Genomic DNA, 115,343 nt, shown 5'->3' with positions numbered 1-115,343 from the left:
TTTTTAACCAAGATTGTACGTCACCACTTGCAGATCATCATGTGACGTCATCTATCACTCACTTGAATCGCCATTGAGTTTTTACATAAACGGCAAAAAAAGGCGCATTATGCAATTTCACTATGCGTTCAGAATTGGCATGATACTGCGAAATATATCAAGGTGAGTTTCACATGGCACAAGGTCTTTTGGCGGGTAAGCGTTTTTTAATTGCTGGTATTGCAAGTAAATTATCTATCGCATTTGGTATTGCAGAAGCATTGCATCGTGAAGGTGCAGAATTAGCATTTACTTATCCGAATGAAAAACTCAAAAAACGTGTTGATGACTTCGCTGCACAATTTGGCTCAAGCATTGTATTGCCTTGCGATGTAGGCGTAGATGCAGAAATTGAGCAAGCTTTTGCTGACTTGGCAAAGCACTGGGATGGTTTGGATGGTTTGGTTCACTCGATTGGTTTTGCGCCTGCGCATACTTTAGATGGTGACTTTACCGATGTTACAGATCGTGATGGTTTCAAAGTTGCGCATGACATTAGTGCTTATAGCTTTATTGCGATGGCACGTGCTGCAAAACCATTATTACAAGCACGCCAAGGTTGCTTATTGACTTTGACTTATCAAGGTTCTGAGCGTGTGATGCCAAACTACAACGTTATGGGTATGGCGAAAGCATCTTTAGAAGCAGGTGTACGCTACTTGGCTTCAAGCTTGGGTGCTGACGGTATTCGCGTAAATGCAATTTCTGCAGGTCCGATTCGTACGCTTGCCGCATCGGGCATTAAATCATTCCGTAAAATGTTAGACCTGAATGAAAAAGTTGCACCTTTAAAACGTAACGTGACCATTGAAGATGTTGGTAATGCGGCATTATTCCTTTGCTCACCATGGGCGAATGGTATTACTGGTGAAATTCTGTATGTCGATGCAGGTTTTAACACGGTTGGTATGAGCGCAGAATTAATGCTAGATGCTGAATAAGCATTGCATCAAGCAGATAAAACCGAAGTTTAGGCTTCGGTTTTTTTATCGCTGCATTTTAAGTAAGAGGTATTTTGCAGATTGCTGTAATTTTATTTTCTTCTTTGACGCATCTGCTGCTATAAATAGATGGGTTGACAATATTTCAAAATAAAACTGGGTTTTAGGTCTTAAAAATGAATGCGGAACAATTGCAAAAAACGTTACATGCCAGTCAATATGCAGAACAAGTCTTGGCAAATCACGAAAGCCTGTTACAGCAGGATTATGCAATTGACCAATTTCTAAAACCGCTGAGCGCAGACTATATTCATCAATTGGTGATTTCGACTTTACAAGACATTCAAGATGAAACCTTGTGGATGAAAACCCTGCGAATTTTACGCGCGCGTTTAATGTTCCGCTGGATTTGGCAAGATGCCAACCAACTCACCGATGTGGTGACGTTGACGCAGGAACTTTCAGACTTTGCTGATATTTGTGTGCAAGTAGCCAAAGATTTTGCGCGGATTCCGTTGGTTGCCAAGCATGGCGAACCGATGGGATATAACGGCAAAGTCCAAGACCTGATTGTGGTCGCCATGGGTAAACATGGTGCGCAGGAACTGAATTTATCCAGCGACATCGACCTGATTTTTGCCTTTGATGAACAAGGCGAAACCAATGGACGCAAGTGTATTGAAGTGCAGCAATTCTGCATTTTATGGGGACAAAAACTGATCTATCTATTAGATCATATCACCGCCGATGGTTTTGTTTTCCGCGTCGATATGCGTTTACGCCCGTGGGGCGATGGTTCTGCTTTGGCGATTAGCCATGTCGCACTGGAAAAATATTTAAGCCAGCATGGACGCGAATGGGAACGCTATGCTTGGATTAAGGCACGTATTATCACAGGTGGGCAAGAAGGTTATGAACTGCTGGAAATGACCCGACCTTTCGTATTCCGCAAATATGTCGATTACACCGCCTTTGAAGCCATGCGCGAAATGAAAGCCATGATTGAGCGCGAAGTGCAGCGTCGTAATATTGAAGACAATATTAAATTGGGCGCGGGCGGTATTCGTGAAGTTGAATTTATTGTGCAGGTTTTTCAGCTGATTTACGGTGGTTCAAAACTAGAATTACAAGACCGCCAGTGTTTGGTGAGTTTGCGCCATTTGGGCGAAGCTGAATTGCTAGAGCCACAAGCCGTACTGGATTTGGAAGATGCCTATTTATTCCTGCGTCGAGTAGAACATGCCATTCAAGCCTTGAATGATCAGCAAAGCCAAGCTTTACCGACTGAACCTGAGTTACGCGCACGCATTAGCGATACTTTGGGCTTTGCCGATTGGGACAGCTTTATGCAGACCCTAAATGAAAAGCGTGTCAAAGTCATTTATCAGTTTGAGCATTTAATTAAAGAAAATGAACCCGATTCTTTGCTGGAAAATTACAGTCAGCTAGAAAAACAGCTCGATGCGGTACTAGACGATCAAGCGAAAAATTTAGTGCATGAGTTCTGGTATGGACATGCCATTAAAAAACTCACCGCCAAAGCTTTACAGCGTTTAAAAACCTTTTGGCCACACTTGATTGAAGCAGTGTTGCAGTCAGAAAATCCACAAATGGCATTGATGCGTTTAATGCCACTGGTCGAATCTGTTCTGCGTCGTACCGTGTATTTGGTCATGCTGATTGAAAGCAAGGGGGCACTGCAACGCTTGGTAAAAATGGCCACAGTCAGCCCGTGGATTTGTGAAGAATTGACGCAATATCCTGTGTTGTTGGATGAATTTTTATCTATGGATTTTGAATTGCCAAAACGCAGCGATTTGGAAGATTCTTTGCGCCAACAATTGCTGCGCATTGAACTGGATGAAGTTGAAGACCTCATGCGGGTGCTACGTTTATTCAAAAAATCCAACGTATTAACAGTTGCGGCCAGCGATGTACTGGCAGAAAGTCACTTAATGAAAGTGTCAGATGCGTTAACCGATATTGCCGAAGTGACCGCAAATGCAGCCCTACAACTGGCCTATCAGATGATTGTCAAAAAACATGGTTATCCGCTAGACAGTGAAGGGCAGCGCTGTGGTTTGGAGCATAACGCTTTTGCCATTATTGGTTATGGCAAAGTAGGTGGCATCGAACTTGGTTACGGCTCAGATTTAGACGTGGTTTTTATTCACAACATGGATGAACAAGCCGATACTGATGGCATTAAACCGATCAGTGGCTTTGAATTTGCTATGCGGGTGGCACGTAAATTTGTATCTTTAATGACCACGCAAACTTTAGATGGTCGAGTTTATGATGTCGATACCCGTTTACGTCCTTCGGGAGATGCGGGTTTATTGGTGACCAGTTTACGGGCCTTTGAGCAATATCAACTGAAAAGTGCGTGGCTGTGGGAGCATCAGGCTTTAGTGCGTGCGCGCAGTATTGCGGGTGAGCAATGTTTACGTGACAAGTTTGAAGTGTTGCGTTGTCAGATTTTAACCCAGCCGCGAGATGAAGCTTATGTCCGCAGTGAAGTGCTGAAAATGCGTCAAAAAATGAAAGATCATTTGGGTTCATCTAAAGAGCAAAAAAAAGATGGAATTTTTCATTTAAAACAGGATGCAGGTGGTATCGTTGATATCGAATTTATGGCACAGTATGCGGTATTAGCCTGGAGTGGGTCGAATCCTGATCTCGCCCATTATTCCGACAACGTAAGAATCCTTGAAGATGCCGCAAAAACAGGTTGCTTATCCAGCGACGATGCGACAGCATTGATTCAAGCTTATCTCCGTGAACGAGCCGAAAGCCACCGCTTAGCCCTTGCAAATCAATCCATGCAAGTCAATGCTGCGGACTGGTACGATACCCGTGAGGTCGTTTGCAAGTTATGGCAAAGATTAATTGATCCGACTGCTATGTCTGCGTTGGATTAAAATGACTATTGTATAAACATTTGGAGTGTGTGCCATGAATTTGGCTGATCGTGATGGTTTTATTTGGCAAGATGGACAATTGGTTGACTGGCGTGATGCAAAAATTCACGTCTTAACGCATACCTTACACTACAGTATGGGTGTGTTTGAGGGTGTCCGCGCTTATGAAACGCCAAACGGAACTGCGATTTTCCGTCTTCAGGACCATACTAAGCGTTTGTTAAACTCTGCAAAAATCTATCAAATGAAAGTACCATTTGATCAAGCAGCTTTAGAACAGGCGCAAATTGATGTGGTACGTGAAAACAAACTTTCATCGTGCTATTTACGTCCATTAATTTGGATTGGTTCTGAAAAACTGGGTATTGCTGCAACCAATAACACCATTCATGCTGCTGTTGCGGCTTGGGGGTGGGGTGCATACTTGGGTGAAGAAGCGATGGCTAAAGGTATTCGCGTTAAAACTTCATCGTTTACGCATCATCATCCAAACGTGACCATGTGTAAAGCTAAAGCTTCTGGTAACTACACTTTGTCTATTCTTGCACACCAAGAAGTAGCGCAAGCAGGCTATGACGAAGCGATGTTGATGGATCCACAAGGTTATGTATGCCAAGGTTCTGGCGAAAACGTATTCTTAATTAAAGATGGCGTTTTACATACACCAGACATCGCAGGCGGTGCTTTAGATGGTATTACGCGTCAAACGGTGATCACAATTGCTAAAGACTTGGGTTATGAGGTAGTTGAACGCCGTATTACACGTGATGAATTCTACATTGCCGATGAAGCCTTCTTTACAGGTACAGCAGCAGAAGTTACCCCAATTCGTGAATACGATGACCGTGTAATTGGCTGTGGTTCACGTGGCCCAATTACCACTGAAATTCAAAAAACTTTCTTTGACGCAGTTCAAGGCAAGAATGACAAATATGCACATTGGTTGACTTACGTTAAATAAGTCACGCGTGTGTACCTGAGTCAACATGATTGACTCAGGTGTGATGACCCCGTTCAGGCAATAGTTTGAATGGGGTTTTATTTTGTCTGCTATTGCGTTATGAGTTAGCTAAACATCTTGCGAGGTTTATCTCTCACGTTACAGATATAGATGAATGATCAACTGTTTCTTCGTTGAGTTGGTGGTGTGCAAATTTGATCTTTTGGATAGATTCAGCCGCCCAAAACATGGCTTTTTTATAGCGAGAGGCAATCCCTGTAATTGGTGAGATTTGATGTTAAAAAACGCTCAGTCTGCTGAATGTGATAGGAGATAGTGAATTAAATACGTGAAAAGTGTAGTAAAAATTAGGCTAAAAACTGAATTTTGACCATTCTTTTAAAAATAAACCTACTTAAAATGTAACAAAAGTTAAAATAAAAATGTTATTAAAGTTAAATAAAAACAATGTGTTGGTTTAAATGTAAATAAATATATTTTTTTGGGTATCCCTAGAATTGGGATCACAAATTTTGGGGAGTGAGCTGCTCCCTAGTTTTTTGCGATGTCATTTAAAACAGTACTTTAATCTCCTAATTTTCTGAAATCCAAGGTTTATTTAATATTGCGTGAAATAGGGCGCATAGATGGTTTCTTGTGAAAAATACCTAAAATGAAGAAGCTTGCTAAGGATTGAGTTTCAATAATTCTAACGATATCTCAAGTGAGTGAATGATTAAAAAATGGTTTTTTATAAGAGTTATGGAGAAGTGACATGTCTAAATTTATTAAAACTGCTGCTGCTTTGATGGTTTTCGGAGCTTTTTCAACGGTAACAATGGCGGGTGGTAATCATCATCCTAAACCAGACCCTAAGCCAACCCCAGTATGTAACGAAGGGCCATGTACAGGAAGTATTCCAATTCAAGTGATTGTGCCTAAGCGCTGTGAGCTGAAAGTGAAAACACCAAGTATCTCATTAAAAGATGGTGCAGAAGCTTCTGGTCAATTTATGGTTGGGGCGAATGCAAACTACAACTTATTGGTCGATACCGACAACCGTGTTGGTGGAGGCAAAACAACCAAATCTGCAGCCAAATCAGGTAATCATGCAGTGGGCTTAACGGTTGAAACCAAACGTGCGGGTTCACCATCTTTGATTCAGTTAAACGATCAGCAAACCAATATTGCGCCAGGCAACAATGGCTGGAGTACTTACAATGTCTTGGTTAAAAGTGACGGTGTAGGTATTTCTAAACCAGCGGGTACCTATACCGATAAATACAACATTCGAGTGTCATTCTAATTCACTTGAACGCAATCTGAATCAGTTGGCTTTACCGACAGGGTGGAGTCAACTTTTTAGTCTAAAGACAAGCGTAATCAGACATTGTTGGGGGATGCATGAAAAAATTATTGAAATATGTGCTGGTCGCAAGTTGTTTATGTGCAGAGGCAGTTTATGCAAATTTGGTGATTTCACCGACTCAAATGTATTTGGGCGATAAAGCACGACAACGCAGTGCAACGGTGGTCATGGAAGCCACAGACCTTACTGAACCGAAAAGCTTTGAAATGTCTGCCTACAAATGGTCGCAAAATGCACAGGGTGAAGATGTGCTAGAACCAGAACAAGACATCTTAATTAATCCTAAAAACTTTGTTTTACAACCGAATGCACAACAAGTGATACGCGTAGGTTTTAGCCGACCACTTTCTAAGGAAGAAATGGCGCAAGAAAAAACTTGGCGTATTGTTTTTAAAGAAATTGCCCCTGTGGTGGAAGAAGACGCCCTGCAATTTTTATTTACGATTTCTGTTCCTTTATTTGTGGGTAAGCAAGATGCTATTCAGGTGACTGCAACCCCGCGTTATCAAAACGACCATTTATTTTTAGAGATAGAAAATCATGCTGCATCGCATGTGCAAATTTCTTCAATCAGCATTTTAAATCAACAAAAACAACCCATTGCAACCACACGTGAAATGAAATATTTGTTAAATCAACAAAAACACAGCTTTGATATGGGGCAAATCAAACTTAGTGATTTGAAAAATTACATACTCAAACTTGAAACAGATAAAAGTGAGCAAGCCATTGAGTTAAAAATGAAGGGCTAAATCATGCATAGAACTCGACTGTTTTTTGCGCTGCAATGTATCCTGTGGGGGATACCATTACCCGCCAATGCTGCCAATACTGAAATGGCATTGAATAGTGTCTGGCTAAATGGCGTAGATCGTGTCATTGAAAGTCTGGTGTTGCAGCAGGATGGGCAACGCTATATGGAATGTGAGGTCTTGCAACAACTCGGTTTACAGCAAGACCGTTTACAAAAACACAGCGCACAAACTCAGTTCTGTTCTGTAACCACCAATGAAATTCAGTCTGAGCAAGATTTTGCGCTGCAAGCGATTAAATTGACTGTACCTGCCAGCTATTTTATAGATGCACAACTGAGCCAACCCCATGCGATTCCATCTAAAGCAGAGTTGGGCGGTTTTTTAAATTATGATGTGCTGTATGCACGTTATGATAATTACAATGAATTAAATGGCTTGGCGGAGCTTGGTATTTTTAAGGATTACTGGATTTTTAAAAATGGCATGATGTATCGCAAAGAGGCAGAGCAAGATCAAGATAAGCTACTGCGTTTGAATACCAGTTTTGAAATAGAATTTCCATCACGCTATCAGCGTTTAACTTTGGGCGATAACACCAGCGTTTACAATCCTTTATTAGATACATTCAGATTTGGTGGTGTGTCTTTTGGTTCAAATTTTAGTAGTTATCCAGACTTTATTTATTGGAATGTACCCACCTTAAGAGGCAGTGCTGTACTGCCATCCACCGTCGATTTATACATTAATGGCATCAATTTATATCAGCAACAAGTGACGCCTGGGCACTATACCTTAAATACGGGTGCAAATATTCAGCAGTCGGGCGAGGCGCAAGTGGTGGTGGAAGATGTATTGGGAAATCGTACCGTGCAATCTTTTCCAGTTTATGTCACCACGCAACTACTCAAACCAGGACTGAACGAATACAACTTTTCTGCAGGAAAGCTGCGTTATGACTACGACTACGTGTCGGATGATTATCGTGAGTTTTTTGGCAACCTTTATTTCAGACGTGGAATTACAGACAGCACGACGTTAGGAACCAATTTAAGTTATAGCAAAGATGTGCAGAATGTCGGGTTGCTATGGACGCAATCTCTCAGCAAATATGCCTTGTTAGATACGCATGCTGCGTCTAGCCACAGTGATTGGGGCGATGGTTATACCTTTGGTGCTTCGTTAAGCCGTAATGGAAGTCGGCTTGCACTTGGTGCAAGTCATAAATACTACAGTCCTGAATATCGTGGTTTGGGTTATAGCGATATGACACAAACAGTGGAATACGACAACTTAGCTTATGTCAGTATTTTCAATATTCCTTTCATTAATACCTTAAATGTGAACTATCTAGAGCGCCGTTATCATCCCAATGCAAATAATAGCTTTGCAGATAGTCAAATGCTTACAGTCGGTTTTTCTCGTATGTTTGGGCGTCAAACTTCATTGTCGTTTTCTTATTATAAAGATTTGAAAATGCAGGATAGCGACGGGGCATATTTAACGCTGAACTATCAATTTGACCAACGCCGCAGTGCGCAGCTTTCGCATAATTTTGATGAGCAAACCCAGTTGCGTTATGCACAAAGCAGTCTGACGCAAAATGGTGTGGATTACACCCTTGCTGTGCGTCACCAACAAGCAGAAGGGGATATTGGGGTAAATGCTTATACCGCCCTGAAAATGCCGATGGGCAATTTATATTTAAGCCACGATGAAAGTGAGAGCTTTAGCTACAGTCAAGCCAATTATCAGGGTGCAGTAGTGTGGTTAGACCGTAAATGGGCCATGACCAAATACGTAGACAATGCTTTTGCTTTGGTGAATGTTGGTGATATTCCAAATGTGGAAGTACAACGTGCCTTAACACCTGTTGCTAAAACCAATCAACACGGTTATGTGTTTGTGCACGACATTGTGCCTTACGTCAATTACGACGTGTCTTTTGATCAAGACCAGTTAGATTTGTATGACAGCTTTGAATATTCAAGCCAAAAAGTGATTGGTATGAATCAACGCGGCTATAAAGTGAATTTCCCTGTTCAGCGTACAGGATTGATCATATTGCGTTTACTCACGCCCGATCAGCAGACCTTTGTGCAGGGCAGTGAAGTGTATTTAAGTGATGATGCAACCGAATTTGTACCTGTGGGCAGCGATGGAAAAGTACATTTATATGGTGTGAAAGCAGGCAGTTATACGCTGAAGGTTAAAACCAAAGGTGGAAAAGTTTGCCATAGTTCACTTGAAGTCCCTCAAATTAAAGCAGGCACTGTTCCACAAACCAGACAGTTAGATTTGATTTGTCAGTAAGTATATCAGCAGGATGATTGAGGATGAGAACATGAAAAGATTAGGGATGGTAAAAAAATTAAGTCTAGTGCTGTGTGGATGCTGGATTTGTTTTCCTGCACAGGCTTGCACCATTGGTTCGGTCAGTGAATCTTTATTGCAAATGAGCTCACAATACCGTAGCCAGACTGCAACCAGTTTTAATGTGCGCTGTGATCGAGGTTATAGCATTCAGTTCAGTAGTCGTAATTTACGTGACAAACATGGCAGCAGTTTTGTGAATAATGGCACACACCGTTTACGCACCAGTATGAGTATTATGGGAGCAAAAACAAATCTGTGGAACACGCCTATCGCAGGGCATGTTTCTACGACAGGACATAAATACAGTGTCGCGGTACGCTTGGATGAACAACCGAGTTTGACAACGCCAGCAGGGCGTTATACCGATGAGTTGTATATTAATTTACTTTTTTAGAGGGCTTAGATGTGCGGCAGTTCCAGACAAAATGCGCCGCGGATCAGGTATTCAGCAAACAAGATATTCAGCAGGCAGGTAGACAATATCTGCTTTTTTTATCTATTTTTTGCTGAATGACAGCAAAGGATATACATAAAACTAGGTATGAGTGGTCATCTAGTTGTTTAAAAAATGACAAATGTGTCACCAAAGCATCATATTACTGCAATGCAGCTGCTCTATGCTAGCAAGCATAAAATAAGAATTGAGCAAAAAGGCGATGAGCAATGTATTGGCAAAGCAGAGCAGTAAATTAGAGCGTTACAGCGATGCATTTAAATTTCATTTCAAACAAGATCAAAAACAAAAAAGCAGCCAGCCTACCTCTGAACTCTCAGACCTTGTCCGCCCACGTTTAAAAATTGCCCTTGTAACAGAAACTTGGCCACCTGAAATTAATGGTGTGGCACGTTCACTGTTGCAGCTTTGCAAAGGATTGCAGGAACTTGGACACAAAATTTTATTGATTCGCCCTGAACAAAAACAAGCCTGCACTCAATTCCAACCGTATCAAGAATGTCTGGTAAAAGCACAAGCCATTCCTAAATATCATAATTTACAATTTGGCTGGCCGCAGTGGTCTAAACTTTCGCAGGCTTTAGATGAGTTTCAACCTGATGTGGTGCATATCGTCACTGAAGGCCCTTTAGGGCTTGCCAGTTTACATATTGCAAAATCAAAAAATATTCCAGTATCAAGTGGTTTTCACTCCGCATTTCAAGATTTTAGCCGTTTTTTCGATTTGGCATTTTTACTCAAGCCAATTCAGCACTATCTAAAATGGTTTCATAACAATACCTCGCTGACGTGTGTGCCAAGTAGCCATACTGAAAAATCATTGCGTCAGTTTGGTGTGCAAGGGCCTTTGGTGGTGGTTGGGCGTGGTGTCAATGTTGAATATTTTTCACCAGATTTTCGTTCGACCCAACTGCGAGCAAGTTGGGGTGCCAGTGAAAACACGCGGGTGATGTTGTATGTCGGGCGTTTATCACCTGAAAAAGAAGTCAATCTTATTATTGATGCCTATCAGCGTATGCCAAAAAATACCGAACAGCCTGTGAAATTGGTGATTGTTGGAGATGGCCCAGACCGTGAGCGTTTAGAAGCCTTGAACACTCAGGGAGATATTGTTTTTACAGGTAGTTTAAGTGGGACAGCACTTGCACAAGCCTATGCCAGTGCCGATGTATTTGCTTTCGCCAGTCAGGTGGAAACCTTTGGTAATGTCGTGTTAGAAGCCATGGCCAGTGGCTTACCTGTCATTGCGTATGATTATGCTTGTGCACGTTTACATCTAAAACCGAATGAAACAGGTTGGTTGAGTCCACTCGGTCAGCCAGAAGATTTGGTCGGTCATATCCACCGACTTCCAGATCTTACAACCCTTAGACAGATGGGCGAACACGCCCGCAAAGCGACTTTAAATATTGGCTGGCAGTATCCAGTCCAACAATTTGAGCAGGCGTTATATCAGGTGGCGAAGGAGCTACACATGCCATCTTAGCTATACGCCAAAGAGGAGAGAACTGATGAAGTTTAAAAATGCAAAAATAAGAATGCTGGATCTCGACTTAAAAGGCTGTTTGTATCTTAACCATTTTTCCCACTCTCAGCGGGTGGCACAATTTTTTAAAGTTATTAGCCGTTTGGGCGATGGTGTGTTCTGGTATGTCATGCTCGCAAGTGCATGGATGATGCAGGGCATTGGTTATAGTTTACAAATTATTTATCTGTTGTTAGGCGGATCTGTCGGCACAGGTATTTATAAATATTTAAAACAAAAAACCGTCCGTCCACGTCCGTATCAGGTACACCAAGTGATCCGTTTGGGTGAACGTCCCTTAGATCATTTTAGCTTCCCATCAGGTCACACTTTGCATGCAGTCATGACCACAACGGTTTTGGGTTATATCCAGCCAGTATTGTTGATGTTGATGTTGCCCTTTACGATTTTGGTGGCCGTTTCCCGTATGATTTTAGGCTTGCACTATCCGAGTGATGTGGCAGTCGGGGCGATGATTGGCGGTTCAGTGGCGAGTGCGATTATTTTGGCTGCACCTTATGTAAATATTGTTTTATAAGCTTGGATAAAACCAAATCGAAAATTCAGTGCAGTAATGGCAGGCAGCCCATGCGAAATTTGTTAAAGTAGTCGCTGTCTTGACTAGAATAGGGAATACACATGGGTTTACGTTGGACGGACAGCATCGACATTGCCATTGAGTTATATGAGGCGCATCCCGATGTCGATCCGCAATGGATTCGTTTTACCGATTTGCACGCTTGGGTCTGTGCTTTGCCAGAGTTTCAAGATGATCCCGAAAAATCGACTGAAGGCATCTTAGAAGCCATTCAAATGGCGTGGATTGACGAAGCACGTTAATCTAGCGGTGTGAAGCAAGATTGATTTGCCGATCAAGGTCCTGCACAATGCGCTTCATATCGAAAAAAGCAATTTTTTTACACATCAAAAGCAGAAAATAGCCCATTATTCGGTATAATGCGGCAAAATTTTCGCGTCAACATTGACTTAAGGAGCCAATCATGGCTATTGAACGTACTTTATCTATCGTAAAACCAGATGCAGTTGCTAAAAACCACATCGGTGACATCTTTGCTCGTTTCGAAAAAGCTGGTCTTAAAATCGTTGCGACTAAAATGAAACACCTTTCTCAAGCTGAAGCTGAAGGCTTCTACGCTGAGCACAAAGAACGTGGTTTCTTTGGTGACCTAGTTGCGTTCATGACTTCTGGTCCAGTCGTTGTTTCAGTTCTTGAAGGTGAAAACGCAGTTCTTGCTCACCGTGAAATTTTAGGTGCAACAAACCCTAAAGAAGCTGCACCTGGTACAATCCGTGCAGATTTCGCTGTAAGCATCGATGAAAACGCTGCTCACGGTTCAGACTCAGTTGCATCTGCAGAGCGTGAAGTAAACTACTTCTTTGCTCAAACTGAAGTTTGCCCACGTACTCGTTAATACGCAGTATTCAAACCAGATAAGTGTTATTATGCTTATCTGGTTTTTTATTCTCCGATTTTTATTTTCTGAATAAACCTTTGCTCACCTCTTGAGCTTCTCCTTTCATCTTTAGACATGGTTTAGGTATACACACATGAGTACAGAAGTCCTCGCTGCATCTGCGACAGATGTTCAGCAAGCATCTGCGTCCGCTCCTGCACAGTCTGCGACTGCAGAGAAAGTGAATCTCCTTGGCATGTCACGTACACAAATGGAAAAATTCTTTGAAGATTTAGGCGAGAAGAAATTCCGTGCAGGGCAGGTGATGAAATGGATTCACCAGTTTTTTGTTACAGATTTTGCTGAAATGACCAATATTTCAGGCAAGTTACGTGAAAAACTGGAAAAGATTTGTGAAATTAAAGCGCCTGAAGTGGTGCATAAAAATTATTCTAAAGACGGTACTCGTAAGTGGGTATTCCGTGTGGGTGATGGTGAAGGCTCATTGGTCGAAACCGTTCTGATTCCTGCCGAAGACAAAACTGGCTCACGTAAAACCCTGTGTATTTCATCGCAAGTAGGTTGTGCACTTGACTGTTCATTTTGTTCTACGGGTAAACAAGGTTTTCAGCGTGACCTAATCCAAGCCGAAATTATTGGTCAGTTGTGGATGGCAAACTATTCCTATATGGAAGATGTGCCTGTGATTGAACGTGAGCGTTCTGTGACCAACGTGGTGATGATGGGTATGGGCGAACCGTTGTTGAATTACGATGCCGTCTTGAACGCCATGCGCATTATGCTAGATGACTTTGCTTATGGCATGTCTAAGCGTCGTGTGACTTTATCGACTTCGGGTATTGTACCTAAAATTGACCAATTGGCACAAGATATTGATGTGGCTTTGGCAATTTCTTTGCACGCCACCAATAACGAACTGCGTGATGAACTTGTTCCAATCAATAAAAAATATCCATTGGAACAATTAATCGCAGCTTGTCAGCGTTATATTGGCAAAGATGGCAACGAAAGTGCGCGTAAACACGTGACCATTGAATATGTCATGTTAGATGGTGTAAATGACCATCCTGAACATGCGCAGCAAATGATTAAGCTACTCAAGAACCTGCCAAGCAAGATTAATTTGATTCCATTTAACCCATTTCCACACGCGCCGTATGGACGTTCAAGCCGAAATCGAATTATTTCTTTCCAAAAAACTTTGTCTGATGCAGGTTTTGTGTGTACGATTCGTCAGACACGTGGTGATGATATTGATGCCGCGTGTGGGCAATTGGTCGGACAAGTGGCAGACCGCACCCGCCGTGCCGAACAGTGGAAAAAGAAAGTTGCAGCGCAAAATGAAATCATACGCTCGCAAGGATAATGACTTTTATAGATAAGTAACTTGCATCGAACGAAGACGCAAAGGGGATGTCCATTGAATAAGCCTGTATTTAAAATCGCACAAATTACAACTGTTTGTATTTCGGCAATTTTTGCTGCAGCTTGTCAAACCACAGCTCCAACCTTAGGGCAAAAAGACCCTGAAAAAGCGGTGCAAGTACGTACGCAGTTGGCAGCAGAATACTTAAAAAATGGCGATTTAGACTCAGCCAAACGTGCACTCGATCAAGCGCTGGAAAGTGATTCACGTGATTCCACCGCCAATATGATGATGGGTGTGTTGCTGCAACAAGAAGGTAGCAAGCTGAATTTAGAAAAAGCCGATGCATATTTTAAGCGTGCCATTGCCGCTGACCCCAAAAATGCACAAGCGCGTAACAACTATGGTACGTATTTATATCAAGTAGAACGCTATAATGATGCGATTGAGCAGCTCAGCATTGCAGGTGCAACGCTGGGTTATGATCAGCGCTTTAGAGCATTGGAAAATGTAGGTCGTATTTACTTGAAATTAGGCGATGTAGAGAATGCTGAAAAGTCATTCAAACAAGCCTTGCAAGCCAATCGCGATTCTTATGTTTCAATGTTAGAGTTGTCGGAAATTTTATATTTAAGACAACAATTTGCACCCGCACGACAGCTGTATGAACAATTTGTACGTGCTGTGGGGCAAAAAAATCAGGGTGCGCGTGCCTTATGGATTGGGATTCGTTTAGCACGTGCCAATGGCGATCAATTGGGAACTCAGGTTTTAGTGAACCAGCTGCGTGCATTATTTCCCAATAGCCAAGAATACCAACGTTATTTGCAATTACAGTACAGTACTGAGGCCGTATGGAAGTAAATCCTAATTCACCGCAACCCACACAGGGGACAACGCCTGTACCCCATGCATTAGGAAATGTTCAACGTCCAGGTGAGTACCTTCGTCAAATTCGCGTCAATCAAAAACGCGAACTGGATGATGTTTCAAAAGATTTGAAAATTCCATTAAAAACGCTGATAGCGCTAGAGCAAGACGAATATACCGCTTTGCCTGAAGCGACCTTTATTAAAGGCTATTATCGTACCTATGCCAAATATTTACAGGTCGATGCTTCAGCCATTATTCAGCGTTTTGATGAAATTTATGCCAACGATACAGGCTTGTTGCCAAATCACGCCTTGAACAATTCACCCATCAAAATTATGGGAAAACTGCCTGGCTCTAACCGTGATCGTAATAAAAAGTGGCTCACACGTATCGCCGTGATTGTGGCGGTATTACTGTTGTTGTGGGCATTGGTCGCGCTAATTCAAAACTGGATGTCGTCTGGTCAAGATGGAGCAGAACCTGAAATTGCAGTACTGCAATCCGATGTGCAAATCATTTCTGACAATGCGACAGGCAGCACACCTGCACTTGCTTCGGGCGATCAGCTGAATTTGCAATTTGCTCGTCCAACTTCAGTGCATATTGTTGACTCTGCTGGCAATGTTTTAGCGACAGGACGTCAAGCCTCTACTTTAAATTTACAAGGCGAAGCCCCATTTCAAATTCGCTTAGATGATGCGACTGCTGTGTCATTAAGTTTGAACAATGAGTCGATTTCATTATCGCCATATACTGTGAACGGAAAAGCAGAATTCCGTTTATCTCGATAATGCAGCAAGGTAGAGCGATATCATGATTGTAAATCCAATTCAACGCCGTCCGACCCGTAAAATCCGTGTGGGTTCTGTCTATGTGGGTGGTGATGCGCCCATCAGCATCCAAAGTATGACCAATACAGAAACCTGTGATGTTGCTGCAACTGTGGCGCAAATTCAGCGTTGTGTAGATGCGGGCGTAGACATCATGCGTGTTTCTGTACCAACCATGGAAGCCGCAGCTGCATTTGGTGAAATTCGTAAGCAAGTATCTGTGCCGTTGGTGGCAGACATTCACTTTGACTATAAAATTGCATTGGCAGTTGCCGATGCAGGTGCAGACTGTTTGCGGATTAACCCAGGTAATATTGGTTCGGAAGCCAAGATTCGTGAAGTGGTGGCTGCTGCCAAACATCATGATATTTCTATGCGAATTGGTGTGAATGCAGGATCGCTGGAAAAAGATATTCAGAAAAAATATGGCGAGCCGACAGGTGCAGCATTGCTGGAATCTGCCATGCGTCATATTGATATTTTAGACCGTTTAGATTTTCAGGAATTTAAAGTTTCAGTCAAAGCATCGAATGTGTTTTTAACCATGGATGCTTATCGTTTGTTATCACAACAAATTGATAATCCATTACATTTAGGCGTAACTGAAGCAGGTATTTACCGTACAGGCACCGTAAAATCTGCAATTGCCTTGGGCGGTCTGCTCATGGAAGGTATTGGCGATACTATGCGTATTTCGCTTGCGGCAGAACCTGAAGATGAAGTCAAAATCGGTTTCGATATTCTAAAATCTTTAGGTTTACGCTCTAACGGGATTAACTTTATTGCCTGCCCAAGCTGTTCACGTCAGGAATTTAACGTCATTTCTGTAATGCAGGCATTGGAGGAGCGTTTAGAAGATATTCGTACTCCAATGGATGTATCGGTCATTGGTTGTAAAGTGAATGGCCCGGGCGAAGCTAAAGAAGCTGATATTGGTGTGGTGGGCGCAAGTCCGCGTTCATTGGTTTATCGTAATGGTGAAAAGAGCCATTTAATTGATACCAATCAACTCGTTGATGAAATCGAAAGCATGGTTCGTCAGCGTGTTACAGAGCTTGAAGAAGCTAAATCTAAAGAGATTATTCGTACAAATTTTTCTGAGTAAGTCATGAGTTCAATTGTTGCAATTAAAGGTTTTAATGACATTCTTCCAACGCAAACACCTGCGTGGAGACGTCTAGAGCAACATTTAGCATCTTTAATGGATGCTTATGGTTATCAACAAATTCGTTTGCCGATGGTTGAGCAAACCAATTTGTTTAAGCGTTCAATTGGTGATGCTACCGATATCGTCGAAAAAGAAATGTACACATTCTTAGACAAGGGCAATCCGCCTGAGTCTTTGACTTTGCGTCCTGAAGGAACTGCAGGTTGTGTACGTGCCATGTTAGAGCACAATTTGCTACGTGGTGCGACACCGCGCGTGTGGTATATCGGCCCGATGTTCCGTTATGAAAAACCGCAAAAAGGTCGTTATCGTCAATTCCACCAATTTGGTGTAGAAACTTTTGGCGTTGCAACACCAGATATGGATGCCGAACTTATTTTAATGACTGCGCGTTTATGGAAACGTATGGGCGTTGCCGATAAAGTTCGCTTAGAGTTGAATACGCTGGGTGAGTCGGATGAGCGCGCAGCGTATCGTGCCGCTTTGGTTGAGTTTTTGGAAGCGCACAAAGCCGATTTAGACGAAGATTCACAGCGTCGTTTAAGTACTAACCCACTGCGTATTTTGGACTCGAAAGATGCTAAAACGCAAAGCATCCTAGAAAATGCTCCAAAATTGCATGATTTTATGGGTGAAGATACGCTGAATCACTTTGCCCAATTACAGCAGTATTTAACCGATGCAGGCATTGAGTTTGTGATTAATCAAAAACTGGTACGTGGTTTAGATTATTACAATAAAACCGTTTTTGAATGGACAACCACGCATTTAGGTTCGCAAGGCACAGTTTGTGCAGGCGGGCGCTATGATGGTTTGGTTGGGCAGTTGAAGGGTAAGGCAGATCAGTCCGTACCTGCCGTGGGCTTCGCCATGGGCATTGAGCGTTTATTGTTGTTGCTTGAACAAGTCGAAGACAATACGCCTGTACGTGATTGTGAAGTATTCTTGTTGGCAGATCCAACAACTCAAGGCAAGGCGTTGGTTTTAGCTGAGCAAATTCGTGACCAATTCGAACAAGCGGGCAGCCAGATTCGCTTAAAAGTTGGTTCACAAGGCTCAATGAAAAGCCAAATGAAAAAAGCCGATCAATCAGGTGCAATCTATGCCTTGATTTTTGGTGAGCGCGAAGCGGAAGCACAGCAATTGGCAGTGAAAACCTTGGCAACTGCTGAGCAAACGACTGTTGCAGTGACCAAAATTGTGCCTTTCATCATTGAAAAATTTTCTTCACAATAAGCCAAATAACATAAGGAAAAGGGTAATCCAATGAGCGCATTGAGTGATGACGAACAACTTGATAGTTTAAAATCGTTTGCGAAAAAATATGGTTCAGCCATGATTAGCGGGATTTTAATTGCGTTGATTGCCTTTTTCGGATGGCAATATTGGCAGAAAAAAACCTTGGCAGAGCAGCAAATGAATACTGCTAAAGTGCAACAACTGATGGATGATGCACGTACAGCAGAAGGCAATCCAGATGCCTTCAGTCAATTGTCTGCAACTGCCGATAAAATTGTGAAAGAAGCCCCTGATTCTGCGCAAGCTATTCAAACTCAATTCTTAATGGCTAAACTCGCTTACGATCAGCAAGATTTTGCTGCCGCAGAAAAAGCCTTAAAGAAAGTTGAAAACTCTAAAGTAAAAGACCAAGGCTTAGTGCAATTGGTTAAGTTGCGTTTGGCTTATGCACAGTTGGCGCAAAAGAAATACGATGAAGCTATTCAAAGTTTGGCCGCGGTGACTGATCCTGCATTTAAAGCGACTGCAGATGAAGCGCGTGGCGATGTTTATGTCGCGAAAAATGACCGTGAAAATGCCAAAAAAGCCTATCAAAGTGCATGGGATACTTTGGTGGAACGTAAACAAGAACGTCAAATTTTACAAATAAAACTCGAAAGTGTTGGTGTTTTGGTGGATGATCCTGAAATTGAACGCCCAGTATTAGAAACACAAGTGGATGAGAGCTAATGAATAGAAAGTATAAAATACCGTTTGCACTGACCGTTTTAACCCTCGCTTTAGTGGGGTGTTCTACCAATAAAATTAAAGTTGCAGAAGTTAAGCCAAATCCACTGCCAAAACTTGAGCAAGCACAAAGTCTAGTTCCTGTATTTTCACAAAGCGTTGCATCGACTACATCAGCCGATCCACTACGCCTGCAATTAGATGCCGAAAACGGGGTAATTTATACTGTTGATCCTAAAGGTGAGATGGCAGCCTATCAAGGCAAGCAACGTCTTTGGCAAAAACAAGTGTCTAAGCAAGGCTTAACTGCAGGTGTCAATGCTGCTGATGGCATTGTGGTTGCAGGAAACAGTAAAGGACAATTGTTTGCTTTAGATCAGCAAACAGGTGAGCAAAAGTGGGTTGCACAGTTAACAGGTGCAATTCTTGCGCCATCGTTAATTCAGGCGGGTCGTGTGGTGACTGTAAGTAATGACGGCACGGTATATGCACACAATGCCGAAACAGGTCAGTTGGTGTGGACTTACAACTTGCCAAACGTGCAATTTAGTTTGCGTGGTATGGCTGCACCTGTGGCGCTCGATTCACGTACTGTACTGATTGCTTCTGCAAATGCCTATGTCTATGCACTGGATATTGTTACAGGCGTACCACGTATGCAGCGCCGCGTTGCCATTAGTGAAGGCCGTTCAGACATTCAACGCTTAAATGACATTGATGGCGACCCAGTGGTTGCTGGTCAATTCTTGGTGACCACAAGCTACCAAGGTCAGGTCACCGTATTGGACTTGGCTTCACAACAAGTGATTTGGAGTGAAGATGCAAGCAGTACCAAACGTCCAGAAGTTGCGGGGAATGGTGTATTTGTCAGCACTGCAGATGGTAAAATTGCAGCTTACGAAATCACATCAGGACAAGCACTTTGGGAAAATGACAGTTTGCTCAACCGTCGTTTATCTAATCCTGTGTTGTTTGGACAATATTTAGTGGTCGGTGATTTAGATGGTGTTTTACACCTCATTGATCCAAGCTCAGGGCAACTGGTTGGACGTTCAAAAACCAATGGCGAAGTCCGTTCATTGCGTGTAATTGACAATCAACTCTATGTCGCAACGCAAAAGGGCGCATTAAGCGTTTGGCAGAACCGCTAATTTTGTTCTGACTTTTATGCTAAAATAGTTGTCCGTATTTTTACGCGGGGTAATTGAATCATCAATGCCCCGTGTTTTTATTTAATAGAGTGGTCGATGTTCTCTCTGTCGTTTGCGTGGTCGCAACGCTGAACCCAACATCCATACTCTGTTCTTTCTTCCACAGTTTCGGATGTACAGACCATTGAAACTGACTGATCTTGAATAAAGGTTAATCTATGAAACCCGTAATTGCGCTCATTGGTCGTCCGAACGTCGGAAAATCAACGCTGTTTAACCAGATTACCAAGAGCCGTGATGCACTTGTTGCTGACTTTGCAGGTCTGACACGTGACCGCAAATATGGTGATGCAACCTATCAAAATAAATCTTTCATTGTGGTCGATACTGGCGGTATTGGCGAAAGTGAAGGTGGTATCGACTCTTACATGGCTGAACAATCTAAAACAGCCATCCATGAAGCCGATATGATCATTTTTGTGGTCGATGCACGTGCAGGCTTGTTGGCATCGGATGAGCAAATTGCGCGTGAATTGCGTACTTTGGGCAAAAAAGTATTCTTGGTGGCGAACAAAGTAGATGGCGTACATGCCGAAGCCGCTTTGGTTGAGTTCTTTAAACTGGGTATGGGCGAGCCATTGCAAGTGGCTGCCAGCCATGGTCGAGGCGTTCAGCAAATGCTGGAAGACGTTTTGGCAGATGTTCCTGAAGATGAAAACCCAGATGCACATGATCAAGACACAGGTTTGCGTTTAGCCATTATTGGACGTCCAAACGTGGGTAAATCGACACTGGTTAACCGTTTATTGGGTGAAGAACGTGTAGTGGCATACGATCAGCCAGGTACGACACGTGACTCAGTCTATATTCCGTTTGAGCGCAACGAACGTAAATACACCTTGATTGATACTGCAGGTGTGCGTCGTAAAGGTAAGGTCGATGAAATGATCGAGAAATTCTCGATTGTGAAAACCTTGCAAGCCATGAAAGATGCACACGTGGTGGTGATTGTGGTTGATGCACGTGATGGTATTGTCGAGCAAGATTTGCACTTAATTGGTTACGCACTTGAAGCAGGGCGTGCCATGGTGATTGCGATTAACAAATGGGACAATATGTCCGAATATGATCGCAAACAATGTAAGTTAGATGTTGAGCGTCGTTTTGACTTTATTCCATGGGCAAAAATCCACCTGATTTCTGCCTTGCATGGTACAGGCGTGGGTGACTTATATCCATCTATCCACCGTGCGTATGAGTCATCGCACTTAAAAGTGTCACCTGCCAAATTGACGCAAATTTTGAATGACGCAACAGATGCACACCATCCACCTAAAGTGCAAGGTCGCGCTATTAAAATGCGTTATGCACACATGGGTGGACAGAACCCGCCAACCATCGTGATTCATGGTAATAAGGTCGATAAAACTCCTGCAGATTACCGTCGTTATTTAGAAAACGTGTTCCGTAAAGTCTATAAGCTAGAAGGTACACCTGTAAAAATTGAATTTAAAACCTCTGAAAACCCATTTGAAGGGCGTAAGTCACAAGTGGATGAGCGTACTGCGGCACGTCGTCGTCGTTATGTGCAGAAGTTTAAGAAAGCCGAGAAGAAGTTTAAGCGAGGCTAAGGCTTAAATTTTGACGCGTTTGATTAAAAAATCCCGAATGTGAATTCGGGATTTTTTTTGAGCAACTTAATTTAAATATAGATAGATGTAGAATTAATGACGCTTCGCCAACAAGCTATTCGACAGACGATTTAACCATTGTGGGCTAATACTCGAAAGTTGCATTAGGGTTTTGGCTTTTAAACCGACCGCACGATGCGTATTGGTCAGAATCGAATCTTTAACCGTCGCTTGTTGATACACCACCTGGGCGACATCTTCTGTCGATAAATGCACGCCCATGTTTTGAATGGTGGCTGCATCCATATCTTTCACCATTGCAGTTTGTACAAATAGCGGCATGACATCTAAGACCCGAGTGCCGTATTTTTGCCACTCTATATCTAAACCTTCCGTAATGCCACGTACTGCAAATTTGGAAGCAGAATAAGAAATTAAATCGGCTTGTCCATAAATCGCAGATGCCGAAGACAGGTTAATCACCCGTGCAAAACTTGCTTGTTTTAAATAAGGCAAAGCCGCATGACAACCGTTTAATACACCATTCACATTCACTGCCATAGTCCGATGATGCGCTTCTATGGGTGTGTCTTCAAATGCGCCTGAGTAGAGAATTCCTGCATTATTCACCAAAATATTCAATTCACCTGCCCATTGGCAAAAATCGGATAACGCAGCTTGCCAACTGGCATAGTCTGCTACATCAAGCAAACCTGCATGTGCACGCTCACCCAATTGTTCTGCTAATTGCTGTGCTTGTGCGAGATGAATATCATAAATACCGACACGGTAACCTTGTTGATAAAACAATTGTGCGATTGCGGCACCAATGCCTTGTGCAGCGCCACTAATCAAGATACTGTGCATTTGAACTTGCTCCCTGATGTTATTTTTGTTGTGCATATCGTCCTTGCCATCTGAGCATAACAAAAAAATGGTGCATTCGTGCAATAAATTGAAATAAGGAACAACCCATGCAGCAATTGCTTTCAATCATGCAACAGTTACGTCAACAATGCCCGTGGGATCAAAAACAAACCCCAGAAAGTTTGACTCAATACGCAATTGAAGAAGCTTATGAAGTTGAAGCAGCAGTGCGTTCAGGCAAGGTAGATGATGTACGTGATGAACTGGGTGATTTGTTGTTGCAAGTGGTGTTTCAGGCACAAATGTATAGCGAACAAGGCGCATTTGATTTTCAGGATGTGGTGCAAGCCATTTGCGATAAATTGATTCGTCGGCATCCACATGTTTTTCAGGCAGAACAGTTTGCGCAGCTCAGCGCAGAAGATGTCGCTGCTTTATGGAAAACCATCAAACAACAAGAAAAACAGGGTAAAGCAAAGTCACGTTTAGATGAGGTGAAACATGCACCCGCCTTGGTGCAAGCACAACAAATTCAACAACATGCGGCACAATTGGGCTTTGACTTTCATACCGTGCAAGATGCGTATGGCAAGTTAGAAGAAGAATTGCAAGAATTACAACAGGCGATTCAACAGCAACAATCCGATGAAATACAGGATGAGTTAGGGGATTGTTTGTTTTCTTTAATCAATGTTGGGCGTAAACTTGGCGTGTCCAGTGAGTTGGCATTATTGGGCACAATTCATAAATTTAGAACACGCTTTGCTTACATTGAAGATCAGGCCGAATTACAACAAAAAACAATAGAAGATATGACTTTAGAAGAAATGGATCAACTTTGGGAGCAGGCAAAACAACAATTAAAATGACAGGTTTTGCGGCAACATGAATATATCGCAGCAATTAAAAGTTTCTTTTCGCTTTTTTTCTTTCGGATGGCAGTACTGGCTTGCATTGCTGTTATGCAGTATCAGTGTATGGACTACAGCACAAAATGTGCAATCTAAGCCTGCGCAGGTGGGTGGGCACAGCTATGATCAAAACTATTTAAAATGGAAAGCGCAGCAAGCCGCGCAAGATCAGCGTTTAAGTGCGGCTCAAACCACATCATCAAGCGCAGAACATTATTTAGCACGTCCTACTCAGCAAAGTGCGCATACAAATCAAGTGCGTTTAAATAGCGCTTCACTAGAACAATTGCAGCAATTGTCTGGGGTGGGCATGAAAAAAGCACAAGCGATTGTGGAATACCGAAAACAAAATGGAAAATTCCAAAGTATTGAAGAACTTCAGCAAGTCAAAGGGATTGGGTCTGCCTTATTTGCCAAGAATAAACACAAGTTGGCATTGTAGCTGCAAGCAGAATTTTAGCACTGCACATTGCAAAATTAGCATGTGAATCAAATTGCCCTTTGATTGTGTTAGAGATATGATTAGCGACATCTTATCTGTTTTACGTTCAGACGTAGGAGACAGCGTCTTTTGCAAACTTTGCGCGCGTCAAAATGTGGTTTATCTACCGCTCAATTACCTTCTTCCATTTTAGATGTTCTAGATGCTTTAACCAAAGCAGGCTATGAAGCCTATATCGTCGGTGGTGGAGTTCGTGACTTAATGTTAGGGCTAAATCCGAAGGATTTTGATGCCGTAACCAATGCCACACCCTCACAAGTGAAAGAAGTTTTCGGACGACGTTGCCGAATTATTGGACGACGTTTTGAGCTGGCGCATGTCTATGCAGGGCGTGAACTAATTGAAGTGGCCACTTTCCGTGCGCCACCGAAAAAAGCTGTGACTTCTGCGGCGGGGATGATTCTGCGCGATAATAACTGGGGCACAATCGAGCAAGATTTTGCCCGTCGTGACTTTTCAATCAATGCGTTGTATTACCAGCCACGCAAAGGCATCGTGTTAGATTTTTGCAATGCCGTAGATGATATAAAGCACAGAAACTTGCGTTTATTGGGCGATCCAACTTTACGTTTTGAAGAAGACCCAGTGCGTATGCTGCGTACTTTGCGTTTTGCTGCCAAATTAAATTTCAATATTGATCCAAAAATTCTTAAAATTTTTACGCCTGAAATGACGCAGTTATTGCGTGATGTATCGCCACACCGTTTATATGATGAGTCGCAAAAACTCTTTACGATGGGACATTTAAATAAAGTCCTGCCGATGTTGATTGAGTTTGGTATTTGGCGTCAGTTATTTGCCGACATCAAGCCAGACATCAACTCATTTATTGAACGTGCAGCAAAAAATACCGATCAACGGATTACGATTGGTAAAACCATCAACCCTGCATTTTTCTATGCGGTGCTGTTGTGGCAACCGTTTTTAGAGCGTTGTGACTTTTATCTTTCTAAAGGTGTGGTGGCAGCCGAAGCGCGAGCCCAAGCAGGTTTAGATGTACTGAAACGTCAGGCGACACGTACCATTATTCCTCGTTTTGCTGAAACTTTTATTCGTGAAGTTTGGGAAATGCAAACCCGTTTATTGCAACCGAAACCACAGCAAATTGAAGCATTGTCTGGGCATGCGCGTTTCCGTGCAGGTTTTGACTTTTTATTACTGCGTGAAAAAGCAGGCGATAGCTCGACTTTAGGAATGGGTCAGTGGTGGGATGCCTACCAGCTTATGAGCACCGATGAAAAAGAACGTGCGATTGCCCAATATAACCGATTACGTGCCAAGAGCCGCCGTAAAACAGCGCAAGAACCTGTTGATGTGGCACCAGCAACACATGCTGCCGATATGCAGATTGAACCCTTGGTGAATGAGCCTGAGCCTCGTAGTCGACGTGCGCGTAAAGCCAAACAGTATGAAGAAAATCGGGCGCAATTGACTGCTACAGCAAACGGTTCAGGTATTGGTGCAGATCATCCGATTTTAAAACGTAAACGTGTGCAACGTGATTTAAGCCAAGTGATTTTTGGGCCAACACAATGAGCAACATCACCTATATTGGTTTAGGCAGTAATTTGGGCGATTCGCGTCAAATTTTGACTGAAGCGGTGCAAAAACTGGCAACTTTGGGGCAAGTGCAGACTTCTAAACTGTATCAAAGCCCACCAATGGGGCCACAAGATCAGCCTAATTATTTGAATGCTGTGGTACGTTTAGATACCGAACTTGAAGCCTTGGCATTGTTAGATGAATTACAGCGTTTTGAACAAGAGTCGGGTCGGGTGCGTTTACGTCATTGGGGTGAGCGTACGCTAGATTTAGACTTGTTGATTTATGCTGATGCCAACATTCAAAATGAACGTCTGACTGTACCGCATGTGGGGGTGTTAGAACGTGATTTTGTCGTCATCCCGTTGTTAGATTTGGATGCTAACTTAAGCGTTAAGGGACAATTATTAAAACACTCGCCATTGCTTGAACATCCGAGCTTAACTGTTGTAGATGCCAGCAATTGGGCAGGGCTATAAAGTTTTAAATTAAGCATGCGTGATGCTTTTTCCATAGAGGAATATTTTCATGATTAGTTTAAGTGACCTAAGAAAATTTAAAGCGGAAGGTCGAAAATTCTCCTGCCTGACTTGCTATGATGCAAGCATGGCGAAAGCAATGGAAATTGCTGAAATTGATACGATTTTAATTGGCGATTCTTTGGGGATGTCCATTCAGGGGCGTGACTCAACCTTGCCTGTCAGCGTGGCGGATATGGCTTATCATACTGCGGCGGTGCGTCGTGGTAATCAACATGCTTTTATTTTGACTGACTTGCCATTTATGAGTTATGCCACCTTAAATGATGCATTGCAAAGCTCGAAAGAGGTGATGCAAGCGGGTGCACAAATGGTCAAAATGGAAGGTGGTGCATGGCTCAGCGAAACCGTTGCAACACTGACCCGTAATGGTATTCCTGTCTGTGTACATTTAGGTTTAACGCCACAATCGGTGCATGTATTTGGCGGTTATAAATTACAGGCACGTACCCGCGAAGCTGCAGATAAACTGATTGCTGACTGTAAAGCTGTGGTAGAAGCAGGCGCGGCGATTCTGTTACTAGAATGTGTGCCAGCACAGCTAGGTCAAGAAATTTCTGCCTTGTTCCCTGAAATTCCAGTGATTGGGATTGGTGCAGGTGCAGACACTGACGGTCAGGTACTAGTGGTGCAAGACATGCTGGGGCTGACTTTTGGTCGTGTCGCAAAATTTGTACGTAACTTTATGAAAGAACAAGCGGGTGAAACTGCCATTTTGGATGCGTTTAAAGCCTATCATGCTGCAGTTCAAGATGGTTCTTTCCCAGCACGTGAACAAACTTTCCAAGTCGAGTTGTAATATGAAAACTGAAACCACAATTCAAGGCTTAGCGGCTTCATTACAGCCTGCACGCGCTGCGCGTAAAACCATTGGTTTTGTTCCGACCATGGGCAATTTGCACGAAGGGCATTTGACCTTGGTGCGCGAAGCGAAAAAAATATGTGATGTGGTGGTGGTCAGTATTTTTGTCAATCCAATTCAATTTGGCCCTAATGAAGACTTTGACAGTTATCCGCGAACTTTAGACCAAGACAGCCAATTGTTGGCAGAGGTCGGTTGCGACATTATTTTTGCGCCTTCAGTTGAGCAAATGTATGGTAACAAACCACGTTTGACCAATATTTCAGTGAGTGAGATTACGGCAGACTTGTGTGGCTTGCAGCGTCTTGGACACTTTGATGGTGTTGCGGTGGTCGTGACCAAGTTATTCAATATGGTACAGCCAAACTATGCTTTCTTTGGTGAAAAAGACTATCAACAACTGGCAGTCATTCGTCAGTTTGTACGTGACTTGAATATTCCGCTAGAAGTGATTGGTGTGCCAATTGTACGTGCAGCAGATGGTTTGGCACTTAGTTCACGCAATGGGTATTTGAGCGCTGAACAGCGTCAAATTGCACCGACAATCTATCAAAGTTTAAAGGCTGCTGCACAAGCATTACAGCAAGGTGAAACTTTGTCACAAGTGTTAGCGAATATTAAAGCAACATTGACAGCAGCAGGCTTTGTTGTGGACTATGTAGAGGCGCGTACAACAGAATTGCAGAAAATTGAAGCATTTAGTGAAGATCTGGTGTTGTTCGTTGCAGCAAAATTGGGCAATACACGTTTAATTGATAATTTGCAGGTCAAACATTCTGCATAGCTGGCAATAGAAGGGTTGCATGCCATGAAACGTATTTTGATCGTGACAGGTCAATCGGGTTCAGGAAAATCTTCGGCATTACAAGTGTTGGAAGATTTGGGTTATTACTGTATTGATAATTTACCTTTGGCATTGCTCCCCGAAATTGTGGATAAACTGGATCAGGAAAATAACTTGGAGCAGTTGGCATTGGGGGTAGATGTACGCAGCACCCGTGCCGACTTGCAAGAGTTTGATTTGGTATTTGAGCAACTGCAAAAGCATGGTTCAGTCGATATTATTTATCTGACCACGCAAGATCAGGAATTGATTGCCCGTTTTAGCGCATCACGCCGTCCGCATCCACTCTCTAGCCGTTTTAAAAGCTTGAATGAATGTATTCAAGAAGAAAAAAACTTGTTGATGCCGATTCAGTTCCGCTCTACGGTGCATATTGATACCACGGACAAAAGCGTGCATGATTTAAAACATGTGTTGTTGTCTAAACTTGGGCAAACCGACAACCTGATTGTGATTTTACAATCCTTTGGCTATAAGCACGGAATTCCCTTAGATGCCGATTATGTGTTTGATGTGCGTCATTTGCCCAATCCCCATTGGGATTTGGAGCTAAGAAAACATTCAGGCTTAGATGCACCTGTGCAGGAATTCTTGCAACAAAGTCCGCAAACCCATGAAATGTTTCAGGACATCCACCAGTTTTTAGAAAAATGGTTGCCAGCCTTTGCCGAAGGGCATCGTCACTACATCACCATTTCAATTGGCTGTACGGGTGGGCAACACCGTTCCGTTTATATCGTAGATAGACTAAAAAAAGCACTTGAGGCAAAATGGTCTATTCAAGTCTTACACCGAGAAATGAAGCACTGGTCATGATTGACACAACTGTTGACGTAATTAATAAACTAGGTTTACATGCACGGGCATCTGGGAAACTGATTGAAGTGACCACCAAATTCCGTTCGTCAATCCAAATTGGTAAAGGCGACAAATTGGTTGATGCCAAAAATATTATGTCCTTGCTCATGTTAGGTGCAGGCAAGGGAACTACTTTACGCTTGGTGATTGATGGTGCAGATGAAGAAAAAGCTTTATCTGATATTCAAGCACTGTTTGCAGCAAAATTTTACGAGGCAGATTAATCGTGGCACGTCGACCGCAACGTTTTACCGAAGATGACTTTGAATCTTTAGAAGGGCGTGCAAGTAAAACCGAACAGAAAAAAGCCGTACAACGTATGGCTGCACTGGGCGAACAATTGGCGCAGTTAAGCGCCAAACAAATTCAGAAACTTCCAGTAGAAGAGCGTTTAATTGATGCTTTACTGGAATTGCAAAGTATTACTTCACATGAAGCACGTCGTCGTCAGTGTCAGCGTATTGGTAAATTGTTGCGTAATGAAGATGAAAGCGTAATTTTGTCTTATTTGACGCCGCAGCAAGGTGCGAAAAAAACCGCACAGTTACAGCGTTGGGTAGAGCGAATTATTAAAGACGGCGACCCTGTGATTAATGATTTTAGTAAAACCTATAAAGCAGCTGAGCGTCATACGCTGCGTCAGCATGTGTTGCGTATCCACCGTGATATGAAACAGGAAGTGTCTGCGGAAGAACTTGAAGCATCTAAACTTAAGTTGTTTAACTATGTGCAGCAAGTGGCTTTGCTGTCAGAAAACTAAGCTATCAGAGAACCAAGTGATCAAACGCGAGCTTGTCTGATTGCAATAAAAAACGACTCATAACGAGTCGTTTTTTATTGTCTTTTATGTGTAAGAATTTTCAAATTTTAGCCGAACTCACCGACTGAACGCTCTTTGGCCCATTCACGCAGTACAAATTTTTGTAATTTACCTGTCGATGTTTTTGGAATTTCAGTAATCACCACATCCTTTGGTACTTTAAAACGCGCCAAATGTTGACTGCAATAGGCAATAATTTCTTCAGGGCTGACCTGCTTGCCTTCTTTCAGTTCAATAAAGGCACACGGGACTTCCTGCCAACGTGGATCTGGTTTTGCCACCACTGCAGCAGTCAAAATTGCAGGATGTTGATACAACACCTCTTCCACTTCGAGTGAAGAAATATTTTCACCACCTGAAATAATCACATCTTTAGAGCGGTCAGTAATTTTGGCGTAGCCATCGGGTTGGCAGACAGCTAAATCGCCCGTATGGAACCAGCCACCTGCAAATGCTTCTGCGGTGGCTTCTGGGTTTTTCAAATAACCTTTCATCACGATATTGCCACGGAACATAATTTCGCCCATGGTTTTGCCGTCTTTTGGTACAGGTTGCATGGTTTCTGGGTCTAAAACTTTCATGCCATCTTGCAGCGGATAAGGCACGCCTTGACGCGAATGTAATTGTGCTTGTTCTTGAATGGATAGGTCGCTCCAGCCTGCTTGAGAAGCACACAGCGCAGATGGGCCATAGGTTTCAGTTAAGCCATAAACGTGAGTTACGTTAATGCCAATATTGCGCATACCTTCAATAATTGCTGCTGGCGGTGCAGCACCCGCAACCATCACTTCAACACGGTGATCAAACTGGGTCTTTTTCTCCTCAGGGGTGTTGATGAGCATCGACAAGACAATTGGCGCACCGCAGAAATAATCGACTTTGTGCTCTGCAATTAATTTAAAAATCAGTTCAGGGTCGACTTTACGTAAGCAGATATTGGTGCCACCGTTGGCTGCCATCGTCCATGCAAAGCACCAGCCATTACAGTGGAATAGGGGCAGTGTCCATAGGTAGGTTGCACGTGGGGTCATCCCGCAGGCAATAATATTACTGGCTGCATTAATGTAGGCACCGCGATGATGATAGACCACGCCTTTCGGGTTGCCTGTCGTGCCAGACGTATAGTTCAGGCTAATTGCATCCCATTCATCTTGTGGCAAATGCCATTCAAAATTTGGGTCACCTGCAGCCAGCCAAGTTTCGTATTCAATCTGTCCGATGCTAAGGGCATTGGCAGCATGCTCATATTCTGCATCGTTGACATCAATCACGTAAATTTCATGATTGACCATCGCTAAGGCTTCTTGTGCCAAAGCCGCAAATTCAGGGTCAACCAAAAGCACTTTGGATTCTGCATGATCGAGCATAAACGCCAGTGTTTTGGCATCTAAACGAGTGTTTAGTGTGTTCAGCACTGCACCCGCCATTGGCACAGCAAAGTGTGCTTCTAGCATGGCAGGAACATTCGGAAGCAGCACCGAAACAGTGTCATTTTTGCTGATGCCTAAATTTTGAAGTTGATGTGCAAATTGGCAGCAGCGCAAATAAGTTTCGCGCCAGGTAATTTGACGTGAACCGTGAATAATCGCGTTTTGGTGCGGGTAAATATAAGCTGCCCGTTCTAAGTAACGTAACGGGGACAAGGCGACAAAGTTCGCAGGGGTACGCGGTAATTCATCGTATGCGCTGACCATTGTTATTCTCCATAATATGTGTCGTTATTTTATCCAACTTAAAAAGATAGGGATTTTATGGCAGCTTTGCAGTTATGCTTTAGTCGAAAATCTGTTGTTTTTGTTTTGAATCGCTTGTAAGTACATTTAAAAAATAGTTTAAGTAAAATTTAGCAGCTATTTTTTATTCAATAAAAATAGTAGCTTATTGGAAAATATTAACTTATTCTGTCATTTGGCTTTTATAGAGTGATGGGCTGAGACCTGTCCAACGCTTAAATGCACGTCGAAATTCGCGTAATTCACTAAAGCCAAGTTGTTGGCTAATTTCAGTCATGCTCAAAGGCTGTTGTAGCAGTTGTTTAGCTTTATTTTCCAAAACGTGTTGGCGCAGGTTTTGGAAGTTGCAGCCTTCGGCAAGTAATTGTCTGCGTAAATGTCTTTCGCTCATTTGAAAATGTTGTGCCGCTTGGTGCATATCAAAGTGCTGAGGTAAATGCTGTTCGATTAGATAACTCAACACGTGTGCATATTGCTGTTGATTAATCGCCTGCATATCCTGATACGCTTGTTGGCAGACACGCAGGACGGTGCTGTAATTGGCGGCACTAGAGGTTTTAATTTGGCGTCCTAAAATCTCTGGTCGGAACACCAAAGCATTCATGTATGATGAAAAGTGCAGAGGACATTGATAATGCACCTGATAAGCCTCTAAATAGTCGGGTTGGGCAAAACTAAAATGCACTTCGACCAAATCTTGATGATTGCCAAGCATGACGTCTAAGCAGCTAACAATACTGGAGAGGACTTCATCGCAAAAAAAGCGCAGTAAGTTCCCCGTGGGATAACGCTCTTTCATCACCAGTGTAGGAGAGGTCGAGGAAAAATCGTACTCCAAATCCATCACACTGCCTGAAATGGGATGGTACTGCAGTCCTGTCTGTAAGGCTTCTACAACATTTTGACTGGACACCATGGCAAAACCGAGCATGTCCATGGAAATCAGCCCCTTGTCACGTCCAATTTCTAAGCCTAAATGTGCACATTGAGTGTCTTGCAGGGCGCGTGTCACCACTTTGCAAATATCTTGAAATGAAACAAAACCATTGCCTTGGACGATTTGATCAAGATCTTGAGAAATTCCCTGAAACCATGGTTGATAGGGGATCTGTTGTTCTTTGGCGTAATGAATCAGACCTGACAATAAGGCAGGCGGCACGTGCTGCAGCAAGTAGTTTGAAGTTGCTGACATAAGTCCGATTATCCCCCCATGCCATTGTCGCTTTGACCCTTATTTGCCGTGATGCAATTTTGTTTAATGGCATTGATCAGCGTCATGACTGATTGTATAGATGAAAAGGAATACGATTGCAATGTATTTGGTGGGTTGGAATAAACAGGAAATTCATATTCAGCCAAAAGGGCTTGCCATGTTTGGTTATGGCAACTGGAAACATCGTGCCTATGAACAACGAACAGCTTTATTTGCCCGCAGTATTTGTATTCAAACCTTAGACAATGACTTATTAATTTTTTGCTGTCTGGATATGGGGTGTGTGACCTATGCCATGCGTCATTTAGCGATACAGCGTTTACAGCGTAAGCTGGGGGAGCGTTTTCAGCCGCAGCGTTTGGTATTGATGGCAACGCATACTCATTCTGCACCTGGCGGTTGTGCACATGAAGCGTTGTACAATATGCCCACACCTGGTTTTGTGCCTGAACATTTAAATGCAGTGGTCGATGCGATTGTGGGCAGTGTGCTCAAAGCTTTGGCGACCCAGAAAAAACCGATATTTATATGAGCAATGGTCGTTTTGCAGAAGAAACGCCAGTGGCATGGAATCGCTCTTTAACAGCGTATAACCGTAATCCTGATGTATCTCGTAGAACGCTGGAACAGGCACATTTGGCCTTAGATCGTGATATGCAATTGCTTGGTTTTTATCGCGAAGGTAATTTACAGGCAGTTTTTTCTTTATTTGGGGGGCATGCTACCTGTTTAAGCAGTCGTTTAAGCGCTCATGATGGTGATAACAAAGGTTATGCCGCACTTTGTACCGAGCGTGCACTGCAACAACGTGGGGTCAAAAATCCTGTAGCAATTTTTGCCCAAGCCGCAGCGGGTGATGTTTCTCCACATTATCATGGCCCTGAGCAGTCACAGGTACGTGCTGCAATGCGCGATGAAAAAGAATACGAATATACACAGCAAAATGGTCGCTATCAAAGTGAATTGGCACTGAAAGCTTTGGCACATAGAGGTACGCCGTTAATGGGAGCTTTAGATGCTGTGTGCCATTATGTCGATTTAAGCAATATTGAAATTCCAGTTGAATTTGCGATGGGGCAAACAGATGCAAAAACCAGTGCAGCCTGTCATGGTGCAGCATTTTTTGCAGGAACACCTGTAGATGGTGCAGGTGTGGCACAACCGATTTTTAAAGGTATGCAATGGTTAGCGCAGCGAGTGAAAAAGAAAAAGTTGAGTAATCCTCAAGCCGCAGATTATAGCTATTATCAACAGCTATATGCCTCACAAGGCCCCAAAGATATTGTGCTGGAATGTGGTTCTAAAACCATTTTTGGCAAGCCACTGAATCATTATCCTAAATTTTTAGACAAACTGATTGCAGAAATGAACAAGCAGGCCAGTGTAGGCGCAATTGATCATAGCTTGTTGGTACCGAATGTAGTGCCATTACAATTAATTAAAATTGGCGGCTTAACCTTGCTGTGCTGTCCTGGGGAAATTACTACTGTTGCAGCTAAGCGGCTCAAAGTAACCGTACAACAAGAATTGGAATCGACTCAAAAAGTATGGTTGGCTTCATATTGCAATGATTATATGGGCTATGTGACCACCTTCGAGGAATATCAACAACAAGCCTATGAAGGTGGTCACACTTTATATGGACAGTGGACTTTGGCAGCGTTGCAAACTAAATTTCAATATTTCGCAGAGCAATTGAATTTGCCTATTCCACAACGCGATACAGCATCGTTATTACCGCCCGCTGTACCTTTGGATGAATTAGAAAAAAGAACATATCGTGACAGTTTGAAAGCTAATGCGCTAAATGAATTGTAGTTTTTTTATACATTGTTCCATGTGAAACATATTCTAAATCATGTACTAGTCAGGAGGTTAATCTAAATCAATATGGATAGAGAGGTCATTTATCTCATCCATGTGTCTCTATTTTTTTAATGCGGTACTTTAAAAAGTAACGCAAAACAAACTGCAATAAAAATAAATGCCACGCAGAAAAAGGAAGGATTATGAAACAGCGTTGGAGTAACTGGTCTGGAAAGCAAACAGCCTATCCAGACTTTTTACAGCCGAAAAATGTAGATGAACTGAAAAAAATTGTGCGAAAGCACGACAAAATTAGAATGGTCGGAGCAGGGCATTCCTTTAGTCCCTTAGCCACAACCGATGATGTGATGGTGAATTTAGATCATATTCAGGGGGTGCATCAATTTAATGCACAAAAGCAGCAATGCACCTTACATGCAGGGACTCGGCTGTACAAACTGGGTGAATGTCTAGCTCCGATTCATCAGGCGCTGCAAAATCAGGGCGATATTGATCATCAGAGTTTGGCAGGTGTGGTTGCAACAGGAACACATGGCACAGGTGTGGATTTACCTTGTCTATCGGCTTTGGTGACTGATTTTGAACTGCTCACAGCAGAGGGTGAGGTGTTGCAATGTTCACCTGAACACAATGCTGAAATTTTTCAGGCAGGTCGGGTCGCGCTGGGCAGTTTTGGGGTGATGACCAAAATCACTTTACAAAACCGTTCGCGCTATAAACTCAAAGAGCAGCTACGTTTATGTGCCTTGAGTGATATTTATCAATATATAGACCGTTGGAAGCATCAACATCGCCATATTGAGTTTTGGGCATTTTTACACAGTGATCAGGTGATTTTAAAAACCTTAGATGAGAGCCGAGGATTGACGGATCCTCGTCCGCAACATTGGTTATCAGAAGACCGTTTATTAAATTTTTGTTCGGAAATAACCCGTGTTTTTCCACAGTTAAATCCGTATTTACAATCTTTGTTGGGCGTGTTTATCAAACCGAGTACTCATGTCGATTGGTCGAGTCAAATTTTCCCAACGCCACGCAATACCAAATTTAACGAAATGGAATACCAATTGCCTGCCGAGCAAGGTTTGGCGTGTTTAGAAGAATTATTGGCGGTTTTGAAACAACAGCGTGTCGCCATGTTTTTCCCAATCGAGTTTCGCTATGTCAAAGGCGATGATATTTGGCTGAGTCCTTTTTATGGACGGGATTCGGTGTCTATTTCAATCCACCAATTTTATAAACAAGATTGCCAACATATTTTTAAATGGGTCGAACCGATTTTACAAAAATATCAGGGACGTCCACATTGGGGCAAATTGCACAGTATGCAAGCGGATCAATTACGTGAGTTATATCCAAAATGGGATGATTTTATGCAACTTCGTGAGCAGCTTGATCCACAGCAAAAATGGATTAATCCATATTTAAGACAAATTTTCACGATTCCAAGTTTGAGTGCAGCGTGATGTTCAATAAACAACTCAAGCAATCGCAAAATAAGAGCATTCAATTAGGGAGCGTGACATGAAAAGTGATTATTTTCAGCAACTCACCCACAGTTTGCAGCAACAGGGTACAGGAACACCGCAACTGATTGTGGATATGGCACGTTTTCAGCATAACTTGGATTATGTTGCAGCCCATTTGCCTGCACGGTTGCAACCACGACTGGTGGTGAAATCGCTAGCGTGTTTGGAGATATTGCAACACGCAAGCCAAAGTCTGAATACGCAGCGTTTTATGTTGTTTCATCTGCCACATTTGTATGAAGTGATGCAGCACTTTCCACAAGCAGATGTACTGTTTGGCAAGCCAATGCCAATACGTGCGGTAGATGCTTTTTATCAGCAGGTGATGGCGTCTGCTGAGAATATCCAATTGCATTTACAATGGTTGGTTGATCAACCTGCACGTTTACAACAGTATTTACATTTGGCACAACAACGCCAGCTTTTTTTGAATATTAATCTTGAAATTGATATCGGTTTGCATCGTGGTGGGGCGCAAGATCATGCTGGATTTATGCAAATGCTGGAATTGATTCAGCAGCATCCACAACATTTAAAACTGTCAGGTTTGATGGGGTACGATGCGCATGTGGTGAAATTACCAAATGTATTTCATGCACAAGCCAAAGCCTATCAACACTCACAGCAGCAATATAGAAATTATAAACAACTGATTCAGCATCATTTTCCAAAGTTGTGGCAGGATGACTTGTGTTTTAACGGTGGTGGTAGCCTGACATTTATGCAGCATTGTCAGCACAGTGAATGTAATGATCTGGCTTTTGGTTCGATGTTGCTTAAACCCAGTGATTTTGATTTAAAAATCTTGTCAGATTTGCAATCGGCTTTGTGGATTGCAACACCTGTTTTAAAGGTATTGGCTGCGGTACAAGTGCCAGGCTTAGATCGTTTGCAGTCCTATTTGCCACAATCCAATCAAGCCGTTTTTGTTTATGGTGGCTATTGGATGGCAGATTATGTTTATCCTGAGAGCAGTCATCCACATGCTTTATACGGACGCAGTAGCAATCAAGAGTTGATTCAAGTACCCAAACAGCATCGCATCCAAATAGATGATTATGTATTTTTACGCCCGCAACAGAGTGAGGCGGTGTTGCCACAGTTTGAAGCGGTGTATGCCTATCAACATGGACAATTCACGCCGTGGGCAACCTTTAGGGAATAAAACAGCTGAAATGCCGATTCTTTGGCTTTTTTAGTACACAAAGGTTTAAACCTGTACGCAAGCCGTGTAAAATTTAAGGCGCTTTTTATTTATACACCGTTTTTATCTTTTGAGGGTCTCCCTTAATCATAATCTCGCGGTGATATGCTCCATGGTACGGGGCATCACTCCTTAAGGATTTTTATCTATGCCTATTATCACTTTGCCAAATGGCGATCAAAAACAGTTTGATCAAGCCGTATCTGTGATGGAAGTTGCTCAAAGCATCGGTCCGGGTCTTGCCAAAAATACAGTTGCTGGACGTGTGAATGATCGTTTGGTCGATGCCTGCGATTTAATTACCGAAGATGCAACCCTACAAATTATTACGCCTAAAGATGAAGAAGGCGTAGAGATTATCCGTCACTCATGTGCGCACTTAGTGGGGCATGCGGTAAAACAGCTTTTCCCTGAAGCGAAAATGGTGATTGGCCCTGTCATTGAAGAAGGTTTCTACTATGACATCTGGATGCCTCGTCCATTTACGTTAGATGATTTGGCAGCAATCGAAGAGCGTATGAAAAAGCTCATCGACCAAGATTATGATGTTGTGAAAAAAATGACCCCGCGTGATGAAGTAATTGCAGAATTCACAGCGCGTGGCGAAGAATATAAATTACGTTTGATTGCAGACATGCCAAACGAAACCCAAATGGGCTTGTACTATCATCAAGACTATTTGGATATGTGTCGTGGTCCACACGTTCCAAACACTAAATTCTTAAAGTCGTTCAAACTCACCAAAATTTCAGGCGCTTATTGGCGCGGTGATGCGAAAAACGAACAGTTACAACGTATTTATGGTACGGCTTGGGCGGACAAAAAACAGCTCGCGGCGTATATCAAACGTATTGAAGAAGCAGAAAAGCGTGACCACCGTAAAATTGGTAAAGCTTTGGACTTGTTCCATATGCAAGAAGAAGCACCAGGCATGGTGTTCTGGCATCCAAATGGCTGGACGATTTACCAAGTACTTGAGCAGTACATGCGTAAAGTACAACAAGACAACGGTTACCTAGAAATTCGTACCCCGCAAGTGGTCGATTTCACGCTATGGGAAAAATCAGGACATGCTGCCAACTACGCAGACAATATGTTCACTACCCATTCTGAAAACCGTAACTATGCAGTAAAACCAATGAACTGCCCATGTCACGTACAAGTCTTTAACCAAGGGTTAAAGTCATATCGTGATTTGCCAATTCGTCTGGCAGAATTTGGTTCATGTCACCGTAACGAGCCATCAGGTTCACTGCACGGCATTATGCGCGTACGTGGCTTTACTCAAGACGATGCCCACATTTTCTGTACCAAAGAACAAATTGGGCCAGAAGTTGCAGACTTCATCAAACTGACTTTAGATGTTTATAAAGATTTCGGTTTTGAAGAGGTGCAAATGAAACTGTCTACACGTCCTGAAAAACGTGTGGGAGATGATGCACTTTGGGATATGGCAGAAAAATCTTTGGCTGATGCCTTGGATGCTGCAGGTCTGGAATGGGAGTTACAACCGGGTGAAGGTGCGTTCTACGGCCCGAAAATTGAATTCTCACTGAAAGACTGCTTAGGTCGTGTGTGGCAATGTGGTACAATTCAGTGTGACTTTAACTTGCCTGAGCGTTTAGAGGCATCTTATGTCACTGAAGACAATGATCGTGATCAGCCTGTAATGTTGCACCGCGCAATTCTTGGCAGCTTTGAACGATTTATTGGTATACTTATTGAGCACTATGCAGGCTTTATGCCACCATGGTTAGCGCCAGTGCAAGCTTGTGTCATGAATATTACCGATTCACAAGCTGCTGCAAGTGAACAGGTCGTCGCAAAACTTAAAGAAAACGGTATTCGTGCTATTTCTGACTTGAGAAATGAGAAAATCGGCTTTAAGATTCGTGAGCGTACATTAGAGCGTATTCCATACTTACTGGTACTTGGGGACCGTGAAGTGGAAGAAGGAACGGTAAACGTCCGTACTCGCTCAGGAACAAATTTGGGTACTATGTCAATTGATGCTTTCATTGACCTAGTGAAAACAGCCGTCGCAGAACGCGGCCGGTATATTGTGGAGTAACAGCGATTAAACAGCCTGACCGTAATCAACAGGGCGGAAAATCTAACCGTCCTGCTTTGAATGATGAAATTCGTGCAAAAGAAGTCCGTCTTGTAGACGAAAATGGTGAGCAAAAAGGTATTGTAAGCTTGGCTGATGCATTACGCGCAGCAGAAAGCGTTGACCTTGACTTGGTGGAAATTGTGGCAAATGCCGAACCACCGGTGTGCAAAATCATGGACTTTAACAAGCATTTGTTTGATCTAAAGCAAAAGCAGAAAGAAGCGAAGAAAAAACAGCATCAAGTACAGGTGAAAGAAATCAAGCTCCGCCCTGCGACTGATGTTGGTGATTACAACGTAAAATTACGTGCAATTATCAAATTCCTTGAAGAAGGGAACAAGGTAAAAATCACTTTACGCTTCCGTGGTCGTGAAATGGCTCACCAACAGTTAGGTTTGGCTCAATTGCAAAAAGTTGAAGCAGATGTAATTGAATATGGTGTAGTTGAACAAGCACCAAAAATGGAAGGTCGTCAAATGGGTATGTTGCTTGGTCCTAAAAAGAAAAAGTAATCCCATCTTGAACAAAAGAAGCACTGCACCTTGGCGGTGCTTTTTTTTGCGTGATGAAAGTGAGCATCTATGTTTCATGTTTATGAGATATGCCATTCGATAAAAAAACTCTACGCAGCGACACGCAACAAACGCTTAAAAACATGCTATAACTAAAACCGCAGTAGAAGAATGCTGGTCAAAAAGCAAAAAAAGTAATGAAGGATAAAACATGATTGATCTTTATTATTGGGGCACCCCCAACGGTCATAAAATTAGTATTGCACTTGAAGAAATGGGTTTGGAATATCAAATTTTTCCCATCAATATTTCAGAAGATGATCAATTTCAGCCAGATTTTTTAAAAATTTCGCCCAATAATAAAATTCCTGCAATTGTCGATCAGAACGGTCCGCGTGGTGAGCCAATCTCTGTGTTTGAGTCGGGTGCAATTTTGCAATATCTAGGGCGCAAAACTGGCATGTTTTATCCTACCGATGAACAGGAGCGTGTTGAAGTAGAGCAGTGGCTCATGTGGCAAATGGGTGGTTTTGGTCCAATGTTAGGACAGAATCATCATTTTAGCCGTTATGCACCAGAGAAAATTCCTTATGCGATTGAACGCTATATCAATGAATCCAAGCGTTTGTATGGCGTGTTAAATAAGCAGTTGATGGGGCAAAAGTACGTGGCGGGCGAATATTCAATTGCTGATATGGCTATTTTGCCGTGGGCGTTACGTCATGACTGGCAAAATATTTCGCTGGAAGATTATCCGTATGTACAAGACTATATTACACGGCTGACTGCGCGCCCTGCAGTGCAGAAAGCACTCGCGATTCAAGTTTAAATCTACTTTTATGCTAAGATGCCAGCCACCTGATACCTCACTTTTTCAGGTGGCTTTTTTATTGGATGAGCTATGCAAGAATTTTTTTTAAACTTTACCAAGATTGTTGAGCAAAATGCCAAAGTGTATTGGAGCATTATTTTGGGCATTGTGTCTTGCTTGATCTTATTTGTGATCGAAGCATTTCATGTGCAGAATATGATTGCGGCTTTAAATAGCACAGATCAACAGGTTTTACGTGCTGCGATTGAGCCTGTTACTCAGCGTTATGCATGGGCACGTGCGGCACTTATTTTGCTTAGTATTGTTTGGGCGAACTGGGAATATCGTAAAACCAAGCAGGCTTTAGGGCTTTAAATCGTCTATGCTTTGGACGCTGTTTGGTTTATTTTTATCTGCATTTGGTGCGGCAACTTTATTGCCTTTACAGTCCGAAGCTGTGTTGTTGGGGCTGTTATATGAAGGCAGCTATGCACCCATTTGGCTGATTAGCATTGCCAGTCTAGGCAATATTTTAGGTTCTTGTGTGAACTGGTATTTGGGACTCAAGATCGAACATTATAAAGATAAAAAGTGGTTTCCTGTTTCGGCTACACAATTAGAAAAAGCACAGCACACCTACGCCAAATATGGGTTTTGGTCTTTACTGCTCAGTTGGGTGCCGATTATTGGTGATCCAATTACGCTGATTGCAGGTTTAATGAAAGAACATTTTGCCCGTTTTGTGTTGATGGTGAGTCTAGCCAAAATCGGGCGTTATCTGTTTATTTATTTTGTTTATACATGGGTTTAAGCAAGCAACCCCTATTATCTATAGACACTTATGACTGTTCTTGAGCATCACACGTGTTTAAATCAAAATAAATTTCATCTTTTAATTTTGACTTTTTATACAGCCAAAATTGACGCGGTACATCTACTTGAGCAGCTTTCACTGCAGCTAAAACTTGTTGATCAAGTGCGTATTGTCCCGAACCTTGTGTCAATTTCACACGTTTCACTTCGCCATGCTTATTTACTTTGAATTGAAACTTTAACTTACGTGAGTGATTTTTTAAATCTTCCGCACTTAAGTTTAATTGTGGTTGACTACGATACTTAAATTGAACTTTTTGCTGTTGTTGCTGTGCTAACCATTGTTTAGATTGAAAATCAAACTGGCAATCTTCGTGCTGGTTATCCTGAAATCTTAAATTAAAGCTTTGAAAACCAATGGTCGGTACGGCAGTATCTTCTACATAGGTCGGTTGAATTTCAGCAGTGCGAACCGCTTGTAATAAGGCATCATCTAATTTTTTCAGCCCTGTACTTTCTTGAATAGTGGCTTGACTGATTTTGCCGGTTTCATCTGCATAAATACGCACAATTGCAGCTCGGTTTTGTTGATTTAAATCTTCATTTTTATATTTGGGTTGTGGAAACTTGCGCCATGCTAAGCGTGTGGTGAGATGAGCAGGCAAGGCAGCACTTTTTTGTACTTCGAGTGTGGCTTTTGGTGTCGATTTCTGCTGCGGTGGTTTTGCAAAAAGATGCGTCGCACTGAGTCCAAGCAATAGAGTTATATATAAAGATGTTTTCATCATATTACGGTCTTTTTTATCTCACACAAGACGAGGCGAAGTATTGATGGAATTGTGGATAATCGCAAGGGTAATCCGCAACTTATTGCAAGTTTTTAGGGTGTTGATCTGCACAATTTTTGACAGAGCTTTAGCTTTATTTTGAATTGTAGTGGGTGTTCACAATTCCAGTATTTTTTCCTGAGTTGAATTACGGCAAATGAGTGAGGTAATGATCATTTTTTATTTAGCCAATATGCTTTTGTTTTAAGCAAAGATGCTTTAGAATACTCGCTCCCTTACCTGCAGGTCGTTTTTGCAATGGTGCAGACGTGCCGAACAGGTGTTTAAAGAGGTTGTTATGGCTAAGTTAAAAACTCGCCGTGGTGCAGCTAAACGTTTCAAAGCGACTGCTAACGGTTTCAAGCGTAAACAAGCGTTCAAACGCCACATTTTGACCAAAAAATCTGCTAAACGTATCCGTCAATTGCGCGGCTGTGTAATGGTTCACGTGAGTGACGTTGCTGCTGTTCGTGCTATGTGCCCATACATCTAAGGAGATTATAAATGGCTCGTGTAAAACGTGGTGTACAGGCTCATCGCCGTCATAAAAAAATTCTTGCTCGTGCTAAAGGTTACTATGGTGCTCGTTCACGCGTATATCGCGTAGCGTTCCAAGCGGTAATCAAAGCAGGTCAATACGCTTACCGTGACCGTCGTCAAAAGAAACGTCAATTCCGTGCTTTATGGATTGCGCGTATCAATGCGGGCGCTCGTCAAAATGGTTTATCGTACAGCCGTATGATCGCTGGCTTGAAAAAAGCACAAGTGATTATCGACCGTCGCGTACTTGCTGACATCGCTATGCATGACGCAGTTGCATTTGCTGCTTTAGCTACAAAAGCTAAAGATGCATTAGCTGCATAAGTCTTTATGACTTAAAAGAAAGACCGCATTTGCGGTCTTTTTTTATGCCTGAAATTTAGGGTCTCTGCCAAGTTTCATAACTCAATCTGAGAAATTTTTAGCCACAGCCTGAGCAAAAACAAGCACTGCTTTGTTTGCAGCGGAAGGCGCAGCGAAGGACAAGCATATTTTTTGCTGCTATTGCGTTATGTGCCGGTCATTTAGAATGACTAAATTTCCTGTCCCATGCCTTATATCAGCTAAAAAATATGCGTTGTCGCAAACATAGACGAATTGTCAACAGCCCCTAAGCTTATAAACCAAAATAATAGGCAGCTGCACAAATAACCACAGTCATTAAAATCAGTTTAATCACGGCAGATGTACCCACTTTATGCGTAGCTGCAGGTGTTGGTATTTGTGGTGAAGCGATGTTTTGTACTTGGCTAGGCGTTGATTCAAAAGGATCAGGTGTTTGCACTGGCGTGAGCTGTGCGGTCTTATAATGGTTTGCCACCTTAGTGATAAATTTGGCGTGTAAATCTTCAAGTTTCTGAGAAAAATGACGTAAATTGAGTTGTTCGCTTGGTTCAAGTTCTGTGCCATCGGCATGATAAGGATGCTGGATTTTATTCTGGATGAATTGATCCAGTGCATCTAAACGATACAGCATCTGATGTGCATAGGCAGCAGGGTAGTCTGCGGGAATTAACGCCAAAGTTGGGTACATGCTTTCAGTTGCGTTTTGAGTAAGATCTACACCGAAATAAGGTTTAGCGCTTTGCTCTGGTTCAACAAACTCTGTAGCATAAGGATTTAAAAATAACTCGGAGCGAATAAAGCGATCAATTTCATCCCAGTTTGGAGAGGCAAAATCTGTATCGAGCTGTCTGGCAAGTTTGTGATTTAATTGATAACGCCACATGACTTCTTGACGTAGCTCGCTCTGTTGGGAAACAGGCGCCATATAATCTTGTTCTGCGGTATACCATTCTGCAAGCTCTTTTCCGAAAATCCAAGCAGATTTGTGCTGTGCCTCGTGACTCACAATAAAGTGTGCAAAAGGCAATAACTCTACATTTGGATTGGGGTTTTTTTCATCATTTAAAATACTTGCCTGATGTAGGCTTAAACGTCGCACACCTTGTTGTTTAAGATGCTCTAACCAGATTTGAAAGTGTTGTGCCAGTAAATGTTGTGACAATAAATCACGAAACTGAATTTGATGCTGGTTAAACACTTGATGCTTGAGCCAATGATTAAAACTTAAATCTTGAGCCAAATATTCATTGCCATAAGTCACAAGGGCAAGTTGCTGTTTCCAAATCTGATCGAGCGCCATAATGTTGAGATCTCGTGGTGATTGGCTTTATCTTATACTTTTTGTATTTCAAGATGCTAATCTAATTTTCATTACATCGAAGCTTCATCAAAGCGACTAAAAACTGTTAGAATACGGGGTTTTTAAATTATTTCTAAATTGTTGCTTTTGAGAGTTACTATGTCACTGGAAGCCCTGACCAATGAAGCGCTCGCTGCAATTGCAGCAGCAGAGGACCTTGCTACACTCGACCAGGTGCGAGTGCAATTTACGGGGAAAAAAAGCCAGCTTGCGGAACAATCCAAAGCACTGGGTAAAATGGACCCTGAACAGCGTAAAGAATTTGGTGCACAAATTCATGCTGTGCGTGAAGCAATCAATGCGGCATTAACTGCGCGTCAAACTGAATTACAACAAGCGGCTTTGGCACAAAAACTGGCGAATGAAACCGTTGATATTACTTTGCCAGGTCGTGGTCAAAGCATCGGCAGTATTCACCCAGTTACGCAGGTACAGGAACGTATTTGCCAATTCTTTACCAAAGCAGGTTTTACCGTGGCAACGGGCCCAGAAGTTGAAGATGACTATCACAACTTTGAAGCGTTGAATATTCCAGGACATCACCCTGCGCGTGCCATGCACGATACTTTCTATTTTGATGTGAATCATTTATTGCGTACCCACACGTCGGGCGTACAAATTCGCACCATGGAAAATCAACAGCCGCCTATTCGTATTGTTTGTCCAGGTCGTGTGTATCGCTGCGACTCAGACCAAACACACTCACCAATGTTCCATCAAATTGAAGGCTTATACGTCGCAGAAAATACCAGTTTTGCAGAACTCAAAGGTTTGTTGATTAACTTATTAAATGAATTCTTTGAAAAAGACTTAAAAGTACGTTTCCGCCCATCTTATTTCCCATTCACAGAGCCAAGTGCTGAAGTGGATATTATGGATGAACGTGGTCGCTGGTTGGAAGTTTTGGGCTGCGGCATGGTGCATCCAAACGTGTTACGCGCTTCAGGCATCGACCCAGAAAAATATAAAGGTTTTGCCTTCGGTTTAGGGGTAGAGCGTTTTGCGATGTTGCGTTATGGCATCAATGACTTGCGTATGTTCTACCAAAATGATGTGCGTTTCTTGCGCCAGTTTGCTTAAAACTTTTTAAACAACCTTTCCTAAAATTAGGAGAGGGAAAAGAGATTATTTTTAAATTTTAAAAATCCCCCTAAATCCCCCTTTGTAAAAGGGGGACTTACGCGAAATAAATAGAAGTGTGGGAATTCCCCTCTTTGTTAAAGAGGGGTTAGGGGAGATTCAGGAAATGAATGTATGAAAATTAGCGAAAATTGGCTACGCACGTGGGTTAACCCAGCCATTGACAGCGATACTTTATCGAATCAACTCACGATGCTGGGTCTAGAAGTTGATGATATGTCACCAGCAGCAAAGCCATTTACAGGCGTTGTGGTGGGTGAAGTCTTAACGGTTGAACAGCATCCAGATGCAGATCGTTTACGTGTGACTACGGTAAATATTGGTTCAGGTGAGCCGTTGCAGATTGTGTGTGGTGCGCCAAACGTGCGTGTAGGTATGAAAGCACCTGTGGCAACCATTGGTGCGGTATTGCCAGGCGACTTTAAAATCAAAAAAGGCAAACTGCGTGGTGTGGAATCACAAGGGATGCTCTGCGGCGCATCAGAAATTGACCTTGAAGATAAACTTGATGGTTTATTGGAACTGCCTGCAGATGCACCTGTAGGTGTGAATGTACGTGAATATCTTGATCTAGATGACCATGTCATTGATATCAGTATTACTCCAAACCGTGGTGATTGTTTCAGTATTCGTGGTATTGCCCGTGAAATTGGGGTGATTAACCAATTGCCAGTGAATACACCTGACATTCAGGCAGTAGCGGCAACTATTCAGGATGAAAAAACTGTACAAAGTTTGACGGAAGGCTGCCCACGTTATTTAGGTCGTGTGATTAAAAATGTAAATACCAAAGCCGCTACACCTGAGTGGATGGAGCGCGCGTTGGCACGTTCAGGTATCCGTCAGCACAGTATTTTGGTTGATATTACCAACTATGTCTTGATTGAATTGGGTCAGCCAATGCACGCTTTTGATGGTGCTAAAATTCAAGGTGGCATTCAAGTTCGTCAAGCGACTGCAGCAGAAAAATTGGTGCTGTTAAACGAGCAAGAAGTTGAGCTGCAAGATGATGTGATGGTGATTGCCGATGACGCAAAAGTATTGGCGATGGCGGGCATCATGGGTGGTTTATCTTCTGCGGTAAGTGATGAAACCACAGAAATTTTCCTTGAATCCGCTTTCTTTGCACCATTGCATATCGCAGGTCGTGCACGTCGTTATGGTTTGCATACCGATGCCTCACAGCGTTATGAACGTGGTGTCGATTTTGAATTGCCATTATTGGCGATGAACCGTGCATCACAACTGATTGCAGAATTTGCTGGCGGCGAATTTGGTCCAATTACAGTGGCAGAACAAGCAGCACAATTGCCAACACGTGAAGCAATTGCGTTAAATCAAGCGCAAGTCGATCAGCTCTTGGGTTATCACGTTGATGCTACATTTATTACCGATGCTTTAACTCGTTTAGGCTGCGAAGTTACTGTTCAAGCTGAAGGTCAGTGGAGCGTTGTACCACCATCACATCGTTTTGATATGGCAATTTACCAAGACTTAATTGAAGAAGTTGCTCGTATTCACGGTTATGACAACATTCAAATCAGTTTGCCTGTGATTGATGTGCAATTAGCAAAATACCAAGATCAGTTTGAAGTTGCGCAATTACGTCAAACCGCAGTGACTTTAGGTTATCAAGAAGCAATTAGTTTTAGCTTTGCCGATGCAAAATTGGAAAAACAATTAAACCCTGCAGTGAATCCGTTGGCATTGGCGAATCCAATTTCAAGCGATTTGGCAGTAATGCGCTCAACGTTGTTATCCAGCTTAATTCCATGCGTTCAGTACAACGTGAATCGTCAACAAAACCGTGTGCGTTTCTTTGAGTTGGGTTTACGTTTTGATTATCAACATGCAGCAAGCATTCATGACTTGAAGCAAATTCCAACTTTGGCATTGATTGCGGTAGGTGCTAAACATGCAGAATCTTGGCATGCTAAAGCTCAGCCTATGGATTTCTTCGATTTTAAAGGCGATATTGAAGAAATTTTAGCTGCAGGTCGTGTGCAGGTAGAGTATGTTCGTTCAGAGCGTACTTGGTTGCATCCTGGACAATCTGCTGAAATTTTGGTAGATGGTCAGTCTATTGGTTACTTTGGTCGTTTACATCCATCTTTAGAAGATGAGCTGGATTTAGGCACGGCTTGGGTAGCAGAACTCGATCAAACAGCAGTTTTGCAAACTTATGTATCTAATTTTACAGAATTATCACGTTTTCCATCGGTTAGACGTGATATTGCGCTTTTAATTAGTGATAAGATAAATGTAAGCGAAATTCAGCAACTTATTGAAAAAACGGGTGGAGCGCTGTTAGACTCAACTTGGTTATTCGATGTGTATACTGGACAAGGTGTTGAACAAGGCAAGCGTTCTTTGGCTTTTGCTCTGTTATGGCAACATCCAACACGTACACTTGAAGATGCTGAAATTAAATCTGGTATGGATAACATTCTGCAAGTGTTGGAAAACACTTACCAAGCGACATTGAGGGCTTCATGACAGCATTAACAAAAGCAGAAATGGCTGATCATTTAAGTGAGCTCACGAGTTTAAACCGCCGTGAAGCGAAACAAATGGTCGAGTTATTTTTTGATGAGATCAGCCAAGCACTGATCTCTGGCGAGCAAGTTAAACTTTCAGGGTTTGGGAACTTCGAGTTACGTGATAAACGTCAACGACCTGGTCGCAACCCGAAAACAGGCGAAGAAATTCCAATTTCAGCCCGCCGTGTAGTCACATTCCGCGCAGGGCAGAAATTCCGCCAGCGTGTGGGAAATGAGCAGATCGATTGATCTGCTTTTTTTTATGCTTTTTATAAGAGATTTTAGAAAGACGCTGTGATTTAGCAAGACATAGTGATTGATCTTGCAATTGAGAGACTTGAATCAAACTATGGATATGAATGAAAACACTGTAGAGCTGAACAAGACGCTACCTAAGAATTGAGCGTGGAGATGAGAAACCAAAAGGTTATATCGAAATAAATGCCGAATGGGGTTAAGTGTTTTAGTTAAATGCTTTTATATGCTGAATCATCTACTTGAAAAAGATGGATTGAGCGATTTGGAGATATTGTGCTGAGTAAAATAAATTTTAGACAAAATATTCAGAAATAAAAAAGAGAGCCATCGGCTCTCTTTTTGTACTGCATAATCGTATCGATTATTGAGCAGCAGCTTCAGAAGCAGCAGCAGCAGCGTCTACAGCAGCATCAGCAGCGTCAGTTGCAGCAGCAGCAGCAGTGTCAGCAGCATCAGTAGCAGCGTCTACAGCAGCTTCAGCGCCAGAAGCAACTTCTACAGCAGCAGCGTCAGCAGCAGCTTCAGCTTCAGATGCAGCTACAACAGCTTCAGATGCAGCAGCGTTAGCGTCAGCAGCAGCTTCTTCAGTTTTTTTAGCACAACCAACGAAAGCTAAAGTAGTAGCAACTGCAGCAGCAATAGCGATTTTTTTGAATAACATGGCATCACTCTCTAAAATATGAGATTAAAAAAAACCGACGTTAGTCTGTTGTATGCTTTTATTATTCCTAAATTTTGTTAGGCACTAACAACGCAGGCGCAGTCTAACTGGTCTGCGAATATGCTATCACTGCGCTTTTTGAATTGCTACTAGGTTGATTGAAAAAAAGGCAAAAAAACGCGAAAAATACGTGCTTTTTTAACAGAAAATAACAATTAATTTGGCATTTTAGATTGGAGAGTTGCACGGTAACTGGCTAAAAACTAAAAGGTTTTTACTAAATATTTTTTTATAATCATTTACTTAAAAATAAGTTTACATATACCGCGTGCAATTGTGTCTTTATGTAAATTTTGTCAACCAAATAAAAAAGCCATCGTTTTAAGATGACTTTTTTAGGTGTTTTAATATTTATAGCCGTTTAATTGGCTGCTTTACGTTTCATTTGATCAAAGAAGTCGTCATTAGTTTTGGTTTCTTTCATGCGATCAAGCAAGAATTCCATTGCTGCCAATTCATCTTGAGTGTGTAACAATTTACGCAAAATCCAAACTTTACGCAAATTATCTTCACTCATTAAGCGCTCTTCACGACGTGTACCTGATTTTTTGATGTTCATGGCAGGGAAAACACGTTTTTCTGCAATACGACGGTCTAAGGTAATCTCTTGGTTGCCTGTACCTTTAAACTCTTCGTAAATCACTTCATCCATTTTACTGCCAGTTTCAATCAGTGCAGTTGAAATAATGGTTAGAGAACCACCTTCTTCAATATTACGTGCAGCACCAAAGAAGCGTTTTGGACGTTCTAAAGCGTGCGCATCAACACCACCTGTTAAAACCTTGCCTGAAGAAGGTACGACAGTGTTGTAGGCGCGTGCCAAACGGGTAATCGAATCCAGTAAAATCACCACGTCTTTTTTATGTTCAACTAAACGCTTGGCTTTTTCAATGACCATTTCTGCAACTTGAACGTGACGAGCAGGTGACTCATCAAATGTTGATGCAATCACTTCACCGCGCACGGTGCGTTCCATTTCAGTCACTTCTTCAGGGCGTTCATCAATGAGAAGTACAATCAAGAACACTTCTGGGTTGTTACGAACAATCGACTGAGCGATGTTTTGTAGCAACATGGTTTTACCCGCTTTAGGCGGAGCCACAATAATTGAACGCTGACCTTTACCAATTGGCGCAACCAAATCTACCACACGTGCAGTTAAGTCTTCAGTTGTTCCATTACCTAACTCCATCACCAACTGTTCTGTTGGGAAAAGCGGGGTTAAGTTTTCAAATAAGATTTTATTACGTGAATTTTCAGGGGTGTCATAGTTAATTTGATTGACTTTGAGCAAAGCAAAATAACGTTCGCCTTCTTTTGGTGGACGAATCGTACCTGTAATGGTGTCACCCGTGCGCAGGTTAAAGCGACGAATTTGCGAAGGGCTGACATAAATATCATCTGGGCCAGCAAGGTATGAACCTGCAGCTGAGCGTAAGAAACCAAAACCATCAGAGAGAATTTCTAGAACGCCATCACCAAAAATCTCTTCACCATTCATGGCATGGCGCTTTAAGATGGCAAAAATAATGTCTTGCTTGCGGTTACGCGCCATTCCTTCAAGGCCCATAAACTCGGCAATCTTGATGAGTTCGCCAATCGGTTTTTTCTTGAGTTCGGTTAAATTCATAGAGGTTCTGATAGAATTAAAATTCTGGGGTACAGGTTAGAGAGGGAGCAACATTTAGCCGCATTCATACAATAAAATGAAAGCAATTGTATTTGCACAATAACGATTCAGAGCACTGATTCATTGTTTGATTGAAAAATGTGAAAAACAATTTCTGTTGCCGAGCGGCATTTTTGTGTTGTGTCTTTTCAGAAAGAGGATGAAAGATCCTGCGTTTCCTGAGCATGCAATATAAGAGAGAAACGTCTACTTGTCAATTTGTAGGCAAAAAAAATACGCCAATGCGTGGCGTATTTTTTTTCATCATCTCTATAAATAGACGATGGATCAATCGACTTAGATATTTTCGTCAATAAACGCAGTCAATTTAGATTTAGGTGCTGCACCGACTTGCTGTGCAACCACTTCACCATTTTTGAACATCAATAATGCTGGAATATTACGGATGTTGTAGTTCACTGCAGTTTGTTCGCAAGAGGTTACATCAACTTTTACAATTTTAACTTTGCCTTGGTATTCGTCTGCAAGTACTTCAAGTACAGGTGCAATTGCTTTACATGGCGCACACCAGCCAGCCCAGAAGTCAACCAATACAGGAGTATCCGATTGAAGAACATCTGCTTCGAAGTTTGCATCAGTGGTGTTTACGATGTTGCCAGACATGGATTACGCTCCAAATAATTTTTAAGATAGCTTTGGTTAGTATTACATAGCCATCTTGAACAAAGTAGGGGAATCTGTGGATTTTCCATTCAAAATACAAATTTGTCCAATTGATCGTGACGATAACGCTAAACGAAAATGCGAATTCTGTAACACAATTGTCATATATGCGGAAAATTTAAATAGTCGTCAAATTGTGCTGATAAATGGCTTTTAAATTAGGTGTATGTGAATTACTCTAGGCACAATTCTGTCTAGGTTTGTTTGAAGAATGTCTGATTTTTTAATTGATGAAGAGTTACTCGCAGCCATCGATATGGGGTCGAATAGTTTCCACTTGGCGATTGCTCGAGTGGATCATGGTGAAGTAAAAAAAGTGGCATCAATGTCAGAAAAAGTACAGTTGGCCGCAGGTTTAGATGAAAATAAGAATTTGACCGAAGCTGCTCAACAACGTGGTTTGGCATGTTTGGCGCGTTTTGTGGGACGTTTAACTGCGGTGCAGTCAAACCGTTTGCGTATTGTGGCAACCAACGCATTGCGTCAGGCCAAAAATGGACATGAGTTTATTCAAAAAGCCGCAGAAATTTTGCCTAAACCTATTGAAATTATTGCAGGGCGTGAAGAAGCCCGTTTAATTTATTTAGGCGTATCGCACACGATGGCAAATAGTGGTCGTCGTTTGGTAATTGACATTGGCGGTGGTTCGACAGAGTTGATTATTGGCGAAGAATTTGAGCCAATTCATACCGAATCTTTACAAATGGGCTGTGTGGCCTATACCAAAGCCTATTTTGCCGATGGTGAAATTAGCAAGAGCAGTTTTGAAAAAGCAGTGGTTGCAGCGCGTAAAGAACTGTATTCGATTGCCAATACTTATAAAGAAGCAGGTTGGGATACCGTTGCAGGTTCGAGCGGTACCATTAAAGCCTGTCGTCAAATTACGGTAAATATGGGCTGGAGCAATGAGCAGGAAAATCTGACTCGTGAAGGTTTAGAAAAACTCAAAGACCGTTTGCTCAAGTTTAAACACGTATCAGAAATGGAATTTGATGGTCTAAAAGAAGACCGTCGAGCAGTTTTGCCAGCAGGTTTGGCAATTTTATATGCGGTATTTGATGTATTAGATATCGATAAACTGGTGTATTCCGATGGGGCTTTGCGTGAAGGCGTAATGTATGACTTGTTGGGACGTTTCCAGCATGAAGACATTCGTGATCGCAGTGTACAGGCCTTGATGGGGCGTTATAACTCAGACCCGAAACAGGCTGGACGTGTGGTGAAAACTGCGCAACATTTATTTGACAGCGTGGCAGAATCATTAAAATTAAATAACGAAGATAGTGACTTATTGCGTCGTGCTGCGTACCTACATGAAATTGGTTTAGCCATCAGTCACAGCAGTTATCATCGTCACGGTGCATATTTATTGCAACATTCGGACATTCCCGGTTTCTCACAAATTGACCAAAACTATCTCTCGCATTTGGTCGGCAACCATCGTCGAAAGTTGCGCCAAGACGCGAAAACAGAAGCACTGAAAGCGGGTGGCAATAAAATTGTTTACTTAAGTTTGTTGCTTCGCCTTGCAGTTTTGGTCAACGCAAGTCGTAGCGATGCGATGCTTCCTGCCATTGAATTAAGCATCCGCAATGCGCAACAATGGCAGCTCAGCGTGTCGGGTGATGCCAAACAATGGCCATTGCTTGTCGCTGAATTGCACGATGAACAAGTGCAATTCAAGAATTGGGACATTGAATTGAATATTCAGTCGGAACAATTTGTCGATTAAGATTTGGTTAATTTAGGGATAACAGTCGACTTATGAAAAAAGCTGCTCAATCTAAAGCATGGAAAACCGTGCAAATTGCACGTCATCCTGAACGTCCGCAATTTCTAGACTATGTGGGTGAAATTTTCACTGAATTTGATGCCTTACATGGCGATCGTTTATTTGGTGATGATGGTGCAATGATCGGTGGATTGGCACGCTTTGATGGTCAGCCTGTCATGGTGATAGGTCAACATCGTGGTCGCAGTACCCGCGAAAAATTACAACACAACTTCGGGATGTGTAATCCAGAAGGCTACCGTAAGGCACAGCGTCTTATGGATATGGCAGAGCGTTTTAATCTGCCAGTTTTCACTTTTGTTGATACCATGGGTGCATACCCAGGTGTAGGTGCAGAGGAACGTGGTCAGGCAGAAGCGATTGCGACCAGCTTAGCGCAATTGTCGAACTTAAAAGTACCTGTAATTGCTACAGTATTGGGCGAAGGTGGTTCAGGCGGTGCGTTGGGTATTGGCGTGGCTGACCGTGTGGTAATGTTGTCACACAGTATTTACTCTGTTATTTCACCAGAAGGTTGTGCGTCTATTCTGTGGAAAACTGCAGAAAAAGCCGAACAAGCCAGTGAAGCATTGGCATTGACTGCAGAAAAACTGCAAAAGATTGGTATTGTAGAATACGTGGTTGATGAAGGTGAGGGTGCGCATTTAAACCCTGAACAAGTCATGCACAGTCTGAAAAATGTGTTAAAAGAAGCTTTGGATGAATTGCAAGCGATGGATGCAACACAACGATGCGAAGAACGTTACCAGCGTTTAATGAAGTTTGGCAGCGACAATTTAGGTCTAGCGTCTTAAGCCAATTACAGGCTTTTTCTGCACAGACAAAATTTTTAATCGGATGTAGTGGCGGCATGGATTCCATGCTGCTACTGCATCTTTTGTCGTTTTTGTGCCCTGAAAAAGTACGCGCGATTTATATTGATCACCAATTGCAAAGTCCAAGCGCAGCGTGGGGCACATTGGTGCAAGCCACCTGCCAAAATTTAAATGTGCCGTGTGTGCTGCAAAAAGTCAGTGTGTCTGAGGGTAATTTAGAAAATCAGGCACGTCAGGCGCGTTATCAGGCCTATATGCAGCACTTAGATAGCAACGAAGTTCTAGTATTGGCGCATCATCAGCAAGATCAGGCAGAAACCGTATTGCTGCGTTTGTTTTCAGGCGCAGGTGTGCAAGGACTTGCTGCCATGCAAGCTGTCGATGTGCGTGATGACATCAGTATTTGGCGTCCGTTATTGGATATTTCGCGTGAGCAGATTTGCCAATGGAGTGCTGAATTAAAGCTCGATTATGTGCAAGACCCAAGCAATCAGGATGTGCATTATGACCGAGCTTGGGCAAGAGAAATATTGTGGCCTGTCGTGCAACAGCGTTTTCCTAAAATGCAGCAAGCTGTGACGCGTACTGCAAACTTGATGCAAGATACTGAAAACATTTTGGCAGAAGTTTTGGCGCAGGATTTAGCTGCATGTGGCACAGACTCGCAGTTGAATTTAATTCAGTTACAACAATTGTCTTTGTCACGGCAACGTCAGCTATTATCGGCATGGATGAAAGGACAGGCACAATATCGCCCAAGTTTTGATATGGTCGAACGCTTGCAACGTGAGGTGATTCAAGCCAAAGCCGATGCACAAGCGGCATTACATTGTCAGGATTATTATTATCTGCGTTATCAGCAACAATTATTTCGTTTGCCGAAAGCGGAGTATTTAGCTGCAGAACATTTTGAGGCAGAAGAACAAGTGTTATGTTTGCAGGCAGATCAGACTTTTCAAGTGTGGTCTGGCTGTTATCAACTGCAACAAGCCAAAGTCGGTTTATCTGCAACTTTGCTGAATCGTCCGTTAACTTTACGGCCACGTTTGGGTGGTGAAAAAATTCATTTGTATGGTCGGGTGGGCACATGGCCACTGAAAAAAGCCATTCAGGAAGCACAAATTTTTCCGTGGACGCGTCATACAATTCAAATATTAAGCCTAGATAATGTTATGCTAGGCGTTTTTAGCCCCAAAGGCTTTTGGCTTGCACAGTCGGACTATTGTGTCGCAGATGGATGGCAACCGAATTTAGTCTCTTAACGACAAAGAACTCAACGAAGAGCGTGAATCATGAGTGCAGTATTGAATTGTAATATTAGTTTCATTGGCGGTGGCAACATGGCGCAAGCCTTGATTGGTGGTTTGATTGCCAGAGGTTTGCCGCCAACCCGTATTACAGTTTCAGACCCTGTAGAACAAGTGCGTGAATTATTAAAAGAAAAAGATGTGCATGTCACTGAGGATAATTTGGCCGCGATTGCAGATGCAGATATTGTGGTATTTGCAGTCAAACCACAGGTTTTGGCACAAGTATTGCGTCCATTGCACGGTCAGTTTGAAGATAAGCTGGTGATTTCGATTGTTGCGGGCGCAGAAATTGCCACGATTTCTGAGTTATTACGTACAGAACGTGTAGTGCGGGTAATGCCAAATACGCCTGCTTTGGTGCAAACAGGTGCACATGGTTTGTATGCAACCGAACAGGTCAATAGCACTGACCGTGAATTGGCAAGTCAGGTTTTGGCAGCGACAGGTTTAACTATTTGGGTAAACTCTGAGGCGCAAATTGATGCTGTGACTGCAGTATCTGGTTCAGGGCCAGCATATTTCTTCTATTTGATGGAAAGTATGATTCGTGCAGGCAAGAACTTAGGTTTAGATGAAAAAGTGGCGACAGCACTGACGTTACAAACTGCTTTGGGTGCAGCACAAATGGCAATTACCAGCTCGAATACACCTGCAGAATTACGCAAAAATGTAACTTCACCAAATGGCACGACCCAAGCGGCAATTGAAGTGTTTGATCATGCGCAAATTTCACAAAATATTCAGGCGGCATTGGCTGCTGCTAAAACGCGTAGTCAAGAATTAGCGCAAGAGTTGAGTGATAGTATTTAATTATTGAAAAACAATGAATTTAAATTTTAGGAAAGTTTAAGTATGGGTGCAAATTCTGCGCTAATTTTTGGCATTATCATTAACGTAGCGATTTTGCTCGTATTCTTCCGTTTCTTAATGCAATTGGCAGCGGTGAGTCCTTATAACCCTGTGGTGCTTTCAACCATTAAAGCCACCAAAATTGTAGATGTATTTGGACGTATTTTTCCAACGGTTGGCAAAGGTCGAGTTAACTCTGCAGCCTTGGCTTTGTTGGTGGTGTTGTATCTACTCAAAATTTTTGGTGTTATGTATCTCAATGGTGCGATGCCGAATAGTCCAATTCACTTACTGATTCTGACTTTTGTGACCATGATTCAGGATTTAATCCGTTTCTGTCGTTATTTGATTTTTGCCACCATTATTTTGAGTTGGGTGGTGATGTTTACTCAATCTCGTGGCCCGTATATTGAGGTGATTCAAGAGTTGGCTGAGCCGTTATTAGCACCATTTCGTCGTTTATTGCCGAACATGGGCATGATTGATTTGTCGCCAATTATTGCATTTTTGGCTTTATATATCGCTGAAATTATTATGAATCAGGTAGCGATTGTATTGCTGACTGGCTTATAAGTCGCATTATCCTAAAACATTAAAAAGGACTCAAATCGAGTCCTTTTTTTGTAGTTTAAGTTTGGGCTGACGACCTTAATGAGTCTTCAGAAATACAAATAACCTGCATCCTGACCTCCTTCTAGGCGAAGGAAGGTGCTGAAAAAAGAGAGCGCAACGACTTTAGTGCGCTTCATCCCAGTTATTGCCTTTTCCGACTTCCACCACCAATGGTACAGAAATTTCCACCACAGATTGCATGACTTCTGCCAACTTCGGCGCGAGCTCATCTGCCGCATCTGCATCGACTTCAAATACCAATTCATCGTGTACTTGCAGCAACATTTTGGCTTGCGCTTGCGGTAACATTTTGTCGACTTCAATCATCGCCATTTTAATAATATCAGCTGCAGAGCCTTGTAATGGCGCGTTAATTGCCGCACGTTCTGCCGCTTTACGTACCATCATATTACGTGCAGCAATATCTGGCGTATAGAGGCGACGACCTAAAATAGTTTCTACAAAACCTTGTTCTAGCGCGACTTGGCGGGTACGTTGCATATATTCATAAATGCCCGGATAACGCTGGAAGTATTGCTTGATGTAGTTTTGTGATTCTTCACGGGTAAACCCAAGCTGACGAATTAAGCCAAATTCCGACATGCCGTAGAGCAGACCGAAGTTTACAGCTTTGGCCTGACGACGCTGATCTGAGGTTACGTCTTCTAAGGCAATACCCAAGACTTCTGCCGCAGTACGGCGGTGCACGTCTTGTCCATGGTTAAAGGCATCGAGTAGGGCATCATCTTGTGAAAAATGTGCCATTAAACGCAATTCGATTTGCGAGTAGTCGGCTGCCAACAACACGCGACCTTCAGGTGCGACAAAGGCTTTACGAATTTGACGACCAATTTCAGTACGAATTGGAATGTTTTGTAAGTTTGGATCAGTAGAAGATAAACGCCCTGTTGCAGTCAAAGCTTGGTGATAACTGGTATGCACTCGATGCGTATCGTTGTTGGCTTGCTTCAGTAAGCCATCGGTATAGGTGCTTTTGAGTTTAGATAAACCACGGTAGTCTAAAATTAAACTACTGATCGGATGCTCAATTTTTTCCAAAACACTTTCACTGGTACTGTATTGACCTGTTGCGGTTTTCTTGCCGCCTTTGAGTCCGAGTTTATCAAACAGGATTTCGCCCACTTGTTTCGGTGAGCTGACATTAAAGTTTTCACCTGCCAATTCTACAATTTGGTTTTCCAAATCTTGCATGGTTTGGGAAAAATCGACACCCAATTGATCTAAAAATTTCAGATCAAGCTGAATGCCATTTTCTTCCATACTGGTCAGCACACGCGCCACAGGCATTTCGATGTTGTGCAAAATATTGACCAATTCAGGATGCTTTTGTAGCTTCGCAGACAGCACTTCATATAAACGATACGTAACATGCGCATCTTCTGCAGCGTAGTGCGCAGCCGTTTCAATTTCAATTTGATTGAAAGTTTTTTGCTTGACGCCTTTGCCTGCAATTTGCTCATAAGATGTGGTCAGGTGGCTTAAATATAAGCGTGCCACATCATCCATGCCGTGACGGGTTGCGACAGAGTTAAGCACATAAGATGCCAACATGGTATCGAAATACCAACCTTGTAAATGAATACCGTGATTTTCAAGCACATGCGCATCATATTTTAAATGATGCCCAATTTTATCCACCGCATTATTTTCTAAAATAGGTTTGATTTGTGCCAAAACCTGATCACGGTTGAGCTGCTGTGGTGCGCCCTCATAATCATGCGCCAAAGGTACGTAATAGGCATCTTTGGCATCGAACGCGATAGAAAAACCAACAATTTCTGCAACGCGATAATCCAGACTGGTGGTTTCTGTATCAAAGGCAAAACGCTGTGCAGTTTGCAAGCGTTGCAGCAAAGCATCCCAATGCGCCTGATCTAAAATGGTGTGGTATGTTGCTGCACCGAGTTGATCATCAACACTGCTTTGCGTGGCTTGATCTTCAGTTTCAATTTCATTGGCTGTCGGTGCGGCGACTGTTTTTGCAGCTTGTTTATAATTGCTGTTATTTGGATTATTTGGATGATCGAGCGATTGTAATTGATTACGGAATTCTAGCTCGGTATATAAATTGCGTAAGGCTTCAACATTAGGGTCTTGTAGTTTTAGATCGGCATAACCAAAGTTCAGATCAAGGTCACAAACAATGCTGGCGAGTTGATGATCTAGCGCGATGCCATCGGCATTGTCTTTAATATTTTGTCCGACTTTGCCTTTAATATGATCGACATTTTCTAAAATCGCACCAATCGAGCCATATTCGGTCAGTAGTTTTGCAGCAGTTTTGGCGCCAATGCCGGGCACGCCCATAATACCATCGGAAGCATCACCCATGAGGGTCAGATAATCAATAATTTGATGCGGCCATACGCCAAACTTGTCAAATACAGCCTGAATATCCATTGGCTTTTCTTTGAAGCTGTCTTCAAGGGTAACTTTTTCAGTCACCAACTGCGCCATGTCTTTATCGCCCGTAGAAATCAGTACTTGCTGTCCTTCGGCTTCGGCACGTTTGGCTAAAGTTCCAATAATATCATCGGCTTCTGCGCCTGGTAGCATGTAAAGTGGAATACCCAAAGCACGAATTAAAGCATGTAAGTATGGAATTTGCTGAGAAAGTTCCTCAGGCATACTTGGGCGGTCACCTTTATAAATTGGCGATAGTTCGTGACGGAAAGTCGGCTCAGGCGTATCAAAAATTACCGCCATGTGAGTAGGCTGAGTACGACGCATCAACTTTTGAATCGCAGAGATCGCGCCACGAATAGCATTGGTATGTAAACCAGTTGACGTGGTTAATGGTGGTAGTGCGTGAAAGGCACGAAATAGAAAATATGAGCCATCGACCAAGACAAATGGTGGCATGGATTGATTCCTTCTGCAAATAAGCAGTTTATTGTACGTGATTTTTGCAGTTGTCGCAGAAACTGATTTTTAAGGCAAGTGTTGCAGACGCACAGTTACCGAATTGCTGATGAATCCTGATTCAGAATCGTGCTGTCTGTTGTATGATCGGAGCCATGACAATATCAATAAAATGAAGAGCAATGCAGACAGGGCAGAATGAAATTCGAATCATTTGGTTCATGCTATTAATCATAATTTCAATTGGCGCATGGTGGCTCGGTGTGCCGATGCTGAGTTATATCTGTGCAGTTGCTGCGGTGGTCAGCGTGATGTTTTTTGTGGGACGAGTGCAGAACTCACTGGAACAGGTTGTGGATGCACAGTCACAAGTACAACGCCAAAGCTCTAAAACTCCTTTATATATCGCCGCTTTTATTGCTTTTTTAGGAATATTGCTGGATTGGTATTTACTGACATCTATTGCTTTAAGTGCATGGATTTTTATGTTGTTGCGATGGTTGCAGCGTTTGGAGCAAGGACTGTATCAATTACAGCAATTACAAAGTGCCGCTAAGCTTCAGGCGCATGCTCAAAAGAGCTATCCTCAAAAGACCAATGCTCAAGAGAAAAAGGTTCAAACGCAATTCGCAGAGCATATTTTAGCCAATACATCTGAAGTTGATGCAAGTCTTTCATCAGTTAAGGCAAATGTGGATGATGGTGTTATATCAACCGCTTCTCAACCTGAAACCATCGCTATTCAATCTGATTCCACATTATCGAGCGAGCCGAATTCTGTTCGGGAACAAGCAGCTCAAGTTTCTTATCCATATCAAGACCAAGAGTATCTACATCAAGAATATTCAGCTCCAGATTTAGCCAAATCCTCAAGGTCTGTTGCACCTTTTGCAACTCAGTCGCGCTCATCAAGTAACAGTTTATTGCAACAAGCTCAATCATGGCTGATACATGGTAATCCTGTATTAAAAGCAGCAATTGTAGTGTTACTCATAGGCGTGGTGTTACTGCTACGTTTTGCTACTGAACATTGGCAATTTAGTTTGGCAGTGAAACTTTTGTTCGTTGCTGGCGTGAGTGCAGCAGTGACAGTATTCGGTTATCTGTTACGCAACAAAAATCGCAGCTTTGCTTTGGGTGTGCAAGGTTTGGGGTTGGCTGGGCTGTGTCTGACCTTATTTTTTGCCTATTACAATTTGGTCATTCCAAATTTAGCTATCGCCAGTCTGTGTTTTATTGTGGTGATGTTGCTCACGCTCTGGCTGAGTTTAAAACAACAATCAGTCGAACTTGCCCTCATGGCAATGCTGATTGCGTATTTCGCACCGTTTACTTTACCTGTTCGTAATGCAACAGCCATTGAATTTATTGCCTATTATTTGCTGATTAATATTTCGGTTGCCATTTTAAGTAGTTTACATCCGTGGAAATATTTAAATCAAATTGCGTTTTTAATGACGGTTGTGGTGGGTGGCAGCTATGCCTTTTATCATGGTTATATCTTTGAACGGCAGGTGCTAACGCTTTTAGTTTTGGTGCATGCGGCTATTTTTATTTGGTTGGGTTTTCGCTTTAGTCAGCTTTTGGCACAGGAAGATGTCGCCACGTTTCAGCTGAAACCTATTTTAGACCTTGCCTTGATTTTTGGCGCACCCATTGTCGGTTATGCCTGTTTATATCTGATGTATTTTGAAGAAACAGCAGAGCAGGCAGCCTTTAGTTTGTTATTTGCGGTGGTTTTTGCAGGTTTGTATTGGCTGACCAAACAGCATCGGCAGACACAATTTATTGCACAAAGTTATTTCAGTTTGATGCTGATTTTTAGTGTGTTGATTCCACCTATTTTACTGCCTGAACAATGGAGTGTCATTGGTTGGGCATTACAAGGCGTGGCTGTGTTTATTTTTGCCTTTATTCAATATTCTAAAATTAGCCGTTATTTGGCACTAGGTTTGTTTGCCGTAGCGGGCTTATCTGGGCTGTATTATTTAGTAGAGTTGCCTTATTTCGAGCGCAGTATTTATTGGGTACTGAGCCTAAGTTATGCCACGGTTGTGGTGTTTTCCAACAGCCGTGCAGCTTTCAGACAACAACTGAGCACAGCAACCACGAGCGTACTGTGTTTAATGATGTTGTCTGCAACCAGTTTATGGCTATGGTTAGGTTTAGATTACTTTGATGGAGAACTTGCAACCGTACAGACGCTTTTGGCGGTGGTGGTCATTTATTTACTTATCAACGAAGTACTACTTTCTCGTCAAGCGACATGGTCATGGCTATTGCCCAAATGGTTAGGTCTAACGCCAGTTTCGCTCACTGCAGCAGGTTTATTATTCAGCCGTAGCTATGATGGAGCGGTGCATTGGGTTTCGGGTACTGAACGTCTGCTATTTGCCTTGTTTGCAGGCGTGCTCAGTGTGTTGTGGTTGCGTCCTTTATGGACTGTCCGCAGCGACAAAGAATGGCTGAGTTTAGGACTGTTACCCATTTTGGCGATGGCGAGTTTAACGCTGTTACCACAGCATCCGTATAGCAGCGTGGTGATTTTACCATTGCTCTTTGCGGCGTGGTGTTGGTGGCAACAACCGGATTCAGATTGGCGCAAATTTTGGTATGCGCGTAGCAATTTAATCTTCATGTTGATGTGGATGCTATGTTCACAACTGTTGACTGAACACGCATTTTACGGCTATGTACTGCCTATTTTGAATCCATTTGATTTGGTCAGTATAGCCATGTTGGTGGCTATTTTGTGGATGTTGAATCTGCAACGCAAAACCCATTTAGACCAAGGCCTGGCAGCGGTAATTATGGTCTTGAGTTTACTGTGGCTAAGTAGTTATGTGCTATTACGTGCCTTACATCTGTATTTGGGAACGCCAATCAACCAAATTGCTGTTTGGCAAGATGCCACTGTGCAGCTCAGTTTGACCTTGCTTTGGGTGAGTTTGGCTTGTATCGCCATGTGGATTGCCAGTCTGAAACAATTACGTGCCTTGTGGATTTTAGGCAGCAGTATTTTGGTGATTGTGACCTTAAAATTGGTGCTTTTAGATTTATCTAATATTGGAACTTTAATGCGCGTGCTGTCATTCTTTGCTGCAGGTTTAGGTATGCTACTGATTGCATATATCGCCCCAATTCCTGAGCCAGATCTCGCAAAAAACAACACTTCGCCGTCTTCCAAAGCTTGAGCAGATCCTCAAGTTTAGTTAGAGGCAAAGTGTCGAAGACTGAAACGATTACTTTAAATCAGGTTCTCGTTTCAGTGCTTGGGCATTGGCATATTGATCAAGTTCTTCATTATTTAAAGGGCGCGATAAAGGATGATCAACAAAACCCATTTTGGGTACAGGAATTTCGATTTGGTTGTCTAGGAAACCATTACGGATACGTTCCTGCATTTCATCACGTACCTTTAAAAAGTTTTCTTGCTGACACCACACCGCAAACAACAATTCAATTGAAGATTCACGGAAAGCTGTAACTGTCACCGCGGGTTTAGGGTCAGACAGCACGAGCGGATATTGATTGGCGACACTGAGCAACACTTCACGCACTTTAATAATATCTTCGTGAAAATTAATCGCGAGGGTAATGGGCACACGTCGGATTGGAAACTTGGACAAGTTATGCACGGGTGCACGAATCAATTGTTCATTGGGTAAACGCACATAAATATTGTCTTGGGTCAGCAATTTAACTGAAAGTAAGTCAATTGAGATCACTTCACCTTCAATGGTGTGTCCGCGAATCAGGGTGATTTGAATGGTATCGCCCACTTCAAAAGAACCTTCGCCAATCAGGAACATACCACTAATTAAATTGGATGCCGAGGTTTGTGAGGCAAAACCCAAAGCCACGGTTAAAATACCCGCTGCACCTAAAAACACGCTGAGTTTAAAGCCTGCTTCTTTCAGGCTCGCCATCACAAACAGCAGGAAAATAAAGTAAAAAATCCCGCGTCGCCAAACTAAGCGTTGATGCGCATTAAAACGTGCGCCAATAGTGCGTACAAAAGTATTGGAAACAAAACGTGCAATTAAGAAACCAATCAAAGACAATACAATTGCGACCAAAATTTCGGTCAGACGATCTGTATTGATACTGGTAAAAATTCCTTTGAGGCTGTTGGTGATTTCTTTGGAAATATTGGAATCTGCCATAACATCCTCTTAGAAAAATGAATCAAACATATTAAATAAAGCACCTGCCGTTTCACGCGGTGGTTGCAAATAGGTCACTTCACCTGCATGTGGCGGGGTGCGATTTTCAATCCGAATTCGTGGCGGGCGGTCTAAACCTTCATGCATCACTTTAATTTGTGAAGTCCATAAACGACCTGTACTTTCGCTGAAAAATAAAGGCAGCGCAGGCACAGGCACATTCATTCGGTCAAAACGCAATTGTTGATTGCTGGTGTTGTGAAATTCAATCGGCGTGACGGCACGAAATGCACGTGGTTTTAATTGATGTAATTCGGTACGGCCATCGACTGCTGTGGCATAGCAAATTTCACCTGTACGATGATTGGGGCCAAACCAAGTATCTTTCGGGCGAATAATCGGCAAATCAAAAATGGGTTCACGTTGACCATCGACAAAGGCAGACATCCACAACGGTGTGCTGATATACAAGGTGCCGCGTTGCCCCGCAGGAATATAAATTGGATCGACAGGTTTAATCACCACTGAACGGTCTGCCAAACGAGGCATGAGCTGTAATTTACTTTGTGTAGATTTGAACATATAGCGTTCAATTTTCACAGGTTGTGGAAAGGCAAATTCAGGATCATCAATGTTATGCCATTGCTGTTCATAATCGTATTGAACCTGCGGGCGATAATATTCCAAACGCCATTCTTGCATACCACGGGTCAAACGTACTAAGAGTGAGCCAAATTGCCACGTTTTAGGACGATTGAGCTCAAACTCATAGTCACCCCACCATTTTAATTTAGCCGAATCAGTTTCTGAAATCTCATGATTTTGTGACAATGGCCTATCCCTTTCTTGATAAATCAGCGAAAACAGACTTCACGCTGTCATACGCTTAGAGTACACTCAAATTAAATTTTTTCATCATTATTATAATCGCTGATGCAAGTACTGAAACAATTACAAATACCGTATAGCTTTGCCAAACGCCATGGGGTGTTAATTCGTTATGAGGGCGATCATGCCTTTATTGTACGTCGTGAAAATACGCCGATGCTTGCCATTCAGGAGGCGCGTCGTTTTTTGGGGCATCCTGCACAGCATCAACTTTGTAGCGATCAGGAATTTCACCAATTATTAAGCAGCAGTTTTGCAGGTGATACAGGCGAGTCGCAGCAAGTCGCTGCGGGATTGGAAGATCACCCTGACTTGCTTAGTTTGGCAGATTCAGTTCCTGAAGCAGAAGACCTGATGGATCAGGAAGATGATGCACCGATTGTACGTTTAATCAATGCTTTACTGTCTGAAGCGATTCGGGTTGGCGCATCGGATATTCATATCGAATCTTTTGAGAAAAAACTGTCAGTCCGTTTGCGGGTCGATGGTCAGTTGCGTGAAATCGTGCAACCGCGCCGTGAACTTGCGCCTTTATTGGTGTCACGTATTAAAGTCATGGCAAAACTGGATATTGCCGAAAAACGTATCCCTCAAGATGGTCGTATTTCGCTCAGACTAGCAGGTCGTGAGGTCGATGTACGTGTGTCAACGCTGCCATCTTCGCATGGTGAGCGGGTGGTAATGCGTTTGCTGGATAAGCAAGCAGGTCGTTTAAACATGACGCACTTGGGGCTGATGCAAAATGATTATGAGCGCTTAAAGCAACTGGTACATCGACCACACGGGATTATTTTGGTTACAGGGCCGACAGGTTCGGGTAAAACTACGACCTTATATGCAGCTTTGTCAGACCTGAATGACGGTTCTAAAAATATTTTGACTGCAGAAGACCCGATTGAATATCAACTTGAAGGGATTGGGCAAACACAGGTCAATACCAAAGTGGATATGACCTTCGCTCGTGCTTTAAAAGCCATGCTGCGCCAAGACCCAGATGTGGTGATGGTGGGGGAGATTCGTGACTTAGAAACTGCCGAAATTGCAGTGCAGGCTTCCTTAACTGGTCACTTGGTACTGTCTACCCTACATACCAATACGGCCATTGGTGCAGTCACCCGTTTAAAAGATATGGGCATCGAGCCGTTCTTGCTGTCAAGTTCATTAATTGGGGTGATCGCGCAGCGTTTAGTGCGCACCTTATGTTCGCACTGCGCCACATGGCATGCTGCAGATGACTTTGAACAAGAACTCTTTAAAAGTGTGACCGATGCAAGCGATTTAAAACTTCCGCAACCGAAAGGCTGTGAACATTGCTCACATACAGGTTTTACTGGGCGGACTGCAATTTATGAAATTGTCCCTGTGGATGAAGCAATGCGCCGTTTGATTCATGGCAATGCCGCGGAATATGAACTGGAAGATTATGCACGACAGCAATCAGGTTCGATTCGTGAAGATGGATTGCGTAAGGTATTGGCAGGTAAAACCACTTTGGAAGAAGTGCTGCGCGTGACCAATGAAGCGGCTGAATAGCTAAAAAGTAAGGTTAAGATAAGAAATACAAAGAGTTGATCACTATATTGTTGATCAACCCTTTTTATTGAAATTCAATTTTAAAATTGCAATAAACGACGATGCTGCATTAACGGCATCGACTCTCGAATTTTGCTTTGTTCATCTAAATCAAAGGGCACTGTAATCAGTTGCGTACCTTCGTCTTGCACCATTGACAATAACTGTCCGCGTGAATTGGCAGCGCCTGAATGTCCCCAAGTCTGACGTTTTTCACCATGCCAACCTTGTTGGGCTGCACCTAAAACCTGACATTGACTGTCCATGCCACGCGCCTGCAAGAGCAATTGCCAATGCATTTGACCTGTGGTGTAAGTAAAAGCCGATGGCGCAGTTAAAATATTGGCGCCTTGCGCACGTAAAGTTAAGGCCAATTCAGGAAAGCGCAAGTCATAACACACCATTAAGCCAATGTTGCCAAACGGTGTTTTCGCTACAACGACTTCAGAGCCGGGTTCAAAAAACTTAGATTCCTGATAACCACCAACAGAGTCACCAACTTGCACATCAAACAAATGAATTTTGTCATAACGTGCTTCAGTTTTTTCTGGGCTAATACATAAACTGACCGTACGCACACGACCATCTGCAATTGTTGAACCATCAGGGCGATATGGGCAGGGCAATGTACCCGCCACAATCCAAATTTGATATTGATGTGCAAGCTGTTCCAACCGCTGTTGAATACTTTCAAACTGTGCCGCGGTTTCGCGTTGTTTGCCTGCTGCAAAGCAGACAAGGTTTTCGGGGAAAACGATCAGTTCAGCACCATCCGCTTTACTCTGTTGAATCAATGTTTCAATGATTTTGAAGTTTTCCTCAATATCATTTTGTGAGTTCATTTGAGCAACAGAAAGTAAAGTCATCAAAGCATTCCTGAGTGAAGATCAAGCGTTCTGCTGATTTTGCTCAGCACATTGATCGAGACTATCTTGTTCTTTTTGTAGCTGTTTCACCAAAGGTTCGAACATATTTTGGTTGTTTTCATTCAGCTTCATGAGGGTTTTATGGGCATCTAATACCGTAGTGAGCATATTGCTATGCGTGACGTGTTCTTCTACCAGCTCACGCGTGCAGACAGTTGGGTCACCACAGTAATTTAAAATCACAAACACCTGTCCTAAGCCCATGCTATTGGCGAGCGTAGTAATGTCTGGATTAGTAGAGAGCATAACTGCTTGAATGTTATGGATTTGTTTCAGTTTTAAGCCTAGCTTAGCCAATACACCTAAAACTGTACTGTCAATAAATGTAGTTTGGGTTAAATCTACAATTGCACCCACCACATTAGATTGCTGTTCAATTTTACTGAGTAGTTTGTCTAGACTAATACAAGATTGGGCACGCACTTCGCCAAAAAGCTTAAAGATATGCGTTCCATTCAAACTTGCATATTCAACATGACCTGTTGACATATAAATGCCATTTGCAGAGAAGGATTAGATAATTATCCCATAGCGACTATATAGACTCAAGTGGCTTACAGTCGTATATCTTGGGTTGAGAAGTTAACTGGCTGATTTATTGGTTATTTTGTTCGACACAAACTCAAGATCGCAATATCATCTGCTACATGATCGGGGGCTTGGAATGATTGATTTTGCAAGTGAAAGACCAATTGTTCAAACTGTTCATTCAAACCACCACTATAAGGTTCTAACGCACCATCGGAGCAGATAATAAACCGCGCCTGTTTATTTAATACGCACTCAAATTCCTCAACTTCTAAATCTTCAGTCAGTCCTAAAGGAAAACTACTGGTATTTAAAATTTTAGGTGCCTGATTGGGTTCAATAATAATGGCAGGTGGATAATGCCCCGCACTCGACCAACGCAGTTCGTGGGTTTCAATATTTAAAATCCCACTAATCATGGTGATATGCTTTTCGATATTTTCTTGAACCAGCATACCGTTCAACTTTTTAATCAACTCGCGTGGTGTTTTGGAGCGACCATGAAATGCAGCCATCCAAGACGTTAGTAAACTACTAGTTACACCATGCCCAGAGACATCGGCTAAATAGAACATGATTTCTTTATCACTGATTTTCCAGTAATCAAACCAATCGCCCGACAAATAAGCCGAAGGCTTAAATAACGTATCTACACGGTAGTTGTACAGTTCGATAGGATTGGGCAGTAATTTTTTTTGTAGTTCAGCAGCTGAAGGTAAGTCGCGGCTGTCTTGATTGCGTTTATATTGTGCGTCTATTTTGCGTAAGGCTTGTGGTGGATTTTCTGGTAAACGACTCCACAACCAACCTGCTAAAGCACCTTGTTCCCATGCTTGTACTAATGCCGTGCCTTCATCTTCAAAGGCCAATACAATCGTAGGTAAATCCCATTGATGGGTTAAATAATCTTGCACATCGGCAATTGCAATAATGGTTGGGTCATACAAGCTGATGTCATCTATGTGAATCATTTGCACACTAGGAAGTGTGTCGAGCACCTGTTCTAGATATGGAATATCACGTGTGGGTTGAATGAAATACATAGAGTTTTGTGTTGACCCTGAACCTAAACAAAGCGTTACTATAACAATGCCTGAATACTCAAGGAAAGTAAAAACTCACCTTGAGTAAAATGTTTTACAAATTATTCTTTGCTTTCTTCAGGCGGGTTTATTTCTTCTTGATCATCAAAAAGTTCTTCGCTTTCATCATCTACAAAAGAAATACTATCTGCATCGAGTCCTTTCTTTTCCGCAATTTCAAAGTTTTTACGTTGCAAGTAAATATCCCGAATCGCGGCATATTTATCGCCCTGTAATACTTGTTCTACATCTAGGAGTTGCGAGCGCGTATCTAGGCCGCGCATAACTTGCTCCGACCAATATAAACGGTCATTGCCATCTAAAATGTATTTTTGTGGACGTGCCTGACCATCTACAAGTGTGCCGAAACCATCACGGAAAGTACTTGGGCCGTAAATTGGTAGCATGACATAAGGCCCTGAAGGGACACCGTAGTAGCCCAAGGTTGTACCAAATTTTTCTTCTTCCGTGTCTAAACCTAAACGACGTGCAGGGTCAGCCATGCCTAAAGTAGTAATCGTATTTAAACTAAAACGACCTAAAGTTTTTGCGGCACGTAAAGGGCGGCCTTGAATCAATTGGTTAACCGCATTCCAAGGTTCGCCCAAGTTTTTTCGGAATTGACGATATGACCCGCGCACTTCACCAGGGACTTTCTTTGTATATTGAACCGCAAGTGGACGCGCGATATTACGATCTAACATATCGTTGAATGCATAAATCTGACGGTTCAAAGGTTGCAGTGGGTCTTTGACTTCATCGGGTTGTGCAGCATTTGCATTCACTTTTAAATCTTTGGCTTTTACATTTTTTAATTCTTTAAGCGCATTCAAACGACTACTTTTAGTTTCAGAAGATGAATCTGCCGCAATAACTTCAGTAGTTTCTTCTTGAGCAACTTCTTCAGTAGAAGGCATTGTCGCATGTGTTGAGGTGATGAATCCTAAAGAAACAAGGCACACCCAAAGATATTTTTGTTGATACATAAAGAATCCTAGCGCTTAAATCCGAGTAAGCAAAAGCTGTTATATCGCCGATGGGTATATAGTAACAGTTAATTGAAACGATGTATTAAAGCAAATTTGCTCAAAATGTGTGTAGAAAAAGCAAAAATGAACAAAAAATAAACACCCGATATATTTCCTTTGAAAAAAGTCTTGCAAGGTAAAATATTTGCCCTATAATGCACATCCATCGGCGGTGATGAGGATTAAAACTTCTGATAAAACAATAACTTGGTTAAGAGTAATTGAGTTGGGTTTTAGAGAGAAAGTTTAAAATAATTTAAATTACCAGTTGACACTTTAGAAATAAAGCGTAATATAGCCGACCTAGCTTGATGCTGACGAAGCATTGAGAAGATCATTAAGAGATTATGAAGAACAACTTGTGTGGATTTTTACTGATTGATTGATCGAAGATATTTCATTGATTGATTGGTTTAAATTACTCGAAGTTTATTTGAGCGAAATTTAAGTCAGAAAATTGATGAGCCAGATTTGGAAGTTTAGATTAAAACTTCAAAATGATTTTAACTGAAGAGTTTGATCATGGCTCAGATTGAACGCTGGCGGCAGGCTTAACACATGCAAGTCGAGCGGGCGAGGTTGCTTCGGTAACTGAGCTAGCGGCGGACGGGTGAGTAATGCTTAGGAATCTGCCTATTAGTGGGGGACAACATTCCGAAAGGGATGCTAATACCGCATACGTCCTACGGGAGAAAGCAGGGGCTCTTTATGACCTTGCGCTAATAGATGAGCCTAAGTCGGATTAGCTAGTTGGTGGGGTAAAGGCCTACCAAGGCGACGATCTGTAGCGGGTCTGAGAGGATGATCCGCCACACTGGGACTGAGACACGGCCCAGACTCCTACGGGAGGCAGCAGTGGGGAATATTGGACAATGGGGGGAACCCTGATCCAGCCATGCCGCGTGTGTGAAGAAGGCCTTTTGGTTGTAAAGCACTTTAAGCGAGGAGGAGGCTCTCTTGGTTAATACCTGAGAAGAGTGGACGTTACTCGCAGAATAAGCACCGGCTAACTCTGTGCCAGCAGCCGCGGTAATACAGAGGGTGCGAGCGTTAATCGGATTTACTGGGCGTAAAGCGCGCGTAGGTGGCTAATTAAGTCAAATGTGAAATCCCCGAGCTTAACTTGGGAATTGCATTCGATACTGGTTGGCTAGAGTATGGGAGAGGATGGTAGAATTCCAGGTGTAGCGGTGAAATGCGTAGAGATCTGGAGGAATACCGATGGCGAAGGCAGCCATCTGGCCTAATACTGACACTGAGGTGCGAAAGCATGGGGAGCAAACAGGATTAGATACCCTGGTAGTCCATGCCGTAAACGATGTCTACTAGCCGTTGGGGGATTTGATCCTTTAGTGGCGCAGCTAACGCGATAAGTAGACCGCCTGGGGAGTACGGTCGCAAGACTAAAACTCAAATGAATTGACGGGGGCCCGCACAAGCGGTGGAGCATGTGGTTTAATTCGATGCAACGCGAAGAACCTTACCTGGCCTTGACATAGTAGAAACTTTCCAGAGATGGAAAGGTGCCTTCGGGAATCTACATACAGGTGCTGCATGGCTGTCGTCAGCTCGTGTCGTGAGATGTTGGGTTAAGTCCCGCAACGAGCGCAACCCTTTTCCTTACTTGCCAGCATTTCGGATGGGAACTTTAAGGATACTGCCAGTGACAAACTGGAGGAAGGCGGGGACGACGTCAAGTCATCATGGCCCTTACGGCCAGGGCTACACACGTGCTACAATGGTCGGTACAAAGGGTTGCTACACAGCGATGTGATGCTAATCTCAAAAAGCCGATCGTAGTCCGGATCGCAGTCTGCAACTCGACTGCGTGAAGTCGGAATCGCTAGTAATCGCGGATCAGAATGCCGCGGTGAATACGTTCCCGGGCCTTGTACACACCGCCCGTCACACCATGGGAGTTTGTTGCACCAGAAGTAGGTAGTCTAACCGCAAGGAGGACGCTTACCACGGTGTGGCCGATGACTGGGGTGAAGTCGTAACAAGGTAGCCGTAGGGGAACCTGCGGCTGGATCACCTCCTTAACGAAAGATTGACGATTGGTAAGAATCCACAACAAGTTGTTCTTCATTGATGTATCTGAGGGTCTGTAGCTCAGTTGGTTAGAGCACACGCTTGATAAGCGTGGGGTCACAAGTTCAAGTCTTGTCAGACCCACCATGACTTTGACCTAGATTGAATAAATCAAGTTACAGGAATTGAAGATATATCGAATCACAGATGATAAGCTGGGGACTTAGCTTAGTTGGTAGAGCGCCTGCTTTGCACGCAGGAGGTCAGGAGTTCGACTCTCCTAGTCTCCACCAAATTTTAAGATCAGAAAAGCACTGCTTTTCCTTAAAATTTAAGCAAACAGCTATGCTGTGCGCAGGCACACATATACTGGAGCTTTAAGCTAAAGATTGCAGAACTTAATAAAAGATCGAATGATTAGATTTGATGGTTTATTAAGTTCTGTGATTTAAATATCACAGTATTTAGTGCGGTCTGACGAAGACGCATTAATTCATTAACAGATTGGCAAAAATTGAGTCTGAAATAAATTGTTCAACTCATTTAATTCAAGATTGACAGTAATGCTTCGGTGTTACGTTTTAATTACGAATTGAAATGAGAACTAGCAAATTAACTGAATCAAGCGTTTTGGTATATGAATCTAATTGAAGCTGTACAGTGCTTAAGTGCACAAGACGTCAAACTGTGAATTAAATAAATATTTTATATTTATTTAATTGTCTTAATCCTACTTGTAGGGGTTAACGACTGTTTGGGGTTGTATAGTCAAGTAATTAAGTGCATGTGGTGGATGCCTTGGCAGTCAGAGGCGAAGAAAGACGTGATAGCCTGCGAAAAGCTCCGGGGAGGCGGCAAATATCCTTTGATCCGGAGATTTCTGAATGGGGAAACCCACCTACCTTAAGGTAGGTATCGTATGATGAATACATAGTCATACGAAGCGAACGCGGGGAAGTGAAACATCTCAGTACCCGTAGGAAAAGAAATCAATTGAGATTCCCTCAGTAGCGGCGAGCGAAAGGGGAAAAGCCCATTAAGTTATGTGTGTTTTAGTGGAATGCTCTGGGAAGTGCAACCATAGTGGGTGATAGTCCTGTACACGAAAGGGCACACATAATGATGACGAGTAGGGCGAGGCACGTGAAACCTTGTCTGAATATGGGGGGACCATCCTCCAAGGCTAAATACTCCTGACTGACCGATAGTGAACCAGTACCGTGAGGGAAAGGCGAAAAGAACCCCTGTGAGGGGAGTGAAATAGATCCTGAAACCGCATGCATACAAGCAGTGGGAGCCAACTTGTTTGGTGACTGCGTACCTTTTGTATAATGGGTCAGCGACTTATATTCAGTAGCGAGGTTAACCGAATAGGGGAGCCGTAGAGAAATCGAGTCTTAATAGGGCGTATAGTTGCTGGGTATAGACCCGAAACCGGGTGATCTATCCATGAGCAGGTTGAAGGTTGGGTAACACTAACTGGAGGACCGAACCCACTGTCGTTGAAAAGCCAGGGGATGACTTGTGGATAGGGGTGAAAGGCTAATCAAACTCGGTGATAGCTGGTTCTCCCCGAAAGCTATTTAGGTAGCGCCTCGGACGAATACCATTGGGGGTAGAGCACTGTTTCGGCTAGGGGGTCATCCCGACTTACCAAACCGATGCAAACTCCGAATACCAATGAGTACTATCCGGGAGACAGACTGCGGGTGCTAACGTCCGTAGTCAAGAGGAAAACAATCCAGACCGCCAGCTAAGGCCCCAAAATCATAGTTAAGTGGGAAACGATGTGGGAAGGCATAGACAGCTAGGAGGTTGGCTTAGAAGCAGCCACCCTTTAAAGAAAGCGTAATAGCTCACTAGTCGAGTCGGCCTGCGCGGAAGATGTAACGGGGCTAAAACTATGTGCCGAAGCTGCGGATGTATACATTGTATACGTGGTAGGGGAGCGTTCTGTAAGCCGAAGAAGGTGGATTGAGAAGTCTGCTGGAGGTATCAGAAGTGCGAATGCTGACGTGAGTAACGACAAAACGGGTGAAAAACCCGTTCGCTGAAAGACCAAGGGTTCCAGTCCAACGTTAATCGGGGCTGGGTGAGTCGACCCCTAAGGCGAGGCCGAGAGGCGTAGTCGATGGGAAATTGGTTAATATTCCAATACTTCAGTGTAATGCGATGAGAGGACGGAGAAGGTTAAGTCAGCCTGGCGTTGGTTGTCCAGGTGAAAGGAAGTAGGCATGCATCTTAGGCAAATCCGGGGTGCTCTATGCTGAGATCTGATAGCAAGCTGTACTTGTACAGTGAAGTGGCTGATACCCTGCTTCCAGGAAAAGTCTCTAAGCTTCAGTTACACTGGAATCGTACCCGAAACCGACACAGGTGGTCAGGTCGAGTAGACCAAAGCGCTTGAGAGAACTCTGCTGAAGGAACTAGGCAAAATGGTACCGTAACTTCGGGAGAAGGTACGCTGTTGATGGTGATAGGACTCGCTCCTTGAGCTGTCGACAGCCTCAGAAACCAGGCCGCTGCAACTGTTTATTAAAAACATAGCACTCTGCAAACACGAAAGTGGACGTATAGGGTGTGATGCCTGCCCGGTGCTGGAAGGTTAATTGATGGGGTTAGCGTAAGCGAAGCTCTTGATCGAAGCCCCAGTAAACGGCGGCCGTAACTATAACGGTCCTAAGGTAGCGAAATTCCTTGTCGGGTAAGTTCCGACCTGCACGAATGGCATAATGATGGCGGCGCTGTCTCCAGCAGAGGCTCAGTGAAATCGAATTCGCCGTGAAGATGCGGTGTACCCGCGGCTAGACGGAAAGACCCCGTGAACCTTTACTGCAGCTTGACATTGAACTTTGACCTTACTTGTGTAGGATAGGTGGGAGGCTTTGAAACTTGGACGCTAGTCCGAGTGGAGCCGTCCTTGAAATACCACCCTGGTAATGTTGAGGTTCTAACTCTGTCCCGTTATCCGGGACGAGGACCATGTCTGGTGGGTAGTTTGACTGGGGCGGTCTCCTCCTAAAGAGTAACGGAGGAGTACGAAGGTGCGCTCAGCGTGGTCGGAAATCACGCGTAGAGTATAAAGGCAAAAGCGCGCTTAACTGCGAGACCCACAAGTCGAGCAGGTACGAAAGTAGGTCTTAGTGATCCGGTGGTTCTGTATGGAAGGGCCATCGCTCAACGGATAAAAGGTACTCTGGGGATAACAGGCTGATACCGCCCAAGAGTTCATATCGACGGCGGTGTTTGGCACCTCGATGTCGGCTCATCTCATCCTGGGGCTGAAGCAGGTCCCAAGGGTATGGCTGTTCGCCATTTAAAGAGGTACGCGAGCTGGGTTTAGAACGTCGTGAGACAGTTCGGTCCCTATCTACCGTGGGCGCTGGAAATTTGAGAGGATCTGCTCCTAGTACGAGAGGACCAGAGTGGACGAACCTCTGGTGTACCGGTTGTGACGCCAGTCGCATCGCCGGGTAGCTATGTTCGGAAGGGATAACCGCTGAAAGCATCTAAGCGGGAAGCCTACCTCAAGATAAGATTTCCCCGAGGCTTTATGCCTCCTAAAGAGCCGTTGAAGACTACGACGTTGATAGGTTGGATGTGGAAGCATAGCGATATGTGAAGCTGACCAATACTAATTGCTCGTGAGGCTTGACTATACAACACCCAAACAGTTGGGATTGTATGCTCAATCGATTCAAATCCAATCAGTCAATTCAGACTGACCTTGATTTAGTTAACGCTAAACAATAAAATTCAGACCCAATACAGCCCAATCTGTTACAGATTCGGAAAACGCAGTGCATCACCATCGTGAATAAGACCAATGCAAGTCTCCGTAAACAGTTGTGCTGGCGACCATAGCAAGAGTGAACCACCTGATCCCTTCCCGAACTCAGAAGTGAAACCTCTTCGCGCTGATGGTAGTGTGGGGTTACCCATGTGAGAGTAAGTCATCGCCAGCTCATTATTCAAACACCCTCAACTAGCGTTGGGGGTGTTTTTTTATGTAGAAAAGAAAATATTAAAAACTATAAAAAGTGAAGGCAAAATAAAACCATCAGATGATGATGGTTTTATTACGGCTTAGATAGAAGATTGATTTAAGCGAATAATTGAGTAACGGAACACCATAGAATTGCTAAAATCGCAATCGCAACGATAGGTTCTAGTACTTTAGACCAAGTGGGTACAATTGCTTCTACAAGCTCAATATTTTGATGATCATCGTGGGTATGTTGTTGTACCATTTGATTAAACTCCTTCATTGATGCCTCTAATGATAGCTCTTCTTGAGGAATTGGTTTAGAACCTTTTAACTCTATTAGATCGTTTGTTGACCAAACCCAATCATCCGCTTGACCAGATAAATGTTCAATTTGACCTAGCAATAATTCACCTAGACCTTTATTGCCAAAATTACCGGTTTGATCCAATTGCTTGAGCTCTGTGAGTTGTAAGGCTAAGACTTTACTAATATTCTGTTCAAGCTCAGTTTTGGAGAGAGGTGACTGATTGTGTGGAGATGTGGTGAGTCGACGTGCAATTTCCTGAATATATAATTCATCTTGATGATCAATTTCTTGATAAAGTTTTTGGTTGTCTTCTCGCCACAGACTGACCAGTTTGCCTAAGCTCAGCGCATTGATTTCTTGAATATATTGGTCGCGATCAACAGCATTATATTGTTTCAAAAGCGAGGGCTTTTGAAGTTTAATCTGCGCTGCAAAATATTGTACTAAATCAAAAGCCATTCACTACTCCATTGTTTTAATCTAATAATCTAAGGCTTGGTTTTTTCTTAGTTTGTTCGGTTTTTTCTTCAGTCTTTGATTCTAAAGCATCTTGATCATTTTGGATATGTGCATACTCACTTGGATCAAAGAATAAGCCTTGTCCATTCTCTCTTGCATAGATACCTACGACGGCATTCATAGGTACATATAAGTCGCGTGATACGCCACCAAAGCGTGCAGAGAAGGTGATTGCATCATTGCTCATGTGTAAGGCATGCACTGCATGTGGAACGATATTTAGGACAATCTGACCATCCTGAATAAATTGTTCAGGAACAAGCGTATTCGGCTGTGTAGCATCGACCAATAAATGTGGTGTGAGTTGGTTATCACAAATCCATTCATAAATTGCGCGGGCTAAATAAGGACGGGTTGGACTTAAATTGATTTCAGATTCAGACATAATATGCTCTTTAAGTATGAATTAAAAATTCTTGATAGCGATTTTTTTCTTGCAAAGTCATTGCTTGAGTGAAGGCAGGGCGTGAAAAAATCCGCTGACAATACAGGAAAATTGGACGACAGTGTTGTTGAGGTAATTCTATGCCCATGGCTTTTAGCCGTATAAATAAGGATGCCAGCATGCAATCTAAAATACTGAAATTTTCTGACATGAAATAAGGATAATGCTGAAATAATGGTGTCAGTGAAATGAGTGTATCACGTAATTTTTTTTGTGCAGCGCGCTGTGTTGTGTAATCTAAGCTATCAGGATGACGTAGCATCTGATCGGCAAGTTTGAACCAGTCTTGTTCAAAGCGCCAAATATATTGTCTTTGTTCTGCACGTGGCATAGGTGCATCTGCATAGAGTTTATTTTGTCGATAACGATCATCCAGATATTCGGAAATAATCGCAGTATTAAAGAGTTTTAAATCGTTTTCTAGCAGCATTGGAAGTTGATTATACGGATTCAGGCTTGCAAGATCTTCATCTTCATAATCGACCAAAATCAGTTGATATTTGATTTGTTTTTCGGCCAGAACGTAACGAATCCAATGTGAGCGAAAGTCGTCCGCATGACTGTAGAGGGTAATGCCTTGTAAGGGTGCGTTCTCGACTGACATAATCCGAAATAAAACCAAATGAATAGAATAGGATACTAAACTTAGCCACTAAAATCACCCAGCAAAGCTGATAAAAGTGTATGAGATATTTGTTGATTGGTTTTCAATTTTTGGACTGTATTGAATTTTGATTTTTGGTGTATGTGAATCCGAATTGTTTATCTGGCTTAAAATGCTCAGCTCGTTGATTTGCATAAAAAAAGCCTTGGAAAATCCAAGGCTTTTTTTGTGTCCGATTCGGTAAACGAATTAACGTTTAGAGAATTGTGGACGTTTACGAGCTTTACGTAAACCAAGTTTCTTACGTTCAACTTCACGAGCATCACGAGTAACGAAACCAGCTTGACGAAGAGCAGGTTTTAAAGTGTCGTCAGATGCGATCAATGCACGAGTAATACCGTGACGGATTGCACCAGCTTGACCACCAATACCACCACCAGCAACAGTGATGTAAAGGTCATATTTTTCAGTAGCTTCAAGAAGCTCTAATGGTTGACGTACGATCATACGAGCAGTTTCACGACCGAAATATTGCTCAAGAGTACGGTTGTTAATTACGAGTTTACCTGTACCAGCTGATAAGAAAACACGTGCAGTTGCGGTCTTACGGCGACCTGTACCATAGTTAGTAGCCATGTGCTGTATCCCTTAGATGTCCAAAACTTGTGGCTGTTGAGCTGTGTGAGGATGCTCAGCACCAGCGTACACTTTCATTTTCTTGATCATAGCATAACCAAGAGGACCTTTTGGCAACATGCCTTTTACAGCGCGTTGGAAGATTTCTTCTGGTTTGTGAGCAACTAATTTCTCGAAATTAGTTTCACGGATACCACCAGGGAAACCAGTGTGGCGATAGTATTTCTTGTCAAGTGATTTGTTACCAGTCACTTGAACTTGCTCAGCATTGATGACAACGATGTAGTCGCCAGTGTCAACGTGAGGAGTATAAGAAGTTTTGTGCTTACCGCGTAAACGACGAGCGATTTCTGTCGCAAGGCGACCTAGAGTTTTGCCAGAAGCATCAACAACGTACCAGTCGTGTTGAACTTCAGCTGGCTTAGCGCTGAGAGTTTTCATTAAACCACTACCTATTATAGTTGGTTTGGACTATGGAAGCTGTCCAAACAAAAAGGAGTCCGAATTCTACCTGAGAATGGGTAGAACTACAATGGAAAAGTCACATTTTAAGCGCTATATTTTATCAAGTTTGGTTATAAAAGCAAAATCACCTCTAGCGACCATTTCACGACAGTAAAAATCAGGTATTGATCTTCTTTATCTAGTGCTGTTTTAGCTTTTTCTGTATGGTCGCAGCTAATAATAATGATGAGGACGGATCACTATGTCTGATGATTTAGAACGCGTCGCTACAACGACAAAAGCATTAACGACAGAAGCATTAAAGCCGAAACCAAATAAACTGCTAAAATTTATAGCAGGTTTTTTCATCACATTAATTGCTCTGTATGAACTGGCATTTTTGTTGGTAGGTGCAGCTTATGGTACTGATGTATTTGCTTTTATCTTAATCTATTCTGTATTTATGCACATCACCTTGCTCCCTTTTATGCTATATGGCATCGGTGGCTTCATCATGTTGAGTCTATCTGATCAAAACTATCGAGCAGTCACTCAACAAGCGCCCAAAATACTATTTATAGGTTTGTTGTTATGTATGGTCGTGATTGGCATTTCGGAATGGGCGCATCAGATGGGCATCTTAGATAGCCGATTTAGATTAGATTGGAGATAAAACAATTTTGCTCAGGATGGCGCTATAATTCAGCTACACCTAGCTATAGTGGATGAAGCTGCATGCGCCCTTTATATGTCACCAGTGGTGAACCTGCAGGTATTGGACCTGATATTTGTCTAAGTCTGGCAGCTCGACAAGATGAGCGTCCAATTGTGGTATTGGCAGATCATCAATTATTACAACAACGCACCGAAATTCTAAAGCAACAAGTCGAATTGATTGAATATTCAGGTCAGCAACAGCCTGCAGCGCTTGGGCAGTTATATGTTGAGCATGTGCCTTTGGCTGTAGATGTTGAGTTGGGGCATTTAAATGCACAAAATGCAGCTTACGTTTTGGAGCAATTACGTCGCTCAGCTTCTTATGCAATGACAGGTAAGAGTGTGGGCGTGGCGACAGCACCCGTGCAAAAATCTATTATTAATGAAGCTGGTATTTCTTTTAGTGGGCACACTGAATATTATCAGGAGTTTGCAGGTGTTGCGCGTGTGGTGATGATGTTAGCCACCAAAACCTTACGCGTTGCCTTGGCGACCACGCATTTACCTTTACGTGCCGTGGCAGATGCCATTACCAAAACACGTTTAGAACAAGTAATTGATATTTTGCTGCACGATTTAAAAAGCAAGTTTAAAATTGAACATCCTAAAGTATTGGTCTGTGGTTTGAACCCACATGCGGGCGAAGATGGGTATTTAGGCATGGAAGAAATTGAGGTGATTAATCCTGTGCTGCAAAATTACCGTAATCGCGGTGAAAATCTCAGTTTAAGTTTACCTGCAGATACTTTATTTACCCCAGAAAATTTAAAAGATGCCGATGCAGTTTTAGCGATGTATCACGATCAGGGTTTACCTGTGTTAAAATCTCAGGGCTTTGGTGAAGCAATCAATATTACTTTAGGCTTACCGTTTATTCGCACTTCAGTCGATCACGGCACAGCGCTCTCCCTCGCAGGTACGGGACTTGCGAAAAGTTCTAGCTTGCATGTTGCTGTCGATTTAGCGCTGGATTTAGCACGTTCATAATTTCAGCTTGGAAATCTTTATGTATCAAATTAATGCCCTAAACCCAAAAGATGAAGGGCATCAGGCTCGTAAACGCTTTGGTCAAAACTTTTTGCATGATCAACGCGTGATTGCCAAAATTGTCCGCTCAGTGAATCCACGTCCAGGCGATAATATTGTCGAGATTGGACCGGGTTTAGCGGCATTGACCTCACCTTTAATTGGTGAGTGTGATGCTTTGACTGTAGTGGAATTAGACCGTGATTTGGCCGCAGGCTTACCGGGACGTGTGCCACATCCTGAGCGTTTAACTATTGTAGAAAGTGATGCGCTGAAATATGACTTTACCGAGTTATTTCAGGAAGGGCGCCCGCTACGTGTGGTTGGAAACTTGCCGTATAACATTTCGACGCCGCTTTTGTTTCATCTCTTAGAGTTTGGTGACAAAGTTAAAGACATGCACTTTATGCTGCAAAAAGAAGTGGTAGATCGTATCACGGCTGAACCGAATACCAAAGAATATGGGCGTTTATCGGTGATGATGCAGTATTACTGTAAGCCAACGTTCTTGTTTGAAGTACCGCCTGGCGCATTTAATCCACCGCCTAAAGTGACTTCTGCAGTATTCCGTTTAGAGCCTTATGTGACTAAACCGATTATTGCCAAAGATGAAAAAGCATTGGCACGTTTGGTGGCGCATGTATTTACCCAACGTCGTAAAACATTGCGCAATAGCTTAAAAGGCATGTTGGCTGAAGATGCGTTTGAACGTGCAGGGGTAGACCCAATGGCACGTCCTGAAACTTTAAGTTTGAGTGCATTTGTCGCATTGGCAGATCAGATGGTGAATTAATGGCAGCAATTCGATACAACTATGTCATTGGTGATGTGCAGGGCTGCTTTGAAGCCTTAAAACTGTTATTAAAAGAAATACAGTTCGATCCCGATCAAGATTTTATTTGGTTTGCAGGCGATTTAGTCGCGCGGGGTGAAAACTCGGTAGGTGCTTTGCGTTTTATTAAAAAACTGGTAGATCGTGGCGTTGCAGCAACGGTGTTAGGCAATCACGATTTAACCTTGTTGGCAGGCGCACGTGGCTTAAAGAAAATCAAAGCACAAGACAACACTCGTGATGTGATTGATGCAATTGACAGTGATGATTTGATTGATTGGTTGCGTAAACAACCATTGTGTCTTTTTCCTAATGAAAACACCATTTTAACTCATGCAGGTATTCCACATATTTGGAATGCGGAACAAACCGCAGCTTTGGCAAAAGAAGTTGAGGCGGTGATTGGGCATGAGGACTTTGAGGTGGTGGATGCATTCTTAAAGGAAATGTATGGGGCAGAACCTGCAGTTTGGTCGGATGATTTAGAGGGGCATGCGCGTTTACGTTGTATTACCAACTATTTGACCCGTATGCGTTTAGCCAATGCACAGGGTGGTTTGGAATTCAGCTTTAAAGATGCCTTAGATGATCCGATGCCAGAAGGTTTTAAACCGTGGTTTGAATATCCATCTTTAGCTGCGCAAACACATCAAATCGTATTTGGTCATTGGGCAGCATTGCAGGGACAAACGGTAGCCGACAATATTCAAAATGTGGATGGCGGTTGTGTGTGGGGCAATCAGCTTGTGGCTTATCGTTTGGAAGATCAGCAATTGTTTGCAGTGGATAATCCGCTGGCAGAATGGTAATAACATTCATCTTTAAAATTTAAAAATGTGATGATGAAATGAAAATAGCCACCTATTGAGGTGGCTATTTTTTATCTTGAATTTTATTGAATTCGAATCCAAGTTTGACTGCGACCTAGTGTAGATACACCCATATAAGCACGTAAAGTTAAACGTTTACCTGTTGAGTTGAGGCGAATTTTTGCATCGTAAATACGACCTGCCAATGGATCAATTACGCGTCCTTTTTCGTAATTGTTGCTGTTTTTGACTTGTTGTAAGCCTTTTAAAATATCCATCCCTAAAATAGGTTGGTCGGTATAAGGCGCAGGGCATTTATTACAAAGTTCACGTGGGGTATAACCCGGACGCGGGGTTACTTTCACAATTTTACCCGTATAGGTTTGATTGGCTTCTTTACGAATTTCGATGACAGCTTTGGGTGAGCCTGTTTTATCATCAATTTGTTGCCAAGTTCCTGCTAAATCTTGTGCCATCGCCAAAGTGCTTAGACTGCCGAAGATGACGGCTATTCCTAAAGCCAATTTCTGAATCATTTTATTTCCCTTACTCGGTCTTTGCGGCTAGTCTAATCTGTGAATTAACGGACACAAAGTCCCGAGTATCCAGAAAAAATGACCGATGAGACACAATTACTCGCTTATTGTTGGCGAATCCACGTTTGTGTCCGACCAATGGCTGAAATTCCGACGTAACCACGTAAAGTGAGACGTTTATTATTAGATGCTAAACGACCTTTCAGGCTATACATTTTGCCTGTAAGTGGATCTAAAATACGCCCATCGGCATAGTTGTTATTTTCCACATGCTTTAAGCCACTAATAATTTCCAAACCGACCAAAGGTTTGTTGGTATAAGGTGCAGGGCAATTCACACACATAGTTTTTGGGGTATAGCCCGGTCTTGGTGTGACTTTGATAATTTTACCAGTAAAGCTGCCATTTTCAGCTTGGGTAATTTCAATCAGGGCTTTGGGTGAACCTGTTTTGTCATCAATACTTTGCCAGATACCTGTTAGGTCTGCAGCAAATGCTGAACCACTGAAGATTAAGCTTGCAAATACACCCATCAATACATTTTTCTTCATATCAGTTCCTTTGATTGTCGAAAGTTATTACAGAGGTTAATTCAAGATATAAAGCGAGTTGTGGTAAGAGTCAAGAGATTTGAGGAATTTTTTAATCTTAAACTTGCAGGGAAAATGCTGGAAAAGATGTGAAAAATGCCACGAACGTGTGGTATTTTAAGTGAAAAGTGAATTAATTAAGTTGATGGAATAACTTATAAATTAATCACTTTTAATCCAAGTTTGGCTGCGACCTAAAGCCGATACACCGACATAACCGCGCATGGTCAAACGCTTACCATTATTGCTCAATTTGGCTTTGGTGCTGTAAATATTGCCGCTTAAAGGGTCAATAATTTTCCCGCCTGTGAAATTGGAATTACCTGTATATTTTAAGCCAGTGAGTACATCCATACCTAAAATCGGTTGGTTGGTATAAGGCGCAGGGCAGTTGACACAGGTTTCTCTTGGTGTGTAACCTGGGCGTGGCGTCACTTTAACGATTTTAGCGGTATAGCTACCATTGCTTTCCTGACGAATTTCTAAAATGGCTTTAGATGAACCCGTTTTATCGTCAATGTTTTTCCAAGTTCCTGTAATATCTTGAGCCAGCGCAAAACTACCTAAGGCTGAGCAGATTAAGGCAACGGTGAGTTTCATCTTGACCATGTTCAATGTTCCTTCATTTCGCAAACTGGATATTTCATAATAAAAAGAAAGTGAAATGGTCACAATCTTTAAAAGTGATTGCTCAGTCACATTCTTTGTAAATACAGTATAAATGTTGGCAGCCAAACTGCGGTAAAGACTGCATTGACTGCCATGCCAAAGGCAGCATAACGTCCTGCAACACTGCCACGTTGCCATGCTTGAGCAGTACCAATGGCATGTGCAGCTAAGCCAAGTGCCAAACCTGAAGCACGTTCATCATTGATATGCCTTAAAATAAGTGGTGAAAAAGCAGCACCCACGACACCTGATAAAATTACAATTAATACTGCCAATTGAATCGGTGCTTCTAATAAGGTTGCGATATTAATCGCAATCGGCGTGGTCACTGCACGGGTGGCAAATGCCATAATATCGGCACTGGACATATGTAGCGCATAAGCAAGCCCCATCGGCAGCGCCACAGCACTAAGACTGGCAAAGAACAAAATACCTAAAATCGCTTTGAGGGGTAAATCGTCATAACGCATGGCTGCTAGAGGAATGGCGAGTGCAACTGTCACATAGCCCAATAATTGATTAAACAAAGGGTTGGTTTGTGCGACGTAAGTTTCGTATGGAATCCCGAAAAAATACAACAGTAGCAACACAAAACACATGCCAAAGACAATCACAGGGATTTGCGGGACTTTTTGGTTGCAAGGTTTTGCCAGTAAATATGCAACGAGAGTGATTAAAAAACCATATAGAATTGACAGCATTTTAATCTCCTAAAGCCAGCGTTTTGCCATTTTGGCATACAGCCAAAGCGGGATCAGCGTACTGATAAACAACACAATTAAGAAGATTGGAATTTGTTTGCCCATGTGCGTGAGCATAATTAATGAACCCGCGCTGATGGGTAAAAAGGCAAAGGCACTTTCTTTCATGATTTTGTTGTTGGTATCGACCAGACGAGCAGGAATTTTACTGAGTTTGCGCCATGTAAATAATACCGCCAGCAGGCTGAGCAAACCGACTAAATTGCCTAATTCTGGGTGATTAAATTGGGTCATGATCCATACAGAGGCTTCACGAAACACAATAATCAAAAGGAGTGTGCCGATCCATGCTGGCCAATCGATATGTTTTATCCTGCTCATTTTTGATCTTTCATTAAAATTTTACTTATCACGTTTTAACCGATCTGATCGTCAATTTCAAATGCTTCAAGCGGACGTTTAAATTGTTCTGCCTGTGCACCTAAAATTTCGTCTATCGGTAAATGTGCCTGTTTAATCAGTTGTTCCAGTTTATGTGGTGCCATGCTGACTTGTAGATGTAATTGACCTTCATCATCGTACTGTTCTGCCTGAATGACATTGAGCGCATACAGTTGATTGCGCAGTTTGCCATAAGCAGGTTGTAATTTAAGATCAAACTTTTGAATTTGCCCCATCAAACATTCATGTACGGCTTGTTTTAACAAGTCTAAACCTTGCCCTGAATGTGCCGATACATAGACACGGTCAGGTTGATGCGGTTTTTCATAGATAATTTTGGCTGTTTCGCCTGAGACATCAATTTTATTGTAAACCCGCAAAATAGGTACATCTGCGCCAATTTCTTTTAGCACACCTTCGACTGCTTCAATTTGTTCCAACACATCGGGGTTGCTTGAATCAATCACATGCAGCAATAAACTGGCTTCTAAGGTTTCTTCCAAAGTTGCTTTAAAAGATTCCACCAAAGAGTGAGATAGGTTTCTTACAAAGCCAACGGTGTCTGCCAATACCAGACGTCCGATGCCATCCCATTCTAAACGCCGTAAAGTAGGGTCAAGCGTAGCAAACAGTTGGTCAGCAGCATAGACATCACTTTGCGCCAAAATATTAAATAAGGTCGATTTGCCTGCGTTGGTATAACCGACCAATGAAACGGTAGGAATGGCGGCTTTTTGCCGAGCCACACGACCTTGTGCACGGGTTTGACGGACTTTATCGAGTTTGGTTTTTAGTTGTCCCATGCGAATACGCAATAAGCGTCGGTCAGTTTCAAGCAAGGTTTCCCCAGGACCACGTAAGCCGATACCGCCTTTTTGACTGTCTAAGTTGCTGCGACTACGCACCAAACGTGAAGATAAATGTTGTAATTGTGCCAATTCGACCTGTAATTTACCTTCGTAAGTGCGGGCGCGTTGAGCAAAAATATCTAAAATGAGTTCGGTACGGTCAACCACACGGCATTGCATCACTTTTTCTAAATTACGTGCCTGTGCAGGACTGAGTGCATGATCAAAAATGACCAAATTGGCGTCGTGTTCTTTGACCAATGCGGCAATTTCTTCGGCTTTGCCTGAGCCAATAAAGAGTTTGGCATCGGGTTTACTACGTTGAGTGTGGACGTGTTGTAAAACTTCTGCACCCGCAGATTCAGCCAAGAGCTGAAATTCTTCGGCATCTAGGTCTTCTAAAATTTGGACAGCGACACTGACCAGTACAACACGCTCGCCATCTTGAGGTGGCACAAAATTTTCCACTCAGCGCAATCTCCATGCTAAAGCTATATTCTAGTAGAAAAAATGTTTGTGCAGGGAAATAGATGATTGGATTTTTCCTGCGCCCTGATTTGATGCTATATCAACGTATGTAAACTCAATTATAAGGATGACCCCAATATAGAATTTATCTATTTAGATTTTGCCAAAAGTCGCATGTTTGCATGCAGGTTTCGGTTTTTATTATCAATGCAAGTTCAGATTGAACAGTATAGAATGAGCAAAATATAGACCTTTATACGTTGTTTTGCGTTTAACAATTAGTGATGACCCTATGAACCCAGCTGTTGAAACTCACACATCTCCAATTCATGGTTTTGCAAAGCTTGCTTTGTATAGCAAAAAAGTTCTGGCAACGGCTGGCGCGATTGGTGAAGGGTTTTATTTGGTCTATCGTCATCAATTGTATAAAGACACCAACAACCCGAACAATACGCGCTATGTGCAATATTTTTGCCGTCAATTGTGCAAAGTTTTTAATATTGAAGTGCAAATTCATGGTGAAATTCCGCATGACCCTGCGCTATGGGTCAGTAATCATATTTCGTGGTTAGATGTAGCGGTATTGGGTTCTAGTGCGCGGGTATTTTTTCTGGCCAAAGCTGAAATTGAAAAATGGCCGTTATTGGGTAAGTTAGCCAAAGGTGGGGGGACGCTATTTATTAAGCGTGGCTCTGGCGATTCAGTCAAAATTCGTGAACAAATCACGCAATTTTTAAAACAAGATATTCCTGTATTATTTTTTCCTGAAGCGACCACGTCAGATGGAAGCAAAATTAAAAAAGTGCATGGTCGTATTTTAGGGGCAGCAATTGAAGCCAAACGACCTGTGCAAATTTGTCTGATTTGTTATGTGAATCAGCAAGGTGAGTTAGATACTGTTGCGCCGTTTATTAATGACATGACCTTTGTTGATCATGTGAAAGATGTTTTGGAAATGCCGAAAGTGACAGCGCATTTAATGGCGTTACCTGCAATTGTGGTAGAAGGGCACGATATTGAATCTTTAACTGCTGTGGTACAGGAACGCATGACAGAAGGTTTGGCTGAGTTGCATCGTCAGGTATTAAAACCACAAGTGCTGACATCATAAAACATGCTTAGGCGCATCTTCATGTTAAAGATAGCCTAAGCACATCACATTTTTTTAAGAATAATGGTCATCATCCAACAGCTTCAATATTATGTTGCTACATAAAGCCTTCGATTGGCAGCCATGAGGTAATTTTCATTGCCGCACGTTGATACCATTTCATCCCTGGTTCTTTTTTCAGAATTTGAGTTTCGCCTTGTGGATTTTTCATGTGCCATTGAATGTTTTGCTGTGCATCCAAAACCAGTTTATAAGCATATTTGGACAAATTGACATCCATGGTGTGGTGAACTGCGCGAGCCAATGGCGGACTGTTTAAAATCACCCCAATTTCAGTATTTAAATATGCCGAGCGTGGGTCAAAATTAAACGAACCAATAAATACCTGTTTTTCATCCAATGCCATGAGTTTGGCATGTAAACTAGAACGGCTTAAACCTTTCATACTGACTTTGGCTTTTTTGGAAATTTCGTGCGTATGTGTGTTTAGGTTTTCCATTTCAGGTCGCGCCAAAAACTCATACAGCTGCACGTTATTTGCCAATAAATCTTCTCGATATTTGGCGTAAAAAGCATGCACCACAGGAACATCGTTGGCTTTAAAGGAGTTGGTCAGTACGCGTACCTGAACGCCATCATCCGCCAAGTCTTTTAGTTTTTCTGCCCCCGATTGTTCGGGGACAAAATACGCAGAAATAATATCGACACTACTGCTTGGCTTCTCTAAATGCGTCAGCAATTGAAAGTTGAGATGTTCTTCTTTTGAGGCGCGGTCTTTAATTTTACTCGGCGCATCTTTGACCACTTCAGCACTGACCCAATCGAACTTAATACTATGCGTCATCCACTGTTCAATCGCTTTAGAACGAGTCACCAAATCTAAATAATTTTGTACGGTGGCTTCTTGATCGTGCTGTTCTAATTGCTGTTTTAAGCTTTCATAACGCAAGGTGTAATGTTGTGGATTGACCAATTGCTTGACTGAATAAGCATAGTCATCATTCCAGTATTCATCAAAAGAGTGAATAATTTCATCCGAAGCCGAGCCGACTAACATCACATCGACATCAGAAAATTGATAATTGTCGCTGACGTTATAGTATTGATTGCTCATATTGCGCCCACCAATCAGAGAAATTTGGTTATCGGCTATAAAGCTTTTGTTGTGCATACGACGGTTAATACGCTTCAAATCCAAAATCATGTCCATGGCACGATAATGTCGAAAGCGATATGGATTATACAGTTTGATGTCGATGTTGACGTGTTGATCAAGCGCGAGATAAATGCCTTCCATTTTTTTGGCATTGTTATCATCGACCAATAAGCGGACTTTCACCCCACGATCTGCCGCACGAATAATGGCGTGTAGTGCAAGCGCGCCAATTTTATCGTTATCCCAAATATAATATTGTAAATCTAAAGATTTTTCTGCTTTATTAATCAGATAGATACGTGCTGCTAGGGCTTCGAGCGGATCATACAGGACATGATAACCCGTAAGCTGCGGATATTTTTCGCGTAGCGGCAGTACAATTTTGGCCAAACTGGTTTGATCGGTTGGGGTTTCAAACGCCATCCGGATCGGATGTTCAATCTGTTTGGGCAGCGTGCTACAGCCTGAGAGTGTCAAAACGAAGGCGCAACTCAGCCACAAGACGTTGTGCCGAATATTTTGAAATGGAGCGGATGAGCTGCGGTTTGCCAAATTAAATTCCTTTTTAGCACGAGGAGCAAATAAGTTAAAAATAGGGTTTGAGTATAATTGTCAGCTATGAAAAGATAAATATGACAATACAGATATATGACGTGTGTGGGTTAAATGCGACATCTGGGTTTAGCGCAGCATTGAATAGCAGAAGTATGAAGTAATAGAGAATAAATATGTGGGATAACGATTCAGTCGTGTTGTATTTCTATATGGGTATGGCAATTTTGGCGCTGTGGGCAGTTTCGCAAGCATGGCGCAGTCAGGCCAATACAGAAACCATTCACCCGTTTAAGGCCTTTGTGCATTTGTTGGTATTTTATTTGTCTTACCTGTTGCCGCCTTTGGTTTTTTTTAGTGTCTATGCGGGTATTCAGGGCTATTACTCCATCCACGAAGCGATTTTTGTATTTTTAGTCAGTGCTGTGTTGAGCTATGCGCGTTTTATTGAACCGCATTTGATTCAAGTCAAAACTACCAAATATCAAATTCATGCAGATCGCCGTTTATTAAAGCCTGTCAAAATTGCTTTAATTGCAGATTTACATATTGGCTTGTTTTCTGGGCATGAGCGTCAATTGAAGCAAATTGTGAAAAAACTCAATTTGCAAAACCCCGATATTGTCGTTGTAGCAGGCGACTGGACTTATGAGCCTGAAAATAAATTGGTCGAAGAATTGGCGGTATTAAAAGAAATTTGTGCGCCTGTATATTCGGTAAATGGTAATCATGATGAGCAGTATCCTGGCCCGCCCATTCAAGAGCTGTTAAAAACGGCTTTAGAACAAAATAACGTGATTGATATTGAAGGTAGAATTGTCGAGTTTGATGAGTTTCGTTTGCTCGGTATTGGCGATTTATGGGCAGGTAAAACCGACATGCGCTATATGCCCGATTTACCTCAGGATAAGCCGTGGGTGTTGTTATCACATAACCCCGATACAGTGGATATGGTGCCAAAATTGCCGACACGTCCGTTGATGTTGGCAGGACATACCCATGGTGGGCAGGTTGAACTGCCGTGGCTGACCGATTATGTGATGAAAAAAGTATCTATTTTAGGGCATAAAAAGGGGTTATATCGCCATGATCATGCCGATGTATTTGTGACTGTAGGGACAGGAATGGTCGGTGTTCCTTTTCGTTTTGGTGTGCCGCCCACGATTGATATTATTGAATTATTGTAAGCACCGTCACCATCGCCTACATGAAAAAAACCAGCCGAGGCTGGTTTTTTGATGCAATTTTTGCGCTTAAATTTGATTGTTTACATCATCATGCTTGGTTTCTCGAATCATTAAAAATGCGATTAAAGACAAGATGGATGCTGCACTTAAATAATAACCAACTGCAGCCAAGCCATAAGTGGTGGCAAGTTTGGTGGCAATGAGTGGGGCAAACGATGCGCCAAAAATACCCGCCAAGTTAAAGGTGAGTGCGGAGCCTGTATAGCGTACAGATGTTGGGAAAATTTCAGACAATACTGTACCAATGGGCCCGTAAGTAAGTCCCATAATTGCCAAGCCAATACACAGGAAAATAAATACAATCCACGTGCTGCCTGAAGCAAGCATATCGGCAAAAAATAAGCCAAAAATTGCAGAGATGATGCACACTGCGATAGAGGTGGTTTTACGTCCAAATTTTTCGGCTAAAACGGCTGAGAGGGGAATAAAAGCAGCAAAACACAATGTGGCTAGTAGTTGAAGTTTTAAGAATTCTTCACGTGAATAACCCAGTTGTTTGGTGCCCCATTGCAAGGCAAATACCGTAGTCAGATAAAACACCACAAAGGTACAAATTGCAGCGATTGTACCGAGCACTAACATTTTAGCGTGTTTTTTAAAGACCTGAATAAATGGCACATTGACTTCTTTTTGTTTATTCAACACTTTTTGGAAGGCAGGCGTTTCATGCAGTTTTAAGCGAATCCATAAACCGACAATCACCAATAAGGCACTCGAAATAAACGGGATGCGCCAGCCCCATGTCATAAAGTCTTGCTCAGACATCAGCGCACCTAAAATAAGGAATGAACCTGTGGCAAGAATAAAACCAATCGGAGCGCCCAATTGTGGGAACATGCCATACCAAGCACGTTTACCTTCAGGGGCATTTTCTGTGGCTAACAGTACTGCTCCCGACCATTCACCGCCCAAGCCTAAACCTTGCCCTAAGCGACACAACGCCAACAGTAATGGCGCGATAATCCCAATTTGTGCATACGTCGGCAGTAAACCAATACAGACTGTAGAAATTCCCATGGTCAATAATGCCGCGACCAAAGTGGCTTTGCGTCCAATCCGATCTCCTAAATGTCCAAATAAAGCTGCGCCAATTGGACGGGCGATAAAGGCAATTGCAAAGGTGGCGAGAGATTGAATGGTTGCCGTCATTGGGTCAGTACTGATCGGAAAGAACAGATACGGGAAAATAATGACTGCCGCAGTGGCGTAGATATAAAAGTCAAAAAACTCGATGGTGGTACCGACCAAGCTTGCAGTCAGTACTCGAAATTTAGAATTTTGAGTCGGCTGTTCAGCGGCAGCAGTAGATGAAGATGCCATACAGGACCTTATGTAAAGTGAATTTTAAATGAAAGTGCAATTTGGAACAGACCGCACTGGCAGAAAAATAGTAGATACTTCTTGTAGTTATACTTTTTTGAACAAGAAGTCGGTTACAAAACTGCATCCATGAACACCATTCAAATCTGATCGTTTTATCTGTAAGACATGAGCGATATTCAGCGTTAAATCACATACAGATAAATTGCCAGAAAGTGTGCGCCTGCACCAATTAAGACAAATACATGCCAAATTGCGTGGGTATATCTTACGCGTTTTAAGGCATAAAACAATGCACCCACGGTGTAGGCAATGCCGCCAATTAGCAAAAAGGTCAGGGCTTGGCTGCTTAAATAGGCTTGCATATCGTCCATGACCAGAACGGCTAACCAACCCATCACCAAGTAGGCAATTAAAGAAATTTTATGAAAACGGTTGATAAATACCAGTTTAAATAGGGTGCCAATCAGGGCAATAATCCACAGGGCAATTAACAAATATTGTGCTTTTTGAGTAGGAATCGCGATGGATAAAAATGGGGTATAAGTCCCTGCAATTAAATAATAAATTGCGGTGTGATCTAACTTTTTATAAAAATAACGACGGTCTGCTGCGGTTGCCATGTGATACAGCATTGAAGCAGAAAAAAGCAGTACCATGCTTATTGCATAGGCCCACAAACCTAGCCATTGTCCCGTACTTAAATACGCACCTTTAATGATTAAAAGAATACCTGCAATAAATGCCAAAGCCGCACCAACACCATGGCTCAGATAGTTAATCCGTTCTTCTTGCAGGTCATAATCAGGCACTAAAGGGGCATTTAATTTCATGGCGAATCTGCTTTAATTTCTTTAATTATACAACTGTATCGTAATTCAATTTTGCTTTTAGGGTAATAACAATTAAACTTGAATTGTAATTTTTTCAGGTTTTTATTATGTCGACTTTGGCTTCTCCCTCTGTGCAGGAACAACAATTCTTAGAGGCTTTTCAGCAAGCCATTGATACACAAAAGCTTGATCGTGTGGTGCTGAGTCAATATAAAGGCGAACTGGAACAATTAGAAAAAATCACCTTACGGGTGATTCAGCTAAATCAAGACACCGTTTTAACTTGTTTGTATCGCCATAAAACGCAGGATATCACCAAAAACTATCCTTTGGCAGAAGCACAGATACAATTGAGTCACTTATTGGCAGATTGTAAACAGGCCAATTTATTTACGACAGATCAGGAAATTCAGCTAAAAAAGAACAAAAAGAAAGCCATGCTCAGCATTAGTAAAACAGCACCGACTATAGCGAAACCGAAAGAACCACAAGGACATGACCGAGAAAAGCAGCGTTATGTCGATCAATCCAGCCCATTTTTACAACACTTGGGGATTAGCGATGCCAAAGCGCAAATTATTCCGAGCATGGCGCGGAAATGGAAACAGATTAATAAATTTATTGAAATTTTTTCGGGTGCCTTGGCGCAAATCAAAATTTCGGAAAATACCTTGCGCGTGGTGGATTTTGGTTCAGGCAAAGGCTATTTAACTTTTGCGCTCTATGACTATTTGCAAAAGCAGCAATTTATTCCCTTTGTGACTGGGGTGGAACTAAACCCGAAAATGGTTGAGTTTTGTCAGTCGGTGGCGAGTGCTTCAGACTTTCAGCAGCTAGATTTTTTTCAGGGCGATGTGCGCACCTATCAGCCAGAACATTTAGATGTAATGATTGCTTTGCATGCCTGTGATGTCGCCACCGATTTTGCAATTCATACTGGTATTCGCCTGAATGCACAAATGATTATGTGCGCGCCGTGTTGCCATAAAGAGTTGCGTCCACAATTACAAAGCCCAAGCGTGTTGCAACCGATGCTGCAATTTGGCATTCATGCAGGGCAACAGGCGGAAATGTTAACCGATACCATCCGCGCTTTATTGCTCAAAGCCTATGGTTATGACACCAAAGTTTTTGAGTTTGTCGCTTTAGAACACACCAGTAAAAACAAAATGATTTTGGCAACCAAACGTCAAAATTGGAGTGAACCTGATCAAGCAGTTTTGGCACAAATTCGTGATTTAAAAACCATGTACGGTATTCAAAAACATTCTTTGGAGTTGTTGTTGAACGATCAGTGGGATCAACAGGGCATTGGTTCTAAGTGCTAAGCAAGATGGAACAGGATATAAAGATGCAAGATTATGAAATTCAATCGGGCACTTGGACACAATTTGCTGCAGAGGCCAAATCTATTCGTGAGCAAGTCTTTATTCAGGAACAGCGAATTGCGCCTGAAGATGAGTGGGATGCACAAGATGCAGTTGCCTTGCATTTTGTGGTCTATGCAACTGGACAGGCGATTGCAACAGCACGTTTACTGGAAAATCACAGTATTGGACGGGTCGCAGTGTTGAAATCACAGCGCGGTTTAGGTGTGGGACGTGTTTTAATGCAGCATATTATTCAGGTGGCAAAGCAGCAGCAACGTCCGTGGGTCAAGTTGTCTGCGCAGGAACACGCGATTCCGTTTTATCAAAGTTTGAGTTTTCAGGTTGAGGGTGAGTCGTATTTAGATTGTGGTATTCCGCATGTAGATATGCGATTGATATTTTAAACGAATTGTCGATAGTCCTGATTTTAATCGTGCAAAATAAAAATCGCCATGATGGAATGTGATCATGGCGATTTCTTTTTATAAACTGTATGAACAGAGCCGCTAGCGCATATTAATGTCCATGTGCGGGTGCTGGCTCATGGTTTTCAGGCATATTGGCATGTTCTGTTTCAGTCATACCGTGTGCATCTGCAGTTTCAGCAGCCAAAGCTTCACGTGCTTCACGATCTGCTTGTGCTTTTGCCAATGCTTCTTGTGACATAGCTGGCGCATTTTTAAAGGCGTGTTGCTGAGTATTCTGCTTTTGTTGCTGGCTAGGCATGTAGTCAGGTTCATTCGTGACCGCTAACCAGAAAATAAACATGAAAATTCCACCCAAAATACAGAAAATAAAGAGTGCTTTCCAACCCCAAGGTGATTTTTCAGGAGTAAGGCGTTCGGTCATGTGCATCTACCCAATTTGAATCTAAATCTTAAAATTATGTAACTTTATAACATAAAATGCATGAAAAACGGATTAAATTCTATTTATGCAGGGATATTCATTGTAATTTTGAGCAAATAAAAAGAGGGATGATATATCCCTCCCAGATTGCTTTAAATTTAAAGTTTAGCTTTAAATGCTTTTAGCACCTGCAGCAACACGATCTTGCAAGATTTTAGGTGGGGTAAAACGCTCGCCATATTCAGCAGTAAGTTGCTGTGCTCGTGCCAAAGCCTGTGTTAAACCATATTGATTCAAAAATTGTAAAGCACCACCTGTCCATGCAGGGAAGCCAATGCCAAAAATTGAACCAACATTGGCATCAATGACAGATTCTAAAACACCTTCTTCTAAGCAACGTAAGCTGTCCAGTGCTTGCACAAATAAAAAGCGATCTATCATCTCTTGTTCAGCGATTTCGGTATTTTGATACCAATGGCTTAACCCCGACCAAAGCTGTTTTTTACCCTGTTCAGGATAGTCATAAAAGCCTGCACCTGCAGCTTTGCCTTTACGCGAGAATTGATGAATCATGGTTTGAATGACTTCATCTGCACTCGACAGTGGTCGGTCTTTTCCTTCGGCTTGCAACGCCTTACGTGCTTCCTGTGCCACGTGTTCAGATAAGGTTAAAGATACTTCATCCTGAATGGCAAGTGGGCCAACAGGCATGCCTGCTTTTAAAGCAGCCATTTCAATTTTGGCAGGATGTACGCCTTCTGCCAGTAAGCGCAAGCCTTCCTGCACAAAAGTGCCAAACACCCGACTGGTAAAAAAGCCGCGGCTGTCATTGACCACAATCGGTGTTTTACCAATCTGCTGCACAAAATCATAGGCCTTTGTCAAAGTATCGGTAGAGGTATTTTTTCCTTTAATGATTTCGACCAATGGCATTTTATCGACAGGGCTAAAGAAATGCAGTCCAATAAAACGCTGCTGGTCTTGCGCCGCTTGGGCAAGTTCACTAATGGGTAGGGTTGAGGTGTTGGATGCCATCACACCTTGTTCTGCCAGAAAAACTTCGGCTTCTTGAGTGACTTGCGCCTTGAGTGCGGGGTTTTCAAATACCGCCTCAATAATCAAATCACAGCCTTGTAAATCGGCAGCCTGTGCCGTTGGATGAATCTTGGCTAAGACTTGTGCCGCTCGCTCTGCACTTATACGACCTTGTGATACTTGTTTATCGAGTAGTTTTTGACTGTAAGATTTGCCTTTTTCAGCTTGTTCGATGGATACATCTTTCAGAACAACCGTAATACCTTTGCTTGCTGTGGCATAAGAAATGCCTGCACCCATCATGCCTGCACCTAAAATACCGACTTTTTGAGTTTGATGTGGTGCAATGCCTTGCGGACGGCCACTGCCCGATTTAATCGCATTCAGCCCATGCCAAAAGGTGCCAATCATATTTTTAGAAATTTGACCTGTTGCGAGCTGGGTAAAATAGCGAGATTCAATGCGTAAGGCTGTATCGACATCAACCTGCGCACCTTCTACTGCTGCACTCAAAATTGCTTCAGGCGCAGGGTAACAGCCTTTGGTTTTGTCGCGTAGCATGGCAGGAGCAATGGAAAGCATTTGCGCGACAGCAGGTGTAGATGGTGTTCCCCCAGGGATTTTATAGCCTTTGACATCAAATACTTGTTGTGATTGAGGATGTGCAAGAATCCAGTCTTGGGCTTTGCTGAGTAATTCTGTTTCATTTTCAGCAAGATCATGGATTAAACCTAAACTTTGTGCTTTTTCCACACTCAGCTGTTTGCCTTCCATCAACAGCGGCAGGGCAGTTTGTAAACCCAATAAACGTACCATCCGCACAATACCACCGCCACCAGGCAATAAACCTAAAGTCACTTCGGGTAAACCAAACTTGGTTTTTGCATCACGAATTGCAATACGATGATGACAGCACAGAGCAAGTTCCCATCCGCCGCCGAGTGCCGTGCCATTTAAGGCAGCTACCACAGGAATACCACGGGTTTCAATATAACGCAGCTGTGCTTTTAGGTTTTCAATCATCTGAAAAAATGAGCTGGCATGCTCAGGCTGTACTTGAATCAACTCATCTAAGTCACCGCCTGCAAAAAAGGTTTTTTTCGCAGAGGCGAAAATGATTCCCGCCACTTGTTCGTCTGCTTTTAACTTTTGTACCACTTGCGCTAATGCATCTCTAAAGTCAGCATTCATGGTGTTGGCAGATTGATTTGGTGAGTCAAAGGTTAGAATGACAATGTTATCGGCATTTTTATAATAGTGAATGGCGCTCATTTTTATACTCCTTATACTCGCTGAATAATGGTGGCAATTCCCATCCCACCGCCTACACATAATGTAGCCATGCCGCGTTTTTTATCTTGTCGTTCTAGCTCGTCCAGTAAGGTGCCTAAAATCATGGCACCTGTAGCGCCAAGTGGATGACCCAAGGCAATAGCACCACCATTCACATTGACTTTGGCGGGATCAACCTGAAGTTCTGTAATAAAACGCAGAACCACGGCTGCAAAGGCTTCATTGACTTCAAACAGATCAATATCTTCAATGTTCAGTCCTGCTTTGGCTAAGGCTTTGCGTGCTGCAGGCGCGGGTCCTGTGAGCATAATGGCAGGGTCTGTGCCAACCAGTGCGGTAGCAAGCACTTTGGCGCGTGGTTTTAAGTTGTGTTGTTGTACCGCTTGTTCCGATGCAATCAAGACCAATGCCGCGCCATCAACAATACCTGATGAATTGCCTGCATGATGCACATGATTGACTTGTCCTGCTTCAGGATATTTTTGCAGGGCAATCGCATCAAAACCCATTTGTCCCATATTGGCAAAACTCGGCTTGAGCTGTGCCAAGCTTTCAGCCGTGGTCTGTGGTTTGATAAATTCATCTTGTGCCAAAATCACCACACCTGCCTGATCTTTGACAGGTACAATCGAGCGCTCGAAATGTCCCTGTGCTTGTGCTGCTGCGGCTTTGTGCTGTGATGCTGCTGCAAATTGATCGACTTCTGTACGGCTATAGCCATCGAGTGTGGCAATTAAGTCAGCGCCAATACCTTGTGGAATAAAATCACAAGCCATATTGGTTTCAGGGTCGAATGCCCAAGCACCACCATCGGAACCCATTGCCACGCGTGACATAGATTCCACACCACCTGCAACGATTAAATCTTCCCAACCCGAACGAACTTTTTGCGCTGCGAGGTTCACGGCTTCTAAACCTGAGGCACAAAAGCGGTTGATTTGTACCCCAGCAACATCATTGTCCCAACCTGCGGCAATCGCTGCGGTTTTGGCAATATCTGCACCCTGATCGCCAATTGGTGTGACACAACCCAAAACAATATCGTCTACTTGTGAGGTGTCTAGGTTGTGTCGTTGTTGCAATTCATTCAATAAGGTTGTGAGTAGGCGAATGGGTTTAACTTCGTGTAATGCGCCATCTTTTTTTCCTTTGCCGCGCGGAGTGCGAATAGCATCAATGATGTAGGCCTCGCTCATAATCAATCCCTTGTCGATAGTTTTCTTTATGATTGCTTTTGAGTGTAATCTGAAAATTTTGAAGTGCAATGACGAGAACGGTACAGGTCAGTGAGGTTTTTTGCTAATTGGGATGACGCAGTAATTTGGCAGAAAGATTGAAACTATAATAGAGCGATAAAAAAAGCCCTTGCGGTGTGCAAGGGCAATCGATTGGAATTACGAGTTATTGTGAATTGTCGATTCTAAATTAATGATAACCGTGCAACTGACGGTATAAACCAGGTGTGACGCCAGTCCACTTTTTGAAAGCACGGTGGAAAGTACTGGTTTCGCTAAAGCCAACTTGTTGTGCCACATCTTCAAGGGTAAGTTCAGGATTCAGCAATAGGTGAATCGCGGCATCACGGCGTAATGCATCTTTTACCCCTTGATAGCTTTTACCTTCTGCAGCCAAACGACGACGCAAGGTTTGTGGCGATAGGTACAGCATGGATGCAACATCGTTCAAGGTTGGCATTTCTTCGCCAATTTGGCTCTTTAACACGTCACGAATACGCGAAGTTAAAGAATTGGTGTTTTTGAATTTCACCAACAATTGCGCAGGCGCGGTTTTTAAGAATTCGTCTAAGGTTTCTTGGGTTTGACGAATTGGTAAATCCAAGTAGTCGGCAGCAAAGGTAATTTCGGTGCGTGGCATGTCAAATTGCATGACAGGCGCAAAGAACAGCGCATCGTATTCATCTGCATGTGCAGGACGTGGATAGCCAAAATGTACGCGCTCCAAAGGCAGGCGACGTTCAATCAGCCAAGATGCCAAGCCGTGCCAAATCATCAACATACTTTCAGTAATAAAGTGATCAGGATCCATAGCTTGTGGAATAGATGGTACCAAACGTGCTTCGTGTTTATCACGTTCTAAGGTAACCGACCAATCATCACCAAACAGTTTGTAGAATTGCGAAGAGAGTTCTAAGGCATCGCCCAGTGTTTTGGCGTGAATTACCAATTGGCACATGATCGCGAATGTACCCAAACGACGTGGCTGAGAATCAAAACCCACGTGTTCGTCTTGGGTCACCATCCACAACATTTTAATAAAGCGGGTATATTGTTCAGGTGAAATACGTGCTTTCGGTTGGCGCAGAAGTTCTGCCTCAATACCGACATGAGATAATAAGGTTTCGACATCCATGCCGAGTCGCTTAACACCCGTGAGCGCTGCATTTACAAAATGGATACTAATGGTATCTCTGCTCATGTTAAATCCTTCAGTCTCTTTTGTATTCACGTAAGCTTGACCTAAATGACGCTAAAAAATTGAAATTGGCAATTTACAATACCAATTTTACTTATTTTACATAATAAATTGCCGAAATGATCAAGGTAAATGGCTGAACATGACATTGTGTTACAGTTTTGCTGTTTATAAGATGAACGGAAAATCAGTAAAAATCGAGTAATCACAACAATGACACATGCACTGAGCGGTTTAAAAGTTTTAGATTTTTCCACCTTATTGCCCGGCCCTTTTGCCAGTTTGTATTTGGCGGATATGGGTGCAGAGGTGATTCATATTGAATCGGCAACCCGTCCTGACTTAATTCGTTTATTTCCGCCCTATGCCAATGGACAAGCGACTTCGCACAGTTATTTGAATCGGAATAAACAGTCAATTACTTTGGATTTAAAATCCCCCGAAAGTATTCAGCTTATTCACGATAAAATTGCCGAATTCGATATTGTATTGGAACAGTTTAGACCAGGCGTGATGCAGCGTTTAGGGCTGGACTATGCCAGCTTGGCAAAAATTAATCCGCGACTGATCTATTGTTCCATCACAGGTTATGGACAAACAGGCGATTATCAACAAAGGGCAGGACATGACATCAACTATTTAGCCTTGTCTGGCATTGCGGGGCATAGTGGGCGGCAAGCAGGCGGGCCACCGCCGCTCGGGATTCAAGTGGCCGATGTAGCAGGTGGATCATTGCATGCTTTGGTGGCGATTTTAAGTGCAGTGATAGAACGTCAGCGCAGTGGTTTAGGGCAGTATATTGATATTTCGATGACCGATTGCGCTGCGACTTTAAACAATATGGCCGCTTCAGCAGTTTTGGCGGCACAGGTTCCTCAATATGCTGAGCAATCTTACTTAAATGGTGGCACCTATTATGACTATTATGAAACAGCAGATGGCCGTTATCTTTCAGTCGGTAGTTTAGAGCCGCAGTTTATGCAGGGTTTGGCACAGATTTTAAACTTACCGATACTTTTGGAAAAAGGGGCATCTTTAGATCCGCAAGAGCGCTTGCAAGTCAAACACGCTATTCAAGATAAAATTAAAACACAAAGTTTTGCCACATGGCAGCAGGTATTCGCGCAATATGATGTCTGCGTTGAACCTGTATTCACTTTAGATGAAGCCTTACATTCACCTTTGGCACAGCAACGCGGTTGGACAGTAGAAGTTCCTATTCAGCAGAATGCCGAAAAAACTGAAACTCAGTTGGCGTGTCCAATTAAATTTTCACGTTCTCAAATGCGTTACGATTATATCGGGCAGGCTTTGGGTGCAGGGCAGTGGTCATCTCAGATTAAAAATCAGGATGAAGATGAAGCCAAGTCGTAATTTCAGGTAATCAATAATAGATCGAATAGATGCTATAGCAGAAAAAGTGCTAAAGCATGCACTATTTTGTGATAGCTCTATAAAAAGCCTGTAAATTTTGGCAAAGGCTTACAGGCTGTGATGTTGCAATGGCTTATCAATAAAATCGCTAATAAATATGTAAAAAACACATTTTGTTGATAGATTGAATCTCGCTATGCTGTCAGCCGTGATAATAGAAATGACTAGCTGTACGCCATGTATTTATATACTGATTTCGATCAGCAACTGATTAATGAACGTGTTGCACAGTTCCGCGACCAAACGGAACGTTATTTAGCAGGCAAATTGACTGAGGATGAATATCGTCCATTGCGTCTGCAAAATGGTTTGTATGTACAACGCTATGCGCCAATGTTGCGTATTGCGGTGCCTTACGGTCTGATGAACTCTAAGCAATTGCGTAAAGTTGCGCAGCTTGCCAAAGACTATGACCGTGGCTATGCGCACGTATCAACACGTCAAAATATTCAGTTTAACTGGCCTGCACTGGAAAATGTGCCTGACATGCTGGCAGAGCTTGCAACCGTACAAATGCACGCAATTCAGACTTCGGGTAACTGTATTCGTAATACCACCACAGACCAGTATGCAGGTGTCGTGGCGGGCGAAATTGCTGACCCACGTCCAACCTGTGAATTAATTCGTCAGTGGTCGACTTTCCACCCTGAATTTGCCTTCTTGCCACGTAAATTCAAAATTGCGGTGTCTGCACTGGAAGAAATTGACCGTGCTGCGACTGCATTTCATGACATTGGCGTCTATATTGTTAAAAATGAAGCAGGCGAAATTGGCTATAAAATTAAAGTTGGTGGCGGCTTAGGTCGTACTCCAATTATCGGTAGCTTTATTCGTGAGTTCTTGCCACGTGAAGATTTGATTGCTTACTTAGAAGCTATTTTACGTGTTTATAACTTGCATGGTCGTCGCGACAATAAATATAAAGCACGTATCAAAATTTTGGTAAAAGCCTTAACTCCAGCAGTATTTGCAGAAAAAGTTGAAGCTGAATTTGCACATACGGTGAAAACCTTAAAAATTGATGCAGAAACTTTGCAAAAAATGGATGAAAACTTCACGCCATTTGCTTATCAAAACTATGCCGATGAAGATTTTAGCGAGCTGTTTGCGCAGTATCCAAAATTCAAGCAATGGTTCAACATCAACACCAATGCGCACAAAGTACAAGGCTATCGTATTGTCACCATTTCATTGAAACGTGCAGGTGTTGCACCGGGTGACATGACGACAGAAGAAATGAATCTGATTGCAGATTTAGCCGATCAATATACCTTTGGTGAGTTGCGTACCACGCATGAGCAAAATATTGCTTTGGTAGATGTGCCACAAAAAGACCTGTTTGCATTGTGGCAAGTGCTCGATGCCAATAACTTGGCGCGCGCGCATATTGGCTTTATTACCGATATTATTTGCTGTCCGGGTGGTGATTTCTGTTCACTTGCCAATGCCAAATCTATTCCAATTTCAGAAGCCATTTCACGCCGTTTTGATGATTTGGATACCATTTATAATCTTGGCAAACTGGATTTAAATATTTCAGGTTGTATGAACGCTTGTGGTCATCACCACGTTGGTAATATCGGGATTTTAGGTGTCGATAAAAAAGGCGCGGAATTCTACCAAATCACTTTGGGCGGGCATGCAGACCATGATGCGTCAATCGGTGATATTTTAGGGCCATCTTTTGCTGCTGAAGTGATTCCTGATGTGGTGGAAGAAATTTTAAATACCTACTTAGATTTGCGTAGTGAAGGTGAAGACTTCATCGACACTTATCGCCGTGTCGGCATTCAACCATTTAAGGAGCGCGCTTATGCTTAATACTGCACTACCTGTGCTCGCAAAAGATGGCACGATTGCAGACAATACTTATCAAGTGATTGCTGAAGATGCAGCATTACCGCAAGGTGATGTGGTGCTCAGCGTTGAACAGCTTGATCAGTTGGCACAAATTTCAGGTAAAAAAGCCCTATATTTAACGGTAGATGCTTCGCCTGAAAACCATGAATTTCCATTGGCAGAACTGGATGCAATTTTTATTGAATTTTCAGGTTTTAACGATGGCCGTGGTTATTCTTTTGCGGCATTGTTACGCCGTCAAGGCTTTCAGGGTGAACTTCGCGCAGTCGGTGATGTCTTTAAAGACGTCTTAAATTATATGAAACGTGCAGGTTTCGATACTTTCGTGATTAAAGAAGGTAAAGATGTGCAAGAAGCTGCAGCAGGTTTGGCGGACTTTACCCATCCTTATCAAGCTTCTACCGCAGTGCCAAAACCAAATTATCAAACAGGTGCGTAATATATTGATGATGGATTTCATCGAAATGTAGATAGATTTTATCGAAATATCGCGGTTCACACATTTACAAACAGCCTGCCATGTGCAGGCTTTTTGTTTGCCTTAAAATGATCAAACGGCTTGTTTTATCGCACTTCTTAATGATTTAATTTACCGCAAAGTGCTGTAGTATAAGCACGCTGATGTAGCATCGCAGTCTTATGTAGGCGTTATTTTTACATTATCAAAAATCAATCAAGACGATAATTTGATGTGATTATCCTCTGATTTATTTTTCAATTTTTTCATGATGAAGTGATTTGTCTTTATGCAAAATTCTATCCGTATTGGTATTGCTGGTTATGGCAACTTAGGTCGTGGTGTTGAAACGGCGATTCATAAAAACCCAGATTTACAATTGGTGGGTATTTTTACCCGTCGTGCGCCTGAAAGCGTTTCACCATGTTTTGCTGAAACAGCAGTGTTTCACATGGATTCATTGTCAGATTTTCAAGACAAAATTGATGTGCTGATTTTATGTGGTGGTTCAAAAGACGACTTGCCACAACAAGGTCCAGTACTGGCGAGCCAATTTAATATTGTCGATAGTTTCGATACGCATGCACGTATTCCTGAATATTATGCATCTGTAGATGCACCTGCGACAGCGAACAAGAAAACTGCACTCATCTCAATTGGTTGGGATCCAGGCATGTTCTCGATTAATCGTTTATTTGGTGAAGCTTTGTTACCTGATGGCGAAACCTATACTTTTTGGGGTAAAGGTTTAAGTCAGGGTCACTCAGACGCCATTCGTCGTGTTGATGGTGTAAAAGCAGGTGTGCAATATACCATTCCATCTAATGAAGCTATTGAGCAAGTGCGTAGCGGTGCGCGTCCTGTATTAAGCACCAAAGATAAACATACTCGTGAATGTTATGTCGTACTTGCAGAAGGTGCCGATGCTGCTGCGGTAGAGCAAGCGATTGTGACCATGCCAGATTATTTCGCTGACTACAACACAACCGTAAATTTTATTGATGAAGCGACTTTAGCCAAAGATCACCAACGCATGCCACATGGTGGTTTTGTCATTCGCAGTGGCAATACCAGCGATGAACAAAAACAAGTGCTTGAGTTCTCATTGAAGTTAGACAGCAATCCTGAGTTTACCGCGAGTATTTTGGTGGCTTACGCACGTGCTTGTTATCGTTTAAACCAAATGCAGCAATATGGTGCAAAAACTGCTTACGATGTTGCGCCAGGCTTATTGTCAATGAAATCGCCTGAACAGTTGCGTGCAGAATTGCTCTAAACTTTTTAAAGCTATAAGCAAAAAGACGAATCAATGATTCGTCTTTTTACTTTTTGAATAAAGAAGGGTTAGGGAATGACTTTATTCAATCTACCTCAATCCCTCTTTACGAAATAGGGGTTGCAAGGCACTTAAAGTAATTCAATCGCGACCGCAGTTGCTTCACCACCACCAATACAGAGAGCAGCAACGCCACGTTTGCCACCTGTGCGTTTAAGCGCATGAATTAAAGTCAGGATAATACGTGAACCTGTAGAACCCACAGGATGCCCAAGCGCACATGCACCACCGTTGATATTCACTTTTTCAGGATCAAGCTTGAACTCATCCATTGGGCACATGGTGACCATGGCAAAAGCTTCATTAATTTCCCATAAATCTACATCTGCAACTTGCCAACCCGCTTTATCCAATACTTTTTGAATCGCAGCAACAGGGGCGATGGTGAACTCAGATGGGTGTTGTGAATTGGTGGCATAAGCCACAATTTTTGCTAATGGTTGTAAACCTTTATTTGCTGCATTTTCTGCAGACGTTAGGACTAAGGCTGAAGCACCATCTGAAATTGAGCTGGCATTGGCTGCGGTAATCGTGCCATCTTTGGCAAAAGCTGGACGAAGGGTTGGGATTTTTTCAATATTGGCATTAAACGGTTGTTCGTCTTTATCGACAACCACGTCACCTTTACGTGTTGAAACATGTACAGGCACAATTTCATCGGCAAAATAGCCTTCATTTACGGCAGTTTGCGCGCGTTTGAGAGAGCGAATCGCAAAGTCATCCATTTGTTGGCGTGTGTAACCTTTGCTATTGGCCATATCTTGTGCGAATGAGCCCATTAAACGCCCTGTTTCTGCATCTTCTAAGCCATCTAAGAACATGTGATCTTTCACATCACCGTGTCCCATGCGGTAACCTGCACGTGCTTTGGTCAGAATATAAGGTGCATTACTCATCGACTCCATGCCACCTGCAACAATGATGGAAGCAGAACCTGCTTTAATTGCATCGGCAGCTTGCATGACAGCTTTCATACCAGAACCACACAGTTTATTGATGGTCACTGCACCTGTAGAATCTGGTAAGCCTGCTTGACGCATCGCCTGACGAGCAGGGCCTTGCTTTAAGCCTGCAGGCAGGACGCAGCCCATAATGACTTCATCGATTTCTGTTGCTTGTACCCCCGCACGTTGAATGGCCGCTTGGATACTCGCCGCACCTAATTCTGGTGCAGTCACATTGGCTAAACTGCCTTGAAAGCCACCCATTGCAGTGCGTGCACCATTTACAATAACGATATCCGTCATTTTATTCTCCCAGTTTTTTATATGTGCTTTTGTCTAGATTTAATTCCAAGCAGGAATAGATCACTTCAGCAGTATAGGCAAAAAAAGATGAGAATAAAGTGACAATATAAAGATCATTTAGACTGCTCAGTTAACATCCATTGATGTCTTCAGCTCGAGTTTGCCCCATTTTACTAAGCACCAGTCGTTTGCTCGCGACGTGAGTAGAGCAGTAAAAGAAACTACCATTCGAGCCGATCGGCAAACCTTGTTGTGCATTAAAAGTTACACTGGGTATGTTTAAAGTGCCACGCCAATCCAAGGTACCGTATTTAAGTGCAGTTTTTTCTGTATAAAGAATGTATTCATTGTTGTCTATCTGACGATTTTTATTTCGATCAATAAAAATCATAAAACCCGTATTCCAGTTTTGCTTACTGCATTGGCTAAAGTCATGTGTTGGACAGATCACAACATTACTATGATGGGTGAAGGCATGGGAGCGTGCTATTTTCAGGCTGGACTGTAATGAATACTGAATTCGCTTGAGTTCTTGTCGTGCCATCAGCTGATGAAAATAGGGCAGGGCAATCATGACTAAAATCGCACTAATTGCTAACGTGACGATCAATTCAAACAGCGTGAAGCCGTTTTTGCTTATATTTGACATAAGTCTATACCTGTTATTGTTATGTTTTTTTATGATTAATTTGAGTAATTTGTTGTTTTATAGCGCTTTATCTGCTGTATAATAAATATTAAACAACTTTCGAGAAAGCTGTTAAAATAAAGCGCAAGAAAGATAAGCTATTCACAATAAAAAATTGAGTAGAAAGTTACCGAATTACAACGGAAATTGTAAGTAATTTTGTCAATAATTTACTTGATTAAAATTATCAAGCACTTGGAAAAGTAATAAAGTGTTTGTATGATTCAAAGTGACTAGCTTAAAAATAATACTGGGGTATAAGAAAGCCTATCTCAGGGTAGTCGAAAATTTAGGCTTGAGCTTGAACAACAATTGTTATCTCTGGAGGATAAATCCATGAAAATGAGTCGTATTGCATTAGCAATGCTCGTAGCTGCTCCTTTAGCTGCTGCAAACGCGGGCGTAACTGTTACCCCATTAATGCTTGGTTACAACTTTGTTGATACTGAACACAACAACGACAAGCTAACAGATGGTCCAGAATTACAGGACGATTTATTTGTTGGTGCAGCACTTGGTGTTGAACTTACTCCTTGGTTAGGTTTCGAAGCTGAATATAGCCAAGTTAAAGGTGATGTAGATGGTGCTGGTGAAGGCGCTGAATATAAGAAGCAGCAATTAGCTGGTAACTTCTATGCAACTTCTGACTTAATTACCAAAAACTATGACAGCAAAGTGAAGCCATATGTTCTTCTAGGTGCGGGTCACTACAAATATAAAGCAACTGGTGGTGATGCTGATTGGGCTGGTGAAAACGAAGGTACTATCGGTAATGCTGGTGTGGGTGCATTCTGGCGCTTAAACGATGCTTTATCTCTTCGTACAGAAGCACGTTCAACATATAACTTCGATGAGAAATTCTGGGACTACACAGCTTTAGCTGGTCTTAATGTCGTTCTTGGCGGTCACTTGAAGCCAGCTGCTCCTGTAGTAGAAGTTGCTCCAGTTGAAACCGTTGCTCCAGTTCAACCTGCTCCACAAGAGTTGACTGAAGACTTGAACATGGAACTTCGTGTGTTCTTTGATACAAACAAATCAAACATCAAAGATCAGTACAAGCCAGAAATCGCTAAAGTTGCTGAGAAGTTAGTTGAATATCCAAACGCTACTGCTCGCATCGAAGGTCACACTGACAACACTGGTCCACGTGCATTGAACGAACGTTTATCTTTAGCTCGTGCGAACTCTGTTAAATCTTCACTTGTAAATGAATACAATGTAGATCCAGCTCGTTTGTCTACTCAAGGTTTCGCTTGGGATCAACCGATTGCTGACAACAACACTAAAGAAGGTCGTGCTATGAACCGTCGTGTATTCGCGACGATCACTGGCAGCCGTACAGTGACTGTTGAACAACAAGCTCAATAATTTGAGTTAAGTTGAAAAAAACGACTCTTCGGAGTCGTTTTTTTATGCTTATTTTTTATGGAATGTATGGATCAGAGAGTGTCTGAAATGATCCACATTCAATGCGCTTTAAAAAATACTGTAAAAGTATGGTCTCGCAGAGTAATGGGTAAATAGAGTAGGGGCTGATAGTACTTAATATTTTGGTTTGTTGAATCCTAAACTAAGTCAAATTTTTATGGCGAGTTTATTGACAATTCATTTAAAAAATTCCTAAGCGTCGTCCCAGATTAAACTTTTCAGACAAGATACATAGACCTGATGTATATCAGTCAATCAAGTAGTTGATTAGCGATTATGAAAATCAACATTGAGCAGTTTGTGGCGTGATCTCTCGCCTTATTATCAATAACGAAAGTGCTTTAAATAAAATTTACGTAAATTTACACCATAAAAAACAGCCAAATGTTGGCTGTTTTTTTGAATCTTAGCTTCTTAAATGAAGTGCAATAGAAGAAGAACTTTTTTAGTCATGATCAGGGTGTAGTGGTTTCACATCCATATCCTGATATGCAATCAGTTTGGTTTTGTGTTTCCATTTATAGCCTAACCAAATGACCAAGAACAAAAGAATACCAATATAAGTCGATAAAACAGCGACCCATTCACCTTCAAGCACTGCTTGGTAGTTTTGCCCTAACACGACAATTGCACACAAAATAAAGGCAAACCATGGCGCAAAAGGAAAGAATTTGGCGCGGTAATCTAAATCTTCAAGTTTGTAGCCTTGTGCCAAATAGCCTTTACGGAAGCGATAATGCGATACAGCAATTCCGAGCCAAACGATAAAGCCACACATGCCTGACATATTCAGAAGCCAGTTAAATACTTGTTTTTCACCAATAAATGTTGTTAAAAAACATAGTGCAGCGATTGCTGTTGTGGCATACAGTGCATTCATTGGGACGCCACGAGCATCTAAGCGGGCAAAAGCTTTTGGTGCACTGCCTTTACGTGCCATATCAAATAGCATACGGGTCGATGAATACATGCCCGAGTTCCCTGCAGAAAGAATCGCAGTTAAAATCACCGCATTCATGACACTTGCAGCAAAGGCAAAGCCTGCTTGCTCATATAATAAAGTAAACGGAGAGAGCGCAATGTTATCGGTGGCGGCTGCTTGAAGTAAACGTGGGTCATCATAGGCGATTAACGTGCCAATAATGAAAATACACACGATATAAAACAACAAAATACGCCAGAAGATTTGTTTGATTGCAATAGGAATGGTTTTCTTAGGATTTTTAGATTCACCCGCTGCAACGCCAACCATTTCAGTACCTTGAAATGAGAATCCTGCAATCATCGCCACACCAATTAAGGCAGATAGTCCACCTACAAATGGCGCTTCGCCTTTGCTCCAATTGGCAAATGTAGCAACATCAGGGTTGAGCATGATTTTGACAATCATAAAAATACCGATAATGATGAATGCCACAATCGCAAGGACTTTGACCAGTGAGAAGAAAAACTCTGATTCACCAAATCCTTTTACGGTTAATGCGTTAATTGCGAAAACTACCGCTAAAAACAAGGCACTCCAGTAAAAGCCAGGAATATCAGGAAACCAAAATTTCATGATGAATTGTACCGCAACCAATTCAAATGCTACGGTAATGGCCCAGTTGTACCAGTAGTTCCAACCCAGTGCAAAACCAAAACCACCTTCGACATATTTACTGCCATAGGTAAAGAACGCGCCTGAAGTTGGATTATGCGTTGCGAGTTCGCCTAGACTGGTCATCAAAAAATAAATCATGACACCAATTAAGGCATACGCAAGCAAGGCGCCACCAGGACCTGCATTGGCAATGGTCGCACCTGAAGCAAGAAATAAACCTGTACCAATTGAGCCACCAATGGCGATCATGTTTAAATGACGCGCACCGAGCTTACGCTGCAGTTTTCTACTGTTGTGTGAGTCGCTCATCCTACTTCCTTTGTATTTTTCTGCGTGCTGGCAAACAGCACTTTAAAGCCTTGTTGATCTGCCTTGATTGTGCATTGACCGAAACTTTGTTCAATTAAGAGTGGATAATTCAAAAAGCGATTGGCCACAATCCAAAGTTCACCACCCGATTTCAGATGACGACGTGAAGTTTTACACAGGTTTTCACTGGCATCGTAATGTGTTTGAATGCCTTGGTGGAACGGGGGATTACTCACGATGGCATGCAAAAATAGCGGTGCATCTTCAACGCCTGTCACGGCTTTAATTTCAAGTTGTTGTGGATTGAGCTGATTTTTTTCAAACGTCATTAGCGTTGACGCTAAAGCAAAGGCATCGACATCTAAAGCAAAAATACGATTTTCAGGGTTAAGTTTGGCTAAGTAAGCACTGATCACACCCGCGCCACAGCCAAAATCTGCAATTTTTCCAGCAGTAACCTGATTCAAGTAAGGCAGTAATACAGCCGTGCCAACATCCAAGTGTTTTTGGCTAAATACACCCGGCAAGGCACAAATCTGTAAATCGCCTTTAGGTGTAGCAACTGTATAGTTTTTCGCCCAATCTGCTAAGGTTTTAGTTTGAACCTTGCAGTCTAAAATCAGCTGCCATAGTTGGCAGTGGCGGGCGCTATCTAGTTTGAGTGTTTTGCCATAAGGTTGTAATTGCTTTGCAGCCCGTTCAATTCCTGCTTTCTTTTCACCGACTAAAAATACGCTGCTGCCTTGTGGGAGTTGTGCGGCAATGGTGTGAATCAGGTAATTGAGCAGTTCCTTAGATTTCGGTACAAAAATAACAGCCTGATCAAATTCACCGACAGGCAATTCTGCACCAAAATGCACTTGCGCCTGTTGATTTTGAAAGTATTGATAGTCGTTAAAATTCCATGTCCAAACAGAAGCTTGGATTGAGTCACCCAATTCTGCGAGGAGTTGATCGGTCGGGGCATTGATCAGTAGAACGCGACCAGACAAATAGTCGTATTGTCTGAGTAAAACTTCGCTTTGGGGGTTCATGGTTCTCTCTCCAATAGAAAAACACTGTCCAAGTTCAGCTCAGACAGTGTTTTTTGGACATGCAATTACTTTTTAGTTTCAGGAAGCACAATATTTAAAATGAGTGCTGCAATACCGCCTGTTGCAACGCCTGAACTGAAAATATTACGGAATAATTCAGGTAAGTGTTCCAGAATTTGTGGCACTTGTGCAACACCTAAGCCTAAGCCTAATGAAATTGCAATAATCAGTAAGGCACGACGATCTAAAGCGACACCTGAAAGAATATTGATTCCCGAAGCGGCAACGGCACCAAACATCACCATCACAGCACCACCTAGTACGGCTTGAGGCACAGCCTGAATCACACCTGCAACTGCAGGAAGTAAACCTAAAATGATGAGTAGGGCAGCAATCCAAATGCCGACATAACGGCTAGCAACACCTGTAAGTTGAATCACGCCATTATTTTGGGCAAATACCGAACTTGGAAAGGTGTTGAAAATCCCTGCCAAGAATGAGTTAGCGCCATTTACCAATACACCGCCTTTAATGCGTTGTATCCATTGTGGGCCATCGACAGGTTGATTGGAGAGTTTAGAGGTCGCGGTAATATCACCAATGGCTTCTAATGACGTCACCAAATAAATAAATGCCAATGGAATGAATAAGCTCCAAGAGAAATCCAGTCCAAAATGCATCGGAGTCGGCACTTGTACCAGAGGGGCATCTTTCAGACCTGAAAAGTCGAGATGACCCATCATGCCTGCCATTGCATAACCAATCACCAAGGCAATTAAAATGGCAGAGCTTTTAATCCACGTGATATTGATGCGGTTCAAAATAATAATAATTGCCAAGACGGTACACGACATAATCAGGTTGTCGGTATTGGCAAAGGTATTATTGCTCATGGCTTGGTAGCCACCGCCCATACTGATTAAACCTTCTTTAATTAAGGTCAAACCAATGAGAAGTACCACAATACCAGTGACCAATGGGGTAATCAGCTTTTTGACCCACGGTAAAATTTGCGATACGCCCATTTCAATAAACGAACCTGCAATGACCACGCCAAAAATTGCCGCCATGACCGATTCAACAGGTGTGCCTGCGGCAACCATAGCAGAGCCAATACCAATGATTGGGCCAATAAAGTTAAAACTGGTGCCTTGCACAATGAGCAAACCTGCACCAAAAGGGCCAACTTTTTTACATTGTAAAAAGGTCGCGATGCCTGAAATGACCAAAGACATCGACAAAATCATGTTGGTATCTTCTTTTGAAACACCCAAAGCCAAGCAAATCAGCAAGCCAGGTGTAACAATCGGTACAATAATCGCCAATAAATGCTGGAATGCGGCTAAAAAAGCGATAAGTGGTTTTGGACGGTCATTCAGACCATAGACCAGATCAAGTTGGTCTTTTGGGGAGGGAGATTGGTTAAAATCAGACATAAGTCGTAAAGATATTGCAAAAGTGGCGCTATTCTAATCGAGTTACACAGCTTTACAAAATCAAAAGCGTGTTACTCATCAAAAAAAATTGTGTGTGTCAATAAAGTGTCACTATAAAACTTTAGTATTTTTCTGTATAATTTGCCCTCAAATTTATAGCGTATTGAATTTACATGTCAGATATTAAAACTCTCCGCAACATCGCAATTATTGCGCACGTTGACCACGGTAAAACAACTCTTGTGGATAAACTTTTACAACAATCGGGTGCACTCGGTGAACGAGCGGGCGAGATTGAGCGTGTCATGGATTCAGGCGCTATTGAAAGTGAACGTGGTATTACCATTCTTGCAAAAAACACAGCAATCAAATGGTTAGATAAACGTACTGATACTGAATACCGTATCAATATTGTCGACACCCCAGGACACGCCGACTTCGGTGGTGAAGTTGAACGTGTAATGTCGATGGTTGACTGCGTATTACTTCTTGTAGACTCTCAAGAAGGCCCAATGCCACAAACTCGCTTTGTAACGCAAAAAGCCTTTGCACGTGGTTTGAAGCCAATCGTGATCATCAACAAGGTAGATAAGCCAAACGCACGTCCAGACTGGGTAATTGATCAAGTATTTGACTTGTTTGATAACTTGGGTGCAACTGATGACCAATTAGACTTCCCAATCGTATATGCATCAGGCTTACGTGGTGTTGCTGGTCCTGCACCAGACGAATTAGCGGAAGATATGACACCGTTATTTGAAACAATTGTTGATATTGTTGAGCCACCAGCAGTTGATGTTGATGGTCCATTCCAAATGCAAGTCTCTTCACTTGACTATAACAGCTTCGTAGGTGTTATTGGTGTTGGTCGTATTCAACGTGGTTCAGTGAAATTAAATACACCTGTAACCGTGATTGACCAAGAAGGTAAAACACGTAACGGTCGTATCTTAAAAATCATGGGTTACCATGGTTTAGAGCGTGTTGATGTTGAATCTGCTTCTGCAGGCGACATCGTATGTGTAACAGGTATGGACGAACTGCATATTTCTGACACGATTTGTGATCCGAAAAATGTAGAAGCTTTACCACCGCTTTCTGTAGACGAACCAACAGTATCGATGACATTCCAAGTGAATAACTCACCGTTTGCAGGTAAAGAAGGTAAATTCGTGACTTCACGTAACATTCGTGAACGTCTAGACCGCGAATTAATTCACAACGTTGCACTTCGTGTAGAAGATACTGACAGTCCTGACCGTTTCAAAGTATCAGGCCGTGGTGAACTTCACCTTTCAGTATTGATTGAAAACATGCGTCGTGAAGGCTTCGAGATGGGTGTATCTCGTCCACAAGTGATCTTGAAAGAGATCGATGGCGAAATGCAAGAACCATACGAAAACGTGACTTTTGACGTAGAAGAACAGCACCAAGGCGCTGTGATGGAACAAATGGGTAACCGTAAAGGTGAGATGACCAATATGGAAGTAGACGGTAAAGGCCGTATCCGTATTGAAGCAACTGTACCTTCACGTGGCTTAATTGGTTTCCGTTCTGAATTCATGACCATGACTTCAGGTACAGGTATCATGACTTCAAGCTTCTCGCACTATGGCCCAATGAAAGCAGGTCAAGTAGCGAAACGTCAAAATGGTGTGTTGATTTCTATGGTTCAAGGTACTTGCTTGGGCTATGCATTGTTCAGCTTACAAGATCGTGGTCGTTTATTCGCTAAACCTCAGTTAGAAGTTTACGAAGGTATGATTGTAGGGATTAACTCTCGTTCAGACGACATGGTGGTTAACCCAACTAAAGCGAAGCAGTTAACTAACGTACGTGCTTCTGGTACTGATGATGCGTTGACACTAGTGCCTGCAATTGAATTCACGCTTGAGCAAGCACTTGAATTTATTGAAGACGACGAGCTAGTTGAAGTAACACCAAAATCAATTCGTATTCGTAAGCGTTGGTTGACTGAAAACGAACGTAAACGTAACCGCGATAAATAATAGAATATCGTGATCTAAAAACCGCTAAATTCGTTTAGCGGTTTTTTTATGACCAAATGTTTAAACACAAATTCGATATTGACCAAACTTTAAAATTACACAATGCTATAACTACACGTGCAATTTGTAACATAATATAATGTATACTGCGTCACAAAATAACGCTTAAAAAATACTGGAGAGTCGTATGAGCATTATTCAAGAATTTAAAGAATTTGCCATTAAAGGCAATATGATGGATTTGGCGGTTGGTGTCATCATTGGTGGTGCTTTTGGTAAGATTATTGATTCATTGGTTAAAGATGTGATCATGCCGCTTATTTCATGGGTGCTCGGTGGTGATGTCGACTTTACCAACAAGTTCCTGATTTTGGGTGATAATCCAAATAATATTCAAACCTTAACTGCGGCACAGGAAGCTGGTTTAAATATTTTTCATTACGGTAACTTCATGACCATTTTGATTAACTTCATTCTATTGGCATGGGTAGTGTTCTGGTTAGTGAAGTTAATGAACAAAATGCGCCGTAACCAAGAAGAAGAGCCAGCTCCAGAAGCAACACCAGAAGATATTGAATTATTACGTGAAATTCGTGATGAATTGAAAAAACGTCAATAATTTTAATCCTTAGATGAAGCAAAAAAACGGTGCAAGATGCGCCGTTTTTTTACTCTCTTCCTTTGGGAGATGAGCGGCAATACCGCGTAAGGGTGAGGGGGATAAACCACTCTTGTAAGAAGAGGGAGCTTTGGAAATTATAAATCACATCCGAAATTTAATTTCGAGTAAATGAAAACCAAACTGACTCTTCACAGGGCCATGTAATACCCGTTCTGCTGCAGTAAACACTAACTTATCAATCACGGGTACCAATTGTCCTTTTTTGACCTCACCCAATTCCCCACCTTTTTTGCCTGAAGGG

101 protein-coding genes, 2 tRNA genes, 3 rRNA genes and 1 pseudogene (1 of these 107 cut by a window edge) are annotated in these 115,343 nt (G+C 42.5%); 68 read left to right on the top strand and 39 right to left on the bottom strand.

Annotation, left to right across the window (positions count from 1 at the left end):
* The first annotated feature begins 173 nt into the window (after nt 1-173).
* From E0H79_RS02865 to der, 19 genes are all read left to right on the top strand, one after another.
* The gene (locus tag E0H79_RS02865) at nt 174-980 is read left to right on the top strand and encodes an enoyl-ACP reductase FabI (protein ID WP_004975071.1); all 807 of its coding nucleotides are present in this window, start codon (nt 174-176) and stop codon (nt 978-980) included.
* Nucleotides 981-1,156: 176 nt separating this feature from the next.
* A complete protein-coding gene (glnE, locus tag E0H79_RS02860; protein WP_096901524.1) occupies nt 1,157-3,901 on the top strand; it encodes a bifunctional [glutamate--ammonia ligase]-adenylyl-L-tyrosine phosphorylase/[glutamate--ammonia-ligase] adenylyltransferase in 2,745 nt (914 codons plus the stop codon).
* A 34-nt stretch (nt 3,902-3,935) separates the two neighbouring features.
* Nucleotides 3,936-4,862, top strand: coding sequence for a branched-chain amino acid transaminase (locus tag E0H79_RS02855; RefSeq protein WP_004975074.1), 927 nt, complete (start codon nt 3,936-3,938; stop codon nt 4,860-4,862).
* Nucleotides 4,863-5,616: 754 nt separating this feature from the next.
* A complete protein-coding gene (locus E0H79_RS02850; protein WP_131260765.1) occupies nt 5,617-6,147 on the top strand; it encodes a hypothetical protein in 531 nt (176 codons plus the stop codon).
* 98 nt (nt 6,148-6,245) lie between these two features.
* Nucleotides 6,246-6,962 carry a molecular chaperone gene (locus tag E0H79_RS02845; protein WP_104852477.1) on the top strand — a complete coding sequence of 239 codons (717 nt, stop codon included), beginning with the start codon at nt 6,246-6,248 and terminating at the stop codon, nt 6,960-6,962.
* A gap of 3 nt (nt 6,963-6,965) precedes the next feature.
* Complete coding sequence (locus tag E0H79_RS02840) at nt 6,966-9,275, top strand: fimbria/pilus outer membrane usher protein (protein WP_131260764.1); 2,310 nt, start codon at nt 6,966-6,968, stop codon at nt 9,273-9,275.
* A gap of 31 nt (nt 9,276-9,306) precedes the next feature.
* On the top strand, nt 9,307-9,732 hold the full coding sequence (locus E0H79_RS02835) for a hypothetical protein (protein ID WP_131260763.1): 426 nt from the start codon (nt 9,307-9,309) through the stop codon (nt 9,730-9,732).
* Between the two features lie 262 nt (nt 9,733-9,994).
* Entirely contained in the window at nt 9,995-11,278 is a 1,284-nt protein-coding gene (locus E0H79_RS02830) for a glycosyltransferase family 4 protein (RefSeq protein ID WP_131260762.1), read from the top strand.
* Nucleotides 11,279-11,303: 25 nt separating this feature from the next.
* Nucleotides 11,304-11,855, top strand: coding sequence for a phosphatase PAP2 family protein (locus E0H79_RS02825; RefSeq protein WP_004975087.1), 552 nt, complete (start codon nt 11,304-11,306; stop codon nt 11,853-11,855).
* 101 nt (nt 11,856-11,956) lie between these two features.
* A complete protein-coding gene (gene iscX / locus E0H79_RS02820; protein ID WP_004975089.1) occupies nt 11,957-12,157 on the top strand; it encodes a Fe-S cluster assembly protein IscX in 201 nt (66 codons plus the stop codon).
* 161 nt (nt 12,158-12,318) lie between these two features.
* Complete coding sequence (ndk, locus tag E0H79_RS02815) at nt 12,319-12,750, top strand: nucleoside-diphosphate kinase (RefSeq protein ID WP_004975092.1); 432 nt, start codon at nt 12,319-12,321, stop codon at nt 12,748-12,750.
* A 136-nt stretch (nt 12,751-12,886) separates the two neighbouring features.
* Nucleotides 12,887-14,119, top strand: a complete 1,233-nt coding sequence (rlmN, locus tag E0H79_RS02810) for a 23S rRNA (adenine(2503)-C(2))-methyltransferase RlmN (protein ID WP_131260761.1) — start codon at nt 12,887-12,889, stop codon at nt 14,117-14,119.
* 75 nt (nt 14,120-14,194) lie between these two features.
* Nucleotides 14,195-14,983: a type IV pilus biogenesis/stability protein PilW gene (pilW, locus tag E0H79_RS02805; RefSeq protein ID WP_373683867.1), complete on the top strand. Its 789-nt coding sequence runs from the start codon at nt 14,195-14,197 to the stop codon at nt 14,981-14,983.
* Nucleotides 14,974-15,783 (top strand): helix-turn-helix domain-containing protein, encoded by an 810-nt coding sequence (locus E0H79_RS02800; RefSeq protein WP_131260759.1) that lies wholly within the window; start codon nt 14,974-14,976, stop codon nt 15,781-15,783. Before pilW ends, E0H79_RS02800 begins: the two co-directional genes overlap by 10 nt.
* Nucleotides 15,784-15,805: 22 nt before the next feature.
* Nucleotides 15,806-16,927, top strand: coding sequence for a flavodoxin-dependent (E)-4-hydroxy-3-methylbut-2-enyl-diphosphate synthase (gene ispG / locus E0H79_RS02795; RefSeq protein WP_131260758.1), 1,122 nt, complete (start codon nt 15,806-15,808; stop codon nt 16,925-16,927).
* A 3-nt stretch (nt 16,928-16,930) separates the two neighbouring features.
* Nucleotides 16,931-18,226 (top strand): histidine--tRNA ligase, encoded by a 1,296-nt coding sequence (gene hisS, locus E0H79_RS02790; protein ID WP_004975101.1) that lies wholly within the window; start codon nt 16,931-16,933, stop codon nt 18,224-18,226.
* A gap of 30 nt (nt 18,227-18,256) precedes the next feature.
* Nucleotides 18,257-18,958, top strand: coding sequence for a YfgM family protein (locus E0H79_RS02785; protein ID WP_131260757.1), 702 nt, complete (start codon nt 18,257-18,259; stop codon nt 18,956-18,958).
* On the top strand, nt 18,958-20,106 hold the full coding sequence (gene bamB / locus E0H79_RS02780) for an outer membrane protein assembly factor BamB (protein ID WP_096901518.1): 1,149 nt from the start codon (nt 18,958-18,960) through the stop codon (nt 20,104-20,106). The genes E0H79_RS02785 and bamB overlap by 1 nt, the downstream gene beginning before the upstream one ends.
* A 218-nt stretch (nt 20,107-20,324) precedes the next feature.
* Nucleotides 20,325-21,737 carry a ribosome biogenesis GTPase Der gene (gene der, locus E0H79_RS02775; RefSeq protein WP_004975107.1) on the top strand — a complete coding sequence of 471 codons (1,413 nt, stop codon included), beginning with the start codon at nt 20,325-20,327 and terminating at the stop codon, nt 21,735-21,737.
* A 93-nt stretch (nt 21,738-21,830) separates the two neighbouring features.
* Here the strand turns inward: der and E0H79_RS02770 are convergent, their stop codons facing one another.
* Nucleotides 21,831-22,604, bottom strand: a complete 774-nt coding sequence (locus E0H79_RS02770; RefSeq protein ID WP_131260756.1) for an SDR family oxidoreductase — start codon at nt 22,602-22,604, stop codon at nt 21,831-21,833.
* A gap of 107 nt (nt 22,605-22,711) precedes the next feature.
* On the opposite strand from E0H79_RS02770, the gene mazG reads away from it, so the two are divergent.
* The 9 genes from mazG (at nt 22,712) to yjgA (ending at nt 29,422) form a co-directional block, all read left to right on the top strand.
* The gene (gene mazG, locus E0H79_RS02765; protein ID WP_004975111.1) at nt 22,712-23,473 is read left to right on the top strand and encodes a nucleoside triphosphate pyrophosphohydrolase; all 762 of its coding nucleotides are present in this window, start codon (nt 22,712-22,714) and stop codon (nt 23,471-23,473) included.
* 16 nt (nt 23,474-23,489) lie between these two features.
* Nucleotides 23,490-23,957, top strand: a complete 468-nt coding sequence (locus E0H79_RS02760) for a ComEA family DNA-binding protein (RefSeq protein WP_096901517.1) — start codon at nt 23,490-23,492, stop codon at nt 23,955-23,957.
* A 129-nt stretch (nt 23,958-24,086) separates the two neighbouring features.
* Nucleotides 24,087-25,553, top strand: a complete 1,467-nt coding sequence (pcnB, locus tag E0H79_RS02755) for a polynucleotide adenylyltransferase PcnB (protein WP_131260755.1) — start codon at nt 24,087-24,089, stop codon at nt 25,551-25,553.
* Nucleotides 25,550-26,038, top strand: coding sequence for a 2-amino-4-hydroxy-6-hydroxymethyldihydropteridine diphosphokinase (folK, locus tag E0H79_RS02750; protein ID WP_004975118.1), 489 nt, complete (start codon nt 25,550-25,552; stop codon nt 26,036-26,038). Before pcnB ends, folK begins: the two co-directional genes overlap by 4 nt.
* A 49-nt stretch (nt 26,039-26,087) precedes the next feature.
* Nucleotides 26,088-26,897: a 3-methyl-2-oxobutanoate hydroxymethyltransferase gene (gene panB, locus E0H79_RS02745; RefSeq protein WP_004975120.1), complete on the top strand. Its 810-nt coding sequence runs from the start codon at nt 26,088-26,090 to the stop codon at nt 26,895-26,897.
* A 1-nt stretch (nt 26,898) separates the two neighbouring features.
* Nucleotides 26,899-27,744, top strand: a complete 846-nt coding sequence (gene panC, locus E0H79_RS02740; protein ID WP_131260754.1) for a pantoate--beta-alanine ligase — start codon at nt 26,899-26,901, stop codon at nt 27,742-27,744.
* A 24-nt stretch (nt 27,745-27,768) separates the two neighbouring features.
* Nucleotides 27,769-28,620 carry an RNase adapter RapZ gene (rapZ, locus tag E0H79_RS02735; RefSeq protein WP_004975124.1) on the top strand — a complete coding sequence of 284 codons (852 nt, stop codon included), beginning with the start codon at nt 27,769-27,771 and terminating at the stop codon, nt 28,618-28,620.
* Entirely contained in the window at nt 28,617-28,886 is a 270-nt protein-coding gene (locus tag E0H79_RS02730; protein ID WP_026438354.1) for an HPr family phosphocarrier protein, read from the top strand. The genes rapZ and E0H79_RS02730 overlap by 4 nt, the downstream gene beginning before the upstream one ends.
* 2 nt (nt 28,887-28,888) lie before the next feature.
* Nucleotides 28,889-29,422: a ribosome biogenesis factor YjgA gene (gene yjgA, locus E0H79_RS02725; protein ID WP_131260753.1), complete on the top strand. Its 534-nt coding sequence runs from the start codon at nt 28,889-28,891 to the stop codon at nt 29,420-29,422.
* Between the two features lie 107 nt (nt 29,423-29,529).
* Here the strand turns inward: yjgA and E0H79_RS02720 are convergent, their stop codons facing one another.
* A complete protein-coding gene (locus E0H79_RS02720; RefSeq protein ID WP_131260752.1) occupies nt 29,530-31,176 on the bottom strand; it encodes an acyl-CoA synthetase in 1,647 nt (548 codons plus the stop codon).
* Between the two features lie 202 nt (nt 31,177-31,378).
* A complete protein-coding gene (locus E0H79_RS02715; protein WP_131260751.1) occupies nt 31,379-32,407 on the bottom strand; it encodes an AraC family transcriptional regulator in 1,029 nt (342 codons plus the stop codon).
* 121 nt (nt 32,408-32,528) lie between these two features.
* On the opposite strand from E0H79_RS02715, the pseudogene E0H79_RS02710 reads away from it, so the two are divergent.
* From E0H79_RS02710 to E0H79_RS02675, 8 genes and pseudogenes are all read left to right on the top strand, one after another.
* Nucleotides 32,529-34,246: pseudogene (locus E0H79_RS02710) on the top strand (neutral/alkaline non-lysosomal ceramidase N-terminal domain-containing protein).
* A 191-nt stretch (nt 34,247-34,437) separates the two neighbouring features.
* Nucleotides 34,438-35,721, top strand: a complete 1,284-nt coding sequence (locus E0H79_RS02705) for a D-arabinono-1,4-lactone oxidase (protein WP_131260750.1) — start codon at nt 34,438-34,440, stop codon at nt 35,719-35,721.
* Nucleotides 35,722-35,779: 58 nt separating this feature from the next.
* Nucleotides 35,780-36,949, top strand: coding sequence for an alanine racemase (locus E0H79_RS02700; protein ID WP_131260749.1), 1,170 nt, complete (start codon nt 35,780-35,782; stop codon nt 36,947-36,949).
* Between the two features lie 187 nt (nt 36,950-37,136).
* On the top strand, nt 37,137-39,059 hold the full coding sequence (gene thrS, locus E0H79_RS02695; RefSeq protein WP_004975142.1) for a threonine--tRNA ligase: 1,923 nt from the start codon (nt 37,137-37,139) through the stop codon (nt 39,057-39,059).
* Nucleotides 39,060-39,064: 5 nt separating this feature from the next.
* Nucleotides 39,065-39,613, top strand: a complete 549-nt coding sequence (gene infC / locus E0H79_RS02690; RefSeq protein WP_096902435.1) for a translation initiation factor IF-3 — start codon at nt 39,065-39,067, stop codon at nt 39,611-39,613.
* A 211-nt stretch (nt 39,614-39,824) separates the two neighbouring features.
* Nucleotides 39,825-40,442: a glutathione S-transferase N-terminal domain-containing protein gene (locus E0H79_RS02685; protein WP_004975146.1), complete on the top strand. Its 618-nt coding sequence runs from the start codon at nt 39,825-39,827 to the stop codon at nt 40,440-40,442.
* 72 nt (nt 40,443-40,514) lie between these two features.
* The gene (locus tag E0H79_RS02680; protein ID WP_131260748.1) at nt 40,515-40,799 is read left to right on the top strand and encodes a hypothetical protein; all 285 of its coding nucleotides are present in this window, start codon (nt 40,515-40,517) and stop codon (nt 40,797-40,799) included.
* A 7-nt stretch (nt 40,800-40,806) separates the two neighbouring features.
* Nucleotides 40,807-41,235 carry a YqaA family protein gene (locus tag E0H79_RS02675; RefSeq protein ID WP_004975149.1) on the top strand — a complete coding sequence of 143 codons (429 nt, stop codon included), beginning with the start codon at nt 40,807-40,809 and terminating at the stop codon, nt 41,233-41,235.
* 28 nt (nt 41,236-41,263) lie between these two features.
* Here the strand turns inward: E0H79_RS02675 and E0H79_RS02670 are convergent, their stop codons facing one another.
* Nucleotides 41,264-42,022, bottom strand: coding sequence for an energy transducer TonB (locus E0H79_RS02670; protein WP_026438356.1), 759 nt, complete (start codon nt 42,020-42,022; stop codon nt 41,264-41,266).
* 340 nt (nt 42,023-42,362) lie between these two features.
* Here E0H79_RS02670 and rpmI point away from each other — a divergent pair, with 340 nt between their 5' ends.
* Both rpmI and rplT read left to right on the top strand, forming a co-directional pair.
* A complete protein-coding gene (gene rpmI, locus E0H79_RS02665) occupies nt 42,363-42,557 on the top strand; it encodes a 50S ribosomal protein L35 (protein WP_004975152.1) in 195 nt (64 codons plus the stop codon).
* 11 nt (nt 42,558-42,568) lie between these two features.
* Nucleotides 42,569-42,928: a 50S ribosomal protein L20 gene (gene rplT, locus E0H79_RS02660; protein WP_004975153.1), complete on the top strand. Its 360-nt coding sequence runs from the start codon at nt 42,569-42,571 to the stop codon at nt 42,926-42,928.
* A 292-nt stretch (nt 42,929-43,220) separates the two neighbouring features.
* Here the strand turns inward: rplT and E0H79_RS02655 are convergent, their stop codons facing one another.
* Nucleotides 43,221-44,249 (bottom strand): hypothetical protein, encoded by a 1,029-nt coding sequence (locus tag E0H79_RS02655; protein WP_131260747.1) that lies wholly within the window; start codon nt 44,247-44,249, stop codon nt 43,221-43,223.
* A gap of 159 nt (nt 44,250-44,408) precedes the next feature.
* Between E0H79_RS02655 and pheS the strand changes: the two genes are divergently transcribed.
* The 3 genes from pheS (at nt 44,409) to E0H79_RS02640 (ending at nt 48,238) form a co-directional block, all read left to right on the top strand.
* A complete protein-coding gene (gene pheS / locus E0H79_RS02650) occupies nt 44,409-45,389 on the top strand; it encodes a phenylalanine--tRNA ligase subunit alpha (protein ID WP_004975156.1) in 981 nt (326 codons plus the stop codon).
* 174 nt (nt 45,390-45,563) lie between these two features.
* Nucleotides 45,564-47,945, top strand: a complete 2,382-nt coding sequence (pheT, locus tag E0H79_RS02645; protein ID WP_131260746.1) for a phenylalanine--tRNA ligase subunit beta — start codon at nt 45,564-45,566, stop codon at nt 47,943-47,945.
* A complete protein-coding gene (locus tag E0H79_RS02640) occupies nt 47,942-48,238 on the top strand; it encodes an integration host factor subunit alpha (RefSeq protein WP_004649746.1) in 297 nt (98 codons plus the stop codon). Before pheT ends, E0H79_RS02640 begins: the two co-directional genes overlap by 4 nt.
* 370 nt (nt 48,239-48,608) lie before the next feature.
* On the opposite strand, the gene E0H79_RS02635 is transcribed toward E0H79_RS02640, so the two are convergent.
* The 3 genes from E0H79_RS02635 to trxA form a co-directional block, all read right to left on the bottom strand.
* Complete coding sequence (locus E0H79_RS02635; RefSeq protein WP_131260745.1) at nt 48,609-48,908, bottom strand: hypothetical protein; 300 nt, start codon at nt 48,906-48,908, stop codon at nt 48,609-48,611.
* Nucleotides 48,909-49,329: 421 nt separating this feature from the next.
* Nucleotides 49,330-50,598 (bottom strand): transcription termination factor Rho, encoded by a 1,269-nt coding sequence (gene rho, locus E0H79_RS02630; RefSeq protein WP_004975162.1) that lies wholly within the window; start codon nt 50,596-50,598, stop codon nt 49,330-49,332.
* A 336-nt stretch (nt 50,599-50,934) separates the two neighbouring features.
* Entirely contained in the window at nt 50,935-51,261 is a 327-nt protein-coding gene (gene trxA, locus E0H79_RS02625; protein ID WP_004975164.1) for a thioredoxin, read from the bottom strand.
* A 271-nt stretch (nt 51,262-51,532) separates the two neighbouring features.
* On the opposite strand from trxA, the gene ppx reads away from it, so the two are divergent.
* The 5 genes from ppx to E0H79_RS02600 are packed head-to-tail and all read left to right on the top strand — an operon-like array spanning nt 51,533 to nt 56,660.
* A complete protein-coding gene (ppx, locus tag E0H79_RS02620; RefSeq protein ID WP_004975167.1) occupies nt 51,533-53,053 on the top strand; it encodes an exopolyphosphatase in 1,521 nt (506 codons plus the stop codon).
* A 32-nt stretch (nt 53,054-53,085) separates the two neighbouring features.
* A complete protein-coding gene (locus E0H79_RS02615) occupies nt 53,086-53,907 on the top strand; it encodes an acetyl-CoA carboxylase carboxyltransferase subunit alpha (protein WP_004975170.1) in 822 nt (273 codons plus the stop codon).
* Nucleotides 53,844-55,190 carry a tRNA lysidine(34) synthetase TilS gene (gene tilS, locus E0H79_RS02610; RefSeq protein ID WP_104852453.1) on the top strand — a complete coding sequence of 449 codons (1,347 nt, stop codon included), beginning with the start codon at nt 53,844-53,846 and terminating at the stop codon, nt 55,188-55,190. Before E0H79_RS02615 ends, tilS begins: the two co-directional genes overlap by 64 nt.
* A gap of 30 nt (nt 55,191-55,220) precedes the next feature.
* Nucleotides 55,221-56,048 carry a pyrroline-5-carboxylate reductase gene (proC, locus tag E0H79_RS02605; RefSeq protein WP_096902428.1) on the top strand — a complete coding sequence of 276 codons (828 nt, stop codon included), beginning with the start codon at nt 55,221-55,223 and terminating at the stop codon, nt 56,046-56,048.
* 42 nt (nt 56,049-56,090) lie between these two features.
* Nucleotides 56,091-56,660 carry a YggT family protein gene (locus tag E0H79_RS02600; RefSeq protein ID WP_004975174.1) on the top strand — a complete coding sequence of 190 codons (570 nt, stop codon included), beginning with the start codon at nt 56,091-56,093 and terminating at the stop codon, nt 56,658-56,660.
* A gap of 162 nt (nt 56,661-56,822) precedes the next feature.
* Here the strand turns inward: E0H79_RS02600 and polA are convergent, their stop codons facing one another.
* Nucleotides 56,823-59,582, bottom strand: coding sequence for a DNA polymerase I (polA, locus tag E0H79_RS02595; RefSeq protein ID WP_004975176.1), 2,760 nt, complete (start codon nt 59,580-59,582; stop codon nt 56,823-56,825).
* A gap of 182 nt (nt 59,583-59,764) precedes the next feature.
* Here polA and E0H79_RS02590 point away from each other — a divergent pair, with 182 nt between their 5' ends.
* Complete coding sequence (locus E0H79_RS02590; RefSeq protein ID WP_131260744.1) at nt 59,765-62,776, top strand: DUF2339 domain-containing protein; 3,012 nt, start codon at nt 59,765-59,767, stop codon at nt 62,774-62,776.
* A 48-nt stretch (nt 62,777-62,824) separates the two neighbouring features.
* Here the strand turns inward: E0H79_RS02590 and E0H79_RS02585 are convergent, their stop codons facing one another.
* Together E0H79_RS02585 and E0H79_RS02580 are read right to left on the bottom strand one after the other, a co-directional pair.
* Entirely contained in the window at nt 62,825-63,748 is a 924-nt protein-coding gene (locus E0H79_RS02585; protein ID WP_096902425.1) for a mechanosensitive ion channel family protein, read from the bottom strand.
* A gap of 9 nt (nt 63,749-63,757) precedes the next feature.
* A complete protein-coding gene (locus E0H79_RS02580) occupies nt 63,758-64,579 on the bottom strand; it encodes a hypothetical protein (protein ID WP_004975182.1) in 822 nt (273 codons plus the stop codon).
* A gap of 102 nt (nt 64,580-64,681) precedes the next feature.
* On the opposite strand from E0H79_RS02580, the gene gspE reads away from it, so the two are divergent.
* On the top strand, nt 64,682-66,169 hold the full coding sequence (gene gspE / locus E0H79_RS02575; protein WP_004975184.1) for a type II secretion system ATPase GspE: 1,488 nt from the start codon (nt 64,682-64,684) through the stop codon (nt 66,167-66,169).
* Nucleotides 66,170-66,249: 80 nt separating this feature from the next.
* Here gspE and E0H79_RS02570 read toward each other — a convergent pair whose 3' ends face one another.
* The 4 genes from E0H79_RS02570 to E0H79_RS02555 form a co-directional block, all read right to left on the bottom strand.
* Complete coding sequence (locus E0H79_RS02570) at nt 66,250-67,074, bottom strand: carbon-nitrogen hydrolase family protein (RefSeq protein WP_131260743.1); 825 nt, start codon at nt 67,072-67,074, stop codon at nt 66,250-66,252.
* A gap of 21 nt (nt 67,075-67,095) precedes the next feature.
* Nucleotides 67,096-67,623, bottom strand: coding sequence for an anti-anti-sigma factor GigB (gigB, locus tag E0H79_RS02565; RefSeq protein WP_131260742.1), 528 nt, complete (start codon nt 67,621-67,623; stop codon nt 67,096-67,098).
* A gap of 113 nt (nt 67,624-67,736) precedes the next feature.
* Nucleotides 67,737-68,705, bottom strand: coding sequence for an RsbU family protein phosphatase GigA (gene gigA / locus E0H79_RS02560; RefSeq protein ID WP_131260741.1), 969 nt, complete (start codon nt 68,703-68,705; stop codon nt 67,737-67,739).
* A gap of 101 nt (nt 68,706-68,806) precedes the next feature.
* Nucleotides 68,807-69,730, bottom strand: a complete 924-nt coding sequence (locus E0H79_RS02555; protein ID WP_096902423.1) for a VacJ family lipoprotein — start codon at nt 69,728-69,730, stop codon at nt 68,807-68,809.
* A gap of 546 nt (nt 69,731-70,276) precedes the next feature.
* Here E0H79_RS02555 and E0H79_RS02550 point away from each other — a divergent pair.
* The 5 genes from E0H79_RS02550 (at nt 70,277) to rrf (ending at nt 75,768) form a co-directional block, all read left to right on the top strand.
* Nucleotides 70,277-71,814: ribosomal RNA gene (locus tag E0H79_RS02550) — 16S ribosomal RNA — on the top strand.
* Nucleotides 71,815-71,873: 59 nt separating this feature from the next.
* Nucleotides 71,874-71,950, top strand: a tRNA-Ile gene (locus tag E0H79_RS02545).
* Nucleotides 71,951-72,020: 70 nt separating this feature from the next.
* A tRNA-Ala gene (locus E0H79_RS02540) sits at nt 72,021-72,096 on the top strand.
* 473 nt (nt 72,097-72,569) lie between these two features.
* Nucleotides 72,570-75,462 (top strand): 23S ribosomal RNA (locus E0H79_RS02535).
* A gap of 191 nt (nt 75,463-75,653) precedes the next feature.
* Nucleotides 75,654-75,768 (top strand): 5S ribosomal RNA (rrf, locus tag E0H79_RS02530).
* The 16S, 23S and 5S rRNA genes sit together here with 2 tRNA genes alongside, the layout of an rRNA operon.
* Nucleotides 75,769-75,906: 138 nt before the next feature.
* Here rrf and E0H79_RS02525 read toward each other — a convergent pair.
* The 5 genes from E0H79_RS02525 to rplM all read right to left on the bottom strand — a co-directional run bounded on the left by E0H79_RS02525 (nt 75,907) and on the right by rplM (nt 78,743).
* Nucleotides 75,907-76,557, bottom strand: coding sequence for a hypothetical protein (locus E0H79_RS02525; RefSeq protein WP_131260740.1), 651 nt, complete (start codon nt 76,555-76,557; stop codon nt 75,907-75,909).
* Between the two features lie 16 nt (nt 76,558-76,573).
* Nucleotides 76,574-77,002, bottom strand: coding sequence for a ClpXP protease specificity-enhancing factor (locus E0H79_RS02520; RefSeq protein WP_004972487.1), 429 nt, complete (start codon nt 77,000-77,002; stop codon nt 76,574-76,576).
* A 10-nt stretch (nt 77,003-77,012) separates the two neighbouring features.
* Nucleotides 77,013-77,666 carry a glutathione S-transferase N-terminal domain-containing protein gene (locus E0H79_RS02515; protein ID WP_096901581.1) on the bottom strand — a complete coding sequence of 218 codons (654 nt, stop codon included), beginning with the start codon at nt 77,664-77,666 and terminating at the stop codon, nt 77,013-77,015.
* A 249-nt stretch (nt 77,667-77,915) separates the two neighbouring features.
* Nucleotides 77,916-78,302: a 30S ribosomal protein S9 gene (rpsI, locus tag E0H79_RS02510; RefSeq protein ID WP_004972483.1), complete on the bottom strand. Its 387-nt coding sequence runs from the start codon at nt 78,300-78,302 to the stop codon at nt 77,916-77,918.
* Between the two features lie 12 nt (nt 78,303-78,314).
* On the bottom strand, nt 78,315-78,743 hold the full coding sequence (rplM, locus tag E0H79_RS02505) for a 50S ribosomal protein L13 (protein ID WP_004909012.1): 429 nt from the start codon (nt 78,741-78,743) through the stop codon (nt 78,315-78,317).
* A gap of 265 nt (nt 78,744-79,008) precedes the next feature.
* On the opposite strand from rplM, the gene E0H79_RS02500 reads away from it, so the two are divergent.
* The 4 genes from E0H79_RS02500 to E0H79_RS02485 all read left to right on the top strand — a co-directional run bounded on the left by E0H79_RS02500 (nt 79,009) and on the right by E0H79_RS02485 (nt 82,130).
* Nucleotides 79,009-79,419, top strand: a complete 411-nt coding sequence (locus E0H79_RS02500) for a hypothetical protein (RefSeq protein WP_004972480.1) — start codon at nt 79,009-79,011, stop codon at nt 79,417-79,419.
* A 62-nt stretch (nt 79,420-79,481) separates the two neighbouring features.
* Nucleotides 79,482-80,450, top strand: coding sequence for a 4-hydroxythreonine-4-phosphate dehydrogenase PdxA (gene pdxA, locus E0H79_RS02495; protein WP_004972479.1), 969 nt, complete (start codon nt 79,482-79,484; stop codon nt 80,448-80,450).
* A gap of 19 nt (nt 80,451-80,469) precedes the next feature.
* Complete coding sequence (rsmA, locus tag E0H79_RS02490; protein ID WP_004972477.1) at nt 80,470-81,282, top strand: 16S rRNA (adenine(1518)-N(6)/adenine(1519)-N(6))-dimethyltransferase RsmA; 813 nt, start codon at nt 80,470-80,472, stop codon at nt 81,280-81,282.
* Entirely contained in the window at nt 81,282-82,130 is an 849-nt protein-coding gene (locus tag E0H79_RS02485; protein WP_096901578.1) for a symmetrical bis(5'-nucleosyl)-tetraphosphatase, read from the top strand. The genes rsmA and E0H79_RS02485 overlap by 1 nt, the downstream gene beginning before the upstream one ends.
* Before the next feature lie 83 nt (nt 82,131-82,213).
* On the opposite strand, the gene E0H79_RS02480 is transcribed toward E0H79_RS02485, so the two are convergent.
* The 6 genes from E0H79_RS02480 to hflX all read right to left on the bottom strand — a co-directional run bounded on the left by E0H79_RS02480 (nt 82,214) and on the right by hflX (nt 86,383).
* Nucleotides 82,214-82,666 carry a DUF2147 domain-containing protein gene (locus tag E0H79_RS02480; protein ID WP_004972473.1) on the bottom strand — a complete coding sequence of 151 codons (453 nt, stop codon included), beginning with the start codon at nt 82,664-82,666 and terminating at the stop codon, nt 82,214-82,216.
* 104 nt (nt 82,667-82,770) lie between these two features.
* Nucleotides 82,771-83,217, bottom strand: coding sequence for a DUF2147 domain-containing protein (locus tag E0H79_RS02475; RefSeq protein ID WP_004972472.1), 447 nt, complete (start codon nt 83,215-83,217; stop codon nt 82,771-82,773).
* 201 nt (nt 83,218-83,418) lie between these two features.
* Nucleotides 83,419-83,865 carry a DUF2147 domain-containing protein gene (locus E0H79_RS02470; RefSeq protein ID WP_104853073.1) on the bottom strand — a complete coding sequence of 149 codons (447 nt, stop codon included), beginning with the start codon at nt 83,863-83,865 and terminating at the stop codon, nt 83,419-83,421.
* 86 nt (nt 83,866-83,951) lie between these two features.
* Nucleotides 83,952-84,626: an LrgB family protein gene (locus E0H79_RS02465; RefSeq protein WP_004972468.1), complete on the bottom strand. Its 675-nt coding sequence runs from the start codon at nt 84,624-84,626 to the stop codon at nt 83,952-83,954.
* A gap of 9 nt (nt 84,627-84,635) precedes the next feature.
* The gene (locus tag E0H79_RS02460; RefSeq protein ID WP_004972466.1) at nt 84,636-85,007 is read right to left on the bottom strand and encodes a hypothetical protein; all 372 of its coding nucleotides are present in this window, start codon (nt 85,005-85,007) and stop codon (nt 84,636-84,638) included.
* A gap of 35 nt (nt 85,008-85,042) precedes the next feature.
* Complete coding sequence (hflX, locus tag E0H79_RS02455) at nt 85,043-86,383, bottom strand: ribosome rescue GTPase HflX (protein WP_131260739.1); 1,341 nt, start codon at nt 86,381-86,383, stop codon at nt 85,043-85,045.
* 292 nt (nt 86,384-86,675) lie between these two features.
* Between hflX and E0H79_RS02450 the strand changes: the two genes are divergently transcribed.
* Nucleotides 86,676-87,494 (top strand): lysophospholipid acyltransferase family protein, encoded by an 819-nt coding sequence (locus tag E0H79_RS02450; protein WP_096901584.1) that lies wholly within the window; start codon nt 86,676-86,678, stop codon nt 87,492-87,494.
* 97 nt (nt 87,495-87,591) lie between these two features.
* On the opposite strand, the gene E0H79_RS02445 is transcribed toward E0H79_RS02450, so the two are convergent.
* The gene (locus E0H79_RS02445; protein ID WP_225532188.1) at nt 87,592-89,202 is read right to left on the bottom strand and encodes a phospholipase D family protein; all 1,611 of its coding nucleotides are present in this window, start codon (nt 89,200-89,202) and stop codon (nt 87,592-87,594) included.
* 176 nt (nt 89,203-89,378) lie between these two features.
* On the opposite strand from E0H79_RS02445, the gene E0H79_RS02440 reads away from it, so the two are divergent.
* Nucleotides 89,379-90,389, top strand: a complete 1,011-nt coding sequence (locus E0H79_RS02440) for a metallophosphoesterase (protein WP_131260738.1) — start codon at nt 89,379-89,381, stop codon at nt 90,387-90,389.
* 66 nt (nt 90,390-90,455) lie between these two features.
* Here the strand turns inward: E0H79_RS02440 and E0H79_RS02435 are convergent, their stop codons facing one another.
* Together E0H79_RS02435 and trhA are read right to left on the bottom strand one after the other, a co-directional pair.
* Nucleotides 90,456-91,769, bottom strand: coding sequence for an MFS transporter (locus E0H79_RS02435; RefSeq protein ID WP_131260737.1), 1,314 nt, complete (start codon nt 91,767-91,769; stop codon nt 90,456-90,458).
* A gap of 185 nt (nt 91,770-91,954) precedes the next feature.
* Nucleotides 91,955-92,602 carry a PAQR family membrane homeostasis protein TrhA gene (gene trhA / locus E0H79_RS02430; RefSeq protein WP_004972459.1) on the bottom strand — a complete coding sequence of 216 codons (648 nt, stop codon included), beginning with the start codon at nt 92,600-92,602 and terminating at the stop codon, nt 91,955-91,957.
* A 107-nt stretch (nt 92,603-92,709) separates the two neighbouring features.
* Between trhA and E0H79_RS02425 the strand changes: the two genes are divergently transcribed.
* A complete protein-coding gene (locus E0H79_RS02425) occupies nt 92,710-93,930 on the top strand; it encodes a class I SAM-dependent methyltransferase (protein ID WP_096901570.1) in 1,221 nt (406 codons plus the stop codon).
* 23 nt (nt 93,931-93,953) lie between these two features.
* On the top strand, nt 93,954-94,376 hold the full coding sequence (locus tag E0H79_RS02420) for a GNAT family N-acetyltransferase (protein ID WP_004972455.1): 423 nt from the start codon (nt 93,954-93,956) through the stop codon (nt 94,374-94,376).
* A 112-nt stretch (nt 94,377-94,488) separates the two neighbouring features.
* On the opposite strand, the gene E0H79_RS02415 is transcribed toward E0H79_RS02420, so the two are convergent.
* From E0H79_RS02415 to E0H79_RS02400, 4 genes are all read right to left on the bottom strand, one after another.
* Nucleotides 94,489-94,821 (bottom strand): hypothetical protein, encoded by a 333-nt coding sequence (locus tag E0H79_RS02415; RefSeq protein WP_004972453.1) that lies wholly within the window; start codon nt 94,819-94,821, stop codon nt 94,489-94,491.
* A 171-nt stretch (nt 94,822-94,992) separates the two neighbouring features.
* Nucleotides 94,993-97,128, bottom strand: a complete 2,136-nt coding sequence (locus E0H79_RS02410; RefSeq protein ID WP_131260736.1) for a 3-hydroxyacyl-CoA dehydrogenase NAD-binding domain-containing protein — start codon at nt 97,126-97,128, stop codon at nt 94,993-94,995.
* Nucleotides 97,129-97,139: 11 nt separating this feature from the next.
* Nucleotides 97,140-98,345, bottom strand: a complete 1,206-nt coding sequence (locus E0H79_RS02405; RefSeq protein ID WP_131260735.1) for an acetyl-CoA C-acetyltransferase — start codon at nt 98,343-98,345, stop codon at nt 97,140-97,142.
* A gap of 229 nt (nt 98,346-98,574) precedes the next feature.
* Entirely contained in the window at nt 98,575-99,585 is a 1,011-nt protein-coding gene (locus E0H79_RS02400; protein WP_004972448.1) for an AraC family transcriptional regulator, read from the bottom strand.
* A 210-nt stretch (nt 99,586-99,795) separates the two neighbouring features.
* Here E0H79_RS02400 and E0H79_RS02395 point away from each other — a divergent pair, with 210 nt between their 5' ends.
* The 4 genes from E0H79_RS02395 to E0H79_RS02380 all read left to right on the top strand — a co-directional run bounded on the left by E0H79_RS02395 (nt 99,796) and on the right by E0H79_RS02380 (nt 104,609).
* Nucleotides 99,796-100,956: a CaiB/BaiF CoA transferase family protein gene (locus E0H79_RS02395; protein ID WP_004972446.1), complete on the top strand. Its 1,161-nt coding sequence runs from the start codon at nt 99,796-99,798 to the stop codon at nt 100,954-100,956.
* Between the two features lie 237 nt (nt 100,957-101,193).
* The gene (locus E0H79_RS02390; RefSeq protein WP_004972445.1) at nt 101,194-102,837 is read left to right on the top strand and encodes a nitrite/sulfite reductase; all 1,644 of its coding nucleotides are present in this window, start codon (nt 101,194-101,196) and stop codon (nt 102,835-102,837) included.
* On the top strand, nt 102,830-103,315 hold the full coding sequence (locus E0H79_RS02385; protein WP_004972443.1) for a DUF934 domain-containing protein: 486 nt from the start codon (nt 102,830-102,832) through the stop codon (nt 103,313-103,315). Before E0H79_RS02390 ends, E0H79_RS02385 begins: the two co-directional genes overlap by 8 nt.
* A 307-nt stretch (nt 103,316-103,622) precedes the next feature.
* A complete protein-coding gene (locus E0H79_RS02380; RefSeq protein WP_131260734.1) occupies nt 103,623-104,609 on the top strand; it encodes a diaminopimelate dehydrogenase in 987 nt (328 codons plus the stop codon).
* Between the two features lie 131 nt (nt 104,610-104,740).
* Here E0H79_RS02380 and E0H79_RS02375 read toward each other — a convergent pair whose 3' ends face one another.
* Both E0H79_RS02375 and E0H79_RS02370 read right to left on the bottom strand, forming a co-directional pair.
* Nucleotides 104,741-105,916, bottom strand: coding sequence for a thiolase family protein (locus E0H79_RS02375; RefSeq protein ID WP_131260733.1), 1,176 nt, complete (start codon nt 105,914-105,916; stop codon nt 104,741-104,743).
* Between the two features lie 130 nt (nt 105,917-106,046).
* Complete coding sequence (locus tag E0H79_RS02370) at nt 106,047-106,565, bottom strand: GspH/FimT family pseudopilin (RefSeq protein ID WP_131260732.1); 519 nt, start codon at nt 106,563-106,565, stop codon at nt 106,047-106,049.
* Nucleotides 106,566-106,940: 375 nt separating this feature from the next.
* Between E0H79_RS02370 and omp38 the strand changes: the two genes are divergently transcribed.
* Entirely contained in the window at nt 106,941-107,972 is a 1,032-nt protein-coding gene (omp38, locus tag E0H79_RS02365; protein ID WP_131260731.1) for an outer membrane protein Omp38, read from the top strand.
* 505 nt (nt 107,973-108,477) lie between these two features.
* On the opposite strand, the gene E0H79_RS02360 is transcribed toward omp38, so the two are convergent.
* The 3 genes from E0H79_RS02360 to E0H79_RS02350 form a co-directional block, all read right to left on the bottom strand.
* The gene (locus E0H79_RS02360) at nt 108,478-109,941 is read right to left on the bottom strand and encodes an amino acid permease (RefSeq protein WP_131260730.1); all 1,464 of its coding nucleotides are present in this window, start codon (nt 109,939-109,941) and stop codon (nt 108,478-108,480) included.
* Nucleotides 109,938-110,975, bottom strand: a complete 1,038-nt coding sequence (locus tag E0H79_RS02355; RefSeq protein ID WP_131260729.1) for a methyltransferase — start codon at nt 110,973-110,975, stop codon at nt 109,938-109,940. The genes E0H79_RS02360 and E0H79_RS02355 overlap by 4 nt, the downstream gene beginning before the upstream one ends.
* Nucleotides 110,976-111,040: 65 nt before the next feature.
* A complete protein-coding gene (locus tag E0H79_RS02350) occupies nt 111,041-112,411 on the bottom strand; it encodes a uracil-xanthine permease family protein (protein ID WP_131260728.1) in 1,371 nt (456 codons plus the stop codon).
* A 173-nt stretch (nt 112,412-112,584) separates the two neighbouring features.
* On the opposite strand from E0H79_RS02350, the gene typA reads away from it, so the two are divergent.
* Entirely contained in the window at nt 112,585-114,420 is a 1,836-nt protein-coding gene (gene typA, locus E0H79_RS02345; protein ID WP_131260727.1) for a translational GTPase TypA, read from the top strand.
* Nucleotides 114,421-114,607: 187 nt separating this feature from the next.
* A complete protein-coding gene (gene mscL / locus E0H79_RS02340) occupies nt 114,608-115,039 on the top strand; it encodes a large conductance mechanosensitive channel protein MscL (RefSeq protein ID WP_131260726.1) in 432 nt (143 codons plus the stop codon).
* A 144-nt stretch (nt 115,040-115,183) separates the two neighbouring features.
* Here mscL and E0H79_RS02335 read toward each other — a convergent pair whose 3' ends face one another.
* Nucleotides 115,184-115,343, bottom strand: partial view of a peptidylprolyl isomerase gene (locus tag E0H79_RS02335; protein ID WP_131260725.1) — the 3' portion only. It continues 119 nt past the right edge of the window; the window shows 160 of its 279 coding nt (coding positions 120-279); its start codon lies off the right edge, out of view; the stop codon is at nt 115,184-115,186.

Origin of the sequence: Acinetobacter sp. ANC 5045, assembly GCF_004331005.1 — a bacterium.
GTDB lineage: Bacteria > Pseudomonadota > Gammaproteobacteria > Pseudomonadales > Moraxellaceae > Acinetobacter > Acinetobacter towneri.
This window is presented reverse-complemented; position numbering and strand designations above follow the sequence as displayed.

Excerpts from the sequence above, each read along its gene's own strand:
- typA (WP_131260727.1), top strand. The coding sequence starts at position 112,585 with ATGTCAGATATTAAAACTCTCCGCAACATCGCAATTATTGCGCACGTT.
- E0H79_RS02425 (WP_096901570.1), top strand. The coding sequence starts at position 92,710 with ATGTCGACTTTGGCTTCTCCCTCTGTGCAGGAACAACAATTCTTAGAG.
- folK (WP_004975118.1), top strand. The coding sequence starts at position 25,550 with ATGAGCAACATCACCTATATTGGTTTAGGCAGTAATTTGGGCGATTCG.
- ndk (WP_004975092.1), top strand. The coding sequence starts at position 12,319 with ATGGCTATTGAACGTACTTTATCTATCGTAAAACCAGATGCAGTTGCT.
- E0H79_RS02390 (WP_004972445.1), top strand. The coding sequence starts at position 101,194 with ATGTATTTATATACTGATTTCGATCAGCAACTGATTAATGAACGTGTT.
- E0H79_RS02475 (WP_004972472.1), bottom strand. The coding sequence starts at position 83,217 with ATGAAGAAAAATGTATTGATGGGTGTATTTGCAAGCTTAATCTTCAGT.
- der (WP_004975107.1), top strand. The coding sequence starts at position 20,325 with ATGAAACCCGTAATTGCGCTCATTGGTCGTCCGAACGTCGGAAAATCA.
- E0H79_RS02400 (WP_004972448.1), bottom strand. The coding sequence starts at position 99,585 with ATGAGCAGAGATACCATTAGTATCCATTTTGTAAATGCAGCGCTCACG.
- E0H79_RS02715 (WP_131260751.1), bottom strand. The coding sequence starts at position 32,407 with ATGTCAGCAACTTCAAACTACTTGCTGCAGCACGTGCCGCCTGCCTTA.
- E0H79_RS02355 (WP_131260729.1), bottom strand. The coding sequence starts at position 110,975 with ATGAACCCCCAAAGCGAAGTTTTACTCAGACAATACGACTATTTGTCT.
- proC (WP_096902428.1), top strand. The coding sequence starts at position 55,221 with ATGAGTGCAGTATTGAATTGTAATATTAGTTTCATTGGCGGTGGCAAC.
- thrS (WP_004975142.1), top strand. The coding sequence starts at position 37,137 with ATGCCTATTATCACTTTGCCAAATGGCGATCAAAAACAGTTTGATCAA.
- E0H79_RS02375 (WP_131260733.1), bottom strand. The coding sequence starts at position 105,916 with ATGACGGATATCGTTATTGTAAATGGTGCACGCACTGCAATGGGTGGC.
- E0H79_RS02600 (WP_004975174.1), top strand. The coding sequence starts at position 56,091 with ATGGGTGCAAATTCTGCGCTAATTTTTGGCATTATCATTAACGTAGCG.
- E0H79_RS02465 (WP_004972468.1), bottom strand. The coding sequence starts at position 84,626 with ATGCTGTCAATTCTATATGGTTTTTTAATCACTCTCGTTGCATATTTA.
- E0H79_RS02700 (WP_131260749.1), top strand. The coding sequence starts at position 35,780 with ATGAAAAGTGATTATTTTCAGCAACTCACCCACAGTTTGCAGCAACAG.
- E0H79_RS02640 (WP_004649746.1), top strand. The coding sequence starts at position 47,942 with ATGACAGCATTAACAAAAGCAGAAATGGCTGATCATTTAAGTGAGCTC.
- iscX (WP_004975089.1), top strand. The coding sequence starts at position 11,957 with ATGGGTTTACGTTGGACGGACAGCATCGACATTGCCATTGAGTTATAT.
- E0H79_RS02720 (WP_131260752.1), bottom strand. The coding sequence starts at position 31,176 with ATGGTCAGCGCATACGATGAATTACCGCGTACCCCTGCGAACTTTGTC.
- ispG (WP_131260758.1), top strand. The coding sequence starts at position 15,806 with ATGATTGTAAATCCAATTCAACGCCGTCCGACCCGTAAAATCCGTGTG.
- pdxA (WP_004972479.1), top strand. The coding sequence starts at position 79,482 with ATGCGCCCTTTATATGTCACCAGTGGTGAACCTGCAGGTATTGGACCT.
- E0H79_RS02705 (WP_131260750.1), top strand. The coding sequence starts at position 34,438 with ATGAAACAGCGTTGGAGTAACTGGTCTGGAAAGCAAACAGCCTATCCA.
- pheS (WP_004975156.1), top strand. The coding sequence starts at position 44,409 with ATGTCACTGGAAGCCCTGACCAATGAAGCGCTCGCTGCAATTGCAGCA.
- E0H79_RS02840 (WP_131260764.1), top strand. The coding sequence starts at position 6,966 with ATGCATAGAACTCGACTGTTTTTTGCGCTGCAATGTATCCTGTGGGGG.
- E0H79_RS02655 (WP_131260747.1), bottom strand. The coding sequence starts at position 44,249 with ATGGCGCTCGATCAGATTTGGAAACAGCAACTTGCCCTTGTGACTTAT.
- E0H79_RS02770 (WP_131260756.1), bottom strand. The coding sequence starts at position 22,604 with ATGCACAGTATCTTGATTAGTGGCGCTGCACAAGGCATTGGTGCCGCA.
- E0H79_RS02410 (WP_131260736.1), bottom strand. The coding sequence starts at position 97,128 with ATGAGCGCCATTCACTATTATAAAAATGCCGATAACATTGTCATTCTA.
- E0H79_RS02760 (WP_096901517.1), top strand. The coding sequence starts at position 23,490 with ATGAATATATCGCAGCAATTAAAAGTTTCTTTTCGCTTTTTTTCTTTC.
- bamB (WP_096901518.1), top strand. The coding sequence starts at position 18,958 with ATGAATAGAAAGTATAAAATACCGTTTGCACTGACCGTTTTAACCCTC.
- E0H79_RS02825 (WP_004975087.1), top strand. The coding sequence starts at position 11,304 with ATGAAGTTTAAAAATGCAAAAATAAGAATGCTGGATCTCGACTTAAAA.
- E0H79_RS02730 (WP_026438354.1), top strand. The coding sequence starts at position 28,617 with ATGATTGACACAACTGTTGACGTAATTAATAAACTAGGTTTACATGCA.
- panB (WP_004975120.1), top strand. The coding sequence starts at position 26,088 with ATGATTAGTTTAAGTGACCTAAGAAAATTTAAAGCGGAAGGTCGAAAA.
- ppx (WP_004975167.1), top strand. The coding sequence starts at position 51,533 with ATGTCTGATTTTTTAATTGATGAAGAGTTACTCGCAGCCATCGATATG.
- rsmA (WP_004972477.1), top strand. The coding sequence starts at position 80,470 with ATGTATCAAATTAATGCCCTAAACCCAAAAGATGAAGGGCATCAGGCT.
- E0H79_RS02635 (WP_131260745.1), bottom strand. The coding sequence starts at position 48,908 with ATGTTATTCAAAAAAATCGCTATTGCTGCTGCAGTTGCTACTACTTTA.
- omp38 (WP_131260731.1), top strand. The coding sequence starts at position 106,941 with ATGAAAATGAGTCGTATTGCATTAGCAATGCTCGTAGCTGCTCCTTTA.
- E0H79_RS02515 (WP_096901581.1), bottom strand. The coding sequence starts at position 77,666 with ATGTCAGTCGAGAACGCACCCTTACAAGGCATTACCCTCTACAGTCAT.
- E0H79_RS02830 (WP_131260762.1), top strand. The coding sequence starts at position 9,995 with ATGAGCAATGTATTGGCAAAGCAGAGCAGTAAATTAGAGCGTTACAGC.
- mscL (WP_131260726.1), top strand. The coding sequence starts at position 114,608 with ATGAGCATTATTCAAGAATTTAAAGAATTTGCCATTAAAGGCAATATG.
- E0H79_RS02360 (WP_131260730.1), bottom strand. The coding sequence starts at position 109,941 with ATGAGCGACTCACACAACAGTAGAAAACTGCAGCGTAAGCTCGGTGCG.
- E0H79_RS02415 (WP_004972453.1), bottom strand. The coding sequence starts at position 94,821 with ATGACCGAACGCCTTACTCCTGAAAAATCACCTTGGGGTTGGAAAGCA.
- mazG (WP_004975111.1), top strand. The coding sequence starts at position 22,712 with ATGCAGCAATTGCTTTCAATCATGCAACAGTTACGTCAACAATGCCCG.
- E0H79_RS02470 (WP_104853073.1), bottom strand. The coding sequence starts at position 83,865 with ATGGTCAAGATGAAACTCACCGTTGCCTTAATCTGCTCAGCCTTAGGT.
- rho (WP_004975162.1), bottom strand. The coding sequence starts at position 50,598 with ATGAATTTAACCGAACTCAAGAAAAAACCGATTGGCGAACTCATCAAG.
- E0H79_RS02570 (WP_131260743.1), bottom strand. The coding sequence starts at position 67,074 with ATGACTTTACTTTCTGTTGCTCAAATGAACTCACAAAATGATATTGAG.
- E0H79_RS02850 (WP_131260765.1), top strand. The coding sequence starts at position 5,617 with ATGTCTAAATTTATTAAAACTGCTGCTGCTTTGATGGTTTTCGGAGCT.
- rpsI (WP_004972483.1), bottom strand. The coding sequence starts at position 78,302 with ATGGCTACTAACTATGGTACAGGTCGCCGTAAGACCGCAACTGCACGT.
- E0H79_RS02405 (WP_131260735.1), bottom strand. The coding sequence starts at position 98,345 with ATGAGCGAGGCCTACATCATTGATGCTATTCGCACTCCGCGCGGCAAA.
- E0H79_RS02485 (WP_096901578.1), top strand. The coding sequence starts at position 81,282 with ATGGCAGCAATTCGATACAACTATGTCATTGGTGATGTGCAGGGCTGC.
- E0H79_RS02460 (WP_004972466.1), bottom strand. The coding sequence starts at position 85,007 with ATGAGCAGGATAAAACATATCGATTGGCCAGCATGGATCGGCACACTC.
- E0H79_RS02845 (WP_104852477.1), top strand. The coding sequence starts at position 6,246 with ATGAAAAAATTATTGAAATATGTGCTGGTCGCAAGTTGTTTATGTGCA.
- E0H79_RS02800 (WP_131260759.1), top strand. The coding sequence starts at position 14,974 with ATGGAAGTAAATCCTAATTCACCGCAACCCACACAGGGGACAACGCCT.
- E0H79_RS02585 (WP_096902425.1), bottom strand. The coding sequence starts at position 63,748 with ATGGCAGATTCCAATATTTCCAAAGAAATCACCAACAGCCTCAAAGGA.
- E0H79_RS02435 (WP_131260737.1), bottom strand. The coding sequence starts at position 91,769 with ATGGCATCTTCATCTACTGCTGCCGCTGAACAGCCGACTCAAAATTCT.
- rplT (WP_004975153.1), top strand. The coding sequence starts at position 42,569 with ATGGCTCGTGTAAAACGTGGTGTACAGGCTCATCGCCGTCATAAAAAA.
- E0H79_RS02395 (WP_004972446.1), top strand. The coding sequence starts at position 99,796 with ATGACACATGCACTGAGCGGTTTAAAAGTTTTAGATTTTTCCACCTTA.
- E0H79_RS02670 (WP_026438356.1), bottom strand. The coding sequence starts at position 42,022 with ATGAAAACATCTTTATATATAACTCTATTGCTTGGACTCAGTGCGACG.
- E0H79_RS02520 (WP_004972487.1), bottom strand. The coding sequence starts at position 77,002 with ATGTCTGAATCTGAAATCAATTTAAGTCCAACCCGTCCTTATTTAGCC.
- rapZ (WP_004975124.1), top strand. The coding sequence starts at position 27,769 with ATGAAACGTATTTTGATCGTGACAGGTCAATCGGGTTCAGGAAAATCT.
- E0H79_RS02785 (WP_131260757.1), top strand. The coding sequence starts at position 18,257 with ATGAGCGCATTGAGTGATGACGAACAACTTGATAGTTTAAAATCGTTT.
- E0H79_RS02370 (WP_131260732.1), bottom strand. The coding sequence starts at position 106,565 with ATGTCAAATATAAGCAAAAACGGCTTCACGCTGTTTGAATTGATCGTC.
- E0H79_RS02675 (WP_004975149.1), top strand. The coding sequence starts at position 40,807 with ATGCTTTGGACGCTGTTTGGTTTATTTTTATCTGCATTTGGTGCGGCA.
- E0H79_RS02440 (WP_131260738.1), top strand. The coding sequence starts at position 89,379 with ATGTGGGATAACGATTCAGTCGTGTTGTATTTCTATATGGGTATGGCA.
- E0H79_RS02350 (WP_131260728.1), bottom strand. The coding sequence starts at position 112,411 with ATGTCTGATTTTAACCAATCTCCCTCCCCAAAAGACCAACTTGATCTG.
- panC (WP_131260754.1), top strand. The coding sequence starts at position 26,899 with ATGAAAACTGAAACCACAATTCAAGGCTTAGCGGCTTCATTACAGCCT.
- E0H79_RS02555 (WP_096902423.1), bottom strand. The coding sequence starts at position 69,730 with ATGTATCAACAAAAATATCTTTGGGTGTGCCTTGTTTCTTTAGGATTC.
- trxA (WP_004975164.1), bottom strand. The coding sequence starts at position 51,261 with ATGTCTGGCAACATCGTAAACACCACTGATGCAAACTTCGAAGCAGAT.
- E0H79_RS02500 (WP_004972480.1), top strand. The coding sequence starts at position 79,009 with ATGTCTGATGATTTAGAACGCGTCGCTACAACGACAAAAGCATTAACG.
- rlmN (WP_131260761.1), top strand. The coding sequence starts at position 12,887 with ATGAGTACAGAAGTCCTCGCTGCATCTGCGACAGATGTTCAGCAAGCA.
- E0H79_RS02590 (WP_131260744.1), top strand. The coding sequence starts at position 59,765 with ATGCAGACAGGGCAGAATGAAATTCGAATCATTTGGTTCATGCTATTA.
- rpmI (WP_004975152.1), top strand. The coding sequence starts at position 42,363 with ATGGCTAAGTTAAAAACTCGCCGTGGTGCAGCTAAACGTTTCAAAGCG.
- E0H79_RS02615 (WP_004975170.1), top strand. The coding sequence starts at position 53,086 with ATGAAAAAAGCTGCTCAATCTAAAGCATGGAAAACCGTGCAAATTGCA.
- glnE (WP_096901524.1), top strand. The coding sequence starts at position 1,157 with ATGAATGCGGAACAATTGCAAAAAACGTTACATGCCAGTCAATATGCA.
- E0H79_RS02380 (WP_131260734.1), top strand. The coding sequence starts at position 103,623 with ATGCAAAATTCTATCCGTATTGGTATTGCTGGTTATGGCAACTTAGGT.
- rplM (WP_004909012.1), bottom strand. The coding sequence starts at position 78,743 with ATGAAAACTCTCAGCGCTAAGCCAGCTGAAGTTCAACACGACTGGTAC.
- E0H79_RS02835 (WP_131260763.1), top strand. The coding sequence starts at position 9,307 with ATGAAAAGATTAGGGATGGTAAAAAAATTAAGTCTAGTGCTGTGTGGA.
- E0H79_RS02450 (WP_096901584.1), top strand. The coding sequence starts at position 86,676 with ATGAACCCAGCTGTTGAAACTCACACATCTCCAATTCATGGTTTTGCA.
- E0H79_RS02685 (WP_004975146.1), top strand. The coding sequence starts at position 39,825 with ATGATTGATCTTTATTATTGGGGCACCCCCAACGGTCATAAAATTAGT.
- E0H79_RS02480 (WP_004972473.1), bottom strand. The coding sequence starts at position 82,666 with ATGATTCAGAAATTGGCTTTAGGAATAGCCGTCATCTTCGGCAGTCTA.
- polA (WP_004975176.1), bottom strand. The coding sequence starts at position 59,582 with ATGCCACCATTTGTCTTGGTCGATGGCTCATATTTTCTATTTCGTGCC.
- gigA (WP_131260741.1), bottom strand. The coding sequence starts at position 68,705 with ATGTATTTCATTCAACCCACACGTGATATTCCATATCTAGAACAGGTG.
- E0H79_RS02855 (WP_004975074.1), top strand. The coding sequence starts at position 3,936 with ATGAATTTGGCTGATCGTGATGGTTTTATTTGGCAAGATGGACAATTG.
- hisS (WP_004975101.1), top strand. The coding sequence starts at position 16,931 with ATGAGTTCAATTGTTGCAATTAAAGGTTTTAATGACATTCTTCCAACG.
- E0H79_RS02865 (WP_004975071.1), top strand. The coding sequence starts at position 174 with ATGGCACAAGGTCTTTTGGCGGGTAAGCGTTTTTTAATTGCTGGTATT.
- gigB (WP_131260742.1), bottom strand. The coding sequence starts at position 67,623 with ATGTCAACAGGTCATGTTGAATATGCAAGTTTGAATGGAACGCATATC.
- trhA (WP_004972459.1), bottom strand. The coding sequence starts at position 92,602 with ATGAAATTAAATGCCCCTTTAGTGCCTGATTATGACCTGCAAGAAGAA.
- E0H79_RS02385 (WP_004972443.1), top strand. The coding sequence starts at position 102,830 with ATGCTTAATACTGCACTACCTGTGCTCGCAAAAGATGGCACGATTGCA.
- E0H79_RS02420 (WP_004972455.1), top strand. The coding sequence starts at position 93,954 with ATGCAAGATTATGAAATTCAATCGGGCACTTGGACACAATTTGCTGCA.
- E0H79_RS02525 (WP_131260740.1), bottom strand. The coding sequence starts at position 76,557 with ATGGCTTTTGATTTAGTACAATATTTTGCAGCGCAGATTAAACTTCAA.
- E0H79_RS02680 (WP_131260748.1), top strand. The coding sequence starts at position 40,515 with ATGCAAGAATTTTTTTTAAACTTTACCAAGATTGTTGAGCAAAATGCC.
- gspE (WP_004975184.1), top strand. The coding sequence starts at position 64,682 with ATGCAAGTACTGAAACAATTACAAATACCGTATAGCTTTGCCAAACGC.
- tilS (WP_104852453.1), top strand. The coding sequence starts at position 53,844 with ATGCGAAGAACGTTACCAGCGTTTAATGAAGTTTGGCAGCGACAATTT.
- pheT (WP_131260746.1), top strand. The coding sequence starts at position 45,564 with ATGAAAATTAGCGAAAATTGGCTACGCACGTGGGTTAACCCAGCCATT.